The sequence below is a fragment of the Streptomyces sp. A0642 genome (assembly GCF_004795105.1).
GTDB lineage: Bacteria > Actinomycetota > Actinomycetes > Streptomycetales > Streptomycetaceae > Streptomyces.
Genome location: NZ_SSBL01000022.1, coordinates 1 through 115,343, shown reverse-complemented (window position 1 = coordinate 115,343; position 115,343 = coordinate 1). Strand labels below are relative to the sequence as shown.

The window sequence follows — 115,343 nt, the reverse complement described above, 5'->3', positions numbered from 1 at the left end:
CCGCCTCCACGTCCTGGCGGCGGACCCTTGCGCTCGGCGCCGTCTGCGCGGTCGGCGTATTGCTCTTCAGCAGCTTCGTGGTGCAGCCCTTCCTGATTCCCAGCGGCTCGATGGAGTCCACGCTGCGGGTGGGGGACCGGGTGCTCGTCAACAAATTGGCGTACCGTTTCGGCTCCGCGCCCCGGCGCGGCGACGTGGTGGTCTTCGACGGGACCGGCTCCTTCGTCCAGGAGACGCCGCCGGAGAACCCCGTGACCGGACTGTTGCACGGCGCGGCGGCCTCTCTGGGGCTCGCGGAGCCCGCCGAGACCGACTTCGTGAAGCGGGTGGTGGGTGTGGGGGGCGACCGGGTGGTCTGCTGCGACAAGCGCGGGAGGGTCGAGGTGAACGGCCGGCCGGTGGACGAGGAGTACCTGTTCGCGGGGGACCCGCCGTCCCGGGCACCCTTCGACATCGTCGTGCCCGACGGCACGCTCTGGATGATGGGCGACCACCGGAGCAATTCCCGCGACTCCCGCGATCACCTCGGCGAACCGGGCGGCGGCATGGTGCCCGTCGACAGGGTGATCGGCCGGGCCGACTGGCTCGGCTGGCCGCTGGGCCGGCTGGGGTCCGTTCCGGACACCTCGGCCTTCGACGGCGTACCCGCTCCCGGTCCGGCGCATGGGTAACCGCGGGCGGAACCGCGGCGCGGCGGACCCGGAGATCCCGCTGCCCACCGGCACCCGGCCGACGGCCCCGCGTTCACTGCCCACCCGCGCCGAGCGGCGCAAGCTGGCGCGCAAGGTGAAGCGGAAGCGGCGCAGGTCGGCGGTCAAGGAGATCCCCCTTCTCATCACCGTGGCGCTGCTGATCGCGCTGGTGCTCAAGACCTTTCTGGTGCAGGCCTTCGTGATCCCGTCGGGGTCGATGGAGCAGACCATCCGGATCGGGGACCGGGTGCTCGTGGACAAGCTGACGCCCTGGTTCGGGTCCAGGCCGGAGCGCGGCGACGTCGTGGTGTTCAAGAACCCCTCGGACTGGCCGCCGCCGAACCCGGTGGAGGAGTCCGAGGAGTCACCCGTCGTCATCAAGCAGATGAAGGAGGCGCTGACCTTCATCGGGCTGCTGCCCTCCGCCGACGAGCAGGACCTGATCAAGCGGGTGGTCGCCGTCGGCGGCGACACGGTGAAGTGCTGCGAGCAGGACGGCAGGCTCACGGTGAACGGTGTGGCGGTCGACGAGCCCTACATCCATCCCGGCGATTCGCCCTCCACGATCAAATTCGAGGTAAAGGTTCCACCCGGAAGAATCTTCGTGATGGGGGACCATCGCTCCAATTCGGCCGATTCGCGATTCCACCTGGACAAGACGGGGCACGGCACGGTTTCCGAAGACGCGGTAGTGGGACGGGCCGTGGTGATCGCCTGGCCCCTCGGACACTGGCGCGAGCTGGAGGAACGTTCGGCGTTCTCCTCGGTCCCGGACGCGCGTGCCGGGGCGGCTGCCGGAGCCCGGCAGTCGAATAGTGTGTCCCAGGATCCCAACGGATTGACCCGTCTCCCGACCCCTGCGGAACTCCCGCTCGTTATGGGAGTGGTGGGCCTGCACCGGCTAGGGCGCAGGCGGTGGCACGGAATAAGGAGTGGATGTGGGGGATTTGGCGGTCGGCGCGCGATCCGGACACGACGAACCCGAGGACCGGCCGGACAATCCGGGCCATGCCGAGCCCGCCGGGACGGCAGCGGACCCGGCGGAGGGTGAAGGCGGCTCCCAGGGCAGTGGCAGCACGGCGCGGAAGAAGCCCCGCTCCTTCTGGAAGGAACTGCCCCTCCTCATCGGCATCGCGCTCATTCTGGCGCTGCTGATCAAGACGTTCCTGGTGCAGGCGTTCTCGATCCCTTCGGACTCGATGCAGAACACGCTGCAGCGGGGCGACCGGGTGCTGGTCGACAAGCTGACGCCATGGTTCGGCTCCGAGCCGGAGCGGGGCGAAGTGGTGGTCTTCCACGACCCGGGGGGCTGGCTGGAGGACACCGCGGCGCCCGACCCGAACATGGTGCAGAAGTTCCTGAGCTTCATCGGCCTGATGCCGTCGGCCGAGGAGAAGGACCTGATCAAGCGCGTGATCGCGATCGGCGGTGACACGGTCGAGTGCAAGAAGAACGGCCCTGTCACGGTCAACGGCAAGGCGCTGGACGACAAGTCGTTCATCTTCGAGGGCAACACGCCCTGCAACGACGAGCCGTTCGGTCCGATCAAGATCCCCAAGGGCCGTATCTGGGTGATGGGCGACCACCGCCAGAACTCCCTCGACTCGCGCTACCACCAGGAACTGCCGGGCGGCGGCACCGTCTCGACCGACGAGGTCGTCGGCCGGGCCATCGTCGTGGCGTGGCCGGTCAACCGGTGGGCGACGCTGCCGGTGCCGAAGACCTTCGACCAGCCGGGGATCAACGCCGCGGCGGGGCTGGCGCCGGGAGCACTCGGTGTAGCCGGGGCGCTGCCCCTCGTGTTCTGGCGGCGGCGGAGGCTGACCGGCGGGCGTACCGCCGGGTAGGGTGCCGACTCGGATCAGCGATTGTCGATCTCCGATGGGGGACGCTGCGATGAGTGCAACAGGACGTACGGGAGACGGCCACGGCCGGCTCGGCAGCAAGCTGTCGGGGCTGGCCGTGGCCGTCGGCTGTGTGCTCTTCCTCGGCGGCTTCGCCTGGGCGGCCGTGGTGTACCGGCCGTACACGGTGCCGACCGAGTCGATGACCCCGACGGTGAACGCCGGCGACCGGGTCCTCGCCCAGCGGGTGGACGGCAGCGAGGTGCGCCGGGGCGATGTGGTGGTCTTCACCGACAAGGCCTGGGGTGACATGCCGATGGTGAAGCGCGTCGTGGGGATCGGCGGCGACAAGATCGCCTGCTGCGAGAAGGGCGGCCGGCTCACGGTCAACGGCATACCCGTCGACGAATCGTATCTTCCGGCCGGTGACCCCGCCTCGGCGAACGACTTCACGGCCGAGGTCCCGAAGGGCAAGCTCTTCCTCCTGGGTGACGACCGCAGGTCCTCGCTGGACTCCCGGGTCCACCTGGAGGAGGGCGGCCAGGGCTCCGTGCCCCGCAGCGCCGTCCAGGCCCGGGTGGACGCCGTCGCCTGGCCGCTGGGCGGCATGATCGGACGGCCCCGGACCTTTGCCGCGCTGCCCGGCGGGGTGTCCTCCGAGGGACCGCTGAAGCTTCAGCTCTGGGCCATGGCCGGCGGGGTGGCGCTCATCCTGGGCGGTGCGGTGTACGGGCCCCTCGCGGGACGGTCCGCCCGCTCGAAGCGGAACAAGCCGGAGAGGGCGACCGCGGGTGCCCGCTGAGAGGCGCAAGGTCGCCCGCCTGGTGCTCCTCGATCCGGAGGACCGCATTCTGCTGATGCACGGGTTCGAACCGGAGGACCCGGCGAGCACCTGGTGGTTCACCCCCGGCGGCGGCCTCGAGGGCGACGAGACGCGCGAGCAGGCCGCCCTGCGCGAGCTGGCCGAGGAGACCGGGATCACGGACGTCGAGCTGGGCCCGCTGCTCTGGCAGCGGATGTGCTCCTTCCCGTTCGACGGGCGGCGCTGGGAGCAGGACGAGTGGTACTTCCTGGCCCGGACGACGCAGACCGCGACGGACACCAGCGGGCAGACCGGGCTGGAACGCCGCAGTGTCACGGGGCTGAGGTGGTGGACCTCCGCCGAACTGTCGGCGGCGCGTGAGACGGTGTACCCGACCAGACTCGCCGAGCTGCTGCGCACGCTGCTCGACGAGGGTCCTCCGGGTACGCCGCTGGTGCTGACCCCCGAAATCGCCTGAGCGACCGGGGACGCAGGGCCCTGGCGCACAATGGGGGAACGCACGGCTGAAGGGGAACATGCCAATGAGCGCCGAGGACCTCGAGAAGTACGAGACCGAGATGGAGCTGAAGCTCTACCGGGAGTACCGCGATGTCGTCGGTCTGTTCAAATATGTGATCGAGACCGAACGGCGCTTCTACCTCACCAACGACTACGAGATGCAGGTGCACTCGGTCCAGGGCGAGGTGTTTTTCGAGGTGTCCATGGCGGATGCCTGGGTCTGGGACATGTACCGGCCCGCACGTTTCGTCAAGCAGGTACGGGTCCTGACGTTCAAGGACGTCAACATCGAGGAGCTCAACAAGAGCGATCTCGAGCTTCCGGGTGGCTGAGTTGTCCACAACGGTGAAGTTGTCCACCAAGATCCACTAGCCCGGGGCGGACGCGTCACAGTCGGTGCCGGAGGTGGTGCCGATATGAACGCACGGGGGGCACTCGGGCGGTACGGCGAGGACCTGGCGGCACGGTTGCTGACCGATGCCGGCATGTCCGTACTGGAACGGAACTGGCGCTGTGGCGCCGGTGAGATCGACATCGTCGCGAAGGACGGTGACGCGCTCGTCATCTGCGAGGTGAAGACCCGCAGGGCGGGGGCCTTCGAGCACCCGATGGCCGCGGTCACCCCGGTCAAGGCGGACCGTCTGCGGCGGCTGGCCGAGCTCTGGGTGGCCGGGCACGGCGGTCCGCCGCCCGGCGGGGTGCGGATCGACCTGGTCGGCGTGGTCCTGCCCCGGCGCGGCGCGCCCGTGGCGGAGCACGCCCGGGGGGTGGCCTGATGGCGTTCGCCCGGGCCTGCTCGGTGGCCCTCGTCGGCGTCGAGGGTGTGGTGGTCGAGGTCCAGGCGGACCTGGAGGCCGGAGTCGCGGCATTCACCCTGGTCGGACTGCCGGACAAGAGCCTGGTGGAGAGCCGGGACCGGGTCAGGGCCGCCGTGGTCAACTCCGGTGCGGAGTGGCCGCAGAAGAAACTCACGGTGGGACTGTCACCGGCCTCGGTGCCCAAGGGCGGATCGGGCTTCGACCTGGCCGTCGCCTGCGCCGTGCTCGGCGCCGCGGAGCGGATCGATCCCGCCTCCATCGCCGATGTCGTGATGATCGGGGAGCTGGGGCTGGACGGCAGGGTCCGGCCGGTGCGCGGCATCCTGCCCGCCGTCCTGGCCGCGGCGGAGGCCGGATACCGGCAGGTGGTCGTCCCCGAGCAGACCGCCGGCGAGGCCGCGCTGGTCCCCGGGGTCTCCGTGCTCGGGGTCCGCAGCCTGCGGCAGCTGATCGCCGTGCTCTGCGACGAGCCGGTGCCCGAGGAGCCGGAGGCCCATGACCAGGGGCGTCCCGACACCATGCTGGCCGGGCTGATGGTGCCCGGCGCCGGTATGGGCACCGGGATCGCCAGGGGCTCCGCGCAGGGCGAGGGCGGCCGGCCGGATCTGGCCGACGTCGCGGGTCAGGAACGGCCGCGCATGGCTCTGGAGGTCGCAGCGGCGGGCGGCCACCACCTCTTGCTGTGGGGACCGCCGGGCGCGGGCAAGACCATGCTGGCCGAACGGCTGCCCGCCATTCTGCCGCCCCTGACCAGGCAGGAAGCCCTGGAAGTCACCGCGGTCCACTCGGTGGCGGGCATCCTGCCACCGGGCGAACCGCTGGTCTCCCGCCCGCCCTACTGCGCGCCGCACCACTCGGCGACCATGCAGTCGCTCATCGGCGGGGGCAACGGACTGCCGCGCCCCGGAGCGGTCTCGCTCGCACATCGCGGGATTCTCTTTCTGGACGAAGCGCCGGAGTTCTCGGTACGGGCGCTGGACGCGCTGCGTCAGCCGCTGGAGTCGGGGTGTGTCGTGGTGGCGCGCAGCGCCGGAGTGGTGCGGCTTCCGGCCCGCTTCCTGATGATGCTCGCCGCCAATCCGTGCCCGTGCGGCCGGCACACCCTGAGCGGGGCGGGCTGTGAATGCCCGCCCTCGGCGGTCCGGCGGTACCAGGCCAGGCTCTCGGGGCCGCTGCTGGACCGGGTGGACCTGCGGGTGACCGTCGACCCCGTCAGACGCGAGGACCTCATGGGCCGGGGCGGGCCGGGCGAGTCGACGGACGTGGTCGCCGGCCGGGTTATCAGGGCCCGGGAGCGGGCGGCGGAGCGGCTGGCGGGCACTCCGTGGGCCACGAACAGCGAGGTGCCGGGACATGAGCTGAGGACCAGGCTGGCCGCGGCCCCGGGTGCCCTGATGGCGGCCGAGCGGGACATGGAGCGCGGTCTGCTCACGGCGCGCGGCCTCGACCGGGTGCTGCGGGTGGCGTGGACGGTCGCGGATCTGCGCGGAGCCGGCCGCCCGGACGCCTCGGACATCGAGGTGGCCCTGGAGCTGCGCACCGGGATTCCGCGCGGAGCCCGGATGGGCGCGGCGGCGTCATGACCGGCCGGGGGCGGGAGGAGTGTGCGGCCGCCGGCGGACCGGGCGCGACGGCCGGACCGCGAGGGCCCGCGGCCGACGACCGGAGGCCCGGCCGCACGGGCGCCCGCGGTGGCGCGAGCGACCGGGAGCGGCTGGCCCGGGCGGCGCTGACCCGGGTCCTGGAGCCGGGGGACATGCGAGGCGGGCGCTGGCTGCGGGAATGCGGTGGCGCGGAGCTGATGCGGCGGATCACCACGGCGGACGGCTCGGCCGAGCGGCTGAGCGGGATGACCGCGAGGCGGCTCGCCGCCTACCGGCTGCGGGCCAGGACCGTCGAGCCCGAGCGGGACCTTGCGGCGGTCGCCGCGGCGGGCGGGCGATTCGTCTGCCCCGGCGACCGGGAGTGGCCGAGCCAGCTCGACGACCTGGGCGACGCGAGACCGACGGGACTCTGGGTGCGGGGCACGCCCGATCTGCGGCTCTGGGCGCTGCGCTCGGTCGCCGTGGTGGGGGCCCGGGCCTGCACACCGTACGGGGCCCACATGGCGACGACGCTCGGCGCGGGCCTGGCGGAGCGGGGGTGGGTGGTCGTCTCGGGGGCGGCCTTCGGCGTCGACGGGGCGGCTCACCGGGGTGCCCTGGCCGTCGGCGGGGCGACGATGGCGGTCCTGGCCTGCGGGGTGGACGTCGCCTACCCCCGCGGCCACGCCGAACTGATCGGACGCATCGCGGGACAAGGGCTCGTCCTCGGTGAACTGCCACCGGCCGACCACCCCACCCGCAGCCGGTTCATCCTCAGGAACCGGGTGATCGCCGCATTGACGCGAGGCACGGTCGTCGTCGAGGCCGAGTACCGCAGCGGCTCACTGGTCACCGCCCGGTGCGCGCAACGGCTCGGCCGCCACACCATGGGGGTGCCGGGCCCCGCCACCAGCGGTCTGTCGGCGGGCGTCCACGAACTCCTGAGAGGCGAAGGGGTGCTGGTGACGGATGCCGCCGAAGTCGCGGAGATGGTGGGCGACATCGGAGATCTGGCCCCGCCGAGACGTGGTCCGATGCTGCCGCGCGATCACCTGGACCCCGTCTGCGCCAGGGTGCTTGACGCCCTGCCGGCCCACGGCTCCGTCAACGGACGGGAGGTGGCGTGTGCGGCGGCGACGAGCGAGGACGAGGCACTCGGCAAGCTGTACGAACTGCACTCACTGGGGTTCGTCGAACGCGAAGGCGACGGATGGAGGTTGACGAAGCGGCCGACATGCAATGACGACGCGCGGCGAGGCGGTTCTTGACCTGGGGCATACGGGTGAAAAGGTGATGCCGATGACCCCGGTGGATCCTTCGGCGACGCCTCCGGGGCCGGCGCGCGACGCGACGGCCTCGGGCACCTGTCGTGTCCTCGCTCAGCTGCGCGGTCGTATCCGCCACCCTGTCCTGCTCCAGGTCCGTGCGCCGGGAAGCGCCCAGCCCCGAACCCCCGTCCTGCGCGGACCGCGACGCCTCAGTCACGCTACGCTCACAAGGATTCCGGCCCAGACACACGTCCCCCAGCACTTCACGGCAGAACGGCTCAAGGCACCACATGCCCCAGCACACCTCCGGGTCTGACCGCGCGGCAGCGCCACCGGCTGCGCGTGGCACTGTGCGCCCGCCCGCCCCCTCCTCGCTCGACGAGCTGTGGCGCTCGTACAAGACCACGGGCGACGGGCGGCTGCGGGAACAGCTGATCCTGCACTACTCGCCTCTGGTGAAGTACGTCGCCGGCCGGGTGAGTGTGGGTCTGCCGTCCAACGTCGAGCAGGCGGACTTCGTCTCCTCGGGGGTCTTCGGACTGATCGACGCGATCGAGAAGTTCGACATCGAGCGCGCGATCAAGTTCGAGACGTACGCGATCACCCGCATCCGGGGCGCGATGATCGACGAACTGCGGGCGCTGGACTGGATCCCCCGCTCCGTGCGCCAGAAGGCGCGGGCGGTCGAGCGCGCCTACGCCACCCTGGAGGCGCAACTGCGGCGTACGCCCTCGGAAGCGGAGGTCGCCGCCGAGATGGGCATCGCGCTGGAGGAACTGCACGCGGTTTTCAGCCAGTTGTCGCTCGCCAACGTGGTCGCGCTGGAGGAGCTGCTCCATGTGGGCGGTGAGGGCGGCGACCGGCTGAGCCTGATGGACACGCTGGAGGACACCGCCGCCGACAACCCGGTGGAGGTGGCCGAGGACCGTGAGCTCAGACGGCTGCTCGCCCGCGCGATCAACACCCTCCCGGACCGTGAGAAGACGGTCGTCACGCTCTACTACTACGAGGGACTGACCCTCGCCGAGATCGGCAACGTCCTCGGGGTCACCGAGAGCCGCGTCAGCCAGATCCACACCAAGTCCGTGCTGCAACTGCGTGCGAAGCTGGCCGACGCCGGACGCTGAGCAGCCCGGACCGACCGCCCGGACGGACCGGATCGGCCCACGACGGGCAGGGCCTGGAGCCGGGCAGCCCCGGAGCGACCGCCCGGACGGCCCGGGTGGGCCCACGAGGGGCAGGGCCTGGAGCCGGGCAGCCCCGGAGCGACCGCCCGGACGGCCCGGGCCGGCCCACGACGGGCAGGGCCTGGAGCCGGGCAGCCGCCGGCGGCGGGCGCTCCGGCCGACGGGTCTACCCGCCCGCCCTCCTCGTGAACACCGGCCGCCGTAGAGTGGTCGTGTGCCCAGGATTCGAGCGGCCTCCGTGGCCGAGCACCGGACCATGCAGCGCGGCGCCCTCCTGGACGCAGCGCGCTCCCTGCTGTCCGAGGGAGGGACGGAGGCGCTGACCTTCCCCGCCCTCGCCGAACGCACAGGTCTCGCACGGTCCTCCGTCTACGAGTACTTCCGTTCCCGCGCCGCCGTCGTCGAGGAACTCTGCGCGGTCGACTTCCCCGTGTGGGCGGCCGAGGTCGAGAGCGCCATGCAGCGGGCGGGGACGCCCGAGGAGAAGGTCGAGGCGTACGTCCGGCGGCAGCTCGATCTCGTCGGGGACCGGCGTCACCGGGCCGTCGTCGCGATCTCCGCCAGCGAGCTGGACGCGGGCGCGCGCGAGAAGATCCGGGCGGCGCACGGCGGTCTGATCGCCATGATCGTGGAGGCCCTCGGAGACCTCGGACACGAGCAGCCGCGGCTCGCGGCCATGCTGCTCCAGGGCTCCGTGGACGCGGCGGTCCGGCGTATCGAGCTGAGCGTGGCGGAGGAGCCCGGAGTGATCGCGGACACCGCCGTCGCCATGATCCTGAACGGCGTCCGGGGCATCGGCGGCGACCAGGGCTGACGCCCTGCGCGCGACGCGGCCCCGGTCGACGAGGGGGCGGGTACGGGCACGCCCGACACCGGCAGCAGCCGCGAAGGGCCGCGCCGCAGCAGGGACGGCGGCAGCAGCGACAGCGGGTCCACATAGGCTTCCGCGCGCCGCAGGCCCCAGTGCAGACACCCGGACGGGCAGTGGGACGGCCCGCCCGACAACACCGCCACCACCTGACCCGCCGCGACCTCGTCGCCCTTCTCGACCAGCGGGCGCACCGGTTCGTAGGTGGTCCGCAGCGGCGGATCGCCCGTCCCCGCCAGCTCGATGACCACCACTCCGCGCCCCGCGACTCCGCCCGCGAAGGACACCCGGCCCGCCGCGGCCGCGAGGACCCGCGCGCCGGGAGGGGCGCCGAGGTCGACGCCGCGGTGCCCCCGCCCGTACGCGGTGGCGGGCGGCTCCCACCCGCGCAGAACCGGTGGGCGCCCCTCCAACGGCCAGACCCGGCCCCCCGCCGGATCATCCACAGCGCCCGGATCAACCACGGCCCCCGGATCACCCACAGCCTCCGGATGATGCGCGGCCCCCACTGCACCCACAGCCCCTGGATGATTCGCAGCCCCCACTGCGTCCGCGGCCCCCGGATCACCCGCAGCCCCCACTGCAACGGCCACGTTCGGCGGGGGCCATGGTGCCGCCGGCGCGTACAGCCCGCCGCCCCCCACCGCGAGCAGCACCATGAGGAGGAGCAGCGCCATCGGCAGCAGCCCCGACGCGGCCGCCGCACCTCGGCGGCCCCGCCGCGCCGTCACGCCGGTCCCGGTCCCGTCGGTCCCCGCACCTTGGCGGGCCCCCCGCGCCGTCCCGCCGGTCCCTGTTCCGTCGGCCGCCGCGCCTCGGCGGCTGCCGGCACGGCGTCGCCGGCCAGCGAAACCACGGCCTCTCCGGCTCCCGGAACCACAGCCCCGTTCAGATGTGAGTCGCATGCCGTCAGCGTCCCCCGGGGCCCCGTTCCGGGGGGATCATGGACCGGATCTGTGGACTACCGGCCGGTTGTGGACAGCGCCGTCACCCGGCACCCGGCCGGTCCCGTACACTTTCTCTGGCGATCCGGGTCACCGGGTCGACTTCGCACGCCCCGCCACCTCCCTCTTCGGGGGTGGCCGCGCTCCTCGGTCCTTCGTGGCACGGCGCGTCGGGGCGTCAGGCGCGACAGCAAACCTGCGGTCGCGATAACCGAGCACCTCAAGGAGTACGGCCATGGCCGTCGTCACGATGCGGGAGCTGCTGGAAAGCGGCGTCCACTTCGGTCACCAGACCCGTCGCTGGAACCCGAAGATGAAGCGCTTCATCTTCACCGAGCGCAACGGCATTTACATCATCGACCTGCTCCAGTCGCTGTCGTACATCGACCGCGCCTACGAGTTCGTCAAGGAGACCGTCGCCCACGGCGGCTCCATCATGTTCGTGGGTACGAAGAAGCAGGCCCAGGAGGCCATCGCCGAGCAGGCGACGCGCGTCGGCATGCCGTACGTCAACCAGCGTTGGCTCGGTGGCATGCTCACCAACTTCTCCACCGTCTACAAGCGCCTTCAGCGTCTGAAGGAGCTCGAGCTCATCGACTTCGAGGACGTGGCCGCCTCCGGCCTCACCAAGAAGGAGCTCCTGGTCCTCTCCCGCGAGAAGGCCAAGCTGGAGAAGACCCTCGGTGGTATCCGCGAGATGCAGAAGGTGCCGAGCGCCGTCTGGATCGTCGACACCAAGAAGGAGCACATCGCCGTCGGTGAGGCGCGCAAGCTCCACATCCCGGTCGTCGCGATCCTGGACACCAACTGCGACCCCGACGAGGTCGACTACAAGATTCCGGGCAACGACGACGCGATCCGCTCCGTCACCCTGCTCACCCGCGTGATCGCCGACGCCGTCGCCGAGGGCCTCATCGCCCGCTCCGGTGCCGCGACCGGCGACTCGAAGCCGGGCGAGAAGGCCGCCGGCGAGCCGCTCGCCGAGTGGGAGCGCGACCTGCTCGAGGGCGACAAGAAGGCCGACGCCGAGGTCCAGACCTCCGCCGAGACCGAGAAGGTCGCGGACGCGGAGGCCGCCGAGGCCCCCGCCGCCGAGGCTGCCGCCGAGACCCCCGAGGCCGAGGCTCCGGCCGCGGACGCCGAGCAGGCCTGACACCCGTCACGGCTGAAGACGGCGGGGGCCGGTGCCACAGGCACCGCCCCCGCCGTTCACCCGTAGATCTTTCAGACTTCGAGAGAGAAATACAGACTCATGGCGAACTACACCGCCGCTGACGTCAAGAAGCTCCGTGAGCTCACCGGCGCCGGCATGATGGACTGCAAGAAGGCGCTCGACGAGGCCGACGGCAACGTCGACGGAGCCGTCGAGGCGCTCCGTATCAAGGGCCAGAAGGGCGTCGCCAAGCGCGAGGGCCGTTCTGCCGAGAACGGCGCCGTCGTCTCCGTCGTCTCCGACGACAAGACGTCGGGCGTCCTGCTCGAGCTGAAGTGCGAGACGGACTTCGTCGCCAAGGGCGACAAGTTCCAGGCCGTCGCCAACACGCTCGCGCAGCACGTCGCCGCGACGTCCCCGGCCGACATCGAGGCGCTCCTCGCCTCCGAGATCGAGCCCGGCAAGACCGTCCAGGCGTACGTGGACGAGGCCAACGCCAACCTCGGCGAGAAGATCGTCCTGGACCGCTTCGCGCAGTTCGACGGCGCCTACGTCTCGGTCTACATGCACCGCACCATGCCCGACCTGCCCCCGCAGATCGGTGTTCTGGTCGAGCTGGACAAGGCCGACGCCGAGCTGGCGAAGGGCATTGCCCAGCACATCGCCGCCTTCGCGCCGAAGTACCTGTCCCGCGAGGACGTCCCGGCCGAGGTCGTCGAGGCCGAGCGTCGTGTCGCCGAGGAGACCACGCGCGCCGAGGGCAAGCCCGAGGCCGCGCTCCCGAAGATCGTCGAGGGTCGCGTCAACGGCTTCTTCAAGGAGGCCACCCTCCTCGGCCAGCCGTACGCGCTGGACAACAAGAAGTCCGTCCAGAAGGTCCTGGACGAGGCCGGTGTCACCCTGAAGCGCTTCACGCGCATCAAGGTCGGCATCTGAGTCCGTCCGCGAAAAACGGTGGACCCCGATAGGGTCTGGTGCAGTCGACGGCCGCACACCGCCGTACGACCGCAGATCTGACGAGGAGGCCATTGCCGCTGAGGGACATCGGACCCACCGGCAATGGCCTTCTTCGTATGTGCACGAGGAGAATCTCCATGAACAAGGGCGCGGACGCCGCCACAGGTGACCACAGGCGCGATGACGGCAAGGTGCGCGGACGCTTCATGCTGAAGCTGTCCGGAGAGGCGTTCGCCGGCGGCGGGGGTCTCGGCGTCGACCCCGACGTCGTGCACACCATCGCCCGCGAGATCGCGGCAGTCGTCCGCGACGGTGCGGAAATCGCGGTCGTCATCGGCGGCGGCAACTTCTTCCGCGGTGCCGAGCTCCAGCAGCGCGGCATGGACCGGGCGCGGTCCGACTACATGGGCATGCTCGGCACCGTCATGAACTGCCTCGCTCTCCAGGACTTCCTGGAGAAGGAGGGCATCGACTCGCGCGTCCAGACGGCCATCACCATGGGCCAGGTCGCGGAGCCGTACATTCCGCTGCGTGCCGTACGGCACCTGGAGAAGGGGCGCGTCGTCATCTTCGGCGCCGGCATGGGCATGCCGTACTTCTCCACCGACACCACCGCGGCACAGCGCGCCCTGGAGATCGACGCCGAGGCGCTGCTGATGGGGAAGAACGGCGTGGACGGGGTCTACGACTCCGACCCGAAGACCAACCCCGGCGCGGTGAAGTTCGACGCGCTGGAGTACGGCGAGGTGCTCGCCCGCGATCTCAAGGTCGCCGACGCCACCGCGATCACGCTCTGCCGTGACAACCAGCTGCCGATCCTCGTCTTCGAGCTGACCGCCGAGGGCAATATCGCCCGCGCGGTCAAGGGTGAGAAGATCGGCTCGCTCGTGAGTGACCGGAGCACCCGGGCCTGAGAACCGGGGGACCGGTCCGGGGGCACCCGGGGCGTTCCCGGGGGCCCGCTGGACGGCCACGAAGGATGGACAACGGCCTGCCGGTCGGACACCGTGCAGGTGAGGACGCGACGCAGGACCCGCCGGGCCCGAGCACGCCGGGCCCACTCAAGACACGCAGGAGCACGTGGTGATCGAAGAAACCCTCCTCGAGGCCGAGGAGAAGATGGAGAAGGCCGTCGTGGTCGCGAAAGAGGACTTCGCCGCGATCCGCACCGGCCGTGCGCACCCGGCGATGTTCAACAAGATCGTCGCCGACTACTACGGCGCGCTGACCCCGATCAACCAGCTGGCCTCGTTCTCGGTGCCCGAGCCCCGTATGGCCGTCGTGACGCCGTTCGACAAGACCGCGCTGCGCAACATCGAGCAGGCCATCCGCGACTCGGACCTCGGCGTCAACCCGAGCAACGACGGCAATATCATCCGGGTGACCTTCCCCGACCTCACCGAAGAGCGCCGTCGCGACTACATCAAGGTCGCGAAGACCAAGGCCGAGGACTCCAAGATCTCGATCCGGGCCGTCCGCCGCAAGGCCAAGGAGACGCTCGACAAGCTGGTCAAGGACAAGGAGTCCGGCGAGGACGAGGTGCGCCGCGCCGAGAAGGAGCTCGACGACACCACCGCGAAGTACGTCGCGCAGGTGGACGAGCTGCTGAAGCACAAGGAAGCCGAGCTGCTCGAAGTCTGATGAACGACTCTTCCCGGGGCGTCCCGCAGGGCGCCGGCCACAGGGCTGCGCCCGAGATGCGGGCCGCTCCGGCGGGTCCTGCATACGATGTGCATGACGCCCAGCAGACTCGGCCCATGCCCATCGTGCCGGACGTTCCCGACGCAGGTAGAGACAGTGACGATGACGGGGACCGGGGAGCCGCCGCACGCCTGAGCGGTGGCCCCCTGTTCCGCGACGAGAAGCCGCAGGAGCCCATGTCCACCGCGCCGCCACCCCCGCAGAAGAAGCGTGCGGGCCGTGATCTGGGATCCGCCATAGGGGTCGGCGTCGGGCTCGGTGCCGTCGTCGTCGCCTCGCTCTTCATCGTCAAGGCCGTCTTCGTCGGCGTGATCGTGGTCGCCGTCGTCGTGGGTCTGTGGGAGCTCACCTCCCGGCTGGAGGAGCGCAAGGGCATCAAGGCGCCCCTCGTGCCTCTCGCGATCGGTGGCGCGGCCATGATCGTGGCCGGTTACGCCCGCGGAGCCGAGGGCGCGTGGATCGCCATGGCGCTGACCGCCCTGGCGGTGCTCGTCTGGCGGATGACCGAGCCGCCCGACGGCTACCTGAAGGACGTCACGGCCGGGGTCTTCGCCGCGTTCTACGTGCCGTTCCTGGCGACCTTCGTCGCCATGCTCCTGACAGCCGACGACGGACCGCAGCGGGTCCTGACCTTCCTGCTGCTGACGGTGGTCAGCGACACGGGCGCGTACGCCGTCGGCTGGCGGTTCGGCAAGCACAAGCTCGCTCCGCGCATCAGCCCCGGCAAGACCCGCGAGGGCCTGTTCGGAGCGGTGGCCTTCGCGATGGTGGCCGGTGCGCTGTGCATGCAGTTTCTGATCGACGACGGCTCGTGGTGGCAGGGCCTGCTGCTCGGCCTCGCGGTCGCCGCCAGCGCGACCCTGGGCGACCTGGGCGAGTCCATGATCAAGCGCGACCTCGGGATCAAGGACATGGGGACGCTGCTGCCCGGCCACGGCGGGATCATGGACCGGCTGGACTCCCTGCTGCCGACCGCACCGGTGGTCTGGCTGCTCCTGGTGATCTTCGTCGGCTCCGGCTGAGCGGCTCCAGGCGCTTTTTCTGCGTGAGGGCCCGCCGTCCACCGGACGGCGGGCCCTCACGCATCTGCGGGGGAGGGCGGACCGGCCGCGACGACGGCACCCGTCAGCTCGGGTCGCGGAGGGCCGAGCGCATGTGGTGGTGGATCTCCATGGCCCGGCGGCGCATCCACAGGATCCAGAGGCAGAACGCGGCCACCGCGACCGTGAAGACCAGCGGAAACACCAGCGAGCCCGTGGTGGCGCCGAGGACGAGCATGCCGACCGCGCTGAGACCCATGAAGCCCAGCCAGTACGGCAGCCACCGGCCACCCCGCTCCATCTTCCCCAGCTGATCGTCCACCAGCCGCCGCATCATCGCCCGCTCCTCGGGATCCCGAGGCACTTCACCATGCCGGATCCTGCGGTTGAGGCTCACGACCGTGCGGGGGTCGGCACCGGTCGCGCGGGCGGTTCTGCGGCGCTGAGCAGCGAGGACCCCGATGATCACCACGCTGTAGAGCAGGCTCTGGACCACCCATAAGCCCGGATGGTCGTTCCGGCGGAACACGGCGCTGAAGCCCATACCCAGCACGAAGACCACGAGTGCCTGCCCGGCCAGGCTGTGACTGAACCAGTTCTTCACGGTGTGCACGGCACGTACCTCCTGCGCATGGGGCGGAATGTCCTTCTCGGCTCCCGGATACCCCGCCCGCCCCGATCCATCGGCACCGTGGCCGCCCGCCTCGCCGCTCGCGTACCGCCTTCCCCGGGAGGCCGCACGGGCCCACCTGTGCGCGCGCAGGGCCGTCGCGGAGCCGGCCGCCGGAGTGCGATCGCTCACTGCCGTGCGTGCGGCCGGGGCCGTCGCGGGGCCGTCGCGGGGCAGTCGGCGGCGGCCCGATGACCGCCCTCCTCGGTGACGACCGCAAGCACCACGGCGTGTCTGCGACACTGGAAGAACCATGCCTAAGCCCGGAGAACTCACTTTCGTCGCGCCCCGCGGAGCCAAGAAGCCGCCGCGGCACCTCGCCGACCTCACGCCCGCCGAGCGCAAGGAAGCCGTCGCCGCGATCGGCGAGAAGCCCTTCCGCGCCCAGCAGCTCTCGCAGCACTACTTCGCGCGGTACGCGCACGACCCGGCGGAGTGGACCAACATCCCCGCCGCGTCGAGGGGCAAGCTCGCCGAGGCGATGTTCCCCGATCTGATGTCCGTGGTCCGCCACATCAGCTGCGACGACGACACCACCCGCAAGACGCTGTGGAAGCTGCACGACGGGACCCTGGTCGAGTCCGTCCTGATGCGCTACCCCGAGCGCGTCACGATGTGCATCTCCTCGCAGGCCGGCTGCGGCATGAACTGCCCGTTCTGCGCGACCGGCCAGGCCGGTCTCGACCGCAACCTGTCCACCGCCGAGATCGTCCACCAGATCGTCGACGGCATGCGGGCGCTGCGCGACGGCGAGGTCCCCGGCGGGCCCGCCCGGCTCTCCAACATCGTCTTCATGGGCATGGGCGAGCCGCTCGCCAACTACAACCGCGTCGTGGGCGCCATCCGCCGCCTGACCGACCCCGAGCCCGACGGCCTCGGGCTCTCGCAGCGCGGCATCACGGTCTCCACCGTCGGTCTCGTCCCCGCGATGCTCCGCTTCGCGGACGAGGGCTTCAAGTGCCGTCTCGCGGTGTCGCTGCACGCCCCGGACGACGAGCTGCGTGACACGCTCGTGCCGGTGAACACCCGGTGGAAGGTGCGCGAGGTCCTGGACGCCGCGTGGGAGTACGCGGAGAAGTCCGGCCGCCGCATCTCCATCGAGTACGCGCTGATCCGTGACATCAACGACCAGGCGTGGCGGGGCGACCGGCTCGGCCGGCTGCTCAAGGGCAAGCGGGTCCACGTCAACCTCATCCCGCTGAACCCGACGCCCGGCTCCAAGTGGACCGCCTCGCGGCCCGAGGACGAGAAGGCGTTCGTCGAGGCGATCGCCTCCCACGGGGTGCCGGTGACCGTTCGCGACACCCGCGGCCAGGAGATCGACGGGGCCTGCGGACAGCTGGCGGCCTCCGAGCGCTGAGGCCGAAACCGGGCGTGTAGCCTGGGCTCGAAATCAACTTCATATTCCGACAGGGGAGCGCCACAGCGCTGAGAGTGCGGCACCGAGGACAGGCTGGCCGCAGACCCTCTGAACCTCGCCCGGGTCATTCCGGGTAGGAAGTTCGGACCTTACTCAAGCTGTTGCGCCCTGCCCGCTTCCGGTTTCCCCCGGAAGCGGGCAGGGCCGCGTCTCTTCCTGGTCATCCCAGGAGGAATCACATGAGCACCACCAAGAAGATCGCGGCGACGGCCGTCGCCGCCGCGCTCGGCGCGACCGCGCTGGCCGGCTGCGGAAGCTCCGACGACCCCGCCTCCGGCAACGGCGGCACCGAGGGAACGGGCTCCAAGACCGTCACCCTCGTCAGCCACGACTCCTTCAACGCCTCCAAGGACGTACTGAAGGAGTTCACCCGCGAGACCGGCTACACCGTCAAGGTGCTGAAGAGCGGTGACGCGGGCGCAGCCCTCAACCAGGAGATCCTGACCAAGGGTTCGCCCCGCGGTGACGTGTTCTTCGGCGTCGACAACACCCTTCTCTCGCGCGCCCTCGACCACGGTCTGTTCACCCCGTACGAGGCCAAGGGGATCGGCCGGGTCGCGGCCGATGTCCAACTGGACGCGGACAAGCACCGGGTCACCCCCATCGACACCGGCGACATCTGCGTCAACTACGACAAGAAGTACTTCGCCGACAGGAAGCTCGCGCCGCCGAAGACCTTCGAGGACCTGGCGAAGCCCGCGTACAAGAACCTGCTCGTCACCGAGAACGCGGCGACCTCCTCGCCCGGCCTCGGCTTCCTCCTCGGCACCGTCGCCACCTATGGCGACGACGGCTACCAGGACCACTGGAAGAAGCTGAAGAGCAACGGCGTCAAGGTCGTCGACGGCTGGGAGCAGGCGTACAACGAGGAGTTCTCCGGCTCCGCGGGCGGCAAGAAGGCCAAGGCCGACCGGCCGCTCGTCGTCAGCTACGCCTCGAGTCCGCCCGTCGAGGTGCTCTACGCGGACCCGCAGCCGAAGACCGCCCCCACCGGCGTCGCCACCGGGACGTGCTTCCGGCAGATCGAGTTCGCCGGCCTGCTCGACGGGGCGAAGAACCCGGCGGGAGGCAAGGCCCTGCTGGACTTCCTGATCGGCAAGAAGTTCCAGGAGGACATGCCGCTCAACATGTTCGTCAGCCCGGTCACCAAGGGCGCCAAGGTGCCGGACCTCTTCACGAAGTTCGGCGCCACGGTCGGCAAGCCGACGACCGTCGCCCCGGACGAGATCGCCAAGAACCGTGAGCAGTGGGTCCAGTCATGGTCCTCGCTCGTAGTGAAGTAGCGAAGACTCCCGTACGCGGACCGGGCGCGCGCGGGAAGGCCGCGCGCGCCCGGTCGTTGCGCGGGGGCGCGCTACGGCTCGGTCTGATGGCCGTGCCCGTGGCCTTCTTCGCGGTGTTCTTCGCCTATCCCGTCGCCGCGATCGTGGGGCGCGGGCTCAAGGCGGACGGGGTGTGGCAGTTCGGGCGGTTCGGCGAGGTGCTGAGCCGGCCGGACATCGGGGGCGTGCTCTGGTTCACCCTCTGGCAGGCGTTCGCGTCCACCGCGCTGACCCTGCTGATCGCGCTGCCCGGCGCCTACGTCTTCGCCCGGTTCGACTTCCCGGGCAAGCAGCTGCTGCGGGCGATCGTCACCGTGCCGTTCGTCCTGCCGACCGTCGTCGTCGGCACGGCGTTCCTCGCGCTGCTCGGCCGCGGCGGCTTCCTCGACGAACTCTGGGGCGTCCGCCTCGACACCACGGTGTGGGCGATCCTGCTGGCCCATGTGTTCTTCAACTACGCCGTCGTCGTGCGCACCGTCGGCGGACTCTGGTCCCAGCTCGACCCCCGGCAGGAGGAGGCCGCGCGGGTGCTCGGCGCCGGACGCTTCGCCGCCTGGCGCCGCGTCACCCTCCCCGCCCTCGGCCCCGCGGTGGCCGCGGCGGCGCTGATGGTGTTCCTCTTCACCTTCACCTCCTTCGGTGTCGTACAGATCCTCGGCGGCCCCGGCTTCTCCACACTGGAGGTGGAGATCTACCGGCAGACCGCACAACTCCTCGATCTGCCCACCGCCGCCGTGCTGACCCTGGTGCAGTTCGTCGCGGTCGGCGCCGTACTCGCCGTGCACGCCTGGACCGTGCGGCGCAGGGAGAGGGCGCTGAAGCTGGTCGATCCGGCGCAGACGGCCCGCAGGCCGCGCGGCGCTGCGCAGTGGACGCTGCTCGGCGGTGTGCTGCTGACGGTGCTCGTGCTGATCCTGCTCCCCCTCGCCGTCCTGGTGGAGCGGTCGCTCGACGTGTCCGGCGGTCACGGTCTCGCCTACTACCGCGCGCTGGGCTCGGCGGAGGCGAACAGCGGTACGTTCCTGGTCGCCCCCATCGAGGCGATCGGGAACTCACTGCGTTACGCCGTGGTCGCCACCCTCATCGCGCTGGTCGTCGGGGGACTGGCGGCCGCGGCCCTGACCCGGAAGGCGGGCCGGCTCGTCCGGGGCTTCGACGCGCTGCTGATGCTGCCGCTCGGCGTCTCCGCCGTGACCGTGGGCTTCGGTTTCCTGATCACGCTCGACAAGCCCCCGCTGGATCTGCGCACGTCCTGGATCCTGGTGCCGCTCGCCCAGGCGCTGGTCGGGGTGCCCTTCGTCGTCCGCACGATGCTTCCGGTCCTCAGAGCGGTGGACGGGCGGCTGCGCGAGGCGGCCGCGGTGCTCGGCGCCTCGCCCGTGCGGGCCTGGCGCGAGGTGGACCTGCCGCTGGTGCGCCGGGCGCTGCTGGTCGCCGCCGGATTCGCGTTCGCCGTGTCGCTGGGCGAGTTCGGGGCCACGGTGTTCATCGCGCGGCCCGACAATCCCACGCTTCCGGTGGCCGTCGCCCGGCTGCTGGGCCGGTCGGGGGAGCTCAACTACGGGCAGGCGATGGCGCTGAGCACGATCCTGATGCTCGTGTGCGCGGCGTCGCTGCTGCTGCTCGAACGTATCCGCACGGACCGGTCCGGGGAGTTCTAGAGATGCTGACACTGGATTCGGCCACCGTGCGCTTCGGCGACCGGGCCGCGCTGGACGCCGTGGACCTGGAGGTCGCCGCGCACGAGATCGTGTGCGTCCTGGGGCCGAGCGGCAGCGGGAAGTCCACCCTGCTGCGGCTCGTCGCCGGACTCCAGCAGGCCGACGGCGGGCGGGTCCTGCTCGGCGGCGAGGACCAGGACGGCGTTCCGGTGCACCGGCGCGGGCTCGGCCTGATGTTCCAGGACCACCAGCTCTTCCCGCACCGCGACGTCGGCGCCAACGTCGCCTTCGGGCTGCGGATGCACGGCGTGAAGCGGGACGAGCGGGACCGCCGGGTCGCTGAACTCCTCGACCTGGTGGGCCTGCCCGGTGCCGAACGGCGGGCCGTCGCCGCGCTCTCGGGGGGCGAACAGCAACGCGTCGCCCTCGCCCGGGCGCTCGCCCCGCGGCCCAAGCTGCTGATGCTGGACGAGCCGCTGGGGCAGCTGGACCGGAGTCTGCGCGAACGCCTCGTCGTCGAACTGCGCACGCTCTTCGGCCGGCTGGGCACGACGGTGCTCGCCGTCACCCACGACCAGGGCGAGGCCTTCGCGCTCGCCGACCGGGTCGTCGTGATGCGCGACGGACGCATCGCCCAGGTGGGCTCGCCGCTGGAGGTCTGGCAGCGCCCCGCCTCGGCCTTCGTCGCCCGCTTCCTCGGCTTCGACAACGTGGTGGAGGCGACGGTCACCGGCGAGGTGGCGGCCACGGAGTGGGGCAAGGTGCCGGTGCCGACGGGATCGCCGCAGGGGGCGTGCGATCTGCTGGTGCGTCCGGCCGGGGTCCTGATCGGCGGCCCGCAGGACGGCCTGCGCTGCACCGTGGGCGCGCGCACCTTCCGCGGCAACCACGTCGCGGTGAAGCTGCACCCCGAACGGGGGCCGGTCCTGGAAGCGGAGTGCGCGCTGAACAGCACTCCGGACGAGGACGCGCGGGTCGGCGTCACGTTCGCCGCGGCGGAGAGCGTCGTGCTGCCCGTCGTGTGAACGGCCGTCTCCTGGCCCGCTCCGCGTGCGCGACCGGCGCGACGCAACCGGCCCGGGCGGCTGCGGGCCGTCAGCACCGGGCCGCCGCCCGGAACATGCCTTCCCGAGCGTGCCGCGCCACCGTGCGGGCCCTTTGGACGTGCGTTCACTCAATCTCGCAGATTTGCTTACCGAATCTCCCCGTCACGCTCGTTTGCGAACTGCCGGCACCCCGCCGAGGCCGTCATCAGGCAGGTCGGAGCTCTGAGGACGTTCCCCGGCCACGCCCGGCGCTCGTAGGGACGCGCTGTCGTCGCACGCCGTTTTCCACGGGATTGTGTTTGTTCGCGGATCGGGGGCAGACGCCATGGGTGGGTCCTGTCCTGGCAGCCTGTGCACAATGGCTCGTCAGGCGAACACACTTTCACTTTTCTCAACCCGAGTGACGTGGAACGTCCTTCTACGATTGCGAACGTCTACTTGCCAGCACATCCAAGACACCTGGTGACCCCCTCACCATGTGCACAACCCGCTCATCCCCGCCCCGTTGCCGCCCGGCGTCTGAGGACGCGCCCGCGCCTCGCGCCCTTCGGGGGCCGGTCGTGACATCGGCTCCGCTGACAGACCGGGAGATCTCCCTGGTACGTACGAGTCTGGCGGTGGTCGCACCCCAGGCCACGGAGATGACCGTCTACTTCTACGCCATCCTCTTCGCCCGGCACCCCGAAGTGCGGGGGTTGTTCCCCGACAACATGGACGTCCAGCGTGACCGGCTGCTGCGTGGACTGCTGCGCATCATCGATCTGGTCGACGACGTCGACAACCTCGTGCAGTTCTGCTCCCGGCTGGGCCGGGACCACCGTAAGTTCGGAGCCCTGGAGGCCCACTACCCCGCGGTGGGTGACTGCCTGCTGGCCTCCCTGGCCCGCTACGCGGGAACCGCGTGGAACGCCGAGACCGCCGCGGCCTGGAGCCGCGCCTACACCGTCGCCGCCCAGGTGATGACCGCAGCCGCCGAGGACGACACGCGCCTGCGCCCGGCTGCCTGGGAAGCGCAGATCGTCCGCCACGAATACCGCGGCAGCGGCATCGCCGAGATCACCGTGCAGCCCGACCTGCCCTACGCCTACACCGCCGGGCAGTACGTGAGCATGGAGACCCCCTGGTACCCGCGTACCTGGCGGCACTATTCCCCCGCTCACCCGCCGCGCACGGACAACACGCTGACGTTCCACGTCCGGGCCGTCCACGGGGGGCAGGTCAGCAACGCGCTGGTTCACCACGCCGCCCCCGGCCACCGGGTGCGGCTCGGGCCTCCCCAGGGCGAGATGACGCTCGCCGCGGCAGGCGACCGCGACCTGTTGCTGGTGGCCGGCGGGACCGGTCTGGCGCCGATCCGCGCCCTGATCGAGGAAGCCGCCGCCCTGGACATGCGCCGCTATGTGGAGCTGTTCGTCGGAGCACGGACCGCTCAGGAGCTGTACGGGCTCGACGACATGCTGCGCCTGGCCCAGCGCCACTACTGGCTGACCGTCAGGGCCGCGGTCTCGCACGAGCACATCCCCGGGCAGCAGGGCACACTCCCGCAGGTGCTGCGCGAGTTCGGCCCCTGGTACCGGCACGAAGCCTTCCTGTGCGGTCCGCCCGACATGGTCACCACGGCCGTGCGTACCCTCCTGCAGCAGGGCACCCCCCAGGCCCGCATTCACCACGACCCGCTCGACACACCCGTTCTCACCGCCCCCCTCACTCCGCCCCGACCCCGTCAGGAGATCGACCAGCCGTGACCCGCCACGACGCCACGCCTTCGCACGGGGAGCGCCTGCTGCAGGCCCATCTGGGCACCAGCGAACGCGCCGACGCCTTCTACGACCGGCAGGTCCACCCGCATCTCACCACGGCCATGCGTGACTTCATCCGCCGCCAGTCCATGGTCTTCCTCTCCACCGCCGACGCCCGTGGCCACTGCGACGCCACCTTCCGCGCCGGCCCTCCCGGATTCGTCTCCGTGCTGGACGACCGCACCCTGGCCTACCCCGAGTACCGCGGGAACGGCGTCATGGCCAGCGCCGGCAACATCGCCGACAACCCGCACATCGGTCTGCTCTTCATGGACTTCACCCGGGACCACATCGGACTGCACGTCAACGGCTCGGCCCAGCTCGTCAGCGACCAGGAACTGCGCGCCGCCCACCCCTGGATACCCGTCGAGACCGCCCCGGGGCGGATCCCCGTGCTGTGGACGCACATCACCCTCCACGAGGCCTACGTGCACTGCTCCAAGCACATCCCCCACCTCGAGCCCGCCCCCCGCCCCCTGGGACTGGCGCGCAGTCGCCCCAAGGACGCCGACTACTTCCCCGAACCGGCCGCGCAGGCCGTGGCATCCGGCCCGAGGCCGGATCTGGCACCGGAGACGTCCGGCCTCTCCGACCCCGTCCACGCCCCTTCGGCCGCGCATCCGCTGATCGGCTCACGCGACCGCTGAGACGCTCCGTCACGGTATCGGCCCGGCTTCGCCGGGCCTCCGTCGTGGACAGCCGTCGGCATCAGCGCCCCCCGGTTCCACCAGCGCGGCGCCGACCGGCCGTCACCCGCCAGCGGCGCCCTGCGTCGAGGACAGCCGCGCGAGCGCCTCGGGCGCTTCCTCCACCGAGTCGACGAGCGCGATGCGGGACTCCATCGGCCGGCCCGCCGCGAGGGCCTGGAGCAGCGGCCAGGCCGGCAGCTCCCGCGTCCAGTGGTCCCGGCCGACCAGCACCATCGGGGACGGATCGCCGCGCGAGCCGTAGTAGTTGGGGGTCGCGCTGTCGAATATCTCCTGGACCGTGCCGGCCGCGCCCGGCAGGAAGATCACGCCCGCGGTCGAGCGTGCCAGCAGCCCGTCCTCGCGCAGGGCGTTGGCGAAGTACTTCGCGATGTCCCGGGCGAACGGGTTCGGCGGCTCGTGCCCGTAGAACCAAGTGGGGATCGACACGGAACGTCCGCCGTCGGGCCAGCGCTCGCGCACGGCGAACGCGGCCATCGCCCAGTCGGTGACGGAGGGAGCGAAGGAGGGGACGGCGCCCAGGAGTTCGCACGCCTTGTCCAGCATGGCGTCGGGGTGCGGGGCCGCGTAGGCGCCGAGGTTCGCCGCCTCCATCGCGCCCGGCCCGCCGCCGGTGGCCACCGTCAGGCCGCTGCGGGCCAGGGTCCTGCCGAGGCGGGCCGCCGCCGCGTACGAGGCGCTGCCCCGGGGCGTCGCGTGACCGCCCATCACGCCGGCCACCCGCGCCCCGTCGAGGAGTTCGTCCAGCGCGTCGGAGACCGCGTCGTCGTGGAGCGCCCGCAGCATCGAGGCGAAGACATCGCCGTCGGAGCGGGTGCGGTTGAACCAGTGGTAGGCGCGGGCGTCGGGCGTCGCCTCGTAACCGCCGCGCGCCAGCCCGTCGTAGAGGGCGTCGGGCGAGTAGAGCAGACCGCGGTAGGGATCGAAGGGCAGACCCGGCACCGGAGGGAAGACGAACGCGCCGTCGGCCCGCACCTTCTCGGCCGCCGCCGGCTCCATCGGGCAGCCGAGGAAGACGGCGCCGGAGGTGTCCGTCGCCAGCAGCGCCGCGCCCCGGTCCGTCAGATCGAGGGACTGGAGGCGCAGACCCGCCAGGGAACCGGCGGCGACCGCCGCGTCGAATGCGGCGAGCGACTCGATCTCGGCGCCGGGTGCGGGTGCGGGTGTGCTGGCTTCCGGGGTTTCCACGCCCTCATGCTACGGACCGGCCGGGGAGACTCCCCGGCCGGTCCGTTCGAGCGGTCGGCGGCGGTTCAGGGGGTCAGCGGCAGTGCGGCCAGCTCGGCGATCGCCCAGGTGAGCGGGGCGAAGACGAGCAGCAGCGCGGCCGCCCGCAGCGCCGTCGCCGCGCGCAGCGCCGAGGCCGGTGCGCCGAGGCGCAGCAGCGCCCGCGCGGTCTCGGCGCGCGCCTGCTTGGCCTCCAGCGCCGACGTCAGGAGCGTCGCGGTGGTGCAGCCGATGACGAGGACGGCGCCGAGGGCGGTGAGCGGGCCGAAGGGCCGGGGCCCCGTCCCGTACAGCGCGTAGACGGCGACGACGGCGGAGAGAACCGCGCAGACGATTCCCAGGGGGCGGCCGATCCGGTGCGCCTCGTCCATCAGGACCCGGCCCGCCAGCAGGCGTACGGCTCCGGGCCGCACCGCCTGCACCAGGCGCCCGCACAGGTAGGTCAGCCCCGGCCCGGCCGTGGCCAGACCGATCGCCGTCAGGGTCCAGCCGACGAGCACCCAGGCCGGTGTGGAGTCGAGCTTGCCGGGGAGCGGGAACGGGCTGCCGGCCGAACCCTGGTTCGCGTACGCCTCGACGGCGAGTCCGGCGGCCGTCAGGGCGACGCCCCAGGGCAGCCCGGTGGGCGGTGCCGCCGGGGCCGGGATCTGCTCCTCGGGCGGCAGGTCCTCGGCGTCCTCCGCCGTGCCCGCGGCCCGCACCGGAGCGGTGCGCAATGCCAGCGCGCTCGCCGTCGCGGCGGTCACGGGCACCAGGGCCAGCAGGACGAGGACCGCGGCCACGGGCAGCGGCGCCTCGGCGCCCAGCAGTCGGGCCGCGGCGCCGTCGAACGGCAGCCCGGACAGATCGCCGCGCAGGTGGAGGAAGAAGAGCAGCGCCACCATCGAGCCGAGGGTGCACGAGACGGCGGTGGAGACCGCGGCGAGCACGCTGAGCCGCACCGGCCCGAGACCGACGGCGGACAGTCCGGCGCGCGGGCGGGTGCTCGGGTCCGTACGCGCCACCGCGACCGCGAACTGCACCGTGGCGGCCATCGGCACCAAGCACCACAGCAGCCGCAGTACGGAACCGGCGGAGTGCGCCGGGTGCCCGGAGGCGTAGCCGAGCGTGCACAGCAGGAGGAAGCCGACCCCGGCGGACGCGGCCGCGACCAGCAGCCGCCGCATCAGGACCAGCGGATGGGAGCCGCGGGCTAGACGGAGAGCGAGCACGCCGCGCGGCCCTCCGTATCGGTCACGGCGGGCAGGGCGACCGTGGCGACCCGGCGTCCGTCCAGCAGCGGCACCACGCGGTCGGCGAGGGTGGCGATCTCCGCGTCGTGCGTGGCCAGGACCACCGTGATGCCGTGCGAGCGGGCCGCGCTCGTCAGGGTGCGCAGCACATGGGCGCGGTCGGTGCGGTGCAGCGTCGCGGTCGGCTCGTCCGCGAAGATCACCGAGGGCGAGGCGGCGAGTGCGCGGGCCACCGAGATCCGCTGCCGCTGGCTCTGCTGGAGGGTGTGCGGGCGCTTCCGCGCGCACATGCCGATGTCGAGGCGCTCCAGCCACTCCATGGCGGCCTTCTTGGCCTCGCGGCGCCCGGTGCCGCGCAGCATCAGCGGCAGGGCGGTGTTCTCCCAGGTGTTCAGTTCCGGGACGAGCTGGGGTTCGGGGGCGATCCAGCCGAACTTGTCGCGGCGCAGCCGCTCGCGCAGCCGGGGGCCCATGGTGTGGACGGGGACGCTGTTGAACCACACCTCGCCCTGCTGGGGCACGAGCTGGCCGGAGAGGCAGTGCAGCAGGGTCGTCTTGCCGCTGCCGCGCGGGCCGGTCACCGCGAGGATCTCGCCGTCGCGGATCCCGAGGGAGACTCCGCCGAGCGCGGGTGAGCCGTTGTGGGAGTGCTGCAGGGAACGCGCCCAGATCACGTCGTTGTCCGGCGGGGCCACCATGGCGTACACCTCGGTTCAGATCAGAAATCCCGTTCCCCCGTACGGGGGAACGAAGGCGGGGCCGATCGGTCACTCGGCACCGTAAGGATTCGGATCGCGGTGTGCGCACAGCACGCGGCCCGGGTGCGCTTCTTCCCACTCGAATGGGCGCATCCGGGCCGTCTGGACCGTATGAAATGACCGCCGGAGGGCCGTCGCGGGACGGTCAAGCGGTGGTCAAGCCGGGGCCGGCCGGTGGGCCGTCCGGCCTAAGGCCTGCAGGGAGCCCTCCCGCGACGCCGCGGGCCGACTCCGTACAGGCCCCGGGCGGTCAGAGCTTCGTCCAGGCCTCCGTCAGGACGGACCGCAGGATGCCCTCGATCTCGTCGAACGTGGACTGGTCGGAGACCAGCGGCGGCGCGAGCTGGACGACCGGGTCGCCGCGGTCGTCGGCCCGGCAGTACAGGCCGTTGTCGTACAGCGCCTTGGAGAGGAACCCGTACAGGACGCGCTCGGTCTCCTCGTCGGTGAAGGTCTCCTTGGTGACCTTGTCCTTCACCAGCTCGATGCCGTAGAAGAAGCCGTTGCCGCGGACGTCGCCGACGATCGGCAGGTCGTGCAGCTTCTGCAGCGTGGTGAGGAAGGCGTTCTCGTTGTCGAGGACGTGCTGGTTGAGGCCCTCGCGCTCGAAGATGTCGAGGTTGGCGAGGCCCACGGCCGCGGACACCGGGTGGCCGCCGAAGGTGTAGCCGTGCAGGAAGGTGTTGTCACCCTCGTAGAACGGCTCGGCGATCCGGTCCGAGACGATGCAGGCGCCGATCGGCGAGTAGCCCGAGGTCATGCCCTTGGCGCAGGTGATCATGTCCGGCACGTAGCCGAACTTGTCGCAGGCGAACATCGTGCCGAGGCGGCCGAAGGCGCAGATGACCTCGTCGGAGACGAGCAGCACGTCGTACTTGTCGCAGATCTCGCGGACCCGCTGGAAGTAGCCGGGCGGGGGCGGGAAGCAGCCGCCCGCGTTCTGCACGGGCTCCAGGAAGACGGCGGCCACGGTGTCCGCGCCCTCGAAGAGGATCTCCTGCTCGATCTGGTCGGCGGCCCAGCGGCCGAAGGCCTCCGGATCGTCGCCGTGGATCGGGGCGCGGTAGATATTGGTGTTCGGCACCTTGTGCGCGCCGGGGACCAGCGGCTCGAAGGGGGCCTTGAGGGCCGGCAGGCCGGTGATGGACAGGGCGCCCTGCGGGGTGCCGTGATAGGCGACCGCACGCGAGATGACCTTGTACTTGGTCGGCTTGCCCTTGAGCTTGAAGTACTGCTTGGCCAGCTTCCAGGCGGTCTCGACGGCCTCGCCGCCACCGGTGGTGAAGAAGACCTTGTTCAGGTCGCCCGGGGCGTAGTCCGCGAGGCGCTCGGCCAGCTCGACGGCCTTCGGGTGGGCGTAGGACCACACCGGGAAGAAGGCCAGCTCCTGCGCCTGCTTGTACGCCGCCTCGGCGAGCTCGTGACGGCCGTGGCCGGCGTTGACCACGAACAGGCCGGACAGCCCGTCGAGGTAGCGCTTGCCCTTGTCGTCGTAGATGTAGGTGCCCTCGCCACGCACGATGGTGGGTACGGGCGCGTTCTCGTAGTCCGACATGCGGGTGAAATGCATCCACAGGTGGTCGTACGCGGTCCGGCTGAGGTCCTTGCTCACGGCTATCGGGTTCCCCACATATAGGTCTGCTTCTTGAGCTTGAGGTAGACGAAGCTCTCGGTGGAGCGCACGCCGGGAATGGCCCGGATGCGTTTGTTGATCGTCTCCAGCAGGTGGTCGTCGTCCTCGCAGACGATCTCCACCATCAGGTCGAAGGAGCCCGCGGTCATCACCACGTACTCGCATTCGGTCATGGCCGACAGGGCCTCCGCGACGGGGTCGAGGTCGCCCTCCACGTTGATCCCCACCATCGCCTGCCGCCGGAACCCCACGGTGAGGGGGTCGGTGACGGCGACGATCTGCATCACGCCCTGGTCGAGCAGCTTCTGGACGCGCTGCCGCACGGCCGCTTCGGACAGGCCCACGGCCTTGCCGATCGCGGCGTACGGACGACGCCCGTCCTCCTGGAGCTGCTCGATGATTGCGAGGGAGACGGCATCGACCGCTGGGGACGATCCGTTCCCGTTCCTGGAGTCTGCGCTGCGACTGGCCACGGAGCCACTCTGCACCGGGACTCGTCTGTCTTGCAACCCTCAATCGATGTAATTCGTTGTCGTGAGGCTCAGATCTCACCGAATCCGAAGTTCGCGGCCTGTGGGTATGTCGAAACCGTTACCCAAGCGGTTACGCTGGACGTCTCACCCATTGGACGTGTCGACAGGAGGGGTGGTTGTGACCACCGAGGTGCGCCGTCTGCGCAACTACATCAATGGCGAGTTCCGGGACGCCGCCGACGGGCGGACCATCGATGTGGTCAACCCGGTGACGGAGGAGGTCTACGCGACCTCCCCGCTGTCCGGCGAGGCCGACGTCGATGCCGCCATGGCCGCCGCCGCCGCTGCCTTCCCGGCGTGGCGCGATGCCACGCCCGCCGAGCGCCAGCGCGCCCTGCTGAAGATCGCGGACGCCTTCGAGGAGCGGGCCGAGGACCTCATCGCGGCCGAGTCCGAGAACACCGGCAAGCCGCTCGGGCTGACCCGCACCGAAGAGATCCCGCCGATGGTGGACCAGATCCGCTTCTTCGCGGGCGCCGCCCGGCTGCTCGAGGGCCGCTCGGCCGGCGAGTACATGGAGGGGCTGACCTCCATCGTCCGGCGCGAGCCGGTCGGTGTGTGCGCGCAGGTCGCGCCGTGGAACTACCCGATGATGATGGCCGTGTGGAAGTTCGCCCCGGCGCTCGCCGCGGGCAACACCGTCGTCATCAAGCCGTCCGACACCACCCCGGCGTCCACCGTGCTGATCGCCGAGATCATCGGGCAGATCCTGCCGAAGGGCGTCTTCAACGTCATCTGCGGCGACCGCGACACCGGCCGCGCGATGGTCGAGCACCGGACGCCGGCCATGGCCTCCATCACCGGGTCGGTCCGGGCGGGCATGCAGGTCGCCGAGTCCGCCGCCAAGGACGTCAAGCGCGTCCACCTGGAGCTCGGCGGCAAGGCACCCGTCGTCGTCTTCGAGGACACCGACATCGCCAAGGCCGTGGAGGACATCTCGGTTGCCGGCTACTTCAACGCCGGACAGGACTGCACGGCCGCGACCCGCGTGCTCGTCCACGAGTCGATCCACGACGAGTTCGTGAGCGCGCTCGCCAAGGCCGCCTCCGACACGAAGACCGGGCAGCCGGACGACGACGACGTGCTCTACGGCCCGCTCAACAACGCCAACCAGCTCGCCCAGGTCAGCGGCTTCATCGAGCGGCTGCCCGCCCACGCCAAGGTGGAGGCCGGCGGCCACCGCGTCGGCGAGAAGGGCTACTTCTACGCCCCGACCGTCGTCTCCGGGCTCAAGCAGGACGACGAGATCATCCAGAACGAGGTCTTCGGCCCGGTCATCACCGTCCAGTCCTTCGCGGACGAGGCGCAGGCCCTGGAGTGGGCGAACGGCGTCGAGTACGCCCTGGCCTCCTCCGTCTGGACCAAGGACCACGCCCGCGCCATGCGGATGTCCAAGAACCTCGACTTCGGCTGCGTGTGGATCAACACCCACATCCCGCTCGTCGCCGAGATGCCGCACGGCGGGTTCAAGAAGTCCGGCTACGGCAAGGACCTCTCCGCCTACGGCTTCGAGGACTACACCCGCATCAAGCACGTCATGACCTCGCTCGACGGCTGACCGTCGCGGCATTCGGTACGCAGACGGCCCCGGGCACCCGCCCGGGGCCGTCTCCGTACCGCCCGGCACGCCCCCGATCCGTGTCTCCCGGCCCGCTCACGCCTCGACAGGCTGTGTGCAACCGGCGTGCGGCGCTGGACGGTTGGTCCATTGTCCGCCGCACGCGCAGACCGGCATCCTGCGCAGGTGAGAGCGATCCGGAACCACCCCATGTCCCGCCGGTCCCTGCTGCGTGCCGCCGGGGCGGGAGCGGCCGGCGCCACGCTGGCGGCCTGCGGGGTCCCCGCCGCCTATGTGGAGCCGGGCGACCGTGCGGGCCGCGACTACTCCGCCGGCGATCACACCCTCCACTTCGCCAACTGGCCGCTCTACATCGACACCGACGACGAGGACGAGTCGCGGCGGCCCACCCTCGACGCGTTCGGCGAGCGGACCGGGATCTCCGTCGCGTACACCGAGGAGATCAACGACAACGACGAGTTCTTCGGCAAGATCAGCCCGGCCCTGATGAACCACCAGCAGACCGGCCGCGACCTGGTCGTCATCAGCGACTGGATGGCCGCGCGCTTCGTCCGGCTCGGCTGGGTCCAGGAGATGGACCGGGGCAAGCAGCCCAACGTGGCGAAGCACCTCGACCCGCAGCTCCGCTCGCCCGCCTTCGACGAGGGGCGGACGCACAGCGTCCCCTGGCAGTCCGGCATCACCGGCATCGCGTACAACCGCAAGAAGCTCGGCCGCGAGATCAAGCACACGAGTGACCTGTGGGCGTCCGACCTGCGCGGCAAGGTCACCCTGCTGTCCGGGCTCGACGAGTCCTTCGCCCTGCTGATGCAGGGCAACGGCGTCGACATCACCCGCTGGAAGAGCGACGACTTCCACGACGTCTGCGACCAGGTGGAGAAGCTGGTGAAGAGCCGGCACATCCGTCGCTTCACCGGGAACGACTACATCAAGGACCTCTCCACCGGAGACGTGCTCGCCTGCCAGGCCTACTCCGGCGACGTCATCCAGCTCCAGGCCGACAACCCCGAGATCGAGTTCGTGGTGCCCGAGGAGGGGGCCGAGCTCTGGGCCGAGTCCCTGATGATCCCCAACCTGGCCCGCCACAAGCGCAATGCGGAGAAACTCGTCGACTACTACTACGAGCCCGAGGTCGCCGCCGAACTCGCCACCTGGGTCAACTACGTCTGCCCCGTCCCTGCCGCCCGGGACGTCCTGGCCTCCTCCAAGGACGCGGAGACCGCCGCGCTGGCCGAGGATCCGCTGATCTTCCCCGACGACGGCATGCGCGAGCGGCTGGCCATCGCCCGCGACATCACCTCGGACGAACGCGCTGGCTTCGCCAAGAAGTGGAACGCCGTCGTCGGCCTGTGAAGGCGCCTTTGGGGTGGCGTGAAGGGCCGGTGAACGTGGGCGTACGCTGCGGGCATGAGCGAGCGACGCGCCCTGCAGAGGCGTATCCGCGTGTGGTTGGCCGCCTTCCTCGTCTGCCTGGTACTGAGCGGGCTCACCGCCTTTCCGCTCGTCCACGAGCTGCACTGGGCCGAGGAGCTGCTGAAATCCTCGGCGTCGCCCGTCCCCGAGCACTTCCCGGCCCTGATGGAGTGGATCACCCGGGTCCGCACCGGCCTGGACGAGGCGGATGCCGCGTACCCCTTCGTGCTCTACGGCACCGACTGGCTGGCCTTCGCCCATCTCGTGATCGCGGTCGCCTTCTACGGGCCCTACCGCGATCCGGTCCGCAACATCTGGGTCATCGAGTTCGGCATGATCGCGTGCGCCGGGATCATCCCGCTCGCCCTGATCTGCGGTCCGATCCGCGGCATCCCCTTCTGGTGGTCGGTCATCGACATGTCGTTCGGCGTCCTCGGTGTGATCCCGCTGCTGATCGTCCGCCGGATGATCAAGCGGCTGGAGGCCATGGAGCGGGCACCGGAACCGGCGCCCGCCGGAGCGTCCGTTCCGGCGGTCTGAGTCACCCGGCGGACGGGCCCCCAACGCCGCCACCACGATGTTCGTCGCCGTGGCGTTCCTGTCGCCGCCTTTCGCGTCCGTCGCGTTGACGCTGTGGACGAGGGTCCGGGACAGGGCGCGGGGTGGCCGCGATGGCCGTGCTGTACCCCCGGCGGCCACCTGTCCCGCCCCAGACCTGGCGTCCGCCCGGCGTCATCACCGAGAGACCCGCGCCGAACGCGGCGGGCCGGCCCGTGCCGTACTCCCGCACCGAGGCGCCGGGCGGTGTGAGCCTCGCCTCCAGCAGTCATCAGGCTCACCGCATGGGACAGGATGCCGTGCATCTCCCGGGCGATCCGGGCCCGTTCACGGGCCGCGGCCTCAGGGCTTCCGTGCCACCACGCCGAACTGGGCGACCTCCGCGTCACGGGTGCCGGGTGCGGGCCGCCAGCGGGCGCACGAGACGATGCCCGGATCGACGAGGTCCAGGCCGTCCAGGAACGCGGCGAACTCGAAACGGCCGCGGGCGGTGATCGGGGGAGTGGCGTTCTCGTTCCAGAACCTCATCGCGGCCTCGTTGCCCTCGCCGCCCAGCTCCAGCGTGGGATGGGTGAGGACCAGGAAGCTGCCGGAAGGCACCCCGGCCATGAGCTTCCGGACGATGTGCAGCGCCTCGTCCGTGTCGAGGACGAAGTTCAGGATGCCCAGCAGCATGACCGCGACCGGGCGCTCCAGGTCGAGGGTCGGCTGGGCCGCCCGAAGGATCTCTTCCGGGCGCCGGGCGTCCGCCTCGATGTACTCGGTGGCTCCTTGGGGCGAGCTGGTCAGCAGCGAGCGGGCGTGGGCCAGGACGATCGGATCGTGGTCGACGTAGACGACCCGGGCGTCGGGCGCGGTGTGCTGGGCGACCTCGTGGGTGTTGTCCGCTGTCGGCAGGCCGGAGCCGATGTCGAGGAACTGGCCGATGCCCGCGTCACCGGCCAGATACCGCACCGCCCGCCCCAGGAACGCCCGGTCCGCCCGGGCCACTTCGCCGATGCTGGGATACAGGTCCGTGACGTGGTCGCCGACCGCCCGGTCCACCGGGAAGTGATCGTGGCCGCCGAGCCAGTAGTTCCAGACCCGGGCGTTGTGGGCGACGTCGGTACGGACTCGGGCGGGCAGGGAATTGCTGCGGGGGGCGGTCACGTCTGGCTCCTTGGCGCCGGCCTGTCATCGGGGCGATGAGATCGGGTCCATGATGCCGGACCGGTCAAGCGCCTTGTTTCGCTGCGGAGTTGCGGATGACCTTGTGCAGGACGTCGATCCGGTTGGTGGTGAGGGAGTCCACGCCCAGCCGGATCAGCCTGCGCATCGTGCGGCCGGTGTCCGCCGTCCACGCCGACACCAGCAGCCCGTCCCGGTGGTTGCGGTCGGTCAGCTCCCTGCTCACGAGACCGAACCGGTAGTTCAGCCAGCGCGGCCGCACCGCGTCCAGCAGCGCCTTCCGGGGCGGCGCGAGCGTCGTCCAGGTCATCGCGATCTCGGCGGACGGGTCGGCGGCCCGCACCCGGAGCATCGCCTCGGGTCCCGCGCAGTAGTAGACGCGCTCGGCGGCCCCGCACTCACGGACCACGCCGACGGTCCTGCGTACGGAGTCATCGGTGGACCCGGGCAGGTCGAGCATGAGGCGGTGCGCCCCGGGGAGGAGCAGGGCCTCGCGGAGCGTCGGCACCGAGCCCGCGGTCAGCCCGGTCAGGTCCTGGTGCGTGATCCGGTCCAGTCGCCGGTCATGGCCCCACAGCCGCTCCAGCGTGGCGTCGTGCAGCAGGACCGGCACCCCGTCGCGGGTGACCCGGACGTCGATCTCGACCGCGTCCGCCCCCCGTTCGAGGGCGGAGCGGATCGAGAGGAGGGTGTTCTCGCGCACGCGATAGGGATCGCCGCGGTGCGCGACGGCGGTGACAGGGGTGAGGGGGGTGGCCATGGGGCCATTGTCACCGCTGAGGGATCACCGGCCGGTCTGCTCCAGCCAGTTCGTCGTGTACGTGTCGATCTCGGCGGACAGCGCGCGCTTGCCGGCCGCGTCGAGGAAGGACGCCTCCACGGCGTTCCTGGCGAGCGCGGCGAGGCCCCGCTCGTCGAGGCCCAGGAGGCGGGCGGCCACCCCGTACTCGTTGTTGAGGTCGGTGCCGAACATGGGCGGGTCGTCGCTGTTGATGGTGACCAGGACGCCGGCCTCCACCATCTCCCTGACCGGGTGCTGCTCGATGTCCTTGACCGCCCGGGTCGCGATGTTGGAGGTGGGGCACACCTCCAGGGCGATGCGGTGCTCGGCGAGATGCGCCAGCAGCTTCGGGTCGCCCACCGAACTGGTGCCGTGGCCGATGCGCTCGGCGCGCAGCGAGGTCAGCGCGTCCCAGACCGTCTGCGGTCCCGTGGTCTCCCCGGCGTGCGGCACGGAGTGCAGGCCCTCGGCGATCGCCCGGTCGAAGTACGGCTTGAACTGCGGCCGCTCCACGCCGATCTCCGGGCCGCCCAGCCCGAAGGACACGAGCCCCTCCGGGCGCAGGTCCACGGCGAGGCGGGTGGTCTCCTCCGCGGCCTCCAGACCGGCCTCTCCCGGAATGTCGAAGCACCAGCGCAGGACCAACCCGAGCTCGGCCTCGGCGGCCTTGCGGGCGTCCTCGATGGCCTCCATGAAGGCGGGCCCCGGGATGCCGCGGCGGGTGGAGGAGAACGGGGTGACGGTCAGCTCCGCGTAGCGGATGTTCTGCCGCGCCATGTCGCGGGCGACCTCGAACGTCAGCAGCCGGACGTCCTCCGGGGTGCGGATCAGGTCCACGACCGAGAGGTACACCTCGATGAAGTGGCCGAAGTCCGTGAAGGAGAAGTAGTCGGCCAGCGCCTCGGGGTCGGTGGGGACCTTGGAGTCGGGGTGGTGCGCGGCCAGTTCGGCCACGATGCGGGGGGAGGCCGAGCCGACATGATGGACATGGAGCTCGGCCTTGGGCAGCCCCGCGATGAAGGGGTGCAGATCGGTCATCGGATCCTCCGGGGGCGTGGGGTGATGCGGGGCCCGGTACGTCGGGGGCCCGGGCAGGGGACGGGAGTCATCGTAGGACGGGGCCCGCCCGTACCATGACGGGGATCACGATGGGGGAGGCCCATGTCAGACAACTCAGAGCGGCCCGCTGACGAGGGGGCGGCGCCGCGCGATCCGTGGGCTCCGCCGGAGGCCCGGGTGCCGTTGGAGAAGAACACCGCGGACACCCGCCCGCAGACGGACGCCGGCGCCGGACAGGCCGGCCCGCCGCCCGTGCACGACCAGCAGACGGTCACGTCGATGCCGAACGCCGGGACCGGCCCGATACCCACGGCCGGATTCGGCCCTCCCGACCAGGGACAGCCGGCCGGACCCTGGCAGGACCCGGGCTCGGTGCCGCCCCCGCCGGTCGGCCCGCACGGTCCCGGCCAGCCGGCCCCGCCGCCCCTGGGGCAGTACGGCTACCCGGGCCCGCAGCAGTCGCAGTACGGCTACCCGGCCGCGCCGGGCCAGCAGCAGTACGGCGGCTACCCCGGCTACGGCGGCCAGCCCGCCTGGGGCGCCGGGCCCGCCAACGGCATGGGCACGGCGGCGATGGTGATGGGCATCCTGGCCGTCTGCCTGTTCTGCGTGTACGGCATCCCCAGTCTCGTCCTGGGCACGCTGGCGCTGATCTTCGGCATCATCGGGCGCAAGCGCGCCGCCCGCGGAGAGGCGGACAACGCCGGGCAGGCGCTGGCCGGGGTGATTCTGGGGTCGATCGGGATCGCCATCGGCGTCGTGATCATCGGGGGCCTCATCTGGCTCTTCGCCTCGCACGCGGACGACTTCAACGACGTCGACACGTACGACGGCGACACCTACGGGACGTCGCTGTTCGTCGAGGACGCGCGATGACCACCCCGTCCGCCCCGGGCACGGCCCGATAGGCGGACGGGAGCCGGGCCCGCGGGCCGTGGGGCGCACCCCACGGCCCGCGGGCCCGTTTCATATACCGTCCGCCCCGTCCCTCAGCACGGCCCGCGCCTCCATGAGCGCGAACCCCAGCAGATTCAGGCCACGCCATGCCGCCGGGTCCTGCGCACGCGGATCGTCCGCCGCCAGTCCGATGCCCCAGATCCGGTCCATCGGGCTCGCCTCGACCAGCACGCGGTCGCCCGTCCCCAGCAGGAAGCCGCCCAGCTCGGGGTTCTGAGCGAACTTGTGGACGCTGCCCGCCACCACCAGCCCGTACCGCTCGCGCTCCCAGACGGTGTCGTCGAAACCGCGGACGAGCCGGCCCACCTTCTTCGCGGCGGCCGGACTCTTCGCCGCCACGGCCTGCTCCTCGGCCTCCGCGCCCCCGAACAGCCTCGCCTTGCCGGCCATCATCCAGTGCTCGGCCGACGCGTACGTCACCCCGTCCGCCGTGAACGGCGACGGCCACCACTGGCTGAGACAGCTCGCGCCGATCCGGCCGTCCGGGCGCGGCCGGTGCCCCCAGAACAGCAGGTACTTCACCGTGTCGCCCCGGCCCGCCCGCGATACGAGCGCGCTGACGTCCCGGACATCCCCCATGTGTTCCATGGCACCCGAGTCTGGCATCCGCCACTGACACTCCGTACCGGTAATTCCGCATCGACGCGACACATGGTCGACAGATTCCGTCGCGTAACCAAAAGGCAACAACGGAATCACTTGTTGGGCTCCGCCTCCTCTGTCAGGATCGGCACTCAAATCCAGCAGGAGCTACGCCGCCCTCCCTCTCGGGGCAGCGGCGGAGGAGAGCGTGATGGGCAACAGCTTCCAGGTCCAGGACCGTTTCGCGGACGGCGCGCAGTACATCGGCGGAGGACTGCGGCCCGGCACTTCGGGACGCACCCACGACGTGGTGAATCCGGCCACCGGCGACACCGTCCACACCTACGAGCTGGCCGGCACCGCCGACGTGGACGCGGCGGTCGCCGCCGCCCGCGAGGCGTTCCCCGGCTGGTCCGGAGCCACCCCTGCCGAGCGGTCCGAGGCCATGCACCGCTTCGCCGCCGTCCTCGCCGAGCAGGCGGACGACTTCGCGTACGCGGAGTCCCTCCAGTGCGGCAAGCCGGTCAAGCTCTCCACCGGGTTCGACGTCCCGGGCACCGTCGACAACACCTCCTTCTTTGCCGGCGCGGCCCGGCACCTGGAGGGCAAGTCCGCCGCCGAGTACGACGGCGACCACACCTCGTACGTACGCCGTGAGGCGATCGGGGTCATCGGTTCCATCGCCCCCTGGAACTATCCGCTCCAGATGGCGGCCTGGAAAATCCTCCCGGCCATCGCCGCCGGGAACACCATCGTGCTCAAGCCCGCCGAGATCACCCCGCTGACCTCCCTGATGTTCGCCCAGGCGGCCACCGAGGCCGGCATCCCGGACGGTGTGATCAACATCGTCACCGGCGCCGGCCAGGACGCCGGCGAGCACCTCGTCGGACACCCGGACGTCGTGATGACCTCGTTCACCGGTTCCACCGCGGTAGGCAAGCGGGTCGCGGAGATCGCCACCTCCACCGTCAAGCGCCTCCACCTCGAACTCGGCGGCAAGGCCCCGTTCGTGGTCTTCGACGACGCCGATCTGGAGGCCGCGGTCCACGGAGCCGTCGCCGCGTCCCTCATCAACACCGGCCAGGACTGCACCGCCGCCACCCGGGCCTATGTCCAGCGCCCGCTCCACGACGCCTTCGTCCAGGGCGTCGCCGCCCTGATGGAGACCGTCCGGCTCGGCGACCCGTTCGACCCGAAGACCGACCTGGGCCCGCTGATCAGCCACGCCCAGCGCGACCGGGTCGCCGGGTTCGTCGAGCGCGCCCGCGCCTACGCCACCGTCGTCACCGGCGGCGAGGCCCCCGGCGGCGCACTGGCGGACGGCGCCTACTACCGGCCGACCCTGGTCACCGGGGCCGCACAGGATAGCGAGATCGTCCAGTCCGAGATCTTCGGCCCGGTCCTCGTCGTGCTGCCCTTCGACACCGACGACGAGGGCATCGCCCTGGCCAACGACACCCCCTACGGACTCGCCGCCTCCGCCTGGACCCGCGACCTCTACCGCGCGGGCCGCGCCACCCGCGAGATCAAGGCCGGCTGCGTGTGGATCAACGACCACATTCCGATCATCAGCGAGATGCCGCACGGCGGATACAAGGCCAGCGGCTTCGGAAAGGACATGTCGTCGTACTCCTTCGAGGAGTACACGCAGGTCAAGCACGTCATGTACGACAACACCGCGGTGGCCCGGAAGGACTGGCACCGCACGATCTTCGGGGACCGATAACCCTGCCGGTCCGGCCGGCACACCCACCCGAAAGGGCAACGCGTATGGAGCAGTACGAGCCCGAGCGTCTCTCGGCGGCCCAGCTGGCCGCGATGCGCCGGAGTCTGACCAACGGCAGGGGAGCCCTCACCCGCCGATCGCTGCTGCGCGCCTCAGGCATGGGCGCGCTCGCGATCGGCGGACTGGGGACGCTGAGCGCGTGCGGCATCCCGCCCGCCCAGCGTGAGGGCGACGCGGCGGCGGCCTCGGACGACCACTCGGCCAAGGAGAAGCAGATCAACTTCTCCAACTGGACCGAGTACATGGACGTCAGCGAGGACGAGAAGCACCGGCCCACCCTGGAAGCGTTCACCGAACGCACCGGGATCAAGGTGAAGTACACCGAGGACATCAACGACAACGTCGAGTTCTTCGGGAAGATCAAACCGCAGCTCGCGGCCGGCCAGGACACCGGACGCGACCTGATCATCGTCACCGACTGGCTGGCCGCCCGCATCATCCGGCTCGGCTGGGCCCAGAAGCTGGACCCGGCGCACCTGCCGCACGCCTTCGCCAACCTCTCGCCCCAGTTCCGCACCCCCGACTGGGACCCGGGCCGCGCCTACTCCTATCCGTGGACGGGCATCCCGACCGTCATCGCGTACAACTCGAAGGCGACCGGCGGCCGCAAGGTCGACTCCGTGACGCAGCTGCTCGACGACCCCACGCTCAAGGGCCGGGTCGGCTTCCTCTCCGAGATGCGCGACTCCGTCGGCATGACGCTGCTCGACATGGGCAAGGACCCGGGGAAGTTCACCGACGCCGACTACGACGCGGCGATCGGCCGGCTCCAGAAGGGCGTCGACAAGAACCAGATACGCCGCTTCACCGGCAACGACTACACCGCCGACCTCGACAAGGGCGACATCGCCGCCTGCGTCGCCTGGGCGGGCGACATCATCCAGCTCCAGGCCGGAAACCCGCACATCAAGTTCGCCATCCCGGCCGCCGGATACATCACCTCCAGCGACAACATGCTGGTCCCGGCCAAGGCCCGGCACAAGACCAACGCCGAGAAGCTCATGGACTACTACTACGAGCCCCCGGTCGCCGCCCAGCTCGCCGCGTACATCAACTACGTCTGCCCGGTCGAGGGGGTCCGCGACGAGCTCGCCAGGATCGACGAGGCGATGGCCGCCAACACGCTGATCCTCCCCGACAAGGCCATGGCCGCGAAGTCGCACGCCTTCCGCTCCCTCACCGCCGAGGAAGAGACGGCTTACGAGGAGAAGTTCGCCAAGCTCATCGGCGCCTGACGCCACGCACCGCCTCCTCCGACCTCCCCCGATCTTCCCCTGACACCACTGGGACTGCGATCCATGACACAGCAGCAGACAGGCGGCGACGTCCGCCTCACCGGGATCAGCAAGACGTACGGCTCCTTCGCGGCCGTCCAACCGCTCGATCTGACCGTCCCGCAGGGATCCTTCTTCGCGCTGCTCGGCGCGTCCGGCTGCGGCAAGACCACCACCCTGCGGATGATCGCGGGCCTGGAGGAGGCCACCACCGGCACGATCGCGCTCGGGGGCCGGGACATCACCGACCTCCCCCCGTACAAGCGGCCCGTCAACACCGTCTTCCAGAGCTACGCGCTGTTCCCGCACCTCGACATCACGGAGAACATCGCCTTCGGGCTCCGCCGCCGCGGCATCAAGTCGGTCAAGAAGCAGGTCGACGACATGCTGGACCTCGTCCAGCTCGGCGACTTCGCCAAGCGCAAGCCCCACCAGCTCTCAGGCGGCCAGCAACAGCGCGTCGCGGTCGCCCGCGCCCTGATCAACCACCCGCAGGTGCTGCTGCTCGACGAACCGCTCGGCGCCCTCGACCTCAAGCTGCGCCGCCAGATGCAGCTCGAGCTCAAGCGCATCCAGACCGAGGTCGGCATCACGTTCATCCATGTCACCCACGACCAGGAAGAGGCCATGACGATGGCCGACACCGTCGCGGTGATGAACGCGGGCCGGGTCGAGCAGCTCGGCGACCCCGCCGACCTGTACGAGAACCCGCGGACCACCTTCGTCGCCAACTTCCTCGGGACCTCCAACCTCATCGAGGGCGAAGTCGTCTCCACCGGCACGGACATCGTCGTGGCGGCCGGCGGCGGCAAGCTGCGGCTGCCCACGGACCGCTGTCAGGCGCCGGCCGTCAACGGCGGCAGGGTGCTGCTCGGCATCCGCCCCGAGAAGATCTCGCTCGCGCACCGCGACGAGGCGGACGCGATAGCGGAGGGCCGCAACCGGGTCACCGGCCGGATCGTCGACTCCAGCTTCATCGGGGTCTCCACGCAGTACGTGGTGGAGAGCCCGGCCGGCACCTCCCTCCAGGTCTACGAGCAGAACGTCGAGAGGCGCGCGGGGCTCACCCACGGAGCCGAGGTCGTCCTGCACTGGAATCCGGCGCACACCTTCGGCCTCGACGCCGCCCAGGACATCGACGCCGGTGTGGAGACGGTGGAGGACGCCGCGTGACACTCACCGAGGAGGCGCCCCCGGCCTCCGTCACCGCCCCGGAAGCGCGCAAGCCCGCCACCCGCAAGCGCCTCGTCCCGTACTGGCTGCTGCTGCCGGGCATCCTGTGGCTCATCGTCTTCTTCGCGCTGCCGATGGTCTACCAGGCCTCGACCTCCGTGCAGACGGGATCCCTGGAGAAGGGCTTCGAGGTCACCTGGCACTTCCAGACCTACTGGGACGCGCTGACCGACTACTACCCGCAGTTCATCCGGTCCCTGCTCTACGCGGGCACCGCGACGCTCCTGTGCCTGCTCCTCGGCTACCCGCTCGCCTACCTCATCGCGTTCAAGGCCGGCCGCTGGCGCAACCTGGTCCTGGTGCTGGTCATCGCCCCGTTCTTCACCAGCTTCCTGATCCGTACGCTCGCCTGGAAGACGATCCTCGCGGACGGCGGCGCGGTCGTCGACGTACTGAACACGCTGCACGTCCTGGACGTCACCAGCTGGCTCGGCTGGACCGAGGACAACCGGGTGCTGGCCACGCCGATGGCCGTGGTCTGCGGTCTCACGTACAACTTCCTGCCGTTCATGATCCTTCCGCTCTACACCTCGCTGGAGCGGATCGACGGCCGGCTGCACGAGGCCGCGGGGGACCTGTACGCCACCCCCGCCACGACCTTCCGCAAGGTGACGTTCCCGCTGTCCATGCCGGGCGTCGTCTCCGGGACGCTGCTGACCTTCATCCCGGCGAGCGGCGACTACGTCAACGCGGAACTCCTCGGCTCCACCGACACCAAGATGGTCGGCAGCGTCATCCAGACCCAGTTCCTGCGCGTCCTCGACTATCCGACGGCGGCCGCGCTCTCGTTCATCCTCATGGCGGTCGTCCTGATCATGGTCACCGTCTACATTCGCCGCTCCGGGACGGAGGACCTGGTCTGATGCCCGTACTGCGCCGGCTGCGACGCCATCTGGTCGTCATCGCGGGTCTGCTGACCCTCGCCTACATGATCCTTCCGAACATCGTCGTGATGGTGTTCTCCTTCAACAAGCCCAACGGGCGCTTCAACTACTCCTGGCAGCGCTTCTCGCTGGAGGCGTGGAAGGACCCCTGCGGAGTCGCCGACATGTGCGGCTCCCTGTCGCTCTCCCTGCAGATCGCCGTCTGGGCCACCATCGGTGCGACCGTGCTCGGCACGATGATCGCGTTCGCCCTGGTCCGCTACCGGTTCCGGGCGCGCGGCGCGATCAACTCCCTGATCTTCCTGCCGATGGCGATGCCCGAGGTCGTCATGGCGGCCTCGCTGCTCACCCTGTTCCTGAACATGGGCGCGCAGCTCGGCTTCTGGACGATCCTCATCGCGCACATCATGTTCTGCCTCAGCTTCGTCGTGACGGCCGTCAAGGCGCGCGTCATGTCGATGGACCCGAGGCTGGAGGAGGCGGCCCGCGATCTGTACGCGGGACCCGTGCAGACCTTCGTGCGGGTGACCCTGCCGATCGCCGCACCCGGAATCGCCGCGGGAGCGCTGCTCGCCTTCGCGCTCTCCTTCGACGATTTCATCATCACCAATTTCAACGCGGGCTCGACCGTCACCTTCCCCATGTTCGTCTGGGGCTCGGCGCAGCGCGGCACGCCCGTACAGATCAACGTCATCGGAACGGCGATGTTCATCATCGCGGTGCTGGTGGTTCTCGCCGGCCAGCTGATCGCGAACCGGCGCAAAAACGCACGACCCTGAAAGCCCCGAAGGAGTTGGAAACCATGGCCCCAGCTGCCATGCGTACTGCTGCACGATCACTCTCCGACGCCAAGCCGGTGTCGTTCTGGCTGGACGACCCGGGCAGGCCCGAGGCGCTTCCCGCGCTCACCGGCGACGAGCATTGCGATCTCCTCGTCGTCGGCGGCGGCTACAGCGGGCTGTGGACCGCGCTGCTCGCCAAGGAGCGCGAACCGGAACGTGACGTCGTACTGATCGAGGGGCACGAGACGGGCTGGGCCGCCTCGGGCCGCAACGGCGGGTTCTGTGCGGCCTCCCTCACCCACGGCCTGCCCAACGGGCTGGAGCGGTGGCCGGCCGAGATCGCGAAGCTGGAGGAGCTGGGCGCCAGCAACCTCGACGCCATCGAGGCGGCGGTGGCCCGGTACTCCATCGAATGCGAGTTCGAGCGGACCGGCGAGATCGATGTCGCCACCCAGCCCCACCAGCTCGAAGAGCTGCGGGAGTGGCACCAGGAGGCCGAGCGGCACGGCTTCGGCGGGGCCGAGTTCCTCGACCGCGACGCGCTGCGGGCCGAAGTCGACTCACCGACCTTCCTGGGCGGTCTCTGGGACCGGAGCGGGGTCGCGATGCTCCATCCGGCCAAGCTCGTCTGGGGTCTGAAGCAGGCCTGCCTGGACCTCGGCGTGCGGATCTACGAGCACACCCGCGGGCTGGAGATGGCCCGGACCGGAACGGGAATGGCGGTCCGCACCCCGTACGGAAAGGTCCTCGCCCGCCGGGTCGCCCTGGGCACGAACATCTTCCCCTCGCTCGTCAGGCGGGTCCGTCCCTACACTGTTCCGGTCTACGACTACGCGCTGATGACCGAGCCGCTGACCGAGGACCAGCTCGCCGCGATCGGCTGGAAGAACCGGCAGGGACTGGGGGACAGCGCCAATCAGTTCCACTACTTCCGGCTTTCCGCGGACAACCGCATTCTGTGGGGCGGATACGACGCCGTCTATCCGTACGGTGGCCGGCTCAGTGCCGGACTCGACCAGCGGCCCGAGACGTTCCTGAAACTCGCCGGACAGTTCTTCGAGTGTTTCCCGCAATTGACGGGTCTGCGTTTCAGTCATGCCTGGGGGGGTGCGATCGACACCTGTTCCCGCTTTTCCGCGTTCTTCGGTACGGCCCACCAGGGCCGGGTCGCCTATGCCGCCGGATTCACCGGACTCGGGGTGGGGGCCACCCGGTTCGGCGCGGACGTCATGCTCGACCTCCTGTCGGGCGAGCGGTCCGAACGGACCGCCCTGGAGATGGTGCGGACCAAGCCGATGCCGTTCCCGCCGGAGCCCTTCGCCTGGGCCGGGATCGAGCTGACGAAGCGGTCACTGGCCCGCGCCGACAGCAACGGCGGCCACCGCAACCTGTGGCTGCGGACGATGGACCGCCTGGGGCTCGGGTTCGACAGCTGACAGAGGTGTGACCCAGCTCACCGACGAGGGGTGGCCGAACCCGCGTAAGGGATCGGCTCCACCTCGCTCTCCCTCGTGAACGCGCCGGCGGCCGGATGCCGGCGCACAACGGACGGAGGCGGCCATGACGGGCTCGGGGGTCAAGGCGGCGGTCGAGTGGCTCGCGGCGGCGGCACCGGATCCCGGCGCCTGCCGGCGGGAGTGGGAGCGCGATCCGCGGGGGATCGCGCTCCTGCCCGCAGGGCGGCGCTGGGACGTGCTGATCCTTCCGGGGCGGCTGGGCTATCCGACGCTGGACGTGCTCACCCGTCTCATCGACAGGCCGGGGCCGGTCCTCTCCGACTTCGGCGACGCCCGCATGGGCTTCTTCGTGCCGCCGGGCACGGTCGCCCGCTGGGTGGGGACGGGGGTGCGGGGCGCGGGCCGCGGCACCTGGATCGTCGTCCCCCACCCGGGACGGGCCGCCTTCGGCGGGGTGCGCTGGCTGATCCCGCCGGACGGGTCCGGCACGCTGACCGACGCCACGCTGCTGGAGCTGGCGATGCATGAAGCCGCGGCGGCCGGGCGGGACTGAGCCGGCGGCCGGGCGGGACCGGGGTGTCCTCAGGGCCTCTCGATGCCGGGTTCGCGGGGCCGGCACGCACGTCTGCGGCGTTGTCACCGCCGGCCGCCCGGGGTCCGCGGCGGCTCCCTGCTCCGCCTCGCCGGCGCGTGCGACGGATGCTGCTCACTCGTCCGGCCTGCTCCGAACGGAAGACGGCGGGTGCCAGAGGTCTTGACAACCTGATTGGTCTGGACCATGTTGTGCGCCACGTTCAATTCCCCCCTGCACGGAGGCCGTTGTGGAACGCACGGGACCCCCCACCCGCATGACCGGACTTCTGGCCGCCTTCTCGGCCGCCCTGCTGGCCGTCGGCGGCCTGGCCGCCACGGCGCCGGGCGCCCGTGCGGCCGATGCCGAACTGGCGCGCAACGGCACCTTCGAGGCCGGTCTGACCGGCTGGAGCTGTACCGGCGGCAGCGGAGCCGTCGTCGGCTCGCCCGTACACGGCGGCACCTCGGCGCTGAAGGCGACGCCGGCCGGCAGCGACAACGCCAAGTGCTCCCAGAGCGTGACGGTCAAGCCGGACTCCACCTACACGCTGAGCGCCTGGGTGCAGGGCAGTTACGTCTATCTGGGCGCGGAAGGCACCGGCACGACGGACGCCTCCACCTGGACGCAGTCCGCCGGAGCCTGGCAGAAGCTCACCACCACCTTCAAGACCGGTGCGTCGACCACCTCGGTCAAGGTCTACACGCACGGCTGGTACGGCACCCCCGCCTACTACGCCGACGACCTCAGCCTCGTCGGCCCCGGCGGCGACCCCGTTTCGCTCCCGGCGGTCCCCGCGGGTCTCAGGGCCGGCACACCCACCTCGTCCTCGGTCCCGCTCTCCTGGACCGCCGCCGCGGGAGCCACCGGCTACAACGTCTACCAGGGCGGCACCAAGGTCCTCTCGGCCACCGGCACCTCGGCGACCGTGACGGGCCTGGCCGCCTCGACCGCCTACAGCTTCCAGGTCACCGCCACCAACGAGGCGGGCGAGTCCGCGAAGTCGGCCGCCGTCTCCGCCACCACCACGGCGGGCGGCGGGGGCGGCGGCTCCGGCCTGCCGGCCCACGCGCTCGTCGGCTATCTGCACTCCAGCTTCGCCAACGGCTCCGGCTACACCCGGATGGCGGACGTGCCGGACTCCTGGGACGTCATCGACCTGGCCTTCGGCGAGCCGACCTCCGTCACCTCCGGCGACATCCGCTTCTCGCTCTGCCCGGTCACCGAATGCCCGAACGTCGAGTCCGTGGCCGAGTTCAAGGCGGCCATCAAGGCCAAGCAGGCCGCCGGGAAGAAGGTGCTGATCTCCATCGGCGGCCAGAACGGCCAGGTGCAGCTCGCCACCACCGCCGCCCGGGACACCTTCGTCTCCTCGGTCAGCAAGATCATCGACGAGTACGGCCTGGACGGGCTGGACATCGACTTCGAGGGCCACTCGCTGTCGCTGAACACCGGTGACACCGACTTCCGCAGCCCCACCACGCCCGTCGTCGTCAACCTGATCTCCGCGGTGAAGACCCTCAAGGCCAAGTACGGCGCGAAGTTCGTCCTGACGATGGCCCCCGAGACCTTCTTCGTGCAGCTCGGCTACCAGTACTACGGCTCCGGGCCGTGGGGCGGCCAGGACCCGCGCGCCGGGGCCTACCTCCCGGTGATCCACGCGCTGCGCGACGACCTCACCCTGCTGCACGTCCAGGACTACAACTCGGGCTCCATCATGGGTCTGGACAACCAGTACCACTCCATGGGCGGCGCCGACTTCCACATCGCGATGACGGACATGCTGCTGACCGGCTTCCCGGTCGCGGGCGACCAGACCAAGGTCTTCCCCGGTCTGCGCCCCGACCAGGTCGCGATCGGCCTGCCGGCCTCCACCCAGGCGGGCAACGGACACACCTCGCCGGCCGAGGTCGACAAGGCGCTGAACTGCCTGACGAAGAAGACCGACTGCGGCTCGTACGCCACGCACGGCACCTGGTCCGGGCTGCGCGGCCTGATGACCTGGTCCATCAACTGGGACCGCTTCAACAACGGGGAGTTCTCGAAGAACTTCGACGCCTACTTCGGCGGCTGAGCAGCCCCGAAGCCCCGAGCGACGCGGCGGCCGAGCACCCGCAGCGCCACGAGCGGCACTCCGCACAGGCACCAGCCGGCGGTCACGTCGAGCGGCCAGTGGTAGCCGCGCAGCACCAGACCGATGCCCGTCGCCACCGTCAGCAGGACGGCGGCGACGGGCATCATCCATGCGCGCCGCACGTACGGGGAGAGCAGGAAGGCCGCGGCACCGTACGCGACCGCGGCGGTCGCCGCGTGGCCGGACGGGTAGTAGCCCACGGCGTCGGTCAGCGGCCCCGGACGGGCGATCCACTCCTTGAGCGGTACGACCAGCAGGGGCACCGCGGCCATGGCCAGGGCGGCGAGCAGAGGAGCCCTGCGCTCCCCGCGCACCAGGGCCCAGACGATCGCGCAGCCCAGGGCGGGCAGCGCGACCTGCATGTTGCCGAGATCGGCCAGGAATTCGGTGAGCCCCGCGGGGCCGCCTCCGGCGAGGGCCCGGCCGGCGCGCTCGTCCAGGCGGCGCAGCGGCCCGTCGGCCGCGATCTGCCAGGTGGTGAGGGCGAACACGGCCGACAGGCCGGACACCAGCGAGACGAAAAGGGCCGTCCGGCCCGGGACAGGGGGGGTTGTTCCGGGCCGGACGGTGGGATCGGGTCGCCGCGCGCCCCGGGGGGTGTGGGGCGGGCGGCCATCCGATCGGTGAGGAGTTCCGGAGCCGGAGGCCCCAGTGGCGTGCGCGAAGGCACAACCAGGACGGCGCTGGGGAAGCTCCGGCCCGGCGTCGCCCGCAGTCCCCTGCGGGCGGGGTGTTTCTCTCATCTGCGGAAACCGTACGTCAGGCGATGGGTGACCGACAGCGGGAACGGTATCCCGCCATCGCCCCCGCACACGTTCTTCACAGACCCTCACGCGGGCGGGGACATCCCCGGAGGAAACGCCCGGGGGCGGGCCGGTGGATCAGACTCCGGCGAACGCCTGCTCGAGGACGTCGAGGCCCTCGTTCAGCAGGTCCTCACCGATCACCAGCGGCGGCAGGAAGCGCAGGACGTTCCCGTACGTGCCGCAGGTGAGGACGAGGACGCCCTCGGCGTGGCAGGCCTTCGCGAGCCGCGCGGCAGCCTCCGGGTTCGGGTCCTTCGTGCCGGACTTCACGAGCTCGATCGCGATCATCGCCCCGCGGCCGCGGATGTCGCCGATCAGGTCGCCGTTCGGCAGCTTCGACTGCATCTCGGCGAGCCGGCCCTTCATGACCTCCTCGATGCGCTTGGCCTTGCCGTTCAGGTCCAGCTCGCGCATCGTCTCGATGGAGCCGAGCGCGCCCGCGCAGGCGACCGGGTTCCCGCCGTACGTGCCGCCGAGGCCGCCGGCGTGCGCCGCGTCCATGATCTCGGCGCGGCCGGTCACGGCCGACAGCGGAAGGCCGCCGGCGATGCCCTTGGCGGTCGTGATCAGGTCCGGGACGATGCCCTCGTCCTCGCAGGCGAACCACTGGCCGGTGCGGCAGAAGCCGGACTGGATCTCGTCGGCGACGAAGACGATGCCGTTGTCCTTGGCGAACTGCGCGATCGCCGGCAGGAAGCCCTTGGCCGGCTCGATGAAGCCGCCCTCGCCGAGGACCGGCTCGATGATGATCGCGGCGACGTTCTCCGCGCCGATCTGCTTGGTGATCTCGTCGATGGCCTGCGCGGAGGCCTCCGCACCGGCGTTCTCGGCACCGGTCGGCCAGCGGTAGCCGTACGCCACCGGCACGCGGTAGACCTCGGGCGCGAAGGGGCCGAAGCCCTGCTTGTACGGCATGTTCTTCGCCGTCAGCGCCATGGTGAGGTTGGTCCGGCCGTGGTAGCCGTGGTCGAAGACGACGACCGCGGTGCGCTTGGTGTAGGCACGGGCGATCTTCACCGCGTTCTCGACGGCCTCGGCGCCCGAGTTGAACAGGGCGGACTTCTTCGCGTGGTCGCCCGGGGTGAGCTCGGCGAGCTGCTCGCAGACCTCGACGTACCCCTCGTACGGCGTGACCATGAAACAGGTGTGGGTGAAGTCCGCGAGCTGGGCGGAGGCGCGGCGCACGACGGCCTCGGCGGAGGCGCCGACGGACGTCACGGCGATGCCGGAACCGAAGTCGATCAGACGGTTCCCGTCCACGTCCTCGATGATCCCGCCGCCCGCACGGGCCGTGAAGACCGGCAGGGTGGAGCCCACACCTGCGGCGACCGCCGCGAGGCGGCGGGCCTGCAGCTCCGCGGACTTCGGGCCGGGAATGGCGGTGACGACGCGGCGCTCCTGCGGAATTGCGGTCATGCGGGGCTCCTGGGGGGTGTTTCGGACGCTTCTGTTTCTGCAGGCTAGGGGCGGGGAGGGGGGTCCGGCATGCTCCGAACGGGAGTGGTGGAGCGCGTGTCCTTGTCCGCGACGGACAGAAGGCGGGACGGAGGGCCCGGGAGGCCGTGCCGGGCGGCGGGGACTGCGGTAGGCGGGCGGTACGGAAGAGGGCCGGCCGCCCGTCTCCTTCCACGGTCCGGGCGCATTCCTCAACGGACCCTGTCCAGGCACTAGATTGAGCGGGCAGCGGTCGGACCCGGGCTGGTCAGGGGGCAACGGTTCATGGACAACGAAGGCACGCACGGCACCCGGGGCACGCGGGGTGCGCAGCCGCCGGACGGCCGGCCCGGGAGCTCCGTGCCCCACCCGGCCGGTCCGCCGCCCGCAGCCCCGCCCGCGTTCCCTCCGGCCGTCCCCCCGCCCGCCGCCCGGTCCGCCGTCCCGGAGCGGCCGGCGACGCCCCCGGGACAGATCCGGCCGGCCGGCCCGCGTTCGGCCACGGCCGAGTGGCTGAACGCGCCGCGCCCCGCGGCCGAGGCGGGCGTGTGGCGGTACGCGCACGCGCCACGGCCCGCCGAGCGGCCACCGCGCCCCTCACTGGTGGGCCCGGCCGCCACGATGGCCCTGTGGCTCCTGCTGTGGCTGCTGCTCACGGAGCGGGCGGTTCCCTACGTCTCCAAGCCGATCGAGATCATCACCGGCCCCGAGTGGTGGTCCTTCGGAGGACTCAAGGAGGACGCGCCGGCGCTGGTGGTCAACTCCACCACGCTCTACTACCAGGTCCTCGTCCTCGGCCTGGGCTTCTGGGCCGCGCGGATCGGCGGCTGGGCCCACGTCTTCCGGTACTTCGCCGGCCCCCGCCTGGACCGGGCCAGGCTGCTGCTCTCGGCGTCCGGCGCGGTACTCGCCGTCTGGCTGGTCTGGACGCGGCGGGTGCCGCTCGCCGACATCGTCCTGCCCGCGGTGCCGACCAGCTGGATGCAGGGCGGCGGCAACCAGTACGTCGCGCTCTTCGTCTCGATCGTGGCCTACGCCGTGATCGGCACCGCCATCGTGTGGCCCTTCGCCAGAACCGGCCAGTGGCCGACGGCGCTCCGCACCCTGCGAGGGCGCGGGGAGCACGCTCCGCAGCAGCCGCTGACCTCTCCCGCGCAGGCCGGCCCCGACCGCGCCGGCTGGCCCGAACTGCGGGCCGCCGGCAGCACGGAAGCGGCCGAGGCGCTCACCGCCGCCGTGCACGCCGACCGGCTGAACGACATCGACTGCGTCCGGCTGCGCCACGCCTGGGGCGCCGCCCGGGCCCACTCCGACCTGCGCGCCTCCTTCACGGAGACGGTGCTGCGCAAGGGCGCCGACGCCTTCCTCCACCCCTCAGGGCGCCGTGACCTGCCCCGGCGGACCGCCGTACACGATCCGCTCACCGGCCAGGTCCGGATCGGCGCCTGCGCCGACGACCCGCGCAACCCCTACGCGCGACGCGGCACGGGCATGGCCCTGGAACCCGCGTCCCTGGGCACCTCGCTGCTGGTCGTCGGACCGCCCGGCTCGGGGAAGACGGAACGGGTCGTGCGGCCCGTCGTCGAGTCCCTCGCCCTGCGGGCGCTCACCGGCCAGGCGGCCGTGCTCGCCGTCGGCGGGGCCGGCGACCGGCTCGGGCCGGACGGGGCCTACGACGTCGTCATCCGGATCGGCGACCCCGCGTCCGCGCACGACTTCGACCTGTACGGCGGGACGACCGATCCCGACGAGGCGGCGGCCGCCCTCGCCGAGGGACTCGCTGGCGACCTGCCCGCCCTGGACACCCGGCGGGCGGCGACCGCGCTCGGCCAGCTGCTCGGCCCCTACCGCGCCGTCCACGGCGTCTTCCCCGCCGTACCCGAACTCCGCGAACTCCTCGAATGCTCCGCGACCGCGCTCGGCGGACTGCGCGAGGCCCTGGAGGCGGCGGGTGACCGCGCGATGCTGCGCGAGCTGGACGCCCGGCAGCGGCAGGCGGCCGGCGCCGGCGACCCCGCCGCCGTCCTCGCCGACCGGATCGCCGTGCTCGACCGGCCCGCCTTCGCCGGGTTCTTCGCCACCGGGCCCGGCGCCCGCCCGTTCTCGCTGCGCTCCCTGGAACGGCATCCCCTGCGGGTCCGCATCGAACTGCCGGAACGCGCCCACGCCGAGGCTTCCCGGGTGCTGGCCCGGATCGTCCTCGCCCAGTTCCACGCGATCACCGCGGCCCGCTCGGATCGTTCGCTCTTCGTCTGCCTGGTCCTGGACGACGCGACCCACACCCTCACCGCCGAAACCGTCCGGCGCATCCGCCGGCTGCGTTCCGTCAACGCCGGGGCCGTCCTCACCCTCCGTACGCTCGACGACGTCCCCGAGGAGCTGCACACGGCACTGCTCGGCGCGGTCGGCTGCACCATGGCCTTCCCCGGCGTCACCACCTGGGACGGCAAACGCTTCTCCGAGGCCTGGGGCAAGGAGTGGGTGGAGGTGCGCGAGGTCGCCCAGCACGGCGTCTTCGCCGACCAGCCGCTCACCCGCGCCCTGCACGCCCTGCGGAAGCTGGCCACCGGCAAGGCCGTCACCACGGACGCGGTGACCGTGCGCCAGGTCGAGCGGGAACGGTGGTCCGCCTCCGGTCTGGCGTACGAGCTGCCCGTCGGCCACGCGGTCCTCTCCCTCACCACGGTCGACGGCGAACACGCGCCGCCGCTCCTGGTGCGGCTGGGCGGATGACGGCCCGCACGGCGGGAGCGGTGACGGCGGGCTCGCCGCCCCGGCTGAGCTGACCGAGGCCGCCGGGTCCGTACGGCGGTGACGGGGACTCTGCCAACCTGGCAGAATCGGTGGTGGCCGTTCATACGGGACGGCGAAATCTCCCCCTCCCAAAGGCCCCCGGATCCCATGCCCCCCACTCTCGCCTCGCTCGTCCAGCACTCGGCGCTCAAACTCACGGTGCGTGCGGGGGCGGACCGGCTCGACGCGCCCGTGCGCTGGGCGCACGCCAGTGAGCTGGCCGACCCCGTCCCCTACATGGAGGGCGGGGAGCTGCTCCTGGTCACCGCGACCAACCTCGACGCCGAGAACCCGGAGGTCATGCGGCGGTACGTGCGACGGCTGGCCGGCGCCGGAGTGGTCGGGCTCGGCTTCGCCGTCGGGGTGAACTACGACGACGTGCCGCAGCCCCTCGTCGACGCCGCCGAGGAGGCCGGGCTGCCCCTGCTGGAAGTGCCGCGCCGCACGCCGTTCCTCGCCATCGCGAAGGCCGTCTCCTCGGAGATCGCCGCCGACCAGTACCGGGCCGTCACCGCGGGTTTCGAAGCCCAGCGGGAACTCACCAGAGCGGCCCTCGCCGGGGACGGCCCCGCCGAACTCCTCACCCGTCTCGCCGCGACCGTCGACGGCTGGGCCGCGCTCTACGACGCCTCCGGCGCCGTGGTGGCCGCCGCCCCCGACTGGGCGGCCCGCCGCGCCGCCCGGCTCACCGCCGACGTGGAACGGCTGCGCGAGCGCCCCGCGCCGGCCAGCGTCGTCGTCGGCGACACCGACGACCGCGTCGAGCTCCAGTCCCTCGGCACCGGCCGACGGGTCCGCGGCGCACTCGCCGTGGGCACCGGTGCGGCGCTCGGCACCGCGGAGCGCTACGCGGTCCACTCGGCCGTCGCCCTGCTCACCCTCACCACGGCCCGCTCCCGCTCCCTCCAGGGCGCCGAGCAGCGACTCGGCGCCGCCGTGCTGCGCATGCTCCTGGCCGGCCAGCCCGACCACGCGCGCGGCGTCGCCGGGGACCTGTACGGCGGGCTGCTCGACGCGCCCTTCCGGCTGCTCATCGCCGAGGCCGCCGAACCCTCGACCACCGGTCAGCTGACCGAGGCCATGGAGACCGCCGCCGCCCGGTCCGGCGAGACGCTGCTGATGGTGCCCGAGGGCGACCGCCTCGTGGTGCTGGCCGCCGACGGAGGCGCCGCGGTCGCCGCCGTCGCCGCCTACGCGGAGGCCCAGGAGGCCGCGCCTTCGCGCGAGCCGTCCGCGCAGGACGCGGAAGTGGTCGTCGGCCTCTCCGCCCCGGCGGGACCGATCGCCGTCTCGGCGGCGTACAAGCAGGCCGAACAGGCACTCTCGGTCGCCCGCCGCCGGGGCAGGGCCCTGGTCGAGCACGAGGAGCTGGCGGCCGGTTCCGTGCTGCCGCTGCTCGCGGACGACGCGGTCAGGGCCTTCGCCGACGGCATGCTCCGCGCGCTGTACGAGCACGACGCCAAGGGCCGGGGCGACCTCGTGGCCTCCCTGCGGGCCTGGCTCGCCCACCACGGCCAGTGGGACGCGGCCGCGGCGGACCTCGGGGTGCACCGGCACACCCTGCGCTACCGCATGCGACGCGTGGAGGAGATCCTCGGCCGCTCGCTGGACGACACGGACGTCCGGATGGAGCTCTGGCTCGCCCTCAAGGTCGCGAGCCCCCCGGCAGCCCCGTAGACCGTGTCCGCCAAACCGGCGCACCCCGGCTCCCGCGTGCTCCATGCCGGACAAACGCCAGGTGGACGGGTCGGCCCTACGGTGGGGAACGGAAACACCCCACGACATCGAAGGGCCGGAACCTCCATGACCTCCACCCACGCCTTCTGGCTGGCCGGCCGAGAGGCCACCGGCGAGGAAAGCTTCGACGTCACCAACTCCTGGGACGGGCGTCTCGTCGGCACCGTCAGCGTGCCCACCGAGGCCCAGGTCGAGGAGGCCGTCGCCGCCGCACACGCCGTGCGCGAGGAGTTCGCCGCCACCCCGGCCCACGTCCGCGCCGCCGCGCTCGACCACGTGGCCCGGCGCCTGACGGAGCGCACCGAGGAGATCGCCCAGGTGATCTCCGCCGAGAACGGCAAGCCGATCAAGTGGGCGCGCGGCGAGGTCGGCCGGGCCGTCTCCGTGTTCCGCTTCGCCTCCGAGGAGGCCCGCCGCTTCAACAGCGGTGACGCCCAGCGCCTGGACACCGACGCCGGCGGCACCGGCCGTCTCGGCCTGACCCGCCGCTTCCCGCGCGGCACGGTCCTCGGCATCGCCCCGTTCAACTTCCCGCTGAACCTGAGCGCCCACAAGGTGGCCCCGGCCATCGCCGTCGGCGCCCCGATCATCCTGAAGCCCGCACCGGCAACGCCGATCTCGTCGCTGATCCTCGGCGAACTGCTGGCCGAGACCGACCTGCCCGCGGGCTCCTGGTCCGTGCTCACGGTCCCCAACGACCGCATGCCGGCCCTCGTCCAGGACGAGCGCCTGCCCGTGATCTCGTTCACCGGGTCCGCTCCGGTCGGCTACTCGATCATGGACTCGGTGCCCCGCAAGCACTGCACCCTGGAGCTCGGCGGCAACGGCGCCGCGGTCGTCCTCGGCGACTACGCCTCCGAGGCGGACCTGGACTGGGCGGCGACCCGCATCGCGACCTTCTCGAACTACCAGGGCGGCCAGTCCTGCATCTCGGTGCAGCGCGTCATCGCGGACGCCTCCGTCTACGACCGGCTCGTGCCGAAGATCGTCGCGGCCGTCGAGGCGCAGGTCACCGGTGACCCGTCAGACGCCACCACCGACGTCGGCCCGCTCGTCGACGAGAACGCCGCCAAGCGCGTCGAGTCCTGGGTCGACGAGGCCGTGGAGGCCGGCGCCCAGCTGCTCACCGGCGGCAAGCGCGACGGGGCGACATACGCGCCGACCGTCCTCGCCGAGCTCCCCGAGGGTGTCACCCTCTGCCACGAGGAGGTCTTCGGGCCGGTCCTCTCGGTGCAGAAGGTGGACGGCGAGGCCGAGGCGTTCGCCTCCGTGAACTCCTCCAAGTACGGCCTCCAGGCAGGCGTGTTCACCCACGACCTCCAGACCGCCTTCCGCGCCCACCGCGCGCTGGAGGTCGGCGGCGTGATCATCGGCGACGTCCCCTCGTACCGCGCCGACCAGATGCCCTACGGCGGAGCCAAGCAGTCCGGCGTCGGCCGCGAGGGCGTCCGGTACGCGATGGACGACTACACCTACGAGCGCGTCCTGGTCCTCACGGGCCTCGCCCTGTAATCACGGACCGGCCCCGGAGGGGGCGACCGAACGACGGCTGGGGCCCCACTGTGCGGGGGGCTCCAGCCGTTTCGGCATCCCGCACGCCGCGGCGGGCAGTGGAGTGGCGAGCGACCCGATCGGCGCCCGAAGGCTGGTGACACCGGCAGGAATCGGGTACATACGGACGAGTAGAACCGATAGGTACGCACGGGCGGACACTTCCCCGGCCGCCGCTGACCTAGCGGGACCACCCACCCCACGAAGCGGCGAGGTGAGCTCCTCATGTCCGCACCATCCGCACAACGTCCGTCCGCACAACCGCACACGCCCAAGGTGACCGAGCGCGAAGCGCGACAGGTGGCCGAGGAAGCGCGCGAGCAGGACTGGCGCAAACCCAGTTTCGCCAAGGAACTCTTCCTGGGCCGCTTCCGGCTCGACCTGATCCACCCGCATCCGCTGCCCGCCGCCGAGGACGTCCGGCGCGGCGAGGAGTTCCTCGCCCGGCTCCGCGACTTCTGCGAGACCCGGATCGACGGAGCCCTGATCGAGCGCGAGGCCAGGATCCCCGACGAGGTGGTCAACGGCCTCAGGGAACTCGGCGCGCTGGGCATGAAGATCGACGTGAAGTACGGCGGTCTCGGCCTGACGCAGGTGTACTACAACAGGGCCCTCGCCCTGGCCGGCTCCGCCAGTCCGGCGATCGGCGCCCTGCTCTCCGCCCACCAGTCCATCGGTGTGCCGCAGCCGCTGAAGACCTTCGGCAGCCAGGAGCAGAAGGACGCCTTCCTGCCCCGGCTGGCCCGTACCGACATCTCGGCGTTCCTCCTGACCGAGCCGGACGTCGGCTCCGACCCGGCGCGGCTGGCCACCTCCGCCGTTCCGGACGGGGACGACTACGTCCTGGACGGCGTGAAGCTGTGGACCACCAACGGGGTCGTCGCGGACCTGCTGGTCGTCATGGCGCGCGTACCGAAGTCGGAGGGGCACAAGGGCGGCATCACGGCCTTCGTCGTCGAGGCCGATTCCCCGGGCATCACCGTGGAACACCGCAACTCCTTCATGGGCCTGCGCGGCCTGGAGAACGGCGTCACCCGGTTCCACCAGGTGCGCGTCCCCGCGGCGAACCGCATCGGTCCCGAGGGCGCCGGGCTCAAGATCGCCCTCACCACGCTCAACACGGGCCGGCTCTCGCTGCCCGCGATGTGCGTCGGCTCCGGGAAATGGTGTCTGAAGATCGCCCGTGAATGGTCGGCCGTCCGTGAGCAGTGGGGCCGGCCCGTGGCCCGCCACGAGGCCGTGGGGGCGAAGATCTCCTTCATCGCGGCGACCACCTTCGCCCTCGAGGCCGTGGTCGACCTCTCCTCGCAGATGGCGGACGAGGACCGCAACGACATCCGGATCGAGGCGGCGCTCGCCAAGCTGTACGGCTCCGAGATGGGCTGTCTCATGGCCGACGAGCTGGTCCAGATCCGCGGCGGCCGGGGCTTCGAGACCGCGGACTCGCTCGCCGCCCGCGGGGAGCGGGCCGTCCCCGCCGAGCAGATGCTCCGGGACATGCGGATCAACCGGATCTTCGAGGGCTCGACGGAGATCATGCACCTCCTGATCGCCCGGGAGGCGGTCGACGCCCACCTCAAGGTCGCGGGCGACATCATCGACCCCGACAAGCCGCTCTCCGCCAAGGCCAGGGCCGGGGCGAACGCGGCGGGCTTCTACGCGAAGTGGCTCCCGAAACTCGTCGCCGGGCCGGGACAGCTCCCGCGCACCTACGGGGAGTTCCACCCGTCCGGCCACGCCGACCTGTCCGGCCATCTGCGCTACGTCGAACGGGGCTCCCGCAAGCTGGCCCGCTCGACCTTCTACGCCATGTCCCGCTGGCAGGGCCGGATGGAGACCAAGCAGGGATTCCTCGGCAGGATCGTCGACATCGGCGCGGAACTCTTCGCCATGAGCGCCGCCTGCGTCCGGGCCGAGCACCTGCGCGTCGAGGGCGACCACGGACGCGAGGCGTACCAGCTGGCCGACACGTTCTGCCGGCAGTCCCGCATCCGGATCGAGGAGCTCTTCACCCGGCTCTGGTCCAACACCGACGACCTGGACCGGAAGGTGGTCGACGGAGTGCTCGCGGGCACGTACACCTGGCTGGAGGAGGGCATCGTCGACCCGAGCGGCGAAGGCCCGTGGATCGCCGACGCCACCCCGGGCCCTTCGACACGGGAGAACGTGCACCGGCCGATCCGCTGAGCCCGTGACGCCGGACCGGCGGGGCGCGTCCACTCGCTGGACGCGCCCCGCCGCGACGTGGCCGCCACGGCAGGATGGGTGTCCGTGACCGTCATCCATGTCCCCGGTTCCAAGTCCGTCACCGCGCGCGCCCTCTTCCTGGCCGCCGCCGCGAACGGCACCAGCACCCTCGTACGCCCCCTCGTCTCGGACGACACCGAAGGCTTCGCCGAGGGGCTCACCGCGCTCGGCTACGCGGTGGACCGGGAGGCGGACGCCTGGAGCATCACGGGCCGCCCGTCCGGGCCCGCCGCCACCGACGCCGACGTCTACTGCCGCGACGGCGCCACCACGGCCCGGTTCCTGCCGACCCTCGCGGCGGCCGGCGCCCGCGGCAGCTACCGCTTCGACGCCTCCGCCCAGATGCGCCGCCGTCCCCTCGCCCCGCTCACCGAGGCGCTGCGCACGCTCGGCGTCGACCTCCGCCACGAGGCCGCCGAGGGCCACCACCCGCTGCGCATCGAGGCCGCCGGCATCGGGGGCGGCGAACTGACCCTGGACGCCGGGCAGTCCAGTCAGTACCTCACCGCGCTGCTGATGCTCGGGCCGCTGACCTCGCGGGGGCTCACGATCACCGTCACCGATCTGGTGTCGGCGCCGTACATCGAGATCACCCTCGCGATGATGCGCAGCTTCGGCGTCGAGGTCACCCGCGGCGGCCCCGGCAACGCCGTCTTCACGGTGCCGCCCGGCGGCTACCGTGCCACCACGTACGCCGTCGAGCCCGACGCCTCCACCGCGAGCTACTTCTTCGCCGCGGCGGCGCTGACGGGCCGCGAGGTCACCGTCCCCGGCCTCGGGCAGGGCGCCCTCCAGGGCGATCTGCGGTTCGTCGACGTGCTCCGCCGCATGGGCGCGGAGGTGGACATGACGGCCGACGCCACGACCGTCCGCTCCACCGGTGAACTCCGCGGCCTCACCGTCAACATGCGCGACATCTCCGACACCATGCCCACGCTCGCGGCGATCGCCCCCTTCGCCTCGGGCCCGGTCCGTATCGAGGACGTCGGCAACACCCGCGTCAAGGAGTGCGACCGGCTGGAGGCGTGCGCCCAGAACCTGCGGCGGATGGGCATCACCGTCACGACCGGTCAGGACTGGATCGAGATCCGTCCGGGCAGCCCGAGGCCCACGGAGATCGAGACCCACGGCGACCACCGCATCGTCATGTCCTTCGCCGTCACCGGTCTGCGGACGCCCGGCATCACGTACGACGACCCCGGCTGCGTACGCAAGACGTTCCCCCGGTTCCACGAGGTTTTCGCCGGGTTCGCCGGGCTCCTGGAGGGGCGGGTCCCGGCCGGTCCGGGGCGATAGGCTCCCCCGGACGCCGGCAGATCAGCGAATGGGGACACGCATGTACGGGGTGAGGGACCAGCGGAGCCGACGGCGCCGGCTGGTGGCGGTCGGGATCACGGCCGTGCTGGCGCTGGGCGTGTCCGCCTGCGGCGGTGACGAGGACGGTGCGGGCGGCGCCGCCTCGGGCGGCAAGAACACCGAGGCGCCGGCGGCCAAGCCCTCCGCACCCGACGAGGCCCGGCTGAAGGCCGCCTCCTTCACCGACGGCGAGAAGGTCGGGGCGTACACCGCGTCCGAGTACGTCCTCGACGGCCCGCTCGGTGACGCGTACACCGCCGTCCCGGACGGCTGCCAGCCGCTCGTCAGCCTCTCCGGAGAGGTCAGCGACCCGGACCCGGCCGCCGAGGTCCAGCGCAAGGTCGACGTCCCGGACGAGATGCTCGGCGTCTCCGTCGACGTGACCCTGCGCAGCTACGCGAACGGGGGCGCCGCCTCCGTCATGAAGGCCCTCGACAAGGCCGGCCGGGACTGCGCCGGAGGGTTCACCGAGCAGCGGGCCGTCGCCGCCGCGAAATACCTGAAGGCCGAACCGGCCAAGGCCCCCGCCTTCGCGGCCGAGGCCGACGAGGCGAAGGCGTACCGCTTCACCATCCTCGACGTGAAGGGGCAGCAGAAGCTGTACGAGTACCTCACCGTCGTCCGCGTCGGCTCCACCACCCTCGCCTTCCGGGCGGAGATCACCTCCACCAAGGACATCGGCGGGGTGCCGCCCGAGGTCATGGCCGCCCAGTGGGCCAAGTTCCGCGCGGCGAAGGGCTGAGAGCCGATGAGCGGACAGCCACGACGCGGCGCGGGGGGCGCGCCGTCCACGCGCACAGCCGATGCGGTGACAATGGGGGGCATGAGCGACAGCCCCGCCCCCCTCGCCGACCCGCACCTCGTCTTCGACGCCGTGGAAGGCCGCCGGGATCTCGTCATCCTCGGCTCCACCGGGTCCATCGGCACCCAGGCCATCGACCTGGTGCTGCGCAACCCCGACCGCTTCCGCGTCACCGCGCTCTCCGCGGCGGGCGGCCGGGTCGCCCTCCTCGCCGAACAGGCCCGCCGGCTGAGGGTGCACACGGTCGCCGTCGCCTCTCCGGACGCGGTGCCCGCCCTGCGCGAGGCGCTGCGCGAGGAGTACGGAGCGGGGGAGCAGCCTCCCGAGATCCTGGCCGGACCCGACGCCGCCGCGCAGCTGGCCGGCAGCGACTGCCACACCGTGCTGAACGGGATCACCGGCTCGATCGGTCTCGCGCCCACCCTGGCGGCGCTGAAGGCGGGCCGCACGCTGGCGCTCGCGAACAAGGAGTCACTGATCGTCGGCGGCCCGCTGGTCAAGGCGCTCGCCGCCCCGGGGCAGATCATCCCGGTCGACTCCGAACACGCCGCGCTCTTCCAGGCGCTCGCGGCCGGCACGCGCGCCGATGTGCGCCGGCTCGTCGTCACCGCGTCCGGCGGCCCGTTCCGGGGACGTACCAGGAGCGAGCTCGCCGACGTCACGCGGGAACAGGCGCTGAACCACCCGACGTGGGCCATGGGCCCGGTCATCACGGTGAATTCGGCCACCCTGGTCAACAAGGGTCTTGAGGTCATCGAGGCGCACCTCCTCTACGACATCCCCTTCGACCGGATCGAGGTCGTGGTCCACCCCCAGTCCTACGTGCACTCCATGGTCGAGTTCACCGACGGCTCCACCCTCGCCCAGGCCACCCCGCCCGACATGCGCGGACCGATCGCCATCGGCCTGGGCTGGCCGCAGCGCGTCCCCGACGCGGCGCCCGCCTTCGACTGGACGAAGGCCTCCACGTGGGAGTTCTTCCCGCTCGACACGGAGGCCTTCCCTTCCGTCGGCCTCGCCCGGCACGTGGGCACGCTCGGCGGCACCGCCCCGGCGGTGTTCAACGCGGCGAACGAGGAGTGCGTGGCCGCGTTCCTGGACGGGCGGCTGGCGTTCAACGGCATCATGGACACGGTCACCGCGGTGGTGTCCGAACACGGAACGCCCGCGACGGGAACTTCGCTGACGGTCGCGGACGTCCTTGAAGCGGAAGCCTGGGCACGGACCCGGGCCCGGGAACTCTCGGCCAAGGCCACCGCGGAGGCGCGCGCATGAGTATGACGACGATCCTGCTGACGATTCTCGGCATCGCCGTCTTCGCCGTCGGGCTGCTGTTCTCCATCGCCTGGCACGAACTGGGCCACCTGTCGACCGCGAAGCTGTTCGGCATCCGGGTCCCCCAGTACATGGTCGGTTTCGGCCCGACCATCTGGTCGCGGAAGAAGGGCGACACGGAGTACGGGTTCAAGGCCATCCCCGCCGGCGGCTACATCCGCATGATCGGGATGTTCCCGCCGGGACCGGACGGGAAGCTGGAGGCGCGGTCCACCTCGCCGTGGCGGGGCATGATCGAGGACGCCCGATCCGCCGCCTTCGAGGAGCTGGAACCGGGCGACGAGAAGCGTCTCTTCTACACGCGCAAGCCGTGGAAGCGCGTCATCGTCATGTTCGCCGGACCGTTCATGAATCTGATCCTGGCCGTGGCGATCTTCCTCGGTGTGTCTATGACCTTCGGGTTCCAGACCCAGACGACCGATGTCGCCGGCGTCCAGAAGTGCGTGATCTCCCAGAGCGAGAAGCGGGAGACCTGCAAGAAGTCCGACCCGGTCTCACCCGCGAAGGCGGCGGGCCTGAAGGTGGGCGACAAGATCGTCGCCTTCAACGGCCAGAAGATCGACGAGTGGTCCACTCTGTCCGACAAGATCCGCGACACGATCGGCCCCGCCACGATCACGGTGCGGCGCGACGGGCAGGAGCAGACCCTCCACGCCGTGCTCAAGAAGAACGCCGTGGCGAAGAAGGACTCCGACGGCGAGGTCGTCCCGGGGAAGTTCGTCTCCGCCGGCTACCTCGGCTTCGCGGCGAAGACGGAGATCGTCCCGCTCTCCTTCGGCGATTCCGTGGTCCGCATGGGCGACATGCTCGAGAACGGCGTCGATTCGATCATCGCGCTGCCGTCCAAGATCCCGGGCCTGTGGAACGCGGCCTTCAGCGACGGGGAGCGCGCGGACGACTCCCCGGTGGGCGTCATCGGCGCGGCCAGGATCGGCGGCGAGGTGATGACGCTGGACGTACCGGCGCAGAACCAGGTCGCGATGATGCTGTTCCTGCTGGCCGGCTTCAACCTCTCGCTGTTCCTCTTCAACATGCTGCCGCTGCTGCCGCTCGACGGCGGCCACATCGCGGGCGCGCTGTGGGAGGCGCTGCGGCGGAACACGGCACGTGTCTTCAAGCGTCCCGACCCCGGCCCGTTCGACGTGGCCAAGCTGATGCCGGTCGCCTATGTGGTCGCCGGGGTGTTCATCTGCTTCACCCTGCTCGTCCTGGTCGCCGACGTCGTCAATCCGGTCAAGATCTCCTGACCGGCCCGTCCGAGCGCCGCACGTACCCCGAGTGACGGCGGATGCGCACGGCGCGTCCGGGACCCCATATTTTGCCCGGGTTCCCGGACGCGGTGTGCTCCACGCCGTGCTCGGTGCCGTAACCTCGAAGGCCGGAGCCCGCCGACTTCGGGACCTTGATCCACACCTTGGGGATGCTCAGCGCATGACTGCGATTTCTCTCGGAATGCCCACCGTTCCGACCCAGCTCGCCGTACGGCGGGTCAGCCGCAAGATCCAGGTCGGGTCGGTGGCGGTCGGTGGGGACGCGCCGGTTTCGGTGCAGTCGATGACGACGACGCGTACGTCGGACATCGGTGCGACGCTCCAGCAGATCGCCGAGCTGACCGCCTCGGGCTGCCAGATCGTGCGGGTGGCCTGCCCGACCCAGGACGACGCGGACGCGCTCGCGACGATCGCCTCCAAGTCGCAGATCCCGGTGATCGCCGACATCCACTTCCAGCCGAAGTACGTCTTCGCCGCGATCGACGCGGGCTGCGCGGCCGTGCGGGTCAACCCCGGCAACATCAAGCAGTTCGACGACAAGGTCAAGGAGATCGCGCGGGCGGCGAACGACGCCGGGACGCCGATCCGCATCGGCGTGAACGCCGGTTCGCTGGACGCGCGGCTGCTGAAGAAGTACGGCAAGGCGACGCCGGAGGCCCTCGTCGAGTCGGCCCTGTGGGAGGCGTCCCTCTTCGAGGAGCACGGCTTCCGGGACATCAAGATCTCGGTCAAGCACAACGACCCGGTCGTCATGGTCAACGCCTACCGGCAGCTCGCCGCCCAGTGCGACTACCCGCTGCACCTCGGCGTGACCGAGGCGGGCCCCGCGTTCCAGGGCACCATCAAGTCGGCCGTCGCCTTCGGCGCCCTGCTCAGCGAGGGCATCGGTGACACGATCCGCGTCTCGCTGTCCGCGCCGCCGGCCGAGGAGGTCAAGGTCGGGCTCCAGATCCTGGAGTCGCTGAACCTGAAGCAGCGGCGGCTGGAGATCGTGTCCTGCCCGTCGTGCGGCCGTGCGCAGGTGGACGTGTACAAGCTGGCGGACCAGGTGAGCGCGGGCCTCGAAGGCATGGAGGTCCCGCTGCGCGTCGCCGTGATGGGCTGTGTCGTCAACGGCCCCGGCGAGGCTCGCGAGGCCGACCTGGGCGTGGCCTCCGGCAACGGCAAGGGCCAGATCTTCGTCAAGGGCGAGATCATCAAGACCGTGCCCGAGTCGAAGATCGTCGAGACGCTCATCGAGGAAGCCCTCAAGATCGCCGAGCAGATGGAGAAGGACGGCATCGCCTCCGGCGAGCCCCAGGTCTCCATCAGCTGAGCCATGACATCCCCTGGCTGACCCATGACATCCACGAGAGCGCCCCGCCGGAGGAACCCTCCGCGCGGGGCGCTCCTCGTGAGCCGGGTCACCGGCCTCCGCACGGGCTGTTCCCGGGCACGAGCGGCGTGTCCCATCCTCTTTGGGTACAGTGCGGAAATCAGCAGACCGTATGGTGAGGCCCCCTCGTGTTGACGCAGACCACCACCCGGGTCCTCGAACCCAGCGACCTCGGCGCCGCTCTCGCGGTGCTGGAGAGCGAACCCGTAGCCAACGCCTTCGTGACCTCGCGGGTCCGGATCGCGGGCCTCGACCCCTGGCGCCTCGGCGGCGAGATGTGGGGCTGGTACGCGGGCGGACAGCTGCGCTCCCTCTGCTACTCGGGAGCCAACCTCGTCCCCATCTGCGCCACCCCCGAGGCCGTCCGGGCCTTCGCCGACCGCGCCCGCAGGGCAGGCCGCCGCTGCTCCTCGATCGTGGGGCCCGCCGAGCCCACCGCGCAGCTGTGGCGGCTCCTCGAACCGGGCTGGGGCCCCGCGCGCGAGGTCCGGGCCAACCAGCCCCTCATGGTCACCGAGAGTCCTTCCGCCGACGTCGCGCCCGACCCCCTCGTCCGGCGCGTCCGCAAGGACGAGATGGACGTCCTGATGCCTGCCTGCGTCGCCATGTTCACCGAAGAGGTCGGCATCTCCCCGCTCGCCGGGGACGGCGGACTCCTCTACCAGGCCCGCGTCGCCGAACTCATCGCCGCCGGCCGCTCCTTCGCCCGGATCGAGGACGGCAAGGTCGTCTTCAAGGCCGAGATCGGAGCCACCACCGCTCAGGCCTGCCAGATCCAAGGGGTCTGGGTCGCGCCCGAATTCCGCGGCCGCGGCCACTCCGAGACCGGCATGGCGGCCGTCCTGCGGTACGCGCTGGCCGATGTGGCACCGATCGTCAGCCTGTACGTGAACGACTACAACACCCCCGCGCGCAAGGCCTACCGCCGCATCGGCTTCCGTGAGACCGGCGCGTTCATGAGCGTGCTGTTCTGAGCCGCAGGGGCGCGCTGCTGGGCGCCCGCACGAGCGTGCTGTCGGGGGTCCACACGGCGTGCTGGGGTGAGCCCCCGCGGACATGCCCTCCTGGGCCCGCACGACCGCGCTGTTCCGGTCCGCCGCCGCCGGCCCCTCCCGGCCCGTACCCCCTGCCCCGTCCCGGACAGTAGGGTCGGCTCATGGCAGCAGCTTCCGGGGAAGGACCCCACACCCCCAGCGTCCGGATCGGCCCGATCGATCTCGCCGCACGCGTGGACGAGGCGCTGGCCGTGCAGGCCCTCGCCTTCGGACTCGGCCCCGAAGAGGTCGAAGTACGCCGCCACATCGTCCTCAGACACCTCGACCACCCCTGCGCACGCGCGCTCGGAGCCGTCACCCCGGACGGCGGCCTCGTCGGATTCGTCTACGGCATGCCCAACGAGCGCGTCCACTGGTGGTCCACCGTCGTCGAGCCCCATCTGCGGGCCAACGGCACGGCCGGCTGGCTCGACGACTCCTTCGTGATCACCGAACTCCACGTCCACCCGGAGTTCCAGAACCGCGGCATCGGCCGGACCCTCATCACCACCATCACCGACGCGGTCGACCAGCCCCGCTCGATCCTCTCCGCCATCGACACGGAGAGCCCGGCCCGCGGTCTGTACCGCTCGCTCGGTTACCGGGATCTGGCCCGCCAGGTGCGCTTCCCCAGTGCTCCCATGCCGTACGCGGTGATGGGAGCACCGCTTCCGCTGCTCCGCCGCACCCCCGCCTGAGACCGGCCGTCCCATGGGGCGACGCTGCGGGGCTGGGCACGCCCCCTCCCGGCTCGCGGCTTCGCTCGAACCGGGAAGGGCCCCCTCCGGCATGGTCGTCGATCACCATGGCCCCCCGTGCTCCCGGGTTCGCCGGAGTTGGGGGAGGCCACCTGCGCCATGCCTCGGTCCTCCGCCTCGCGGCTGCACGCACCCAACCCCGCCGGCTCACCCGCCCCCCGTGTGGCGGCCGGTCCGGGACAATCGATTTCCGCCCGCCGGTGCCGCCCGGCTAACCTCGGGCCCATCACCCTTCCGAGCAGGAGTTCATCATGGCCCAGGTCCAGCGCATGTCCCGATTGATGATCAAGACACTGCGCGACGACCCGGCGGACGCCGAGACGCTCAACCACAAGCTGCTCGTCCGCGCCGGGTACGTACGCCGCACGGCGGCCGGCATCTGGTCCTGGCTGCCGCTCGGCAAGAAGGTCCTGGAGAACATCACCCGCGTCGTCCGCGAGGAGATGGACGCCATCGGCGGCCAGGAGGTCCTGCTCCCCGCGCTGCTCCCCAAGGAGGCGTACGAGGCGAGCGGCCGCTACGACGAGTACGGCGACCTGCTGTTCCGGCTCAAGGACCGCAAGGGGGCCGACTACCTCCTCGGCCCCACCCACGAAGAAATCTTCACCCAGATCGTCAAGGACATGTGCTCGTCCTACAAGGACCTGCCCGTGATCCTGTACCAGATCCAGACCAAGTACCGCGACGAGGCCCGCCCCCGTGCCGGTGTGCTGCGCGGCCGCGAGTTCCAGATGAAGGACTCGTACTCCTTCGACACCACCGACGAGGGTCTCGCCGAGGCGTACCAGCTGCACCGCGCCGCCTACATCCGGATCTTCGAGCGGCTCGGCCTCGACCACCGCATCGTCTCCGCGGTCTCCGGCGCCATGGGCGGCTCGGCGTCCGAGGAGTTCCTCGCCCCCGCGCCCGCCGGGGAGGACACCTTCGTCGACTGTCCGAACTGCGACTACGCCGCCAACACCGAGGCCGTGACCTACAAGGCCACCCCGGTCGACGGCTCGGCGACCGCCCCCGTCGAGGAGCTCGACACCCCCGACACCCCGACCATCGAGACGCTCGCCGCCCATCTCGGCGTCCCGGCCTCCGCGACGCTGAAGAACCTCCTGGTCAAGGTCGACGGCGAGATCGTGGCCGTGGGCGTGCCCGGCGACCGCGAGGTCGACCTCGGCAAGCTCGGCGAGCACCTCGCCCCGGCCGTCGTCGAGCTCGTCACCGCCGAGGACTTCGTGGGCCGTCCCGACCTGGTCCGCGGCTACGTCGGCCCGCAGGGGCTGGAGAAGGTCCGCTACATCGCCGACCCGCGCGTCGCCGCCGGCACCGCCTGGATCACGGGTGCCAACAAGGAGGGCAAGCACGCGAGGAACGTCGTCGCGGGCCGCGACTTCGAGGTCGACGACTACCTCGACGTCGTCGTGGTCGAGGCGGGGGACCCCTGCCCGAACTGCGGCGCCGGCCTCCAGGTGGACCGCGCGATCGAGATCGGTCACATCTTCCAGCTCGGCCGCAAGTACGCCGACATCTTCTCCCTCGACGTGCTCGGCCAGCAGGGCAAGCCCGTCCGCGTCACGATGGGCTCGTACGGCATCGGCGTCTCCCGCGCCGTGGCCGCCCTCGCCGAGCAGACCGCCGACGACAAGGGCCTGTGCTGGCCCCGCGAGGTCGCCCCGGCCGACGTGCACGTCGTCGCCGCCGGCAAGGCGCTCCAGACCGAACTCGCGCTCGACGTCTCCGAGAAGCTGAACGCCGCCGGCCTGCGCGTGCTGGTCGACGACCGCCCGGGCATCTCGCCCGGCGTCAAGTTCACCGACTCCGAGCTCATCGGCGTCCCGAAGATCCTGGTCGCCGGCCGCCGCTCGGCCGAGGGCGTCCTGGAGCTGAAGGACCGGCGCACCGGCGAGCGCGAGGAGCTCACGGTCGACGAGGCGATCGCCCGCCTCACCGCCCAGGACTGATAGCCCGTCATACGCCGAAGGGCCCCGCACGGATCCGAACCCGGGATGCGTGCGGGGCCCTTCGGCGTGAGGGACCGAGGATGCGTGCGGGGCCGTTTCGCCAGGAGAGACCGAGGATGCGCGCGGGACCTTTCGGTATCGGTCCCTCAGAGCCAGCCCGCGAACTCCAGCGTCACTTCGCCCTCCTGGCGGCGCCCGGCCGCCAGCGCCCGGGTTCCGGACTCCACGGCGCGGAACAGCGTCCAGCCGTACAGCCGTTCAGGGTCCACGTCCAGCGCGTCCGCGAGCTTCTTGATCCTGCGCCGGGCGGTCATCGCGCCACCGGGCGAGGCGATCAGGTCCTCGACCCGGTCCCGCACCAGGCGCGCCAGATCGTAGGCCCGCTCGCCGACCACCGGCTCGGGGCCGACCGTGAGCCAGGGCGTGCGTTCGCCCGAGAGCACCTTGCTCTGCCGGAAGTTGCCGTGCAGCAGCAGGGTCTCGGGGGAGTGGGCGACCAGTTCCTCGCGGGCCGCCAGCGCCGCCGAGACCAGGGGCTCCAGCGCCGGATCGGCCGCCGCGGACGCCCGCATCGCGTCCACGCGCAGCCCGGTCCGCCCGGCGACCGTCTCGAAGGAGTGCCCCGCCGGCGGGTCGACCCACAGCCGCCGCACCGTCCCGGCCGCCTCCAGGAGCGCCTTCGCCTCCGGGAGCGAGCGCAGCGACACTTCGGGGTGCAGCCGTTCCAGCAGCAGGGCGCCCCCCGCGGCCCCGGAGGGGGACGCGATCAGCTTCACCGCGCCCCAGCCGTTCCAGTGCGCCAGCGCGGCCCTCTCGAGCTCCGGGGCGGCTCCGGCGGGGGCGAGCTTCAGGGCCGCCGGGGTGCCGTCGGCGTCCCGTACCAGGAGGACCAGGCTGCTGCGCCCGCCCGGGGCGGCGACCCGTTCCACGGTCGTCCCCCGGCCGGTCGCGGCCAGCGCCTGCTCGGTCAGCCCGGGAAGCCCCGCGAGCCAGTCCCCGGCGGCCGTATCCCCGTACGACTCGCCGAGCGCTCGCACCAGACGCTGCGGCGGTTCAAAACCCATACGTGCCGTGTTCCCTTTCAGAGCCTTCTCAGTGCGCCGGGCCGGCCGGCCCGGCGTCGGGCCCCGCTTCCGCGCCGGCCTCCGCCGCCTTGTCCGCCGGACCGGTCCCGTCCGTGCGGGATCCGTCCGCGGCCCGCTCGGCGAGCCCGGGAAAGGGTACGCCGCTGCCGCGCCAGCGGACCGCCCGCACCGCTGCCTCCCGCAGCGCGTCCGCCGCGGACCGCCGCAGCGGGCCCTCGGAGGCCCGTACGAGGTCGGAGTACACATCGGCGACCCGGTCCTCCAGCACGGCGGCCAGGCGCACGGCCGCGGCGGCGTCCGGTACGGCGAACGGCAGGGCGTAGGCAGGGCCCGCGGCCACCGGCTCACCGCCCAGGTCGCGCACCGTGCGGACCAGCGCGTCGCGTCGCGCCCGGTGGGCGTGGTGCGCGGCGGTGGCCTCGGCGCGGCGGTCGGACGGGACCCGGGCGCCCGCCACTCCGTACCCGTACACGGTCGCGTGTTCGGCGGCCAGGGCCGCCTGTGCGCCCTCCAGCGTTCCGTCCTCGCTCATGCCTTCGTCTCCTTGGCCAGTGCGGTCAGCAGATAGGCGTGGGCCGAGGCCGCCGCCGCGACCGACGCGAGCAGCCGGGCGAGCTCCGGCGGAGCCTTCATCAGCGCCTCGGTGTGCGAGGCGGCGGCGCGGCGTTCCGCGGCGGCCAGCTCCCTGACCGCCGCCCCGGCGCCACCGGTGCCGGGCCGGGTCCGGACGAGACCGAGGGTGTCACCCGGACCGAGGGCCGTGATGTGGGCGCGCACCGCGTCCCGCAGCGGGGTGAGCCCGGCCGCGGTCTCCGGATGGGCCGCGACCACGGCCTCGTACTGGGCGAACAGCGCGGTGCTCACGGAGCGGGCGGCCGCCCGCAAGGACACCTCCGCCGGGGAACGGTCCGCCGCGGTCCGGGCGCCGGGCCGTGCGGACTTCTCGGGCCCGGCGCGCCCGTCATCGCCGCCGCACCCCGCCAGCACCGCCCCCATGGCGATCGCTCCCGTCGCGGTCAGCGCTCCCCTGCGCGTCGTCCCCGTGCGCCGCACTTGTTCTCCTTCGGGCCTGGACCTGTCTTGACTGGATCTGTCCGGAAGTGATCACTGTTGGTGAGCGTACCCGCGCCCGGAGGGCCGACGGACAGCAACACCCCTTGGGACCGGATACCCTTTGACCAGACACACGAGGATCCCCACAACAGCACACGCGGCCGAGGAGTCACCCGGATGAGCACCACCCAGAGCGAGAGGCTGCGCGGGCTGGTAGAACCGCTCGTCAGCGCGGAGCAGCTGGATCTGGAAGAGATCGAAGTGTCCCGGGCCGGCCGCCGCCGGGTGCTGAGAGTCATCGTGGACTCCGAGGACGGCGTGGAGCTCGACGCCTGCGCGGATCTGAGCCGCGCGATCTCGGAGAAGCTCGACGAGACCGACGTGATGGGCGAGGACGAGTACGTCCTGGAGGTCAGCTCTCCCGGTGCCGACCGCCCGCTGACGGAGCACCGCCACTACGTACGCGCCACCGGCCGCCTGGCCCGGCTGACCCCGGTCGAGGGCGACGAGTTCGTCGCCCGCATCCTCGCGGTCGACGAAGAAGGTCTCGATCTCGAGGTGCCGGGCGTCAAGGGCCGCAAGCCCACGTCCCGCCGGATCGCCTTCGCCGAGATCGCCAAGGCGCGCGTGGAGCTGGAATTCAACCGCAAGGACAAGAAGGAAGAGGAGGCGTAGCCGTGGACATCGATGTGAAGCTTCTGAAGGGCTTGGCGCAGGACAAGGAGATCCCGTTCGACGTGCTCGTCGGGGCGATCGAGTCGGCCCTCCTCATCGCGTACCACCGCACGGACGGCAGCTACCGCAAGGCGCGCGTGGAGCTGGACGAGCGCGGCCATGTGACCGTGTGGGCCAAGGAGGACCCGGCCGACCTCGAGGAGGGCCAGGAGCCCAAGGAGTTCGACGACACCCCGTCGGGCTTCGGCCGGATCGCCGCGACCACCGCCAAGCAGGTCATCCTGCAGCGGCTGCGCGACGCCGAGGACGACCGAACCTTCGGTGAGTACGCGGGCCACGAGGGCGATGTCGTGACCGGCGTCGTCCAGCAGGGCAAGGACCCGAAGAACGTCCTGGTCGACATCGGCAAGCTCGAAGCCATCCTGCCGGTGCAGGAGCAGGTCCCGGGCGAGGAGTACACCCACGGCCTGCGGCTGCGCACCTACGTGGTCCGGGTCGCCAAGGGCGTCCGGGGCCCCTCCGTGACGCTGTCGCGGACCCACCCCAACCTCGTGAAGAAGCTCTTCGCGCTGGAGGTCCCGGAGATCGCCGACGGATCCGTCGAGATCTGCGCGATCGCCCGCGAGGCCGGCCACCGCTCCAAGATCGCCGTCCGCTCCACCCGCTCGGGCCTGAACGCCAAGGGCGCCTGCATCGGCCCGATGGGCGGACGTGTGCGCAATGTCATGGCCGAGCTGCACGGCGAGAAGATCGACATCGTGGACTGGTCGGACGACCCGGCCGAGATGGTCGCCAACGCGCTGTCGCCCGCACGGGTGAGTGAGGTCGAGGTCGTTGACCTCGGCGCGCGCTCCGCCCGGGTCACCGTGCCGGACTACCAGCTGTCGCTGGCGATCGGCAAGGAGGGGCAGAATGCCCGTCTCGCCGCCCGCCTGACCGGCTGGCGCATCGACATCCGCCCGGACACCGAGACCGACGCCGAGCGCGACGTCGCGGACCGCGAGCGGGCCGAGCGGGCCCGGGAGCGCTCCGAGCGACGCTGAGCCATGACGGTCCGGACGGGTCCGCCCGGACCGGACCGACGGCGCGGCAGGGAATAGATCTCGTCGCCACGCCGCTGAGATCACGACAACATCCGTTCGATTCTTGCCCCAAAGGGGTGAGGTCGGTGCGGGGAGGTAGACTTAAAGGTGTCTGGCCGGACGCACGCCCGCGCTTGCCCCGAGCGAACCTGTGTGGGATGCCGGGAGCGAGCGGCCAAGAGCGAGTTGCTGCGCATCGTGGTGGACGAGGATGCATGCGTCCCCGATCCTCGCGGTACGCTGCCCGGCCGGGGTGCCTATGTACACCCCGTCTCTGTCTGTCTGGACCTGGCGGTTCGCCGCCGGGCCTTCCCCCGGGCCTTCAAGGCCAAGGGGCCGTTCGACGCCGCTGCGGTGCAGCGGTTCGTCGAGCGGGTGACACCGTAAGAAATTGAACGGCACGGGTCCCCGTGCGGTCAGGTACCTCGCGAGTTGGAAGTAGGTCGAGATTGCGATGAGCACTCGATGAGTACGCGATGAGTACGCCCATGAAGTAGCGACGGTCCGGCGGTAACCCGGACCTAAAAGGAGCGAAGTGGCTAAGGTCCGGGTATACGAACTCGCCAAGGAGTTCGGAGTGGAGAGCAAGGTCGTCATGGCCAAGCTCCAAGAACTCGGTGAGTTCGTACGTTCGGCGTCCTCGACGATCGAGGCGCCGGTTGTACGCAAGTTGACTGACGCACTGCAGGGGCCCGGCGGCAACGCCGGCAAGTCCGCTGCAAAGCCTGGCGCGCCCCGTAAGGCCGCCCCTGCCAAGCCCGCAGCGCCCTCCCCGGCCGCCGCGGCACGTCCCGCTGCCCCGAAGCCCGGCGTCCCGGCCCCCAAGCCGGCCGCCGCCGAGGCCCCGAGCAGCACCCCCGCCGCACCTTCCGCACCGTCTGCGGGCCCGCGTCCGGGCCCGAAGCCGGCGCCCAAGGCCGCTCCGGTCACCCCGGTCCCCGCAGCCGAGTTCTCGGCTCCGGCTCCGGCCCAGCCGGCAGCGCCGCAGCAGCAGGCCCCGCGTCCCGCGGGCGCCACCCCGGGTCCCCGTCCCGCCACCCGTCCGGCCCCGGCCGGCGGTCAGCGCGACGGCGGCCGTGACGGTGGCCAGCGCGACGGCGGCCGTGGTGGAGAGCGTGGCGCCGAGCGTCCCGCCCGCCCCGCGGGCCAGGGCGCCCCGCGCCCCGGCGGCGCCCGTCCGGCCGGTCCCCGTCCGGGCAACAACCCCTTCACCTCCGGTGGCTCGACGGGCATGGCCCGTCCGCAGTCCCCCCGTCCCGGCGGCGCCCCGCGTCCCGGTGGCGGCTCGGAGCGCCCCGGCGCCCCGCGTCCGCAGGGCGGCCCCGGCGGCGCCCCGCGCCCGCAGGGCCAGGGCGGTGCACGTCCCTCTCCGGGCGGCATGCCGCGCCCGCAGTCCCCTCGTCCCGGCGGCGCCCCCGGCGCCGGCGGTAACCGTCCCAACCCGGGCATGATGCCGCAGCGTCCCGCTGCCGGCCCGCGTCCCGGTGGTGGCCCCGGCGGTGGCCGTGGTCCCGGCGGCGGCGGCCGTCCCGGCGGCGGTGGCGGCGCAGGCCGTCCCGCGGGCGGTGGCTTCGCAGGCCGTCCGGCCGGTCCCGGTGGCGGTGGCGGCGGTTTCGCCGGTCGTCCCGGTGGCGGCGGTGGCGGTGGCGGCGCAGGCCGTCCCGGTGGTGGCGGCGGCTTCGGCGGTCGTCCCGGCTTCGGCGGCCGTCCCGGCGGCCCCGGTGGCCGTGGTGGCACGCAGGGCGCCTTCGGCCGTCCCGGCGGCCCCGCGCGTCGTGGCCGCAAGTCGAAGCGGCAGAGGCGCCAGGAGTACGAGGCCATGCAGGCCCCGTCGGTGGGCGGCGTCATGCTGCCTCGCGGCAACGGACAGGCCGTCCGGCTGTCGCGCGGTGCCTCCCTCACCGATTTCGCCGAGAAGATCAACGCCAACCCGGCGTCGCTCGTCGGCGTGATGATGAACCTCGGCGAGATGGTCACTGCCACGCAGTCCGTCTCCGACGAGACGCTGAAGCTCCTCGCGGACGAGATGAACTTCGTCCTGGAGATCGTCAGCCCGGAGGAGGAGGACCGCGAGCTGCTCGAGTCCTTCGACATCGAGTTCGGCGAGGACGAGGGCGGCGAAGAGGCCCTGGTCTCGCGTCCGCCGGTCGTGACCGTCATGGGTCACGTCGACCACGGTAAGACCCGACTGCTGGACGCGATCCGCAAGACGAACGTCATTGCGGGCGAGGCCGGCGGCATCACGCAGCACATCGGTGCGTACCAGGTCGGCGCCGAGGTCAACGGCGAGGACCGCCGTATCACCTTCATCGACACCCCGGGTCACGAGGCGTTCACCGCCATGCGTGCACGTGGTGCGAAGTCCACCGACATCGCGATCCTCGTGGTGGCGGCGAACGACGGTGTGATGCCCCAGACGATCGAGGCGCTGAACCACGCCAAGGCGGCCGACGTGCCGATCGTGGTCGCGGTCAACAAGATCGACGTCGAGGGTGCGGACCCGACCAAGGTGCGCGGTCAGCTCACCGAGTTCGGTCTGGTGGCCGAGGAGTACGGCGGCGACACGATGTTCGTCGACATCTCCGCCAAGCAGGGCCTCAACATCGAGGCTCTTCTGGAGGCCGTCGTCCTCACCGCCGACGCCTCGCTCGACCTGCGGGCCAACCCGGAGCAGGACGCGCAGGGTATTGCGATCGAGTCCCACCTCGACCGCGGCCGCGGTGCCGTCGCGACCGTCCTGGTCCAGCGAGGCACGCTGCGGGTCGGCGACACCATGGTGGTCGGCGACGCGTACGGCCGAGTCCGCGCGATGCTCGACGACAAGGGCGAGAACGTCGAGGAAGCGGGTCCCTCGACCCCCGTCCTCGTGCTGGGTCTCACCAACGTCCCGGGCGCCGGCGACAACTTCCTGGTCGTCGACGAGGACCGCACGGCCCGTCAGATCGCCGAGAAGCGTGCTGCGCGTGAGCGCAACGCCAACTTCGCCCGCAAGGGTGTCCGGTTCTCCCTGGAGAACCTGGACGAGGCGCTCAAGGCCGGTCTGGTCCAGGAGCTCAACCTCATCATCAAGGGCGACGCGTCCGGTTCGGTGGAGGCTCTCGAGTCCTCGCTGCTCCAGCTCGACGTCGGTGAAGAGGTCGACATCCGGGTCCTGCACCGCGGTGTGGGTGCGGTCACCGAGTCGGACATCGACCTGGCGACCGGCTCCGACGCCATCGTGATCGGCTTCAACGTGCGCGCCGCAGGGCGTGCCGCGCAGATGGCCGACCGCGAAGGTGTGGACGTCCGGTACTACTCGGTCATCTACCAGGCGATCGAAGAGATCGAAGCGGCCCTCAAGGGCATGCTCAAGCCGGAGTACGAAGAGGTCGAGCTCGGTACGGCGGAGATCCGCGAGATCTTCCGCTCGTCCAAGCTGGGCAACATCGCCGGTGTGCTGGTCCGGTCCGGCGAGGTCAAGCGCAACACCAAGGCGCGCCTGCTGCGCGATGGCAAGGTCATCGCGGAGAACCTCAACATCTCCGGTCTGCGCCGCTTCAAGGACGACGTCACCGAGATCCGCGAAGGCTTCGAGGGCGGTATCAACCTCGGAAACTTCAACGACATCAAGATCGACGACGTCATCGCGACGTACGAGATGCGCGAGAAGCCGCGAGGCTGACCCGTACCTCAACAGTCGGGGCCGGTCGACGGGACGTATATCCGTCGATCGGCCCCGGCCGTTCCGTGTACGGTTCTTGTGTCCCTGCCAATCACCGGCGGGGCGCGAACCCGAACCGGCGGGACATCCGGACATACATGTATGTGGGGACACTGTCCTTCGATCTGCTTCTCGGCGACGTACGGTCGCTGAAGGAGAAGCGTTCCATCGTCCGTCCGATCGTTGCCGAGCTCCAGCGCAAGTACGCGGTGAGCGTGGCGGAGACGGGCGGGCAGGACCTCCATCGCAGGGCCGAGATCGGCCTCGCCGTGGTCTCCGGGGAAACCGGACACCTCACAGACGTGCTCGACCGGTGCGAGCGGTTGGTCGCCGGCCGGCCCGAGGTGGAACTGCTGTCCGTACGACGGCGGCTGCACAGCGACGAAGACGATTGAGCAAGGAGACGGACCAGTGGCCGACAACGCGCGGGCTAAGAAGCTGGCGGACCTCATCCAGGAGGTGGTCGCCGAGAAACTGCAGCGTGGAATCAAGGATCCGCGCCTGGGTACGCACGTGACCATCACGGACACCCGCGTCACCGGCGACCTGCGGGAGGCCACGGTCTTCTACACGGTCTACGGCGACGACGAGGAGCGGGCGAGCGCGGCGGCCGGCCTGGAGAGCGCCAAGGGCATCCTGCGCTCCGCGGTCGGTTCGGCGGCGGGGACGAAGTTCACCCCCACCCTCACCTTCGTGGCGGACGCGCTGCCCGAGAACGCCAAGGCGATCGAGGAACTCCTCGACCGCGCGCGGGCCTCGGACGCCAAGGTGCGCGAGGCGTCCTCGGGCGCCGCGTACGCGGGCGACGCGGACCCGTACCGCAAGCCGGAGGACGAGGACGAGGACTCACCTTCCGCATGACGCAGAACAAAACGCCGGACGGCCTTGTCATCGTCGACAAGCCGTCCGGCTTCACTTCGCACGACGTCGTCGCCAAGATGCGCGGCATCGCCCGCACCCGCCGCGTCGGCCACGCGGGCACGCTGGACCCGATGGCGACGGGCGTGCTCGTGCTCGGCGTCGAGAAGGCCACCAAACTCCTCGGCCACCTCGCGCTGACCGAGAAGGAGTACCTCGGTACGATCCGGCTCGGCCAGGACACCGTCACGGACGACGCGGAGGGCGAGATCACCTCGTCCACGGACGCCTCCGGGGTGACGCGCGAGGGCATCGACGCGGGTGTCGCCGCTCTGACCGGCGCGATCATGCAGGTGCCGTCCAAGGTCAGCGCCATCAAGATCGACGGCAAGCGGTCGTACGCGCGCGTGCGCGGCGGCGAGGAGTTCGAGATCCCGGCCCGGCCGGTGACCATCTCGTCCTTCCACGTCTACGACGTCCGTCCCGCCGTCGCCGAGGACGGCACCCCGGTGGTCGACCTCGTCGTCTCGGTGGTCTGCTCCTCCGGTACGTATATCCGGGCCATCGCGCGCGACCTCGGCGCCGGGCTCGGCGTGGGCGGTCATCTGACCGCTCTGCGGCGTACCCGTGTCGGCCCGTACGGCATCGACGCCGCCCGGACGCTCGACCAGCACCAGGAGGAGCTCGTCGTCATGCCGGTGGCCGAGGCCGCCGACTCGGCGTTCCCCCGCTGGGACGTCGACGAGAGGCGGGCCAAGCTGCTCCTCAACGGGGTGCGGCTCGACATGCCCGCGTACCCGCCGGGTCCGGTCGCGGTGTTCGGGCCCGACGGCCGGTTCCTGGTCCTCGTCGAGGAACAGAAGGGCAAGGCCAAGAGCCTCGCCGTCTTCGCCTGACCCTTCCGGGGCCTGCGGGTCCTCCCGTGGAGCGGGCAGTGCCCCCTGTGCCCGCTCCACGACCCCCCACCGGATTCTGTCCGGCGAACGCCCTCGATTCACCCCAACGGGCAGGCGCTCGGAGTGAATCGGGGGTGCGCACGGGGCGCTTTTACCCTGATCGCTTCTCGTGTCGATCACCGCGGCCCTAACGTCGGATCATGGGATGCGGGGACCGGGCGACGCTGGTACGACTGTGCGATCCGGCGGGCCGGCCGCGGGGGACGGGCTTCGTCGCGGACGACCGGGGCACGGTGGTGACCAGCCACGAGGCGGTCGCCGGACTCCCTCACCTCCTCCTGCACGGCGCCGACGGCCGCACCTGCCGCGTCGAGGCCTCCGGCCTCGCCGCTCTGCCGGAACTCGGCCTCGCGCTCCTGCCCACCGGCGGGCCCGAGTCGCTGGGCGTACCGCCCCTGCCGATCGCCCTGCGGGAGCGGATCGACGCCGGTACGTATGTGTCGATCGCCGCGCACGGCTGGCGCGAAGCGCGCGTGCTCGGCACGGCCCAGGCGACCTACACCGCCGACGGCCGCACCCACACCATCGGCAGGGCGCTGGAACTGGCCCTCGGCACGGACGGCAGCGACGCGCTCCGGCTCGGCGGCGCGGCCGTCGGGGGGCCCGTCCTCGATCCGGACAGCGGCGCCGTCATCGCGGTCCTGGGCACCGCCCTGCGTACCGGGCAGGCCGCCGCGGGATGCGCGGTGCCCCTGGCCGGCCCGGACCGGGACGGCCCGCTGGGCGCGTTGCTGGAGCGCAACGCGCGCGGGGTGCCCGGGTACGGCACCGACCTGAACGTGGCGGGGGCGCTCCAGCTCACCGCCATGTCGGCCGGCTTCGCGGAGGGACCGCCCGCAGGGCTCGACCCGGTGGAACGACCCCACGTGGCCGCGGAGTCCGACGCCTTCGCGACGGCCGGCCCCACCGCCGACGGACAGGCGGCGCCGGTGGTTCTGGGGCTGGTCGGAGCGCCTGGCACCGGCCGCACCACCGAGCTCGCCGCGCTCGCCGCACGCCGGGCCGGAGGCCCGGTGCCCGCGCTCACCCTGTGGCTGCGCGGCGCCGATCTGCTCGCCGACGACACCTCGGTGGCCGACGCGATCGCTCGCACGCTCCAGCAGGCCGGGCGCATCGTCACCGCCGCCGGGGCCGTGGGCGACATGGCGACCGCCACCCCCGAACGGGTGGCCAGGCTGGCCGCGGACGCGGGCAGCCCGCTGCTCGTCCTGCTGGACGGCCCCGAGGAGATGCCGCCCGTCCTGGCCCATCGGCTGGCCCGGTGGACGGCGGGCACGGTCGGCTGGCTGCGGGACCACGGGGCGCGGCTCGTCGTCGCCTGCCGGCCCGAGCACTGGGAGACCGCAGGCGCGCTCTGCCCGCCCGGCGCGCTGCACCGTCCCGCCCGCCCCGCCGGGCGGCTCCCGTCGGCCGTCCGCATCGGCGACCTGACCGTGGGCCAGGCCGAACGGGCCCGGGAGCGGTACGGTCTCCCGCCCGACGCGCTCGCCCCGGGCCACGACCGGCATCCGCTCACGCTGCGGCTCCTCGCGGAAGTACGCGAGGCCCTGCCGGCGGACGCCCCCGGCCGGCCCGGCACCGAGGAGGTCTTCGGCGCGCACATGGACCTCATGTGCCTGCGCATCGCGGTCCGGATCGCCGCCCAGTGGCGTCCCGCGCCGCACGGGGCGGCGGTGCGGCGGCTGGCGGCGCGGGTGGCGGGCCAGGTCCACGAAGCGGCCCGGCGCTGCCTGGGGCCGGGGCAGGGGGAGCTGGACCGGGCCTCGTTCGAGGAGGTCTTCCCGTGGCGCACGGGCTGGGCGCCTGCGGTGCTGACGGAGGGGCTGCTGGTCCCGGCCGGGGCCGGATACCGGTTCGCCCACGAGGAGCTGGGGGACTGGGTCCAGGGGGCGCATCTCGACCTGGACGCGGCGCTGCGGGCACTGGTGCACCGGTGGCATGCGGAGGCCGGGGCGGGTGCGGCCGCGGTTGCGGGGGAACGCGGCGGCCGGGTGCCGCACCCGCGCCGCCCGGGCGGGCAGGCCGCACGCGGGGCGCCGGCAGAGGGAGCGCGGACCGAGGGAGCGCGGACCGAGGGAGCGTCGCTACCGGACGTGCCGGTGCAGGAGGCGTCCGCACCGGAGCAGCCGCACAGGCTTCCCGTGCCACGCCACCGCATCGGCCCGGTGATCGAGGCGCTCCTCCTCCTGGGCCGCCGCCAGGGACCGGCCGCGCTGGCCCACCGGCTGGCCGACCTGATCGGCGCGCTGGACCGGCTGTCCGCCAAGGAGCGGGCAGGCGCCGCGGGGCCCGTGGAGGCCCTGGCGCGCCCGGGTACCGCACCGCCCGCGAGGTCCCGAGTGCCCGCCGGCTCCACCGAGCTCCCAGGCCCCCGAACGTTCCCAGGCACGACCGAGCCCGCCGGGCCCCGAAGGTCCGCAGGGTCCACGACGCCCGCACAGTCCCCCGTGCCCGCACACGCCCCCGAGCCCACCGAAGCCGCCCCGGTCCGGGCCCTGCCCCATCCCGACGCGCTCTGGTGGGCCGGGCGCCTGCTGTCCGAGACGTTGCTGCGGGTCCCCGACGCCCGGCCGTACCTCGGCGTGCTCAGGCTGCTGGCCGGGCGCATCGTCGGGAGCTCGGCCGGCGGAGGCGGGGCGCGGGGCGCGTACGCCGAGTTCGGGCCGTGGTTCTGGCGACGGCTGCGGCTGCCCGAGGCCGACCGGATGGATCTGTTCCGGCGCCTCGTCCCCGCCGACCCGCCGCCGCGCTCACGCACCGACGCCGAGACCGCCGGAGTGACTGACGTCGAAGCCGCCGGTGCGACGGACGCCGAGACTTCCGGCGTGACCGGGACCGCCGGTGCGACCGACGCCGAAACCGCCGGAGCGACCGAGGCGGAAACCGCCGGCGACCGCGACGGCGGGCGGTTCCTGGACGCCGTGGCCCGAAGGCTCGCCGCCCAGCCGCGGACGGTCCAGCCGCTCCTGTGCGCCTGGTTCACCGATGAGCACCCGCTCGCGGCCGAGCCGGGAACGATCCCCCGGCCCACTGTGGCGGCGGCCGCGCAGGCCCTCCTCTACGCCCGTCGGGGCCTGGCCGTGGACGAGCTGACCGACGCGCTCGTCTCCTCCGGCCACCCCCGCGCCGACGAGCTGCTCGCCGCGCTGGCCGAGGACGAACCGGCCGCCCTGTGCCGGGCCGTGGAGCGCTGGTCACGCGACGACGACCGCCGCGCCCGCCGGATCGCGGCGGCCTCCTACGGAGCGCTCGTGGCCGGGCATCTGACCCGGGACACGGACCGCGCCCTGCTGCGCCGCGCCGCCCTCGCCCTGCTGGGCCGCCCCGCGGACACCGATCTGCACGGACCCGCGCTCGCCCTGCTCGTGGCCGATCCGCAGACCCGGGACCGCTATCTGCCGCAGGCCCTGCGGGCCTTCGCCGCGGACGGGCCGGACATCGACGCCGCCGCGCTCGCCGTCGCACTGCCGACCCACCCGGAGGCGGTGCTGGCCGCCTACCGGGAACGGCTCGTACGGCCCGGGGACGGTGCGGGCGAGGTGCTGCGCGCGCTCGCCGGGATCGACGCTCCCGCGCTGGCCCTGCACGCCGCCGGACTCGTGCGCGCCTACGTCGGCGGCCACCCCGGGGACACCTCGCACGCCGCCGCCTACCTGGAGCGCAGGCTGGAGCACGGGCCGGCCGCACGGGCCCTGCTGCTTCCCCTGCTGACCGGACTGCTCAGGGAGCGCCCCGCGCCGGCGCCGGTCCGGGGCTCGATCGCCGCGGTGCTGGCCTCGCCCGGCAGCCCCGCGTCCCAGCCGCTGCGGGACACGCTGCTGGAGGTGCTGCTGGACTTCGAGCAGGGCGGCGGCCACCGGGACCCGCTCGTGCTGGAGCCGCTGCTGCGCGCCGCCGCGACCGGCTGCGCCGGGCGGTCACCGGCCCGCACCCGGGCCCTGGTGCACCGCACCGGGATGCTGCTGGTCCGTACCCCGGAAGGGGCCGCTCTGTTCGACCGGCTGCTGGTCGCACTCGCCCGGGACGTACCCGGGTTCGGCGCCCTCGTCATCGGGTGGCTGGCCGACGCCCCGCAGGAGTGGGCGGTGGTCGTCGGCCCCAGCGCGCGGCGGACGGTGGAGGCCCTGGAGGGCACCCCGGCGGACGACGACAAGGCCCCCGGAGCCCCGATGACCATGCCGATGCAGGCCGCAGGGCGTGAGCATGGCAGTCTTAGACCTGCGTAAGAGACACACCCACGTACACAGGTTCGGGCGAGGAGCGGTCAGAGTGCAGCGCTGGCGTGGCTTGGAGGACATCCCCCAGGACTGGGGACGCAGCGTCGTCACCATCGGCTCCTACGACGGGGTGCACCGCGGACACCAGCTGATCATCGGCCGGGCCGTCGAGCGGGCCCGCGAGCTGGGGGTCCCCTCGGTCGTCGTGACCTTCGACCCGCACCCCAGCGAGGTCGTCCGGCCCGGCAGCCATCCGCCGCTGCTCGCCCCGCACCACCGCCGCGCGGAACTGATGGCCGAGCTCGGCGTGGACGCGGTGCTGATCCTGCCGTTCACCACCGAGTTCTCGAAGCTCGCTCCGGCCGACTTCATCGTGAAGGTGCTCGTCGACAAGCTGCACGCCCAGCTGGTCATCGAGGGACCCAACTTCCGGTTCGGCCACAAGGCCGCGGGCAACGTGCAGCTGCTCACCGAACTCGGCGACACCTACGACTACCGCGTCGAGGTCATCGATCTGCGGGTGCGCGGCGAGGCCGGCGGCGGCGAACCGTTCTCCTCGACCCTCACCCGACGCCTGGTCGCCGAAGGCGACGTGGCCGGCGCCGCGGAGATCCTCGGCCGTCCGCACCGCGTCGAGGGCATCGTCGTCCGCGGCGCGCAGCGCGGCCGCGAACTCGGCTTCCCCACCGCGAACGTGGAGACCCTGCCGCACACCGCGATCCCCGCCGACGGCGTGTACGCGGGCTGGCTGCACGTGAACGGCGAGGCGATGCCGGCCGCGATCTCGGTCGGCACCAACCCGCAGTTCGACGGCACCGAGCGGACGGTGGAGGCGTACGCGATCGACCGCGTCGGCCTCGAGCTGTACGGCCTGCACGTCGCCGTGGACTTCCTCGCGTACGTACGCGGCATGCTGAAGTTCGACTCGATCGACGACCTGCTCGTGGCGATGGCCGCCGATGTGAAGCGGTGCAGCGAGCTGATCTCCGCGTACGACCGGGGCTGAGGGCTTCCCCTCCGCCCCGGCACCGCCCTTCTACGTCCGCACCGCCGCCGTCGCCGCGGCCCAGTGGCACGCCACCTGGGCCGCGCCGCCGCCCGCGAGCACCGGCAGGTCCTTCGTACGGCAGGCGTCGGCCACCCCCGCCCGCTCCGCCTCGCCCGAGGCGAGCACCTGGCAGCGCAGATGGAAGCGGCAGCCGGACGGCACCTTGGAGGGGTCCGGCGGCTCGCCCGTCAGCACCACGGGCTCGCCCTCGGCCTCCGGAAGGACCGACAGCAACGCCTGGGTGTACGGATGCCGCGGGGCGGTGAGGATCTGCTCCACGTCCCCCGTCTCCACGATCCGGCCGAGGTACATCACGGCCACCCGGTCGGCGATGTTCCACGCGAGGCCGAGGTCGTGCGTGACCACCAGCGCGGACAGACCCAGTTCGTCCCGCAGGCGCAGCAGCAGGGCGAGGATCTCCCCGCGGACGGAGGCGTCCAGCGAGGCCACCGGCTCGTCCGCCACGATGAGTTCCGGCTCCAGGACCAGCGCGCCCGCGATCACGACCCGCTGACGCTGACCGCCCGACAGCTCGTGCGGGTAGCGGAGGAAGAACCGCTCCGGAGGCCGCAGTCCCGCCCGGGAGAGCGCGTCGGCCACCGCCTTCCGCTCGTCGCCCGGGTACCGGTGGATCCGCAGGCCCTCGGCCACCGCGTCGTACACCGTGTGCCGCGGGTTGAGCGAGCCGCTGGGGTCCTGAAGCACCAGCTGGACCCGCTTGCGGTACGCCTTCAGCGCTCGGCTGCCGTAGTCGAGCGGCTTGCCGTCGAAGGTGACCTGCCCGGCCGTCGGTGGGACGAGGCCCAGCAGCGAGCGCGCCAGCGTCGTCTTGCCGCACCCCGACTCGCCGACCAGGGCGACGATCTCGCCCGGCCTGATGTCCAGGTCGACCCCGTCCACGGCGCGGGCCGGGTCGGCTCCGTGCCTGCCGGGGAAGGTGACCTGGAGCTCCCGCGCGCTGAGCAGGTCCGTGGTGGTGGTCATGATGTGCTCCTTGCTTCCTCGGCGCCCCGCGCGACCGCGGCGTCCGGCCCGGCCAGCACGCAGGCGGCCTCCCGTCCCGGCCCCGCCACCCGCAGCACCTGGTCCTGCGTGGCGCAGGAGTCCAGGGCCACCGGGCAGCGCGGATGGAAGGTGCAGCCGGCCGGCAGCGCCGACGGGTCGGGCGGGTCGCCCGGCAGCCCCCGGGGCGCGAACCGCGAGGCCGGGTCCCCGATCCGGGGGAAGGCGCCCGAAAGGGCCTTGCTGTAGGGGTGGTGCGCCCGCTCGTAGACCTCGGAAGCGGGCCCCTGCTCCACGACCCGCCCCGCGTACATCACCGCGAGCCGGTCGCAGGTCTCCGAGAGCACCGCGAGGTCATGGCTGATCATGATCAGTCCGAGGTCCTGCTCGGAGACCAGCTGCTCGATCAGGCGCAGGATCTGGGCCTGGATCATCACATCGAGGGCCGTCGTGGGCTCGTCGGCGATGATCAGGCCAGGGTCGCAGGCGAGTGCCATCGCGATCATCACGCGCTGCCGCTGCCCGCCGGAGAGTTCGTGCGGATAGGCGTCCGCCCGGGCGGCGGGCAGTCCCACCTGCTCCAGCAGCTCCCCGGCGCGTTTGCGCGCGGCGGCCTGCGTCGTCCTCGCGTGCAGCACGATCGGCTCGGCGATCTGGTCGCCGATGCGGTGCACCGCGTTCAGCGAGTGCATCGCGCCCTGGAAGACGATCGAGGCGCCCGCCCAGCGCACGGCTCTGACCTGGCCCCACTTCATGGCGAGGACGTCCTCGCCGTTCAGCAGGATCTCGCCGGTGACCTTCGTGCCCGCGGGCAGCAGCCGCAGCAGGGCGAGGGCCAGCGTGGACTTCCCGCACCCCGACTCCCCGGCGATCCCCAGCTTCCTGCCCGCCTCGACCTCCAGGTTCACCCCGCGTACGGCCTCCGCCCCGCCGGCGTACGTCACCGTCAGGTCGCGTACCTCGAGAAGAGGCGTCTCGCGGATGTGCGTCGTGCTCAACGGGTCACCCCCAGCTTGGGATTGAGGACGGTCTCGATGGCACGGCCGCACAGCGTGAACGCCAGGGCCACCAGTGCGATGGCGATGCCGGGCGGCGCCAGGTACCACCAGTCGCCCGCGCTCACCGCGCCGGCCTCGCGCGCGTCCTGGAGCATGCCGCCCCAGGAGGTGATGGTCGGGTCGCCCAGACCGAGGAAGGCCAGCGTGGCCTCCGTCAGGATCGCGCTGGAGATCACCAGCGTGGTCTGCGCGAGGACGAGCGGCATCACGTTCGGCAGGACGTGCCGGAGCATGATGTGCCCGTGCCCGCCGCCCAGCGCGCGGGCGCGCTCGATGTAGGGGCGGGACTCCACCGCGAGGGTCTGCGCGCGCACCAGCCGGGCCGTCGTCGGCCATGTCGTGACGCCGATCGCGATGATGACCGTCCACAGGGAGCGGTCCATCACGGTGGCGAGCGCGATCGCCAGGACCAGGGTCGGCATGACCAGGAACCAGTCGGTGACCCGCATCAGGACCGTCGCGTACCAGCCGCGGAAGTGTCCGGCGACGATCCCGACGACCGTACCGATGGCCACGCAGAGGAACGCCGCGAGCAACCCCACGGTGAGGGAGACGCGCGCCCCCCAGATCAGCAGGGCGAGGACGCTGCGGCCGAACTGGTCGGTCCCGAGGGGGAACTCCGCGCTCGGCGACTCCAGCGCACCGCCCGGCGCCTCGGTCACGCTCTGGGCGTCCGAGCCGGTCAGCGCGGGAGCGAACACCGCGATCAGTGCGATCAGCGCGAGTCCGGCCAGACCCCACAGACCGCCCCGGTGGCTGCGGTACTCCCGCCAGAACCGGGCCATGGAACGCCGTTTGCGGGCCCGGGCCAGCGCGCCCGGGCTCTTGGCCGCCTCCGGCCCGGATTCCCCGGGCGCGGGGGCCTCGGCCCCCGGCGTGGACGTGGGCATGGATTCGGTCGTCATCGGCCCACCCGGGGATCGAGCAGCGGATACAGCAGATCGGCCAGGGTGTTCGCCAGGATCACCGCGGTGGCGAAGACGAAGAACAGCGCCTGGACGAGCGGAAGGTCGGGGACGCTCAGCCCTTGGTAGAAGAGGCCGCCGAGACCCGGCCAGGAGAACACCGTCTCGACCAGGATCTGTCCCGCGACCACATGGCCGAGGTTGACGAACATCAGCGTGAACGTCGGCAGCATCGCGTTGGGCACGGCGTGCCGGCGGCGGACCGTGTCGTCACGCAGCCCCTTCGCGCGAGCCGTCGTCAGGTAGTCGCTGCCCATCTCGTCCAGGAGCGAGGAGCGCATCACGAGGAGCGTCTGCGCGTAGCCGACCGCGACCAGGGTGATCACGGGGAGCACCATGTGGTGCGCGACGTCGAGCACGTACGCGAAGCCCGTCTCGTTGCCCGACTCCAGGCCGCCCGTCGGGAACATGCCCGGGATCGGTCCCACGCCCACCGAGAAGACGATGATCAGGAGCAGACCGAGCCAGAAGGAGGGCACGGAGTAGAGCGTGAGCGCGAGCGCGGTGTGGAAGCGGTCGCTCTTCGACCCGTTGCGCCAGGCGGTACGGGTGCCGAGCCAGATGCCCAGCGCGCTGTAGAGGACGTACGCCGTTCCGGTGAGGAGCAGCGTCGCCGGGAGGGCTTCGGTGATCTTGTCGATGACCGGGGCGTGGTACTGGAACGAGGTGCCGAAGTCGCCGGTGAGGGCGTCGCCCACGTAATCGGTGAACTGCTGCCACATCGGCTGGTCGAGGCCGAACTGGTGGCGCAGCGATTCGAGTTGCTCGGCGGAGACGCGGCGGCCGCCGGTCATCTGCTTCACCGGGTCGCTGGGGATGAGCCGGAAGAGGAAGAAGCTGGTGACCAGTACGGCGAAGAGGGAGACGGCCGCGCCGACGATCTTGCCGGCCACGTACGTGAGATAGGCCTTGGTGTTGCGCGCCCGTGGGCCGCGGGCGGCCGAAGGCGCGGCCGTAGCCGGACCGTCCGTGTCCGCATCCGCCTGTTTCACGAGCGCCGGAGTGCTGTCAGCTGTCATAGGAACTCTCGTTACTCGTGTTGCGTGTGGAGGGACGGCCGACGCGCCCGGTGCTGCCCGGGCCCGTCGGCCGATCGCTCTCATCCCGTCCGCGGGAACCAGCCGCGGTCCGCGGTGCTACTCGCGCTCGTCCGCGGTGGTGCGGCGGCGCCTGGAGAGGAGGAACCCGCCACCGGCGAGGACCACCACGGCGACGACGATGCCCACGACGATGCCCGTGGAGCTCGAACCGGAGCCGCTGTCGCTGTCCCCGTCACCGCTGCCGGCCGGAACGGCCGACCACCAGCTCCAGTACCCGTCCTGCCCGTAGATGTTGCCGGCCGCCTCGGGCATGGTCGTGATCGACTTGATCTGGTCGGTGCGGTACGCCTCGACGGCGTTGGGGTACGCCAGGACGTTCATGTACCCGGAGTCGTACAGCCACGACTGCATCTGGCCGACGAGGTCTGCCCGCTTGGCGGGGTCGTACTCGGCGAGCTGCTTCTTGTACAGGCCGTCGTACGTCTTGTCGCAGATGAAGTTGTCCGTGGCCGCGCTCGCCTTGGCCTTGGCCGGCAGGGCCGCGCAGGTGTGGATGCCGAGGACGAAGTCCGGGTCCGGGTTGACGGACCAGCCGTCGAAGGCGAGGTCGTACTCACCGGCGTACCAGGGCACGGAGACGTCGTCGAGGCAGTCGACCTTGAGGCCCACGCCGAGCTTGCCCCACCACTCCTTGAGGTACTTGCCGATCGCCTTGTCGTTCGGGTCCGTGGCGTGGCACAGGATGCGCAGGTCGAGCGCCTTGCCGTCCTTGCCGACGCGCTTGCCGCCCTTGAGTGCGTAACCCGCCTGGTCCAGCAGCCGGCCGGCCTTCGCGGGGTCGTAGGCGAGGCTCTGGCTCGCCGACGGCTGCCAGCTGTACTCGGAGAAGCGCGGCGGGATGTACCCCTGGCCCTCGACGGCGTGGCCCTGGAAGACCTTGTCGATGATCGTCTTGCGGTCGATCGACAGGAACAGAGCCTGGCGGACCTTCTGGTCCAGCAGTGCCTTGTTGCCGTTGCCGAACTTCTTGCCGTCCTTGGTCTGCGCGCCCGGGTTGGTGGCCAGCGCGAAGAAGCGGCGGCCCGGCCCCTCGTTGACCTTGATGTTCGCCTCGCCCTTGAGCGAGTTGGCCTGGGCGGGCGTCAGCGCGGGCGAGCCGGCGACGAAGGAGACCTCGCCCTTGCGGAGCGCCGCGACCGCGGCGTCCTGGTCCTTGTACGTCTTGAAGACCAGCTCGTCGAACTTGGGACTGCCGCGCCAGAAGTCCTTGTTGGCCTTGAGCTTCACGTACTGGTCGACCTTGTAGTCGCTCAGCACGAAGGGCCCGTTGCCCACGACGGGGAAGTCCGTGTCGTTGTTGAACTTCGAGAAGTCCTTGACCTTCTCCCAGACGTGCTTGGGGACGATCGGCACATCGAGCGCGGCCATCGTGGCCTGCGGTTCCTTGAGCTCGATGACCAGCTTCGTCGGGCTCGGAGCCGTCACCTTCTTGAAGTTGGTGACGAAGCTGCCGTTCGCCTGGGCGGCGCCCTCGTCGGTCATGATCTTGTTGAACGTCCAGGCCGCGTCCTCCGCGGTGGCCTGCTGACCGTCCGACCACGTGGAATTGGGCCGAATGGTGTACGTCCACGTCAGCTTGTCGGCTGACGGCTCCCACTTGGTGGCGAGACCGGGGACGGCGTGATTGTCCTTCGGGTCGTAGTTCGTCAGGAAGTCGTACATGAGCCGGGAGACGCTGGTGCTCAGCAGCTTCTGGGCGAGGAACGGACTCAGGGAGTCGACGCTCTGTGCGACCGCGACGGTCAGCGTCTTGTTGCCGCTGTCGGCGGCCTGCGCCTGCTGGGGCGCAGGCCCGAAGGGCACACCGGGCACGACGGACCCGGCTGCGAGAGCGAGGGCGGCGGCGCCGGAGGCCAGGAGGACACGCGGACGTGAGCGTGGCTGGGCTGAGGGCGGTGGGACTCTTTCGACCATGGTCAGGGACCTCGCGTCAGGACTCGCACGGAGAAGGCGGGTTGATCTCTGGTTCGCCAGCTGGTGAAGCGAAGGTTTATCAGCGGTGGTCGAGCCGCGTCAACGGTCACCGAAACGGCGTGTGGTCTGCGGGAATGCAATGAGGGTCCCCATCGCCGGAGCGATGTGGACCCTCATTGGTCGAGACCTCTGACGCCTTACTGCTGAGGCGCTGGCGGCGGCTGCGGAGGGTGCTGCTGCCACCCCGCCGGCGGCACCGGGCCCTCGAGTCCGGGATGCGCGGACTGCCCCGGCTGACCAGGCTGTCCGCCGTGCTGCTGCGGTGGCGGCGGGCCGGCCTGACCGGCCGACGACTGTGCCTGCGAGGGCGGCGACTGCTGCCAGTTCTGCCCGGCGCCGGGTGCCTGCTGCGGGGGGTAGGGCTGCTGCGGCTGCCCGCCGTAGGGCGGCTGCTGCTGCGGGAACGGCTGCTGGGGCTGGTGGGGTGCGTACGGCTGCTGGCCGGGCGCCGGCTGGCCCGGCATCTGCTGACCGGGCATCGGAGGGGCGTACTGCGGCGGCGGGTTGCCGCCGTTCGCCGTCCACAGCCCCTGCTGCTGCTGGGCGCGCGCGAAGTCCTCGGCCACGAGGGCGGAGAGGTGGAAGTACGCGTCCCGGGTCTTCGGGCGCATCATGTCGAGATCGACCTCGGCGCCGGCCGACAGGTGCTCGTCGAACGGGACGACGACCACCCCGCGGCAGCGCGTCTCGAAGTGCTGGACGATGTCGTCGACCTTGATCATCTTTCCGGTCTCGCGGACCCCGGAGATGACGGTGAGGGACCGCTGGACCAGTTCCGCGTATCCGTGCGCCGACAGCCAGTCCAGGGTGGTGGAGGCACTTGACGCACCGTCCACCGACGGGGTGGAGATGATGATCAGCTGGTCGGCGAGGTCCAGCACCCCGCGCATCGCGCTGTAGAGGAGTCCGGTGCCGGAGTCCGTGAGGATGATCGGGTACTGCTTGCCCAGCACCTCGATCGCGCGACGGTAGTCCTCGTCGTTGAACGTGGTCGAGACCGCCGGGTCCACGTCGTTGGCGATGATCTCCAGGCCGGAGGGCGCCTGCGAGGTGAACCGCCGGATGTCCATGTACGAGTTGAGGTGCGGGATCGCGTGGACCAGGTCGCGGATGGTGGCCCCGGTCTCGCGGCGCACCCGGCGGCCCAGCGTGCCGGCGTCGGGGTTGGCGTCGATGGCGAGGATCTTGTCCTGCCGTTCGGTGGCCAGGGTCGCTCCCAGAGCGGTGGTCGTCGTGGTCTTGCCCACGCCGCCCTTGAGGCTGATCACCGCGATCCGGTAGCAGGAGAGCACCGGCGTGCGGATCAGGTCGAGCTTGCGCTGCCGCTCGATCTCCTCCTTCTTGCCGCCCAGCCTGAAGCGTGACGCGCCGGAGGGGGTGCGGCTGCTCTTCGCCTTCTGCTTGCCCCGGACGAGCCGGTCCGAGGAGAGCTCCACGGCGGCCGTGTAACCGAGGGGCGCGCCCGGCACCGAACGCTCGCGCTGGTCATGGGTGACCGGCATGGGCCACGCGCTTCCGGCCCGGGGGTCGGGGGGCGGGCCCTGCGGCGCTCCCTGCGGCGCTCCCTGGGGCGGGAGTTGCTGCGGGTACGGCTGCTGCGCGTGCTGCTGCGCGGGCAGATTCGGGGTGGGCTGGGCCGGCGGCTGGACGCCCTGGGGGAATCCGTAACCGCTCTGCGGCTGCTGCTGCGGCTGCTGCGACGGTTGGGGCTGCGGCTGCTCGGGGGCCTGGGGCAGCTGAGGTGGCTGAGGTGCCGACGGGGGCAGTGCCGCGCCCTGCTGGCCGGACCACTGGTGGGCCTGCGGCGGCTGCGGCGACTGGGGTGCGGGCGACGGCGGGAGCTGTGCCGGAAGCGCTCCGCCCGGCAGGGCCTGCGGGGGCTGCTGCTGGGGGAAGCCGTAGCCCCCCTGCGGCCCGGGGGCTGCCGGCTGAACCGGCTCAGGCTGCTGCGGCTGCTGGGGGAAGCCGTAACCTCCCTGCGGCCCGGGGGCTGCCGGCTGAACCGGCTCAGGCTGCTGCGGCTGCTGGGGGAACGGGGGAGCCTGGGGGCTCTGCGGCGTCTGGGCCGCGGGAGCCTGCGGGAAGCCGTGGCCGCCCGCTCCTCCGTCGACCGGGGCCGACGGAGGCCAGTGGGAGGCGGGCTGCGGTGCCGCGGGCTGCGGCGCCGCCGCGGGCTGGAACGACGGCGGCAGCGGCGGCAGTCCGCCCGAGGCCGGCGCCGGGGTCCAGGGGGCGGGCGCCTTGTCCTGGGGTGCGCCGGCCGACGGTTCGTCGAGGGCGGCCGCAGCCGGGAGGGCGGCCGGGGGCACGGCATCCGAGGGTTCCGGGTGCGTGGGTGCCGCGTCCGTGGGCACGGCGTCGGCGGGCTCGTCGGCGGGCGCGCCGTCGTCGGAGGCGTCGGGGCTCGCGGAGCCGGCTGCGGACGCGTCACCGTCGGCCTCAGGGGACCCGTCCCCCGGCACGGAGGAGGGGGACGCGTCGGAGGGGACGGCGTCGGCGGGAACGGGAAGGGCGTCGGACGGCGCGAAGGCGGACGACGAGGACGAGGAGGAGTCCGGATCCACCCCGGCCTCCCCGCCCTCCTGGGAGCCGCCCTGCGCGGTGGCCGCCGCATCCGCATCCGCACCCGCGCCGGCCTCTTCGCGTCCGGAACCGGCCGCCGTGCTGTCGTCCGCCGGCTCGGCACGGGTCTCTGCAGTGCCCTCGGCGTCGGCGTCCGCCGCGGCCTCGCGCTCGGCGATCTCCCGCTTCAGTGCGGCGGACGAGAACCGCATGGTCGCGCCGCTCTCCACGTCGCCGCCCCCGAAGGGGTCGGGAGCGCTGCCCCGGCCCGGCACCGAAGGCTCGGCGGCCGCGCCCTGGACCGGTGCCGGCGGCGCCGGAGTCCAGTCGGGCTCGAATCCGCTCCCGGCCGGCAGCCCGGGCACGGACACCGGGGCGCCGGTGGGCGGCGGGGGCGGTGCCAGGTGCGTACCGGCGCCGCCCGAGGAGTCGCCCGGCGCATTCTGCGTGTACCAGGCGGGCGGGGTGTAGTCGATGGTGAACTCACCCGTCATCTCGGCGGGCTCCGCGTCGGACGACTCGTCGACGGGCTTGTTCCAGCCCCCGCGCATCTCGTCCCGATCGCCGTTCACTTTGCCTCCTGGTGTGGTCGAGCGCCCTTGTGCCGTGGTGGGTGGGGGCGACCGTTCCCTCAGGTCCCGCCCGGAGTTCCCCCGGACAGGGCCTGGTGCGAACCGCCCGGCTCTCCCCCTGGGACGCGCACTGTCTGCCCGCAGGTTCTCTGCCGCGCCCGGACCCACCCTAATCGTCATCGGGCTCGCCACGGCAGGCCGTACGGCACCGCGGCCGCTGTCCCGTACGTCACGTACTGCTCCCAAGTGGGCTGAGTACGGCGGGGAATGAGGCGTAAAGCGGTCAAACACGCACATCTGCGCAGGGAAACTCGACCAATTCGCACACGGCGGGGCAGGGCATCAGTCCATCCGGCGGGCGCTGCCCAGCAGTCCCGATTCCGCGTCGGTCGCCCGGATCATCACGAACTGCCGGTCCCTCCGCGTGCACCAGAGGGTGACCCCGTCCGTCAGCGTGGACAGGGCTCGGGTCTCTTCGGGTCCCAGACCCATGAGATGCCCGATCTGCGCGGCTTCGTCGGGCGAGACCCGTTGGATGCCGACCAGGGAGGACTTCTCCATGAGGCCGGCCGCCACCGGACTCAGGTACGGCAGCAGGGTCACCACCGACTGCCACGGTGCGGACGCCAGCCGGCCGCGCGGCGGCCTTATGCCGCAGTCCCGCACGACGACGACCGGCGCTCCGGCCGAGGGGCCCTGCGGTGGCACCCGCCCCACCTCGTGCAGCGCGATGCCGCAGCCGTCACCGCCCGCGGCCCGCACCAGCCCCTCCCAGGCCGTGGGCCGGCCCGTCTCGACCACGATCCGGGCACCGGTCGCCGCCATCCGCAGCGCGAGCACCTGGGCCGTCCAGAGCCCGCCGATCAGCGTGACGTCGTACGGAGTGGGCCGGATGACGCCGAGCACGGCGGGGCGTCCCCCGCCGTCCACGCCGATCACCACGCCGTCGTCGCCGACCGGCAGGGCCAGCGATGCCAGTTGCCCGGGGCGGACCGTGTGCCGGGGCCGGCGCGGGCCGGTCAGCCCGAACCCCCGTCGGCCACGGCCCGGTACGGGTACGGACATCAGCGGGTACCTCCGAGGGGCAGGGTGGCGAGCACTCCGGGCAGCTGCTGGTGGTCCAGCCGCACCAGCGAGGTCTTCACGCCGCGCGCCGTGCGCTCCAACTCGTGCCGAGCGGCCAGGAGTTCCCGGTCGTCGCGGCCGGTGACGCGGATGTGTCCGGTGACCGTGATCTCCTGCCGGTCCCCGTGTCCCAGGGTGAGAGCGAACGTCGTGGCCAGGGCCGGGACCGAGGTGAGCAGCGCGACGAGCTGCGGCATCGGGGCCCCGCCGCCCAGCTCCGGCCAGCGGCGCACCCAGTACGTGGTGTGCAGCCGGTCGTCGCACTGCCAGGTGCGCGAGGTCTCCCGGGTGCGGCGGGCCCCGGCCCCGTCCCGGCCCGCCCGCGCCGTGACCGACGGATCCGCGCAGGCGGACGTGGCGAGCGCCGCGCAGAGTTCCTGCTCCGTGAGCACCGTCGCGGACAGCCCCGCCCCGCTCAGCCGGCCGGCCAGCTGGTCGGCCGCGCGCACCAGGCACTTCTGCGCACCGGTGAGGCCGCCGCCCCGCGCCCGTACGGCCTCCGGGCAGAGCTCCGGGGCCAGCTTCAGCGCGATCCAGGTGATCCGGACCGCCGGGGTGCCCGCCTGGGCTTGCAGGGGTGCGTAGTTCCGGGTCACGAGCGACTGTTCCGGCAGCCGCGGCGCGGGAGCCGGCTGGGTGTGCTGCACGATCTGCGCCGACTCCAGCAGGATGCCGTCGACGTCGAGCGCGTCCCCCACGAGCGCCAGGGGGAGCGGCCTCGCGGACCGGTCCGGACGCAGCGCCGTGCCCTCCGCGTCGATCCTGAGGACGGCCGTCAGATACGTACCGTCGCCGGCCATGCCGACCGGACGCCGGTCGCGGCCCTCGAACGCGTACGTGCGCAGCGCCGGTTCGCACTCGACGACGGGCGCGATGCCCGGTTCCGTACCGGGGGCCGGTCGTGACGACTCCGCCCTGCGCCTGCGGGCACGCAGCGCGAGGACGGAGTGCAGCAGCGCGGGGAGGGACCGCCGGCGCCGCCGCACGACGGCGAACACCACGAGCAACGCGGCCGGCGCCGAAGCGGGCGCCAGCAGCAGCGGGTCGACGACCCACGCGCAGAGCAGCAGCGCCCCCGCGATCTCCAGCAGGACGAGCTGGTGCAGCCGCAACGGCCCGAACGATCCCGTCCGCCCGCCCCACCGCGCGAGGCGCCCGCCGCCGCCGGCCGGCGGACCGGGCGCACCGGCCCGGGGCGCTTCGGGAGGCCGGGTGTCCGGGGCCGGAGCCGTCCGCGTCGCGGAAGCCGTCATCGCGGCATCCCCCCGTTCATCCGGCCCGGTGCGCCTCCCGGCGCGACCCGCGCCGGGCCCGTCCCACCGAGGTCTCCGGCGGGGTGGATCACCCTACCCGGCCCACAACACCGCTGGATCTACAGGCATAGTAGGGAGCCGGTCCGGCATCGGGGGTCCGGTACGGGACGCCGGCCGCGGCCGCTCCCGGTGCCGTGCGGTCGGACACGGGAGACGGACGGGCTCATGGCATCGCGGCGCGACGACCTCAACGCGTACACCTTCGCCAAGCGGCGCATGGTGGCGGCGTTCCTTCAGCCCTCGCCCACCGGCTCCGACGAAGGCGCCCCGCGCCCCCTGCGCGCCGTTCTCCCGGGGCTCGTGGCCGGCGCCCTGATCCTCGCGGGCTTCGGCGCCTACGGCATGTTCCGGCCGGCCGCCCCCGAGGACTGGGACAGCCCCGGCGCCAAGGTGATCGTCGGCAAGACGTCGACCACCCGCTACGTCGTGCTCACCACCGGCAAGGGCGCCGACCGCAGGACGCAGCTGCACCCCGTGCTGAACCTCGCCTCGGCCCGGCTGCTGCTGAACCCGCAGAACTACGGCGTCATCCAGGTCGCCGACGAGATCCTCGACGCGGGGAAGCCCCCGCGCGGGCCGGTCCTCGGGATTCCGTACGCCCCCGACCGGCTGCCGGAGGGGGAGGACGCGGGCACCGCCAAGCGCTGGGCCGTGTGCGTCCAGCCCGGCGGCCGGGGGAACACCGTGCAGAAGGCAGCCTTCGTCCTCGCCGCGCGCGACGACCGGCTGACCGAGGGAGCAGGCCGGCTCACCGGCGGCCAGGTCCTGTACGTCAGGGGACAGGACCGCACCCGCTATCTCGTGGACGCACGGGGCACCAAGTACCGCATCGACGAGAGCGCCGCGGACCTCGGCCACCTCACCGCCGCCCTGGTCGGCAGCGCGCAGCCGCAATCCGTCACCGACGACTGGCTGGCCACCCTGCACGACGGCAGCCCGATCGCCTTCCCGAGGGTCCCCGGCGGTGTCGGGGCCCCGGCGCACATCGAGGGCCACCTGTCCGCGCGCGAGAACCGCGTGGGCACCGTGCTGCGCACCAGGGACGGAGGGGGCACCGCCCACTACGTCGTCCTGGACGGCGAGGTCCGGAAGGTCTCCGAGTTCACCGCCTGGCTGCTCATCAACTCCCCGCAGACGGCACGCCTCGACCTGGCCGGGCAGGCGCGTCCCGCCGGCCTCCAGGACTTCGTCCCCGCCGCCGGGCCCTTCGCGGGCCAGGCCGCGCACTGGCCCGCGCACCGAGCGGTCCGCGTCAACGCCACCGACGCGGGCGCCACCGGCCGCGACACCGTCTGCAACGTGCTGCGCCGCACGGACGGCAGGGGCCGGACCACCCTGAGCACCTGGGCCGGCACCGGATACCCCGCCTCCGTAGGCGCCGGCGGCACGAGCACGTACGTCACCCCGGGCAGCGGTCTGCTCTACACCCAGGTGAGGGAAGGCCAGACCAGCCGCGACGGATCACTCTTCCTGGTGACCGACACCGGGCTGCGGTACGCGGTCCCGGCTAACGGTGACAGTGACGCCGAAGGGACCCGCACCGGCACCGGCGAGGCGGGGGACGGCCCGGAGAGGCGGCCCCGTCCCGGCCCGGCGCAGATCAGGCTCGGCTACGAGAAGACGACACCCGTCCTCGTCCCGATCGCCTGGTCCGAGTTCCTCGCCAAGGGCCCCCGGCTCGACACCGACGGCGCTCGCCGGCCTCAGGGTTCCTGAGAACGGCCGGACAGGGCCGCGGGGCACACCAGCCGGCCGATCACCAGCCAGGCGGACACCACTGGACACACGCGGGGGAGAGAGCGCGATGCCGTACCGGACAAAGGTCCTCCTGGTGGCGGCGTCGGCACTGGGCGTCCTCGCGGGGCCGCAGGCCGCGTACGCCGTTCCAGGTTCGGACGGCCTGCGCCCGGACGGCGTCGGCGCGTGCGACTTCCCGATGAAGGAGCAGTTCGAGGGCCGCCCGTGGCCGCTCCAGCGGGTGCTCCTCGACGAACTGTGGCAGGACACACGGGGCAAGGGGATCCGCGTCGCCGTCATCGACACGGGGGTGGACGACACCAACCCTCAGCTCAGGGGCGCGGTGGACGCCTCCGCGGGCATCGACTACACCGACGGCGGCGGCAGCGACGGGACCGTGGACGAGGTCGGCCACGGCACCAAGGTCGCCGGCATCATCGCCGCCCGCCCGCGCACCGGCACCGGGTTCGTCGGCCTGGCCCCCGAGGCCACCGTCATCCCGATCCGCCAGAACGACGGGCGGCACAACGGCGAGGGCAGCACGATGGCGGCCGCGATCGACCACGCGATCGCCGAGGGCGCCCAGGTCGTCAACATCTCCCAGGACACCACCAGGCCGCTGGCCGACGACTCCGTGCTGGGCCGGGCGGTGGCACGCGCGGTCGCCGAGGACATCGTGGTCGTCGCCTCCGCGGGCAACGACGGCCGGGACGGCAGACGCCGGAGCACCTACCCCGCCGCCTTCGACGGCGTCCTCGCCGTCGGCGCTTCCGACCGCAACAACGAACGCGCCCCCTTCTCCCAGGCAGGAGATTTCGTGGGCGTGGCCGCACCCGGGGTCGACATCGTCTCCACCGTCCCGGGCAACGGCCAGTGCACCGACAACGGCACCAGCTTCTCCGCGCCGTACGTCTCCGGGGTCGTCGCGCTGATGCGCGCCAAGTACCCGGACTGGACGGCGGCGCAGATCATCGCCCGCGTCGAACAGACGGCAGAACGCTCCGTCAACGGGCGTGACCCGTTCGTCGGATGGGGTGTAGTCGATCCGGTCCGCGCCCTGTCCGGGGACGACACCCCGCAGGACGCCCCTCGCTCGGACGCACCGCCCGCCGCCGCCCGGGCCCCCGAGCCCGCGGACCTGTCGACGGGGGAGACCCCGCAGCAACGGAGCAAGCGCTACGCGGCCTACGCACTCGCCGCGGCGGCCGTGCTCGTCGGTGTGGTGGCCGGCGCCGCGACCGTGGCGCGCGACCTCCGCAGGCGCCGCGTTCCGCACCGTCGGTGACCCGCCGAAGCGGTTCCACGACGCTCGGGCGGACCAGCGCGACGCGGTGAAGTGGCTAGGGTGATCAAGGACTTCAACGGGTGACGGGCAATCAGGAACCGGCCGGAGCGACGTGGCCGCAACCGGTGCGACCATCCCTGCCCGCACCCCTCAGCGAACCGAGAGAGGACCTCCGCATGACCAACCCCGCGGGCGGTTTCGGACTTGCCGACGATCCGGTCATCCAGGCCAGGAACAAGATCGTCAAAACCGCCGAGGCGGTCTCCACGCAGTCCAGGGAACTGGCCGACATCCTCGCGACGGCCGGAGCGGGGTGGACCGGAGCCGGCGCCTCGGGATTCACGTCCGCGCAGCTCGTGATCAACGAGGACCACGACGAGATCCGACGGCTGCTGAACGTGCTGCTCCACGCCGTGGGCAGCACAAGAAACCTCAGCAACGCCAACGACGAGGAGGTCCGCGCGGCCTTCCACGTGGTCAGGACACCCGCCTCGGGGCTCGACGGCGTCTGAACCGCCTCGATTCCCTCCCCCCCGCAGCCGAGTCAGAGGAGAAACCGGATGGGGCACGACCCGCACACCAAGGTCAGGTACGAGAGCGTCCAGGAGATGGCGAACCGCATCCGCGCCGTTTCGCAGAACATCTGCCGCGACCTGGAGGAGATGGACGGCGCGCTCAAGGTGGTCACGGACACCTGGGACGGCGAGGCGCACACCGCGTACGTGGTGCTCCAGCGCAAGTACCGGGGCAAGGCCGACGACATGAAGGGCCGACTGGAGCACGTCGCGAGGATCATCGAGTCCGGCAAGGACAACTACCGCGCCACGGACCTCAAGGCCTCACGCCTGTTCACCGAGGCGTACTGAACGCCGGCGGCCGCGCCGCGTGCCGCAGGAGGGGCATGTTCACTCGAACGTGCCCCTCCCCGCTGTGCGGGGAGCACGTTCCGGTGCGCGTGCCCCTCCCGCACGCCGCCCAGACCTACGTCAGGTCGAACTCGCCGTCCCGGGCCCCCAGCACGAACGCACGCCACTCCGCCTCCGTGTACCGCAGCACGGTCTCCGGATCCAGCGAGGACCGCATCGCCACGGCCCCGCCCGGAAGGTGCGCGATCTCCACGCGCTCCTCCGCCTCCTCGGTGCCGGGCGCGCTCAGCCATTCCACCCCCGAGATGTCGAGTGCGTACAGCTCGTCCTTCTCCGCCTGCGTTCCCATGGTCAACGGTTCCTCTCCGTACGTGGCTCTGCACGGCACCGTACAGGCCCCGCCGCGGCCTTTGGCCAGGTCGCCGAACTCCCGGCGAACGGCGCCCGTCTGTGCTTCCGTGACGCCGCGCGCGGCTGTCGCCGGCTCTCACGGCCGCTCCGGGAGCCTGCCCGTCTGCACCAGCGCACTGCCCCGCCGCCGGGTGGCGAAGTACCCGCGCCCCGGCGGCATCGGATGCCCGCGCACCGCCCCGATGAGGTCCCCCTCCGCCGGGTTGCCGGACAGCACCACGCCCTGCGCCCCCAGCTCCTTGATCCGCTGCATGAACGTCTCGTACATCGCACGCGACGCCCCCGCCGAACTGCGTGCGATCACGAAGCGCACCCCGGTGTCCCGGGCGAACGGCAGATACTCCGCCAACGGGGCCAGCGGGCCGCCCGCGCCCGTCGCGACCAGGTCGTAGTCGTCGACGACGATGAAGATCCGCGGACCGGTCCACCAGCTCCGGTCCCGCAACTGCCGCGGTGTCACGTCCGCCGGGGGCTGCCGCCGGGCGAAGACACCGGCCAGCGCCTCCATGTGCCGCCCCAGGGCGTCCGCCGTCGGCGCGTACTCCAGCAGATGGCTCTCCGGCAAGGCGCCCAGCAGCCCCCGCCGGTAGTCCCCGACGACGAACTTCGCCTCATCGGGGGAGTACCGCTCCGCGATCTGCTTCGTGATCAGACGCAGCAGATTGGTCTTGCCCGACTCGCTCTCGCCGAAGACCAGGAAGAACGGGTCGGTGTCGAAGTCGACGAACACCGGTTCCAGATCCGTCTCGGCGATCCCGATCGCGACGCCCCGGTCCGGGAACTCGAACCCCTTCGGCAACCGCTCCGCCGGCAGTTTCAGCGGGAGCAGCCGTACGGAAGGCGCCGGCGGGCCGGGCCAGTCGGCGCGCACCGTTCCGACGAGCGCGGCGGTCGCGCCGGCGAGGCCCGTCGCGTCGGTCACCGAGTCGATGCGCGGCAGCGCGGCCATGAAGTGCAGCTTCTCCGCCACCTGGCCGCGGCCCGGCACCCCGGCCGGCACCCGGGCCGCCACCTTCCGGTCGAACTCGGAGTCCATGACGTCGCCGAGGCGCAGTTCGAGCCGCCCGAGGATCTGGTCCTTGAGCGCCGCCCGCACCTCCATGTACCGCGCCGCCGAGAGCACCACATGGACCCCGTAGCCGAGACCGCGTGCGGCGATGTCCGTGACGACCGGTTCCAGCGACTCGTACTCGGCACGGAACCCGCCCCAGCCGTCGATGACCAGGAACACGTCCCCCCACGCCTCGTCGGGCAGCTCGCCGAGAGCCCGCCCGCGCCGGTAGGCCGCGATGGAGTCGATGCCCCGGGCCCGGAAGAACTCCTCGCGCCGGGCCAGCACCCCCGCCACCTCCGCGACCGTGCGCCGCACCCGCTCCGGGTCCAGTCGCGAGGCGATCTGGCCCACGTGCGGCAGCTCCGCCACCGGGGCGAGCCCGCCGCCACCGAAGTCGAGCCCGTAGAACTGCACTTCCCCGGGTGTGTGCGTGAGCGCGAACGAGGCGATGAGCGTCCGCAGCAGCGTCGACTTGCCCGACCGCGGCCCGCCGACCACCATCAGATGCCCCGCCGCCCCCGAGAAGTCGCGGTACAGCACCTCGCGCCGCTGCTCGAACGGCTTGTCGACCAGACCGAGCGGGACCGTCAGCCCGCCGGGCCGGGTGTACTCCGTGGCGGTGAACCCGCGCCCCGCGGCGGGTGCGAGCCCGGGCAGCAGCTGGTCCAGCGCGGGAGCCCGGTCCAGGGGCGGCAGCCACACCTGATGGGCCGGCACCCCCCGACCCTCCAGTCGCCGCACGACCACGTCCAGCACCGTCTCGGCGAAGGCGTCCTCCCGCCCCGGCGCCGGCCCGGCCGGAGACGCGCCGTCCGCCTCCGGCACGGGGACCGGCATCGCACGGAACAGGGCCGCCCGCCGCGCGGCAGGCGCCTGCCCCGCCGCCGGCGCCCGACCGCCCGCACGGTACGCCCCCGACACGTACGCCGCCTTGAACCGCGTCATCTCCTCCGTACCGGACTTGAGGTAGCCCGACCCCGGCACCGACGGCAGGTGGTACGCGTCCGGGATCCCGAGCGCCGTCCGCGACTCCGCGGCCGAGAACGTCCGCAGCCCGATCCGGTACGAGAGATACGTGTCCAGCCCGCGCAGGCGGCCCTCCTCCAGGCGCTGCGACGCCAGCAGCAGATGCACGCCCAGCGAACGGCCGATGCGGCCGATCTGGAGGAACATGTCGATGAAGTCGGGCTTCGCGGTGAGCAGTTCGGAGAACTCGTCGATCACCAGCACCAGCGAGGCCAGCGGCTCCAGCGCCGCACCTGCCGCCCGGGCCTTCTCGTAGTCGTGGACCCCCGCGTAGTTGCCCGCAGAACGCAGCAGCTCCTGCCGGCGCTGGAGCTCACCGCGGATCGCGTCGCCCATCCGGTCCACGAGAGCCAGGTCGTCGGCCAGGTTGGTGATGACCGCGGCCACGTGCGGCAGCTGCGCCATACCGCTGAACGTCGCCCCGCCCTTGAAGTCCGCGAGCACGAAGTTCAGCGTCTCGGAGGAGTGCGTGACCGCGAGGCCCAGCACCAGCGTCCGCAGCAGCTCCGACTTGCCGGAGCCCGTCGCGCCGACGCACAGCCCGTGCGGCCCCATGCCGTCCTGCGCCGCCTCCTTGAGGTCCAGCATCACCGGCAGACCGTCCTCGCCGACACCGATCGGCACCCGCAGCCGCTCCGAGGCCGGCCGCGGCCGCCAGGTGCGCGCGACGTCGACGGCGTCCGCGTCGCCTAGGTCCAGCAGTTCGGTGAAGTCCAGGTCGGAGAGCAGCGGTTCACCGTCCTTTCCGCCGCCCGTCCGCAGCGGCGCCAGCTGCCGGGCCAGCGCCTCGGCCGCCGGCAGCGAAAGGCCGTCCGGTACGCCCTCGTACGCCGCACCCGCCCCCGGCTCCAGCCGCAGCAGCCCCGGCCGCACCCTCACCGTGAGCCCGCCACGGGATGCGGGGGGTTCACCTTCCACCACCTCGACGACGGTCACGCCCTGCACTCCCTCCGGCCCCCCAGGCACCGGCCCCGTCCGGCCCCCGTCCACCACCACCACGATGTGCGGCTGGTCCGACAGGGGCCCGCCCTCCCGGCCGAACCGCGGCCGTCCCTCCAGCCGGTCCGCGAGCAACGGCTCCAGATCGGCCGGGTCCGCCACGAACAGCCGCTTCGAGCCCGCCCCGTCGGCCTGCCCCGGCACCTGCGTGTGCGGCAGCCACTTCGTCCACTCCCAGTGCCCCACCGCCTCCGGGCCCGCCACCACGGCGACCACCAGATCGTCCGGCGCGTGCAGCGTCACCAACTGGGCCACCATCGCCCGTGCGGCCGACCGCGCCGACTCCGGCGGACCGCACACCGCCACCCGGGGGAACGCCCGCACCGGGAACGCCACCGGGAGCCCGTCCAGCGCACTGTGCGCCGCCAGGAACCGCCGCAGCGCACCCGCGCACACCGGCTCCGGCTCCTCGGCCGGATCGCTCTCCGGCGCCGACAGGGGTGTCGACAGGCCCTGAACCCCGAGCCCGATCCGCACCTGCCCGAAGTCGGCGTCACCGGCCCGCCGTTCCCAGACCCGGGCGCCCTCCGCCACCACCGACCACAGCTGGTCCGGGGCGGGATGCAGATACCACTGCGCATCACGCTGGGCGCGCGCCGTCCGGCGCACCGTACGCCTGATCTGCGCCAGGTACGCGAGGTAGTCGCGGCGGGCGTCCGCCAGCTGTCCCTGCGTCCCGCGCCGGTGCCGGACCAGCTGGGCGGCCACCATGGCGAGCGTCGACACCAGCATCAGCACACCCATGATCCGCATGAACGGCGGCGCCTGCGGCGAGAAGAAGAAGACCACCGAGGAACCCATGCCGAGCACCGGCAGGACCTGCATCAGCAAGCCCTCGCGCTGCCCGCGCGGCAGCAGCGGAGGAGCCTTCAACACCAGCCCGTCCGCAGGCAGTTCCGGCGGCAGGGCCCGCGGCGGACGCTTCACGACGATCTGGCTCACCGGTGCATCAATCCCTCGGTACGGACGGGCCGGGGGCCGGGCGGCCCCGCACCGGCGCCCCCGTGGCTGCCTCCGCCCGCGGACTGGCCTCCGCGCGACCGCGATCCTACTTCCCGGACCCCGGCCGGGATTGCGCGTTCCCGCGCCCGGACCGCCGGGATCCACCGCCCCGGTAGGGTGGCGCGCGCATCGTGCGCGACCGCGAAACCGGGGGACCGGACCCGCATCCGCGCGCAGCCGCCGACCGGGGGGACCAGCACACGTGAGTACGACCGCAGCGACCGGTTTCTGCCGCGTCACCGTCGTGGCCCCCGACAGCCGGATCGACGTCGCCCTGCCGGAGGACCTCGCCGTCGCCGACATCTGCCCGGAGATCCTCCGCCTCACCGGCCGGACCCAGCCCGTCGCCACCCCCACCGGACACCACCTCGTACGACGCGACGGCACCGTCCTCGACGGGGCCCGCACGCTGGCCGCCCAGCAGGTGCTCGACGGCGAGATCCTCTCCCTGCGTCCGTTCGCCGAATCACTGCCGCCCGCCGTGTTCGACGACGTCCCGGACGCCGTCGCCTCCGCCGTCGCCCGCGACCGCCACCTGTGGAGCGACGACCTGCTGCGCGGCGCCGGCCCGGCGGCCGCCGCGACCCTGCTCGTCCTGCTCGGCTTCGTCCTCTGGTCCGCCGACCCGGTCCGCCACGACATGCACGGCCTGCCCGGCATCGTCGCGGGCGCCGCCGGCGTCCTGCTCACCGCCTTCGCGGGGGTCCGGGCGCGTGTCTACGGGGACCGGGGCACGGCCGCCGCGCTCGGCCTCGGCGGGCTGCCCCTGGTCCTCCTCGCGGGCTCCGGCATCCTCGGCCCGGACGCAGGACAGGGACCGGGCAGACTCCAGCTCCTGCTCGGCTGCGTCGCGGTGCTGGTCGCCTCGGTGGCCCTGGTCGCGGTCACTCCGGGCGGCGACGCCCCGTTCGTCGCCGCCGTCCTGCTCGCCACCGCGGGCACCCTGGCCTCCTTCGCCGCGATCCTCACCGAGTCCTCGGCCGCCTCGGCGGCCGCCGTCTGCGCCCCGGCCGCCATCGGGCTCGTCGCGTTCCTGCCCGGCCTCTCGGCCCGGTTCGCCCGGCTCCCCATCGGATACACCCCGCAGCGCACCGCGCCGACCGGCTACGACGACACCTGCGCCGGTCCCTCCGCCGACCCGGACGCCGGCCACCGGGACGCCCCCGTCGACGCCGCGTACATCGCCGGGCGGGCGCGGCGCGGCCACGAACTCCTGCTCGGTCTCGTCGCCGGCTGCGCGGCCCTCGTCGTCGCGTCCGCCGCGGTGCTCGGCTTCTCCGGCGACACCTGGGCCCAGCTCCTCGCCCTGGCCACCGGCCTGGCCATGCTGCTGCGCGCCCGGCTCTTCCGCTACACCTCGCAGGTCGTCTGCGTGCTCGCGGCGGGGCTCGGCGCCCTCGCCCTGCTCATCCTCGGCCTCGCTCTGCACCCGCCCGCCGACCTGGTCGCGGCACTCGTCCAGTACGGAGACCGCGGCTCCCTCGACCTCCGTACCGTCTGGCTCTCCGCGGCCGTCGCCGCCGGTGCGGCCCTGCTGACAGCGGCCGGCCTGATCGTGCCCCGCAAGGGACTCTCCCCCTTCTGGGGCCGGGCCCTGGACCTCACGGAGAGCGCCCTCCTGCTCTCCCTGGTCCCGCTCTGCCTGGCGGTCCTCGACGTCTTCGCGCGCGCGAGGGCCCTCACCGGCTGAGGCCCGTCAGGGGCCGCGTCCGGCGGCTGGTAGTCTGGCGGTGGCCGTTTGTGTACGCGTTCCCGGTTGACTCTGGGAGCTGCGCTCATCGGACCTTCGCTCCCGAGTCACTCAAGCTCCCCTGAGATCAAGACCAGGGGCACTCGTGGGCGCATCGAAGACCAAGAGGAGTACCGCGTGCCGCTCGACGCCGCTACGAAGAAGCAGATCATGACCGAGTTCGCGCAGAAGGAGGGCGACACCGGTTCCCCCGAGGTTCAGGTCGCCATGCTTTCGCGCCGTATCTCGGACCTGACGGAGCACCTCAAGACGCACAAGCACGACCACCACTCCCGTCGTGGTCTGCTGATCCTGGTCGGCCAGCGTCGCCGCCTCCTGCAGTACCTGGCCAAGAAGGACATCCAGCGCTTCCGTGCGCTCGTCGACCGCCTCGGCATCCGCCGTGGCGCGGCCGGCGGCGCCAAGTAAGCACGCTGTGAAAGGGAGCGGTTCCCACCTCTAGTGGGCCCGCTCCCTTTGCCGTACGTGCGGTACCGGGGTCAACCTCAGTAACCTGGACGTACGACAACAGACGAGGAGAGGCGCGCCACGGCCGCCGCCGGTCCTCGGTAGTGGCCCCCGGGACAACGCCCGGGAGCTTCGATCGAAGACCGGCCCCGCACACACGGTGCGCTTCTCCGCACCGTCCTGCGCCACACGGGCGACAGGACGAAAGACGACGAGTATGGAGAAATCACTAGTGGAGAACGAGACCCACTACGCCGAGGCCGTTATCGACAACGGAACCTTCGGCACCCGCACCATCCGCTTCGAGACGGGCCGCCTGGCCAAGCAGGCCGCAGGCTCCGCCGTCGCGTACCTGGACGACGACACCATGGTGCTGTCGGCCACCACCGCTTCCAAGCGGCCCAAGGACCAGCTCGACTTCTTCCCCCTCACGGTGGACGTCGAGGAGCGGCAGTACGCCGCCGGCAAGATCCCCGGCTCCTTCTTCCGCCGGGAGGGCCGCCCCTCCGAGGACGCGATCCTCACCTGCCGCCTGATCGACCGGCCGCTGCGCCCCTCCTTCAAGAAGGGCCTGCGCAACGAGATCCAGATCGTCGAGACGATCATGGCGCTCAACCCCGACCACCTGTACGACGTGGTCGCGATCAACGCAGCCTCGGCTTCCACGATCCTGGCGGGCCTGCCCTTCTCCGGCCCCATCGGCGCCACCCGCGTCGCCCTGATCAAGGGCCAGTGGGTCGCCTTCCCGACGCACACCGAGCTCGAGGACGCCGTCTTCGACATGGTGGTCGCCGGTCGCGTCCTGGAGGACGGCGACGTCGCGATCATGATGGTCGAGGCCGAGGCCACCGAGAAGACGATCCAGCTCGTCGCGGACGGCGCGGAGGCTCCCACCGAGGAGATCGTCGCCGCCGGCCTCGAAGCCGCGAAGCCCTTCATCAAGGCGCTCTGCAAGGCCCAGTCGGACCTCGCCTCCAAGGCCGCCAAGCCCACCGGCGAGTTCCCGGTCTTCCTCGACTACCAGGACGACGTCCTGGAGGCGCTCTCCAAGGCCGTCAGCACCGAGCTCTCCAAGGCGCTCACCATCGCCGGCAAGCAGGAGCGCGAGGCGGAGCTGGACCGCATCAAGGAGATCGCGGGCGAGAAGCTCCTCCCGGCCTTCGAAGGCCGCGAGAAGGAGATCTCCGGCGCCTACCGCGCGCTGACCAAGAAGCTGGTCCGTGAGCGCGTCATCAAGGACAAGGTCCGCATCGACGGCCGCGGCGTCACGGACATCCGTACGCTCGCCGCCGAGGTCGAGGCCATCCCGCGCGTGCACGGCTCGGCGCTGTTCGAGCGTGGCGAGACCCAGATCCTGGGCGTCACCACCCTCAACATGCTCCGCATGGAGCAGCAGCTGGACACCCTCTCCCCGGTGACCCGCAAGCGCTACATGCACAACTACAACTTCCCGCCGTACTCCGTCGGTGAGACCGGCCGCGTGGGCTCGCCCAAGCGCCGCGAGATCGGCCACGGCGCGCTCGCCGAGCGCGCCATCGTGCCGGTGCTGCCGTCGCGCGAGGAGTTCCCCTACGCGATCCGCCAGGTCTCCGAGGCGCTGGGCTCCAACGGCTCGACGTCCATGGGCTCGGTCTGCGCCTCCACCATGTCCCTGCTGAACGCCGGTGTGCCCCTCAAGGCCGCCGTCGCCGGTATCGCCATGGGCCTGATCTCGCAGGAGATCGACGGCAAGACCCACTACGTCGCCCTCACCGACATCCTCGGCGCCGAGGACGCGTTCGGTGACATGGACTTTAAGGTCGCCGGTACGAAGCAGTTCGTCACCGCGCTCCAGCTCGACACCAAGCTCGACGGCATCCCCGCCTCGGTCCTGGCCGCCGCGCTGAAGCAGGCCCGTGACGCGCGCCTCCACATCCTCGACGTGATGAACGAGGCCATCGACGTCCCGGACGAGATGTCCCCGAACGCCCCGCGGATCATCACGGTCAAGATCCCGGTGGACAAGATCGGTGAGGTCATCGGCCCCAAGGGCAAGATGATCAACCAGATCCAGGAGGACACCGGCGCCGACATCACGATCGAGGACGACGGCACCATCTACATCGGTGCCCAGCAGGGCTCGCAGGCCGAGGCCGCGCGCGCCACGATCAACGCGATCGCCAACCCGACCATGCCGGAGGTCGGCGAGCGCTACCTGGGTACGGTCGTCAAGACCACCACCTTCGGTGCGTTCGTCTCCCTGATGCCCGGCAAGGACGGCCTGCTGCACATCTCGCAGATCCGCAAGCTCGCCGGTGGCAAGCGCGTGGAGAACGTCGAGGACGTGCTCGCGGTCGGCTCCAAGGTCCAGGTCGAGATCGCGGAGATCGACTCCCGCGGCAAGCTCTCCCTCATCCCCGTGATCGAGGGCGAAGAGGCCGACGAGAAGGACGACACCGACAAGTGACGTCCCGTAGTTCCGTGACGACGGCCCGCCCCTCCTCGGAGGGGCGGGCCGTCGCCCGTACCCAAACGCTTCTCAAGGGCAGCAACGGCATCGGCACGGTCCGCCGCACGGTCCTCCCCGGCGGCCTGCGCGTCGTCACCGAGACCCTGCCCTCCGTACGCTCCGCCACCTTCGGCATCTGGGCCAACGTCGGATCACGCGACGAGACCCCGACGCTGAACGGCGCGACGCACTACCTCGAACACCTCCTCTTCAAGGGCACCGCCCAGCGCAGCGCCCTCGACATCTCGTCCGCGATCGACGCGGTCGGCGGCGAGATGAACGCCTTCACGGCGAAGGAGTACACCTGCTACTACGCGCGGGTCCTCGACACCGACCTGCCGCTGGCCATCGACGTCGTCTGCGACATGCTGACCGGCTCCCTGATCGCCACCGAGGACGTCGACGCCGAGCGCGGCGTCATCCTCGAAGAGATCGCGATGACCGAGGACGACCCGGGCGACTGCGTGCACGACCTGTTCGCGCACACCATGCTCGGGGACACCCCGCTCGGCCGCCCGGTCCTCGGCACCGTCGACACGGTCAACGCCCTGAGCCGCGGCCAGATCGCCCGCTTCTACAAGAAGCACTACGACCCCACGCACCTCGTCGTCGCCGCGGCGGGCAACGTCGACCACGCCACGGTCGTACGCCAGGTCCGCAGGGCCTTCGAGCGCGCCGGTGCGCTCTCCCGCACCGACGCCGTCCCGACGACGCCGCGCGAGGGCGCCCGCACGTTGCGCGCTGCGGGCCGGGTGGAGCTGCTGAACCGCAAGACCGAGCAGGCCCATGTCGTCCTCGGCATGCCGGGACTGGCCCGCACCGACGAGCGCCGCTGGGCGCTCGGCGTGCTCAACACCGCCCTCGGCGGCGGCATGAGCTCCCGCCTCTTCCAGGAGGTACGGGAGAAGCGCGGCCTCGCCTACAGCGTCTACTCGTACACCTCGGGCTTCGCGGACTGCGGACTCTTCGGCGTGTACGCGGGCTGCCGGCCCAGCCAGGTCCACGACGTCCTCAAGATCTGCCGCGACGAGCTCGACCGCGTCGCGTCGGACGGACTCGCCGACGAGGAGATCAGCCGCGCCATCGGCCAGCTCTCCGGCTCCACCGTCCTCGGCCTGGAGGACACCGGCGCCCTGATGAACCGGATCGGCAAGAGTGAACTGTGCTGGGGCGAGCAGATGTCGGTCGACGACATGCTGGCCCGCATCGCGCAGGTGACGCCGGACGACGTCCGCTCGGTGGCGGCCGAGGTCCTCGGACACCGGCCCTCGCTCTCCGTCATCGGCCCGCTCAAGGACAAGCAGGCCGACCGCCTCCACGAATCAGTCGCCTAGCCCTGGTCGCTAGCCGCCCAGTCACCCGAAAGAAGCAAGCATGAGCAAGCTGCGCGTGGCCGTACTCGGTGCCCGGGGCCGTATCGGCTCCGAAGCGGTACGAGCGGTCGAGGCCGCCGACGACATGGAACTGGTGGCCGCACTCGGCCGCGGCGACAAGCTGGAGACCCTCGCGGACTCCGGCGCCGAGGTCGTCGTCGAGCTCACCACCCCCACGTCGGTGATGGACAACCTCGACTTCTGCGTCCGGCACGGCATGCACGCCGTGGTCGGCACCACCGGCTGGACCGACGAACGGCTCGCGCAGCTCACCACCTGGCTCTCCGGCTCGCCGGAGACCGGTGTGCTCATCGCGCCGAACTTCTCCATCGGCGCGGTCCTCACGATGAAGTTCGCCCAGCAGGCCGCCCGCTACTTCGAGTCGGTCGAGGTCATCGAGCTGCACCATCCCAACAAGGCCGACGCCCCTTCCGGCACGGCCGCCCGTACCGCACAGCTGATCGCCGACGCCCGGCGCGAGGCGGGCTGCGCACCCCAGCCGGACGCCACCGCGACGGCACTGGCCGGAGCGCGCGGCGCGGACATCGACGGGATCCCGGTCCACTCGGTCCGGCTCCGCGGACTCCTGGCCCACCAGGAGGTGCTGCTGGGCGGCGAGGGCGAGACCCTCACCATCCGGCACGACTCCCTGCACCACAGCAGCTTCATGCCGGGCATCCTGCTCGGAGCGCGCCGCGTGGTGTCCACTCCGGGTCTCACGTTCGGCCTGGAAAACTTCCTCGACCTGAACTGACTGAGCCACCGCCATGCGCGCAAAGATCACTTACATCGTCACCGCCGCCGTCCTGGTCTTCTACTTTCTCCTGGTCGGCAGCCGAGGCGTCCTGCTCATCAAGCACGGCACGCTGCTGACGGTGACCTTCGGGGTCGCCGTGCTGGTCCTCCCGGCGATCGGCATCTGGTTCCTCTGGAAGAACACCCAGTTCGTCCGGAGGGCCAACGCTCTGGCCGCCGAGCTCGACGCCGAGGGCGGCCTGCCCGTCGACGAACTGGTCCGTACCCCGAGCGGGCGTATCGACCGGGACTCCGCCGACGCGGTGTTCGCCCGCCGCCGGGAGGAGACGGAGGACACGCCGGACGACTGGCGCTGCTGGTTCCGTCTCGCCGTCGCCTACCAGGACGCCCGGGACACCCCCCGGGCCAGGAAGGCCATGCAACGGGCCATCGCCCTCCACGGCCGCCCGGCCCCGGCGCCCTCCTGCGCCGCGGTCCCACCGGGCACCTGAGGTCCGGCGGGCTCACCCGGGCTCACAGGGCCCCTCAAGGCGTACAGGCACACATCAAGCCGGACGGGCACATCAAGCCCGTCCGGCGACTGAGGTCACATCTCTTGAGCCTCTCCGGCGCTCGAGGACACGCGTGCCGGACGAACCCTAGGCGCTTCGGTACTCGTCCCCCCACGCCTCGATCGTGTCGGCGGCCCTGTCGAACGCCTCACCCCGGGCCAGGAAGTCGGCGTTGGAGTCCGTGAGGAGCGGCGGCACCGCGTCGCCGCCCTTGCGCACCACGATCAGGGCCTGGCCCTGCACCGTGCGCGGGAACCCGAGCCACTTGACCGGCTGCTGCACCGTGCGCACCGCGGCGGCGCGGTTCCACGGCACGGTCGTCGTCCGGAAGAAGCCCACGCGGCGCACACCGTGCCGGCTCACCCAGGCGCCGACCCGCAGCATCCGCAGGGCGCAGATGATCACCGCGAGAGCCAGGGCCAGGCACGCTCCGGCACCGGGCAGCGCGCCCGCGAACGCCGTGATCATCCCGGCGAACAGGATGAACGAGGCGAGCAGCAGCAGTCCGGCCGCGGCCGCCACACGCCAGGGACCGGGGCGGTAGGGGCGCCGCCAGCTGTCGTGGTCGTCGAACGGCAGCGCGACATCCTCAGCGCTCGCGTCAAATGCGCGGTCGGCCGTCAGGAAGGGCAGGGGCACGACTGATCCTCACTCACAAGCACGCTCGATTGCTGTGCCCGGTGAGGCTACCGAGCAGGCTACCGGCCGGACCACCCCAGGGGGCCCGTACGGGTCAGCGCCCGTGTGACGCCTCGGTCTGCTGGCTGTGCTGCGCCGACTGCTCGGGGGCCAGGGCGGGCAGCCCGAGCAGCAGCGATCCGACGAGTCCCGCGACCACGACGAGGCCGGTCAGGATGCTTCCGGCCCTCTCGGAGAGGGAGGCACGCTCGCGCGGGGGCGGTGTGACGTTACTGCGGAATCGGTCGGCCTCGGCGACGAACGAGAACGGGACGGATTCACGCCGGCGGAACATGAGGTAACTCTCCTTGAACTCTGATTCGGGTGGTGCTACTGAGTCAGACGCACGGCGAGCCCGATCGGTGCCCCGAATCGCCGGATTGGCCGAAGAAATCCCCGGGCGGGCGGTGCATCGGGCATGAAGCCACGGCCCGTAGAGTGGGCGCCGACCGAGCGAAGCCATTGGAAGGACCCCCGCCGGTGACCGACACTCCCGAGCCTACGAAGGCCCATTTCCGCAGCGATGTCACCGTTGACCTGGTGAAATCCGCCGCCGGCGACTCCGATGTGCTGTTCGCCGCTCGCGTCTCCACAGCCGGTGAGCAGTCTTTGCAGGAGATTGCCAAGGACCCTGAGCGCTCCAAGGGGCTCATCAACTATCTGATGCGGGACCGGCACGGAAGCCCGTTCGAGCACAACTCGATGACCTTCTTCATCAGCGCCCCGATCTTCGTGTTCCGCGAGTTCATGCGGCACCGGGTGGGCTGGTCGTACAACGAGGAATCGGGCCGCTACAGGGAGCTGGAGCCGGTCTTCTACGTCCCGGGGGAGTCCCGCAAGCTCATCCAGCAGGGGCGCCCTGGCAAGTACGAATTCGTTGAGGGCACGTCCGAGCAGCACGCGCTTACGAGCCGCGCGATGGAGGAGTCCTACCGCCGCTCCTACGAGGCCTACCAGGAGATGCTGGCGGCGGGAGTCGCCCGTGAGGTGGCCCGCGCGGTCCTCCCGGTCGGCCTGTTCTCCTCCATGTACGCCACGTGCAACGCCCGCTCGCTGATGCACTTCCTCGGCCTGCGCACCCAGCACGAACTCGCGAAGGTTCCGTCCTTCCCGCAGCGGGAGATCGAGATGGTGGGCGAGCAGATGGAGGCGCACTGGGCGAGGCTCATGCCGCTCACCCATGCAGCCTTCAACAAAAACGGACGCGTTGCCCCGTAGGAGGTGTCCGTATTGCGGCGTTTCGAGAAGTTCATCTAGGCTGATCAAACGGACCCGGCACTGCTTGAACCCCCGAGCAGGCAGTGCCGGGCTCCTCTTGCTTGTCCCCCCGAGGGAACAATGGACGCCGAGCAACGAGTAGCGTGTTACCCATGGCTCCGATCTCCACTCCGCAGACCCCCTTCGGGCGGGTCCTCACCGCTATGGTCACGCCGTTCACGGCGGACGGCGCACTCGATCTCGACGGCGCCCAGCGGCTCGCCACCCATCTGGTGGACGCAGGCAACGACGGCCTGATCATCAACGGCACCACCGGCGAGTCCCCGACCACCAGCGACGCGGAGAAAGACCAGCTCGTACGGGCTGTGCTGGAGGCGGTCGGAGACCGCGCGCACATCGTCGCCGGCATCGGGACCAACGACACCCGCCACAGCGTCGAGCTCGCCCGCACGGCCGAGCGCACCGGCGCCCACGGCCTCCTGGCGGTCACGCCCTACTACAACAAGCCGCCGCAGGAGGGCCTCCTCCGGCACTTCACCGCGATCGCGGACTCCACGGGTCTGCCGGTGATGCTCTACGACATCCCCGGCCGCAGCGGTGTGCCGATCGACACGGAGACCCTGGTCAGGCTGTCCGAGCACCCGCGCATCGTGGCGAACAAGGACGCCAAGGGCGACCTCGGCCGCGCGAGCTGGGCCATCGCGCAGTCCGGTCTGGCCTGGTACTCGGGTGACGACATGCTGAACCTGCCGCTCCTGTCGGTCGGCGCCGTCGGCCTGGTCTCCGTCGTCGGCCACGTCGTCACCCCGGACCTGCGGGCCCTCGTCGAGGCCCACCTCGGCGGGGACGTGCAGAAGGCCACCGAGATCCACCAGAAGCTGCTTCCGGTGTTCACGGGCATGTTCCGCACCCAGGGCGTGATCACCTCCAAGGCCGCGCTGGCCCTCCAGGGCCTTCCGGCCGGCCCGCTGCGCCTGCCGCTGGTCGAACTGAGCGCACAGGAAACGGCGCAGCTCAAGATCGATCTCGCTGCCGGTGGGGTACAGCTGTAACCACGGACTTCACAACTGAATACGCGGACAACGTTCGCGACCGAGCAACACCCCAAGACAACAGCAAGTGCACGAATGACATGCGCGCCACGTGCCCAAGCGGTACGTGGCGTGCGTGGTAAGGAGAGTCTTTTGAGTCATCCGCATCCTGAACTCGGCACCCCGCCGAAGCTCCCGAAGGGCGGCCTGCGGGTCACCCCGCTGGGCGGCCTCGGCGAAATCGGCCGGAACATGACGGTCTTCGAGTACGGCGGCCGCCTGCTCATCGTCGACTGCGGCGTCCTCTTCCCCGAAGAGGAGCAGCCGGGAATCGACCTGATCCTTCCGGACTTCACCACCATCCGGGACCGCCTGGACGACGTCGAGGGCATCGTCCTCACGCACGGACACGAGGACCACATCGGTGGTGTCCCGTATCTGCTGCGACTGAAGCCGGACATCCCGCTCATCGGCTCCAAGCTGACCCTCGCGCTCATCGAGGCCAAGCTCCAGGAGCACCGCATCCGCCCCTACACCCTTGAGGTCAAGGAGGGGCAGCGCGAGCGCATCGGAGTCTTCGACTGCGAGTTCATCGCGGTCAACCACTCCATCCCGGACGCCCTCGCGGTCGCCATCCGCACGCCCGCGGGCATGGCCGTCGCCACCGGCGACTTCAAGATGGACCAGCTCCCGCTGGACGGCCGCCTCACGGACCTGCACGCGTTCGCCCGGCTGAGCGAGGAGGGCATCGACCTTCTCCTCTCGGACTCCACGAACGCCGAGGTCCCCGGCTTCGTCCCGCCCGAGCGGGACATCCAGAACGTCCTGCGCACGGTCTTCGCCAACGCGCAGAAGCGGATCATCGTGGCGAGCTTCGCCAGCCACGTGCACCGCATCCAGCAGATCCTCGACACGGCCCACGAATACGGCCGCAGGGTCGCCTTCGTCGGACGTTCGATGGTCCGGAACATGGGCATCGCCCGTGACCTGGGCTACCTGAAGGTCCCCGCCGGCCTGGTCGTCGACGTCAAGACCCTCGACGACCTCCCGGACGACGAGGTGGTCCTGGTCTGCACGGGATCGCAGGGTGAGCCGATGGCGGCCCTGTCCCGGATGGCCAACCGCGACCACCAGATCCGCATCGTCCAGGGTGACACCGTCATCCTGGCGTCGTCGCTGATCCCGGGCAACGAGAACGCGGTCTACCGCGTGATCAACGGCCTGACCCGCTGGGGCGCCAACGTCGTCCACAAGGGCAACGCCAAGGTCCACGTCTCGGGCCACGCGTCGGCCGGCGAGCTGCTGTACTTCTACAACATCTGCAAGCCGAAGAACCTGATGCCGGTCCACGGCGAATGGCGCCACCTCCGGGCCAACGCCGAACTGGGCGCCCTCACCGGTGTCCCGAAGGATCACATCGTCATCGCCGAGGACGGCGTGGTCGTCGACCTGATCGACGGCAAGGCCAAGATCGTCGGCAAGGTCCAGGCCGGTTACGTGTACGTCGACGGTCTCTCCGTCGGCGATGTCACCGAGACCTCCCTCAAGGACCGCCGCATCCTGGGCGACGAGGGCATCATCTCCGTCTTCATCGTGGTCGACAGCAGCTCCGGCAAGATCGTGGGCGGGCCCCACTTCCAGGCCCGGGGCTCCGGCATCGACGACGCGGTGTTCAGCGCGGTCGTCCCCAAGGTCGAAGAGGCGCTCAACAAGTCGGCGCAGGACGGCGTCATGGAGCCCCACCAGCTCCAGCAGCTCGTCCGCCGCACGGTGGGCAAGTGGGTCTCCGACACCTACCGCCGGCGTCCGATGATCCTTCCCGTGGTCGTCGAGGTCTGACCCCGACAGCCGCGAACTCTGGAGCGGGGCCCCCGATTTGCATCGGGGAGCCCCGCTCCAGTACGTTTACGTCTCCGCCTCACGGGGAAGCACCGCGCACACATGTGCGCCGGGGGCGTCCAAGAGGGGCGGGATTTCCGACTCAGAACTTCTGATAATGTCGGATCCGCCGAAAGGCAAGGCCCTTTCAACGGCCACTGGAATTCAAATTCGAACCGGAAACGGAACGAACTGGGTCTGGTAAGGTTGAAACCGCTGGAAAGGGAAAGCGTGAAAGCGAAGAACTGGAAAGCGAAAATGCGAGACCTGCTTCGACCGGGAATCGGACACGAAAGAGTCTGATAGAGTCGGAAACGCAAGACCGAAGGGAAGCGCCCGGAGGAAAGCCCCAGAAGATGTTCTGCGGGTGAGTACAAAGGAAGCGTCCGTTCCTTG

At 71.7% G+C, this 115,343-nt stretch carries 95 protein-coding genes, 1 pseudogene and 1 riboswitch (1 of these 97 running past the window's edge); of the genes and pseudogenes, 68 read left to right on the top strand and 28 right to left on the bottom strand.

Features of this window, described 5'->3' with window-relative positions:
- From lepB (E6R60_RS28745) to E6R60_RS28695, 11 genes are all read left to right on the top strand, one after another.
- Window positions 1-671: the 3' portion of a signal peptidase I gene (lepB, locus tag E6R60_RS28745; RefSeq protein ID WP_136329604.1), read on the top strand. Its footprint begins 100 nt before the window's first position; only the last 671 of its 771 coding nucleotides appear in the window; the start codon falls outside the window, past its left edge; it ends in the stop codon at window positions 669-671.
- Window positions 664-1,743: a signal peptidase I gene (gene lepB, locus E6R60_RS28740; protein WP_136329603.1), complete on the top strand. Its 1,080-nt coding sequence runs from the start codon at window positions 664-666 to the stop codon at window positions 1,741-1,743. The genes lepB (E6R60_RS28745) and lepB (E6R60_RS28740) overlap by 8 nt, the downstream gene beginning before the upstream one ends.
- Entirely contained in the window at window positions 1,640-2,539 is a 900-nt protein-coding gene (gene lepB, locus E6R60_RS28735; RefSeq protein WP_136329622.1) for a signal peptidase I, read from the top strand. Before lepB (E6R60_RS28740) ends, lepB (E6R60_RS28735) begins: the two co-directional genes overlap by 104 nt.
- 49 nt (window positions 2,540-2,588) lie before the next feature.
- Window positions 2,589-3,338 (top strand): signal peptidase I, encoded by a 750-nt coding sequence (gene lepB / locus E6R60_RS28730; protein ID WP_136329602.1) that lies wholly within the window; start codon window positions 2,589-2,591, stop codon window positions 3,336-3,338.
- The gene (locus E6R60_RS28725; protein ID WP_136329601.1) at window positions 3,328-3,816 is read left to right on the top strand and encodes an NUDIX hydrolase; all 489 of its coding nucleotides are present in this window, start codon (window positions 3,328-3,330) and stop codon (window positions 3,814-3,816) included. Before lepB (E6R60_RS28730) ends, E6R60_RS28725 begins: the two co-directional genes overlap by 11 nt.
- Before the next feature lie 64 nt (window positions 3,817-3,880).
- On the top strand, window positions 3,881-4,189 hold the full coding sequence (locus E6R60_RS28720; protein WP_003965949.1) for a DUF2469 domain-containing protein: 309 nt from the start codon (window positions 3,881-3,883) through the stop codon (window positions 4,187-4,189).
- Between the two features lie 84 nt (window positions 4,190-4,273).
- Window positions 4,274-4,633, top strand: a complete 360-nt coding sequence (locus E6R60_RS28715) for a YraN family protein (RefSeq protein WP_136329600.1) — start codon at window positions 4,274-4,276, stop codon at window positions 4,631-4,633.
- The gene (locus tag E6R60_RS28710) at window positions 4,633-6,258 is read left to right on the top strand and encodes a YifB family Mg chelatase-like AAA ATPase (RefSeq protein WP_136329599.1); all 1,626 of its coding nucleotides are present in this window, start codon (window positions 4,633-4,635) and stop codon (window positions 6,256-6,258) included. The genes E6R60_RS28715 and E6R60_RS28710 overlap by 1 nt, the downstream gene beginning before the upstream one ends.
- A 173-nt stretch (window positions 6,259-6,431) precedes the next feature.
- Window positions 6,432-7,526, top strand: coding sequence for a DNA-processing protein DprA (gene dprA, locus E6R60_RS28705; protein ID WP_240802709.1), 1,095 nt, complete (start codon window positions 6,432-6,434; stop codon window positions 7,524-7,526).
- Between the two features lie 290 nt (window positions 7,527-7,816).
- On the top strand, window positions 7,817-8,653 hold the full coding sequence (whiG, locus tag E6R60_RS28700) for an RNA polymerase sigma factor WhiG (protein ID WP_136329597.1): 837 nt from the start codon (window positions 7,817-7,819) through the stop codon (window positions 8,651-8,653).
- A gap of 298 nt (window positions 8,654-8,951) precedes the next feature.
- Window positions 8,952-9,527, top strand: a complete 576-nt coding sequence (locus E6R60_RS28695; RefSeq protein WP_136329621.1) for a TetR/AcrR family transcriptional regulator — start codon at window positions 8,952-8,954, stop codon at window positions 9,525-9,527.
- Between the two features lie 38 nt (window positions 9,528-9,565).
- Here the strand turns inward: E6R60_RS28695 and E6R60_RS37865 are convergent.
- Window positions 9,566-10,258 (bottom strand): annotated as a pseudogene (locus tag E6R60_RS37865) (M23 family metallopeptidase); the annotation flags it as partial.
- A 502-nt stretch (window positions 10,259-10,760) separates the two neighbouring features.
- Here E6R60_RS37865 and rpsB point away from each other — a divergent pair.
- From rpsB to E6R60_RS28665, 5 genes are all read left to right on the top strand, one after another.
- On the top strand, window positions 10,761-11,678 hold the full coding sequence (gene rpsB / locus E6R60_RS28685; RefSeq protein WP_136329596.1) for a 30S ribosomal protein S2: 918 nt from the start codon (window positions 10,761-10,763) through the stop codon (window positions 11,676-11,678).
- Window positions 11,679-11,777: 99 nt separating this feature from the next.
- Window positions 11,778-12,614: a translation elongation factor Ts gene (tsf, locus tag E6R60_RS28680; RefSeq protein ID WP_136329595.1), complete on the top strand. Its 837-nt coding sequence runs from the start codon at window positions 11,778-11,780 to the stop codon at window positions 12,612-12,614.
- 158 nt (window positions 12,615-12,772) lie between these two features.
- Window positions 12,773-13,549 (top strand): UMP kinase, encoded by a 777-nt coding sequence (gene pyrH, locus E6R60_RS28675; RefSeq protein WP_136329594.1) that lies wholly within the window; start codon window positions 12,773-12,775, stop codon window positions 13,547-13,549.
- A gap of 169 nt (window positions 13,550-13,718) precedes the next feature.
- Window positions 13,719-14,276, top strand: a complete 558-nt coding sequence (frr, locus tag E6R60_RS28670) for a ribosome recycling factor (protein WP_037690170.1) — start codon at window positions 13,719-13,721, stop codon at window positions 14,274-14,276.
- Window positions 14,276-15,358: a phosphatidate cytidylyltransferase gene (locus tag E6R60_RS28665; protein ID WP_136329593.1), complete on the top strand. Its 1,083-nt coding sequence runs from the start codon at window positions 14,276-14,278 to the stop codon at window positions 15,356-15,358. The genes frr and E6R60_RS28665 overlap by 1 nt, the downstream gene beginning before the upstream one ends.
- 103 nt (window positions 15,359-15,461) lie before the next feature.
- Here E6R60_RS28665 and E6R60_RS28660 read toward each other — a convergent pair whose 3' ends face one another.
- On the bottom strand, window positions 15,462-15,989 hold the full coding sequence (locus tag E6R60_RS28660; protein WP_136329592.1) for a hypothetical protein: 528 nt from the start codon (window positions 15,987-15,989) through the stop codon (window positions 15,462-15,464).
- A gap of 310 nt (window positions 15,990-16,299) precedes the next feature.
- Between E6R60_RS28660 and rlmN the strand changes: the two genes are divergently transcribed.
- The 6 genes from rlmN (at window position 16,300) to E6R60_RS28630 (ending at window position 23,941) form a co-directional block, all read left to right on the top strand.
- Complete coding sequence (rlmN, locus tag E6R60_RS28655; RefSeq protein ID WP_136329591.1) at window positions 16,300-17,406, top strand: 23S rRNA (adenine(2503)-C(2))-methyltransferase RlmN; 1,107 nt, start codon at window positions 16,300-16,302, stop codon at window positions 17,404-17,406.
- 41 nt (window positions 17,407-17,447) lie between these two features.
- A riboswitch (TPP riboswitch) is annotated at window positions 17,448-17,564 on the top strand.
- An 81-nt stretch (window positions 17,565-17,645) separates the two neighbouring features.
- Window positions 17,646-18,749 (top strand): thiamine ABC transporter substrate-binding protein, encoded by a 1,104-nt coding sequence (locus E6R60_RS28650; protein WP_136329590.1) that lies wholly within the window; start codon window positions 17,646-17,648, stop codon window positions 18,747-18,749.
- Between the two features lie 86 nt (window positions 18,750-18,835).
- Entirely contained in the window at window positions 18,836-20,449 is a 1,614-nt protein-coding gene (locus E6R60_RS28645) for an iron ABC transporter permease (protein ID WP_136329589.1), read from the top strand.
- Window positions 20,450-20,451: 2 nt separating this feature from the next.
- Window positions 20,452-21,474 (top strand): ABC transporter ATP-binding protein, encoded by a 1,023-nt coding sequence (locus E6R60_RS28640; protein ID WP_136329588.1) that lies wholly within the window; start codon window positions 20,452-20,454, stop codon window positions 21,472-21,474.
- A gap of 581 nt (window positions 21,475-22,055) precedes the next feature.
- Window positions 22,056-23,240, top strand: a complete 1,185-nt coding sequence (locus E6R60_RS28635; protein ID WP_136329587.1) for a globin domain-containing protein — start codon at window positions 22,056-22,058, stop codon at window positions 23,238-23,240.
- Window positions 23,237-23,941 carry a pyridoxamine 5'-phosphate oxidase family protein gene (locus E6R60_RS28630; protein ID WP_136329586.1) on the top strand — a complete coding sequence of 235 codons (705 nt, stop codon included), beginning with the start codon at window positions 23,237-23,239 and terminating at the stop codon, window positions 23,939-23,941. Before E6R60_RS28635 ends, E6R60_RS28630 begins: the two co-directional genes overlap by 4 nt.
- A 102-nt stretch (window positions 23,942-24,043) precedes the next feature.
- On the opposite strand, the gene E6R60_RS28625 is transcribed toward E6R60_RS28630, so the two are convergent.
- The 5 genes from E6R60_RS28625 to E6R60_RS28605 form a co-directional block, all read right to left on the bottom strand.
- Window positions 24,044-25,189, bottom strand: coding sequence for an LOG family protein (locus tag E6R60_RS28625; protein WP_136329585.1), 1,146 nt, complete (start codon window positions 25,187-25,189; stop codon window positions 24,044-24,046).
- Window positions 25,190-25,254: 65 nt separating this feature from the next.
- Window positions 25,255-26,439 carry a hypothetical protein gene (locus E6R60_RS28620; protein ID WP_206309540.1) on the bottom strand — a complete coding sequence of 395 codons (1,185 nt, stop codon included), beginning with the start codon at window positions 26,437-26,439 and terminating at the stop codon, window positions 25,255-25,257.
- Window positions 26,421-27,158: an ATP-binding cassette domain-containing protein gene (locus E6R60_RS28615; protein WP_136329584.1), complete on the bottom strand. Its 738-nt coding sequence runs from the start codon at window positions 27,156-27,158 to the stop codon at window positions 26,421-26,423. Before E6R60_RS28615 ends, E6R60_RS28620 begins: the two co-directional genes overlap by 19 nt.
- Window positions 27,159-27,468: 310 nt before the next feature.
- The gene (locus E6R60_RS28610) at window positions 27,469-28,848 is read right to left on the bottom strand and encodes an aspartate aminotransferase family protein (protein ID WP_136329583.1); all 1,380 of its coding nucleotides are present in this window, start codon (window positions 28,846-28,848) and stop codon (window positions 27,469-27,471) included.
- A complete protein-coding gene (locus tag E6R60_RS28605; protein WP_206309539.1) occupies window positions 28,833-29,324 on the bottom strand; it encodes an Lrp/AsnC family transcriptional regulator in 492 nt (163 codons plus the stop codon). The genes E6R60_RS28610 and E6R60_RS28605 overlap by 16 nt, the downstream gene beginning before the upstream one ends.
- 178 nt (window positions 29,325-29,502) lie before the next feature.
- Here E6R60_RS28605 and E6R60_RS28600 point away from each other — a divergent pair, with 178 nt between their 5' ends.
- The 3 genes from E6R60_RS28600 to E6R60_RS28590 all read left to right on the top strand — a co-directional run bounded on the left by E6R60_RS28600 (window position 29,503) and on the right by E6R60_RS28590 (window position 32,916).
- Entirely contained in the window at window positions 29,503-30,942 is a 1,440-nt protein-coding gene (locus E6R60_RS28600; protein ID WP_136329581.1) for a gamma-aminobutyraldehyde dehydrogenase, read from the top strand.
- 210 nt (window positions 30,943-31,152) lie between these two features.
- Window positions 31,153-32,316 carry a spermidine/putrescine ABC transporter substrate-binding protein gene (locus E6R60_RS28595; RefSeq protein WP_136329619.1) on the top strand — a complete coding sequence of 388 codons (1,164 nt, stop codon included), beginning with the start codon at window positions 31,153-31,155 and terminating at the stop codon, window positions 32,314-32,316.
- Between the two features lie 54 nt (window positions 32,317-32,370).
- Window positions 32,371-32,916, top strand: a complete 546-nt coding sequence (locus tag E6R60_RS28590) for a hypothetical protein (RefSeq protein ID WP_206309538.1) — start codon at window positions 32,371-32,373, stop codon at window positions 32,914-32,916.
- Between the two features lie 360 nt (window positions 32,917-33,276).
- Here the strand turns inward: E6R60_RS28590 and E6R60_RS28585 are convergent, their stop codons facing one another.
- From E6R60_RS28585 to E6R60_RS28575, 3 genes are all read right to left on the bottom strand, one after another.
- Window positions 33,277-34,083: an SAM-dependent methyltransferase gene (locus tag E6R60_RS28585; RefSeq protein ID WP_240802708.1), complete on the bottom strand. Its 807-nt coding sequence runs from the start codon at window positions 34,081-34,083 to the stop codon at window positions 33,277-33,279.
- Between the two features lie 64 nt (window positions 34,084-34,147).
- Entirely contained in the window at window positions 34,148-34,861 is a 714-nt protein-coding gene (locus E6R60_RS28580; RefSeq protein ID WP_136329580.1) for a glycerophosphodiester phosphodiesterase, read from the bottom strand.
- Window positions 34,862-34,885: 24 nt separating this feature from the next.
- Entirely contained in the window at window positions 34,886-35,920 is a 1,035-nt protein-coding gene (locus E6R60_RS28575) for an adenosine deaminase (RefSeq protein ID WP_136329579.1), read from the bottom strand.
- Between the two features lie 123 nt (window positions 35,921-36,043).
- Here E6R60_RS28575 and E6R60_RS28570 point away from each other — a divergent pair, with 123 nt between their 5' ends.
- Window positions 36,044-36,817, top strand: a complete 774-nt coding sequence (locus E6R60_RS28570) for a DUF4190 domain-containing protein (RefSeq protein WP_136329578.1) — start codon at window positions 36,044-36,046, stop codon at window positions 36,815-36,817.
- Between the two features lie 90 nt (window positions 36,818-36,907).
- Here the strand turns inward: E6R60_RS28570 and E6R60_RS28565 are convergent, their stop codons facing one another.
- Window positions 36,908-37,477: an NADAR family protein gene (locus E6R60_RS28565; protein WP_136329616.1), complete on the bottom strand. Its 570-nt coding sequence runs from the start codon at window positions 37,475-37,477 to the stop codon at window positions 36,908-36,910.
- 214 nt (window positions 37,478-37,691) lie between these two features.
- On the opposite strand from E6R60_RS28565, the gene E6R60_RS28560 reads away from it, so the two are divergent.
- The 8 genes from E6R60_RS28560 (at window position 37,692) to E6R60_RS28525 (ending at window position 47,541) form a co-directional block, all read left to right on the top strand.
- Complete coding sequence (locus E6R60_RS28560; RefSeq protein WP_136329577.1) at window positions 37,692-39,206, top strand: gamma-aminobutyraldehyde dehydrogenase; 1,515 nt, start codon at window positions 37,692-37,694, stop codon at window positions 39,204-39,206.
- 44 nt (window positions 39,207-39,250) lie between these two features.
- Complete coding sequence (locus E6R60_RS28555; RefSeq protein ID WP_136329576.1) at window positions 39,251-40,501, top strand: spermidine/putrescine ABC transporter substrate-binding protein; 1,251 nt, start codon at window positions 39,251-39,253, stop codon at window positions 40,499-40,501.
- 63 nt (window positions 40,502-40,564) lie between these two features.
- The gene (locus tag E6R60_RS28550; RefSeq protein ID WP_136329575.1) at window positions 40,565-41,713 is read left to right on the top strand and encodes an ABC transporter ATP-binding protein; all 1,149 of its coding nucleotides are present in this window, start codon (window positions 40,565-40,567) and stop codon (window positions 41,711-41,713) included.
- A complete protein-coding gene (locus E6R60_RS28545) occupies window positions 41,710-42,636 on the top strand; it encodes an ABC transporter permease (protein WP_136329574.1) in 927 nt (308 codons plus the stop codon). The genes E6R60_RS28550 and E6R60_RS28545 overlap by 4 nt, the downstream gene beginning before the upstream one ends.
- Window positions 42,636-43,436 (top strand): ABC transporter permease, encoded by an 801-nt coding sequence (locus E6R60_RS28540; protein WP_136329573.1) that lies wholly within the window; start codon window positions 42,636-42,638, stop codon window positions 43,434-43,436. Before E6R60_RS28545 ends, E6R60_RS28540 begins: the two co-directional genes overlap by 1 nt.
- 23 nt (window positions 43,437-43,459) lie before the next feature.
- A complete protein-coding gene (locus tag E6R60_RS28535) occupies window positions 43,460-44,875 on the top strand; it encodes an FAD-dependent oxidoreductase (protein ID WP_136329572.1) in 1,416 nt (471 codons plus the stop codon).
- 124 nt (window positions 44,876-44,999) lie between these two features.
- Window positions 45,000-45,449, top strand: coding sequence for a hypothetical protein (locus E6R60_RS28530; protein ID WP_136329571.1), 450 nt, complete (start codon window positions 45,000-45,002; stop codon window positions 45,447-45,449).
- A gap of 268 nt (window positions 45,450-45,717) precedes the next feature.
- On the top strand, window positions 45,718-47,541 hold the full coding sequence (locus E6R60_RS28525; RefSeq protein ID WP_136329570.1) for a glycoside hydrolase family 18 protein: 1,824 nt from the start codon (window positions 45,718-45,720) through the stop codon (window positions 47,539-47,541).
- Here the strand turns inward: E6R60_RS28525 and E6R60_RS28520 are convergent.
- Together E6R60_RS28520 and gabT are read right to left on the bottom strand one after the other, a co-directional pair.
- The gene (locus tag E6R60_RS28520; protein ID WP_346766092.1) at window positions 47,526-48,110 is read right to left on the bottom strand and encodes a phosphatase PAP2 family protein; all 585 of its coding nucleotides are present in this window, start codon (window positions 48,108-48,110) and stop codon (window positions 47,526-47,528) included. The two genes, E6R60_RS28525 and E6R60_RS28520, sit on opposite strands and share 16 nt — an antisense overlap.
- A 372-nt stretch (window positions 48,111-48,482) precedes the next feature.
- Complete coding sequence (gene gabT / locus E6R60_RS28515) at window positions 48,483-49,823, bottom strand: 4-aminobutyrate--2-oxoglutarate transaminase (RefSeq protein WP_136329568.1); 1,341 nt, start codon at window positions 49,821-49,823, stop codon at window positions 48,483-48,485.
- A gap of 303 nt (window positions 49,824-50,126) precedes the next feature.
- Here gabT and E6R60_RS28510 point away from each other — a divergent pair, with 303 nt between their 5' ends.
- The 12 genes from E6R60_RS28510 (at window position 50,127) to E6R60_RS28450 (ending at window position 68,052) form a co-directional block, all read left to right on the top strand.
- Entirely contained in the window at window positions 50,127-52,574 is a 2,448-nt protein-coding gene (locus tag E6R60_RS28510; RefSeq protein WP_136329567.1) for an ATP/GTP-binding protein, read from the top strand.
- A gap of 168 nt (window positions 52,575-52,742) precedes the next feature.
- Complete coding sequence (locus tag E6R60_RS28505; RefSeq protein ID WP_136329566.1) at window positions 52,743-54,311, top strand: PucR family transcriptional regulator; 1,569 nt, start codon at window positions 52,743-52,745, stop codon at window positions 54,309-54,311.
- Between the two features lie 126 nt (window positions 54,312-54,437).
- Window positions 54,438-55,883, top strand: coding sequence for an aldehyde dehydrogenase family protein (locus E6R60_RS28500; protein ID WP_136329565.1), 1,446 nt, complete (start codon window positions 54,438-54,440; stop codon window positions 55,881-55,883).
- A 264-nt stretch (window positions 55,884-56,147) separates the two neighbouring features.
- Window positions 56,148-58,109, top strand: a complete 1,962-nt coding sequence (locus tag E6R60_RS28495) for an acyl-CoA dehydrogenase family protein (RefSeq protein ID WP_136329564.1) — start codon at window positions 56,148-56,150, stop codon at window positions 58,107-58,109.
- An 84-nt stretch (window positions 58,110-58,193) separates the two neighbouring features.
- Entirely contained in the window at window positions 58,194-59,465 is a 1,272-nt protein-coding gene (gene aroA, locus E6R60_RS28490) for a 3-phosphoshikimate 1-carboxyvinyltransferase (RefSeq protein WP_136329563.1), read from the top strand.
- Window positions 59,466-59,505: 40 nt separating this feature from the next.
- Window positions 59,506-60,267, top strand: coding sequence for a hypothetical protein (locus tag E6R60_RS28485; RefSeq protein WP_136329562.1), 762 nt, complete (start codon window positions 59,506-59,508; stop codon window positions 60,265-60,267).
- Window positions 60,268-60,348: 81 nt separating this feature from the next.
- Window positions 60,349-61,602 (top strand): 1-deoxy-D-xylulose-5-phosphate reductoisomerase, encoded by a 1,254-nt coding sequence (gene dxr / locus E6R60_RS28480; RefSeq protein ID WP_136329561.1) that lies wholly within the window; start codon window positions 60,349-60,351, stop codon window positions 61,600-61,602.
- Window positions 61,599-62,909 carry a site-2 protease family protein gene (locus tag E6R60_RS28475; RefSeq protein WP_136329560.1) on the top strand — a complete coding sequence of 437 codons (1,311 nt, stop codon included), beginning with the start codon at window positions 61,599-61,601 and terminating at the stop codon, window positions 62,907-62,909. Before dxr ends, E6R60_RS28475 begins: the two co-directional genes overlap by 4 nt.
- A 184-nt stretch (window positions 62,910-63,093) precedes the next feature.
- Window positions 63,094-64,248 carry a flavodoxin-dependent (E)-4-hydroxy-3-methylbut-2-enyl-diphosphate synthase gene (gene ispG / locus E6R60_RS28470; protein WP_136329559.1) on the top strand — a complete coding sequence of 385 codons (1,155 nt, stop codon included), beginning with the start codon at window positions 63,094-63,096 and terminating at the stop codon, window positions 64,246-64,248.
- 191 nt (window positions 64,249-64,439) lie between these two features.
- A complete protein-coding gene (locus tag E6R60_RS28465; protein ID WP_136329615.1) occupies window positions 64,440-65,282 on the top strand; it encodes a GNAT family N-acetyltransferase in 843 nt (280 codons plus the stop codon).
- 182 nt (window positions 65,283-65,464) lie between these two features.
- A complete protein-coding gene (locus tag E6R60_RS28460; protein WP_136329558.1) occupies window positions 65,465-66,040 on the top strand; it encodes a GNAT family N-acetyltransferase in 576 nt (191 codons plus the stop codon).
- 311 nt (window positions 66,041-66,351) lie between these two features.
- Complete coding sequence (locus E6R60_RS28450; RefSeq protein ID WP_136329557.1) at window positions 66,352-68,052, top strand: proline--tRNA ligase; 1,701 nt, start codon at window positions 66,352-66,354, stop codon at window positions 68,050-68,052.
- 146 nt (window positions 68,053-68,198) lie between these two features.
- On the opposite strand, the gene E6R60_RS28445 is transcribed toward E6R60_RS28450, so the two are convergent.
- From E6R60_RS28445 to E6R60_RS28435, 3 genes are read right to left on the bottom strand one after another with little or no spacing between them, the layout of a single operon-like run.
- On the bottom strand, window positions 68,199-69,116 hold the full coding sequence (locus tag E6R60_RS28445) for an aminoglycoside phosphotransferase family protein (RefSeq protein ID WP_136329556.1): 918 nt from the start codon (window positions 69,114-69,116) through the stop codon (window positions 68,199-68,201).
- A 28-nt stretch (window positions 69,117-69,144) separates the two neighbouring features.
- Window positions 69,145-69,669, bottom strand: a complete 525-nt coding sequence (locus E6R60_RS28440) for a ferritin-like domain-containing protein (protein ID WP_136329555.1) — start codon at window positions 69,667-69,669, stop codon at window positions 69,145-69,147.
- Window positions 69,666-70,190, bottom strand: a complete 525-nt coding sequence (locus tag E6R60_RS28435) for a hypothetical protein (protein ID WP_136329554.1) — start codon at window positions 70,188-70,190, stop codon at window positions 69,666-69,668. Before E6R60_RS28435 ends, E6R60_RS28440 begins: the two co-directional genes overlap by 4 nt.
- A gap of 177 nt (window positions 70,191-70,367) precedes the next feature.
- Between E6R60_RS28435 and rimP the strand changes: the two genes are divergently transcribed.
- The 9 genes from rimP to E6R60_RS28390 all read left to right on the top strand — a co-directional run bounded on the left by rimP (window position 70,368) and on the right by E6R60_RS28390 (window position 82,684).
- Window positions 70,368-70,865: a ribosome maturation factor RimP gene (gene rimP, locus E6R60_RS28430; protein ID WP_136329553.1), complete on the top strand. Its 498-nt coding sequence runs from the start codon at window positions 70,368-70,370 to the stop codon at window positions 70,863-70,865.
- A gap of 2 nt (window positions 70,866-70,867) precedes the next feature.
- Entirely contained in the window at window positions 70,868-71,908 is a 1,041-nt protein-coding gene (gene nusA / locus E6R60_RS28425; RefSeq protein ID WP_136329552.1) for a transcription termination factor NusA, read from the top strand.
- A gap of 147 nt (window positions 71,909-72,055) precedes the next feature.
- Window positions 72,056-72,334 (top strand): YlxR family protein, encoded by a 279-nt coding sequence (locus E6R60_RS28420; RefSeq protein WP_136329551.1) that lies wholly within the window; start codon window positions 72,056-72,058, stop codon window positions 72,332-72,334.
- Between the two features lie 148 nt (window positions 72,335-72,482).
- Window positions 72,483-75,608, top strand: a complete 3,126-nt coding sequence (infB, locus tag E6R60_RS28415) for a translation initiation factor IF-2 (protein ID WP_136329550.1) — start codon at window positions 72,483-72,485, stop codon at window positions 75,606-75,608.
- Between the two features lie 137 nt (window positions 75,609-75,745).
- On the top strand, window positions 75,746-76,042 hold the full coding sequence (locus E6R60_RS28410) for a DUF503 domain-containing protein (RefSeq protein ID WP_136329549.1): 297 nt from the start codon (window positions 75,746-75,748) through the stop codon (window positions 76,040-76,042).
- Window positions 76,043-76,058: 16 nt separating this feature from the next.
- Window positions 76,059-76,508 (top strand): 30S ribosome-binding factor RbfA, encoded by a 450-nt coding sequence (rbfA, locus tag E6R60_RS28405; protein ID WP_136329548.1) that lies wholly within the window; start codon window positions 76,059-76,061, stop codon window positions 76,506-76,508.
- Window positions 76,505-77,401, top strand: coding sequence for a tRNA pseudouridine(55) synthase TruB (gene truB / locus E6R60_RS28400; protein ID WP_136329547.1), 897 nt, complete (start codon window positions 76,505-76,507; stop codon window positions 77,399-77,401). Before rbfA ends, truB begins: the two co-directional genes overlap by 4 nt.
- Before the next feature lie 200 nt (window positions 77,402-77,601).
- A complete protein-coding gene (locus E6R60_RS28395) occupies window positions 77,602-81,687 on the top strand; it encodes a serine protease (protein WP_136329546.1) in 4,086 nt (1,361 codons plus the stop codon).
- Between the two features lie 43 nt (window positions 81,688-81,730).
- The gene (locus E6R60_RS28390) at window positions 81,731-82,684 is read left to right on the top strand and encodes a bifunctional riboflavin kinase/FAD synthetase (RefSeq protein ID WP_136329545.1); all 954 of its coding nucleotides are present in this window, start codon (window positions 81,731-81,733) and stop codon (window positions 82,682-82,684) included.
- Window positions 82,685-82,714: 30 nt separating this feature from the next.
- Here the strand turns inward: E6R60_RS28390 and E6R60_RS28385 are convergent, their stop codons facing one another.
- The 8 genes from E6R60_RS28385 to eccE all read right to left on the bottom strand — a co-directional run bounded on the left by E6R60_RS28385 (window position 82,715) and on the right by eccE (window position 94,337).
- Window positions 82,715-83,710 (bottom strand): ABC transporter ATP-binding protein, encoded by a 996-nt coding sequence (locus E6R60_RS28385; protein ID WP_136329544.1) that lies wholly within the window; start codon window positions 83,708-83,710, stop codon window positions 82,715-82,717.
- Complete coding sequence (locus E6R60_RS28380; protein ID WP_136329543.1) at window positions 83,707-84,726, bottom strand: ABC transporter ATP-binding protein; 1,020 nt, start codon at window positions 84,724-84,726, stop codon at window positions 83,707-83,709. The genes E6R60_RS28385 and E6R60_RS28380 overlap by 4 nt, the downstream gene beginning before the upstream one ends.
- The gene (locus E6R60_RS28375) at window positions 84,723-85,676 is read right to left on the bottom strand and encodes an ABC transporter permease (protein ID WP_136329614.1); all 954 of its coding nucleotides are present in this window, start codon (window positions 85,674-85,676) and stop codon (window positions 84,723-84,725) included. Before E6R60_RS28375 ends, E6R60_RS28380 begins: the two co-directional genes overlap by 4 nt.
- Window positions 85,677-85,687: 11 nt before the next feature.
- Entirely contained in the window at window positions 85,688-86,770 is a 1,083-nt protein-coding gene (locus tag E6R60_RS28370; protein ID WP_136329542.1) for an ABC transporter permease, read from the bottom strand.
- Between the two features lie 117 nt (window positions 86,771-86,887).
- Window positions 86,888-88,765 carry an ABC transporter substrate-binding protein gene (locus tag E6R60_RS28365; RefSeq protein WP_136329541.1) on the bottom strand — a complete coding sequence of 626 codons (1,878 nt, stop codon included), beginning with the start codon at window positions 88,763-88,765 and terminating at the stop codon, window positions 86,888-86,890.
- 197 nt (window positions 88,766-88,962) lie between these two features.
- Window positions 88,963-91,959 carry an SCO5717 family growth-regulating ATPase gene (locus E6R60_RS28360; RefSeq protein ID WP_136329540.1) on the bottom strand — a complete coding sequence of 999 codons (2,997 nt, stop codon included), beginning with the start codon at window positions 91,957-91,959 and terminating at the stop codon, window positions 88,963-88,965.
- Between the two features lie 342 nt (window positions 91,960-92,301).
- Window positions 92,302-93,024, bottom strand: a complete 723-nt coding sequence (locus E6R60_RS28355) for a hypothetical protein (RefSeq protein ID WP_136329539.1) — start codon at window positions 93,022-93,024, stop codon at window positions 92,302-92,304.
- Window positions 93,024-94,337, bottom strand: coding sequence for a type VII secretion protein EccE (eccE, locus tag E6R60_RS28350; protein ID WP_136329538.1), 1,314 nt, complete (start codon window positions 94,335-94,337; stop codon window positions 93,024-93,026). The genes E6R60_RS28355 and eccE overlap by 1 nt, the downstream gene beginning before the upstream one ends.
- Before the next feature lie 225 nt (window positions 94,338-94,562).
- Here eccE and eccB point away from each other — a divergent pair, with 225 nt between their 5' ends.
- The 4 genes from eccB to E6R60_RS28330 all read left to right on the top strand — a co-directional run bounded on the left by eccB (window position 94,563) and on the right by E6R60_RS28330 (window position 98,285).
- Complete coding sequence (gene eccB / locus E6R60_RS28345; protein ID WP_136329537.1) at window positions 94,563-96,113, top strand: type VII secretion protein EccB; 1,551 nt, start codon at window positions 94,563-94,565, stop codon at window positions 96,111-96,113.
- A gap of 88 nt (window positions 96,114-96,201) precedes the next feature.
- Window positions 96,202-97,419 carry a type VII secretion-associated serine protease mycosin gene (gene mycP / locus E6R60_RS28340; protein WP_136329536.1) on the top strand — a complete coding sequence of 406 codons (1,218 nt, stop codon included), beginning with the start codon at window positions 96,202-96,204 and terminating at the stop codon, window positions 97,417-97,419.
- Window positions 97,420-97,595: 176 nt separating this feature from the next.
- On the top strand, window positions 97,596-97,931 hold the full coding sequence (locus E6R60_RS28335) for a hypothetical protein (RefSeq protein WP_136329535.1): 336 nt from the start codon (window positions 97,596-97,598) through the stop codon (window positions 97,929-97,931).
- A gap of 48 nt (window positions 97,932-97,979) precedes the next feature.
- The gene (locus tag E6R60_RS28330) at window positions 97,980-98,285 is read left to right on the top strand and encodes a WXG100 family type VII secretion target (protein WP_136329534.1); all 306 of its coding nucleotides are present in this window, start codon (window positions 97,980-97,982) and stop codon (window positions 98,283-98,285) included.
- Between the two features lie 115 nt (window positions 98,286-98,400).
- Here E6R60_RS28330 and E6R60_RS28325 read toward each other — a convergent pair whose 3' ends face one another.
- Both E6R60_RS28325 and eccCa read right to left on the bottom strand, forming a co-directional pair.
- On the bottom strand, window positions 98,401-98,634 hold the full coding sequence (locus E6R60_RS28325; protein WP_123462661.1) for a DUF397 domain-containing protein: 234 nt from the start codon (window positions 98,632-98,634) through the stop codon (window positions 98,401-98,403).
- 138 nt (window positions 98,635-98,772) lie between these two features.
- Window positions 98,773-102,717 carry a type VII secretion protein EccCa gene (gene eccCa, locus E6R60_RS28320; protein WP_136329533.1) on the bottom strand — a complete coding sequence of 1,315 codons (3,945 nt, stop codon included), beginning with the start codon at window positions 102,715-102,717 and terminating at the stop codon, window positions 98,773-98,775.
- A gap of 262 nt (window positions 102,718-102,979) precedes the next feature.
- Between eccCa and eccD the strand changes: the two genes are divergently transcribed.
- The 6 genes from eccD (at window position 102,980) to E6R60_RS28290 (ending at window position 110,082) form a co-directional block, all read left to right on the top strand.
- A complete protein-coding gene (gene eccD / locus E6R60_RS28315; protein ID WP_136329532.1) occupies window positions 102,980-104,467 on the top strand; it encodes a type VII secretion integral membrane protein EccD in 1,488 nt (495 codons plus the stop codon).
- A 177-nt stretch (window positions 104,468-104,644) separates the two neighbouring features.
- Entirely contained in the window at window positions 104,645-104,935 is a 291-nt protein-coding gene (gene rpsO, locus E6R60_RS28310) for a 30S ribosomal protein S15 (protein WP_018551846.1), read from the top strand.
- Between the two features lie 271 nt (window positions 104,936-105,206).
- Complete coding sequence (locus E6R60_RS28305; RefSeq protein WP_136329613.1) at window positions 105,207-107,420, top strand: polyribonucleotide nucleotidyltransferase; 2,214 nt, start codon at window positions 105,207-105,209, stop codon at window positions 107,418-107,420.
- Window positions 107,417-108,796: a pitrilysin family protein gene (locus E6R60_RS28300; RefSeq protein ID WP_136329531.1), complete on the top strand. Its 1,380-nt coding sequence runs from the start codon at window positions 107,417-107,419 to the stop codon at window positions 108,794-108,796. The genes E6R60_RS28305 and E6R60_RS28300 overlap by 4 nt, the downstream gene beginning before the upstream one ends.
- Before the next feature lie 40 nt (window positions 108,797-108,836).
- Window positions 108,837-109,589 carry a 4-hydroxy-tetrahydrodipicolinate reductase gene (gene dapB, locus E6R60_RS28295; RefSeq protein WP_136329530.1) on the top strand — a complete coding sequence of 251 codons (753 nt, stop codon included), beginning with the start codon at window positions 108,837-108,839 and terminating at the stop codon, window positions 109,587-109,589.
- A 13-nt stretch (window positions 109,590-109,602) separates the two neighbouring features.
- Window positions 109,603-110,082, top strand: coding sequence for a tetratricopeptide repeat protein (locus E6R60_RS28290; RefSeq protein ID WP_136329529.1), 480 nt, complete (start codon window positions 109,603-109,605; stop codon window positions 110,080-110,082).
- A gap of 147 nt (window positions 110,083-110,229) precedes the next feature.
- On the opposite strand, the gene E6R60_RS28285 is transcribed toward E6R60_RS28290, so the two are convergent.
- On the bottom strand, window positions 110,230-110,781 hold the full coding sequence (locus E6R60_RS28285; RefSeq protein ID WP_136329528.1) for a hypothetical protein: 552 nt from the start codon (window positions 110,779-110,781) through the stop codon (window positions 110,230-110,232).
- A 94-nt stretch (window positions 110,782-110,875) separates the two neighbouring features.
- Window positions 110,876-111,115, bottom strand: coding sequence for a hypothetical protein (locus tag E6R60_RS28280; protein WP_136329527.1), 240 nt, complete (start codon window positions 111,113-111,115; stop codon window positions 110,876-110,878).
- Window positions 111,116-111,300: 185 nt separating this feature from the next.
- Here E6R60_RS28280 and thyX point away from each other — a divergent pair, with 185 nt between their 5' ends.
- The 3 genes from thyX to E6R60_RS28265 all read left to right on the top strand — a co-directional run bounded on the left by thyX (window position 111,301) and on the right by E6R60_RS28265 (window position 114,908).
- Complete coding sequence (gene thyX / locus E6R60_RS28275; protein WP_136329526.1) at window positions 111,301-112,038, top strand: FAD-dependent thymidylate synthase; 738 nt, start codon at window positions 111,301-111,303, stop codon at window positions 112,036-112,038.
- 152 nt (window positions 112,039-112,190) lie between these two features.
- The gene (gene dapA / locus E6R60_RS28270; protein WP_136329525.1) at window positions 112,191-113,090 is read left to right on the top strand and encodes a 4-hydroxy-tetrahydrodipicolinate synthase; all 900 of its coding nucleotides are present in this window, start codon (window positions 112,191-112,193) and stop codon (window positions 113,088-113,090) included.
- 132 nt (window positions 113,091-113,222) lie between these two features.
- Window positions 113,223-114,908: a ribonuclease J gene (locus E6R60_RS28265; protein WP_136329524.1), complete on the top strand. Its 1,686-nt coding sequence runs from the start codon at window positions 113,223-113,225 to the stop codon at window positions 114,906-114,908.
- Window positions 114,909-115,343 lie beyond the last annotated feature (435 nt).

Excerpts from the sequence above, each read along its gene's own strand:
- E6R60_RS28560 (WP_136329577.1), top strand. The coding sequence starts at position 37,692 with ATGGGCAACAGCTTCCAGGTCCAGGACCGTTTCGCGGACGGCGCGCAG.
- E6R60_RS28365 (WP_136329541.1), bottom strand. The coding sequence starts at position 88,765 with ATGGTCGAAAGAGTCCCACCGCCCTCAGCCCAGCCACGCTCACGTCCG.
- E6R60_RS28665 (WP_136329593.1), top strand. The coding sequence starts at position 14,276 with ATGAACGACTCTTCCCGGGGCGTCCCGCAGGGCGCCGGCCACAGGGCT.
- eccE (WP_136329538.1), bottom strand. The coding sequence starts at position 94,337 with ATGACGGCTTCCGCGACGCGGACGGCTCCGGCCCCGGACACCCGGCCT.
- E6R60_RS28410 (WP_136329549.1), top strand. The coding sequence starts at position 75,746 with ATGTATGTGGGGACACTGTCCTTCGATCTGCTTCTCGGCGACGTACGG.
- E6R60_RS28485 (WP_136329562.1), top strand. The coding sequence starts at position 59,506 with ATGTACGGGGTGAGGGACCAGCGGAGCCGACGGCGCCGGCTGGTGGCG.
- E6R60_RS28640 (WP_136329588.1), top strand. The coding sequence starts at position 20,452 with ATGCTGACACTGGATTCGGCCACCGTGCGCTTCGGCGACCGGGCCGCG.
- tsf (WP_136329595.1), top strand. The coding sequence starts at position 11,778 with ATGGCGAACTACACCGCCGCTGACGTCAAGAAGCTCCGTGAGCTCACC.
- E6R60_RS28445 (WP_136329556.1), bottom strand. The coding sequence starts at position 69,116 with ATGGGTTTTGAACCGCCGCAGCGTCTGGTGCGAGCGCTCGGCGAGTCG.
- E6R60_RS28500 (WP_136329565.1), top strand. The coding sequence starts at position 54,438 with ATGACCTCCACCCACGCCTTCTGGCTGGCCGGCCGAGAGGCCACCGGC.
- E6R60_RS28550 (WP_136329575.1), top strand. The coding sequence starts at position 40,565 with ATGACACAGCAGCAGACAGGCGGCGACGTCCGCCTCACCGGGATCAGC.
- E6R60_RS28475 (WP_136329560.1), top strand. The coding sequence starts at position 61,599 with ATGAGTATGACGACGATCCTGCTGACGATTCTCGGCATCGCCGTCTTC.
- E6R60_RS28710 (WP_136329599.1), top strand. The coding sequence starts at position 4,633 with ATGGCGTTCGCCCGGGCCTGCTCGGTGGCCCTCGTCGGCGTCGAGGGT.
- E6R60_RS28575 (WP_136329579.1), bottom strand. The coding sequence starts at position 35,920 with ATGACCGATCTGCACCCCTTCATCGCGGGGCTGCCCAAGGCCGAGCTC.
- pyrH (WP_136329594.1), top strand. The coding sequence starts at position 12,773 with ATGAACAAGGGCGCGGACGCCGCCACAGGTGACCACAGGCGCGATGAC.
- E6R60_RS28505 (WP_136329566.1), top strand. The coding sequence starts at position 52,743 with ATGCCCCCCACTCTCGCCTCGCTCGTCCAGCACTCGGCGCTCAAACTC.
- E6R60_RS28535 (WP_136329572.1), top strand. The coding sequence starts at position 43,460 with ATGGCCCCAGCTGCCATGCGTACTGCTGCACGATCACTCTCCGACGCC.
- E6R60_RS28555 (WP_136329576.1), top strand. The coding sequence starts at position 39,251 with ATGGAGCAGTACGAGCCCGAGCGTCTCTCGGCGGCCCAGCTGGCCGCG.
- E6R60_RS28460 (WP_136329558.1), top strand. The coding sequence starts at position 65,465 with ATGGCAGCAGCTTCCGGGGAAGGACCCCACACCCCCAGCGTCCGGATC.
- E6R60_RS28715 (WP_136329600.1), top strand. The coding sequence starts at position 4,274 with ATGAACGCACGGGGGGCACTCGGGCGGTACGGCGAGGACCTGGCGGCA.
- E6R60_RS28335 (WP_136329535.1), top strand. The coding sequence starts at position 97,596 with ATGACCAACCCCGCGGGCGGTTTCGGACTTGCCGACGATCCGGTCATC.
- E6R60_RS28615 (WP_136329584.1), bottom strand. The coding sequence starts at position 27,158 with ATGGTGGCCCCGCCGGACAACGACGTGATCTGGGCGCGTTCCCTGCAG.
- dxr (WP_136329561.1), top strand. The coding sequence starts at position 60,349 with ATGAGCGACAGCCCCGCCCCCCTCGCCGACCCGCACCTCGTCTTCGAC.
- E6R60_RS28650 (WP_136329590.1), top strand. The coding sequence starts at position 17,646 with ATGAGCACCACCAAGAAGATCGCGGCGACGGCCGTCGCCGCCGCGCTC.
- E6R60_RS28530 (WP_136329571.1), top strand. The coding sequence starts at position 45,000 with ATGACGGGCTCGGGGGTCAAGGCGGCGGTCGAGTGGCTCGCGGCGGCG.
- E6R60_RS28395 (WP_136329546.1), top strand. The coding sequence starts at position 77,602 with ATGGGATGCGGGGACCGGGCGACGCTGGTACGACTGTGCGATCCGGCG.
- E6R60_RS28595 (WP_136329619.1), top strand. The coding sequence starts at position 31,153 with ATGTCCCGCCGGTCCCTGCTGCGTGCCGCCGGGGCGGGAGCGGCCGGC.
- E6R60_RS28540 (WP_136329573.1), top strand. The coding sequence starts at position 42,636 with ATGCCCGTACTGCGCCGGCTGCGACGCCATCTGGTCGTCATCGCGGGT.
- E6R60_RS28720 (WP_003965949.1), top strand. The coding sequence starts at position 3,881 with ATGAGCGCCGAGGACCTCGAGAAGTACGAGACCGAGATGGAGCTGAAG.
- E6R60_RS28325 (WP_123462661.1), bottom strand. The coding sequence starts at position 98,634 with ATGGGAACGCAGGCGGAGAAGGACGAGCTGTACGCACTCGACATCTCG.
- E6R60_RS28580 (WP_136329580.1), bottom strand. The coding sequence starts at position 34,861 with ATGGCCACCCCCCTCACCCCTGTCACCGCCGTCGCGCACCGCGGCGAT.
- dapA (WP_136329525.1), top strand. The coding sequence starts at position 112,191 with ATGGCTCCGATCTCCACTCCGCAGACCCCCTTCGGGCGGGTCCTCACC.
- E6R60_RS28450 (WP_136329557.1), top strand. The coding sequence starts at position 66,352 with ATGGCCCAGGTCCAGCGCATGTCCCGATTGATGATCAAGACACTGCGC.
- mycP (WP_136329536.1), top strand. The coding sequence starts at position 96,202 with ATGCCGTACCGGACAAAGGTCCTCCTGGTGGCGGCGTCGGCACTGGGC.
- lepB (WP_136329603.1), top strand. The coding sequence starts at position 664 with ATGGGTAACCGCGGGCGGAACCGCGGCGCGGCGGACCCGGAGATCCCG.
- E6R60_RS28385 (WP_136329544.1), bottom strand. The coding sequence starts at position 83,710 with ATGACCACCACCACGGACCTGCTCAGCGCGCGGGAGCTCCAGGTCACC.
- E6R60_RS28370 (WP_136329542.1), bottom strand. The coding sequence starts at position 86,770 with ATGACAGCTGACAGCACTCCGGCGCTCGTGAAACAGGCGGATGCGGAC.
- E6R60_RS28510 (WP_136329567.1), top strand. The coding sequence starts at position 50,127 with ATGGACAACGAAGGCACGCACGGCACCCGGGGCACGCGGGGTGCGCAG.
- E6R60_RS28290 (WP_136329529.1), top strand. The coding sequence starts at position 109,603 with ATGCGCGCAAAGATCACTTACATCGTCACCGCCGCCGTCCTGGTCTTC.
- E6R60_RS28375 (WP_136329614.1), bottom strand. The coding sequence starts at position 85,676 with ATGCCCACGTCCACGCCGGGGGCCGAGGCCCCCGCGCCCGGGGAATCC.
- E6R60_RS28440 (WP_136329555.1), bottom strand. The coding sequence starts at position 69,669 with ATGAGCGAGGACGGAACGCTGGAGGGCGCACAGGCGGCCCTGGCCGCC.
- lepB (WP_136329602.1), top strand. The coding sequence starts at position 2,589 with ATGAGTGCAACAGGACGTACGGGAGACGGCCACGGCCGGCTCGGCAGC.
- rimP (WP_136329553.1), top strand. The coding sequence starts at position 70,368 with ATGAGCACCACCCAGAGCGAGAGGCTGCGCGGGCTGGTAGAACCGCTC.
- E6R60_RS28495 (WP_136329564.1), top strand. The coding sequence starts at position 56,148 with ATGTCCGCACCATCCGCACAACGTCCGTCCGCACAACCGCACACGCCC.
- E6R60_RS28565 (WP_136329616.1), bottom strand. The coding sequence starts at position 37,477 with ATGGGGGATGTCCGGGACGTCAGCGCGCTCGTATCGCGGGCGGGCCGG.
- gabT (WP_136329568.1), bottom strand. The coding sequence starts at position 49,823 with ATGACCGCAATTCCGCAGGAGCGCCGCGTCGTCACCGCCATTCCCGGC.
- ispG (WP_136329559.1), top strand. The coding sequence starts at position 63,094 with ATGACTGCGATTTCTCTCGGAATGCCCACCGTTCCGACCCAGCTCGCC.
- truB (WP_136329547.1), top strand. The coding sequence starts at position 76,505 with ATGACGCAGAACAAAACGCCGGACGGCCTTGTCATCGTCGACAAGCCG.
- eccB (WP_136329537.1), top strand. The coding sequence starts at position 94,563 with ATGGCATCGCGGCGCGACGACCTCAACGCGTACACCTTCGCCAAGCGG.
- E6R60_RS28355 (WP_136329539.1), bottom strand. The coding sequence starts at position 93,024 with ATGTCCGTACCCGTACCGGGCCGTGGCCGACGGGGGTTCGGGCTGACC.
- rlmN (WP_136329591.1), top strand. The coding sequence starts at position 16,300 with ATGCCTAAGCCCGGAGAACTCACTTTCGTCGCGCCCCGCGGAGCCAAG.
- E6R60_RS28330 (WP_136329534.1), top strand. The coding sequence starts at position 97,980 with ATGGGGCACGACCCGCACACCAAGGTCAGGTACGAGAGCGTCCAGGAG.
- E6R60_RS28645 (WP_136329589.1), top strand. The coding sequence starts at position 18,836 with ATGGCCGTGCCCGTGGCCTTCTTCGCGGTGTTCTTCGCCTATCCCGTC.
- E6R60_RS28570 (WP_136329578.1), top strand. The coding sequence starts at position 36,044 with ATGTCAGACAACTCAGAGCGGCCCGCTGACGAGGGGGCGGCGCCGCGC.
- E6R60_RS28590 (WP_206309538.1), top strand. The coding sequence starts at position 32,371 with ATGAGCGAGCGACGCGCCCTGCAGAGGCGTATCCGCGTGTGGTTGGCC.
- rpsB (WP_136329596.1), top strand. The coding sequence starts at position 10,761 with ATGGCCGTCGTCACGATGCGGGAGCTGCTGGAAAGCGGCGTCCACTTC.
- whiG (WP_136329597.1), top strand. The coding sequence starts at position 7,817 with ATGCCCCAGCACACCTCCGGGTCTGACCGCGCGGCAGCGCCACCGGCT.
- E6R60_RS28280 (WP_136329527.1), bottom strand. The coding sequence starts at position 111,115 with ATGTTCCGCCGGCGTGAATCCGTCCCGTTCTCGTTCGTCGCCGAGGCC.
- dapB (WP_136329530.1), top strand. The coding sequence starts at position 108,837 with ATGAGCAAGCTGCGCGTGGCCGTACTCGGTGCCCGGGGCCGTATCGGC.
- dprA (WP_240802709.1), top strand. The coding sequence starts at position 6,432 with ATGCGAGGCGGGCGCTGGCTGCGGGAATGCGGTGGCGCGGAGCTGATG.